Origin of the sequence: Mesorhizobium sp. AA22, from assembly GCF_001672375.2 — a bacterium.
In the GTDB taxonomy this organism is placed as follows: Bacteria; Pseudomonadota; Alphaproteobacteria; order Rhizobiales; family Rhizobiaceae; genus Mesorhizobium; species Mesorhizobium wenxiniae.
Genome location: NZ_CP048406.1, coordinates 3,477,817 through 3,590,746 on the forward strand (window position 1 = coordinate 3,477,817; position 112,930 = coordinate 3,590,746).

105 protein-coding genes, 1 tRNA gene, 1 pseudogene and 1 riboswitch (2 of these 108 running past the window's edge) are annotated in these 112,930 nt (G+C 61.7%); of the genes and pseudogenes, 54 read left to right on the forward strand and 53 right to left on the reverse strand.

Annotated features, from left to right (window positions below; genetic code table 11):
• Together A9K68_RS16835 and A9K68_RS16840 are read left to right on the forward strand one after the other, a co-directional pair.
• Positions 1-446: the 3' end of a heme o synthase gene (locus A9K68_RS16835; protein ID WP_065007782.1), read on the forward strand. Its footprint begins 502 nt before the window's first position; the window shows 446 of its 948 coding nt (coding positions 503-948); its start codon lies off the left edge, out of view; its stop codon occupies positions 444-446.
• A gap of 403 nt (positions 447-849) precedes the next feature.
• A complete protein-coding gene (locus A9K68_RS16840) occupies positions 850-1,668 on the forward strand; it encodes a DUF2189 domain-containing protein (RefSeq protein ID WP_065007813.1) in 819 nt (272 codons plus the stop codon).
• 55 nt (positions 1,669-1,723) lie between these two features.
• Here the strand turns inward: A9K68_RS16840 and A9K68_RS16845 are convergent, their stop codons facing one another.
• From A9K68_RS16845 to coxB, 6 genes are all read right to left on the reverse strand, one after another.
• Positions 1,724-2,197 carry an aminoacyl-tRNA deacylase gene (locus A9K68_RS16845; protein ID WP_065007814.1) on the reverse strand — a complete coding sequence of 158 codons (474 nt, stop codon included), beginning with the start codon at positions 2,195-2,197 and terminating at the stop codon, positions 1,724-1,726.
• A gap of 186 nt (positions 2,198-2,383) precedes the next feature.
• A complete protein-coding gene (locus A9K68_RS16850) occupies positions 2,384-2,788 on the reverse strand; it encodes a cytochrome C oxidase subunit IV family protein (protein WP_065007783.1) in 405 nt (134 codons plus the stop codon).
• 25 nt (positions 2,789-2,813) lie between these two features.
• A complete protein-coding gene (locus A9K68_RS16855) occupies positions 2,814-3,536 on the reverse strand; it encodes a heme-copper oxidase subunit III family protein (protein ID WP_065007784.1) in 723 nt (240 codons plus the stop codon).
• Between the two features lie 13 nt (positions 3,537-3,549).
• Positions 3,550-4,254 carry a cytochrome c oxidase subunit 3 gene (locus tag A9K68_RS16860; RefSeq protein WP_065007785.1) on the reverse strand — a complete coding sequence of 235 codons (705 nt, stop codon included), beginning with the start codon at positions 4,252-4,254 and terminating at the stop codon, positions 3,550-3,552.
• A complete protein-coding gene (gene ctaD / locus A9K68_RS16865; protein ID WP_065007786.1) occupies positions 4,251-6,020 on the reverse strand; it encodes a cytochrome c oxidase subunit I in 1,770 nt (589 codons plus the stop codon). Before ctaD ends, A9K68_RS16860 begins: the two co-directional genes overlap by 4 nt.
• Positions 6,021-6,105: 85 nt before the next feature.
• A complete protein-coding gene (gene coxB, locus A9K68_RS16870) occupies positions 6,106-6,921 on the reverse strand; it encodes a cytochrome c oxidase subunit II (RefSeq protein WP_065007787.1) in 816 nt (271 codons plus the stop codon).
• A 457-nt stretch (positions 6,922-7,378) separates the two neighbouring features.
• Here coxB and A9K68_RS16875 point away from each other — a divergent pair, with 457 nt between their 5' ends.
• Complete coding sequence (locus tag A9K68_RS16875; protein WP_065007815.1) at positions 7,379-7,903, forward strand: hypothetical protein; 525 nt, start codon at positions 7,379-7,381, stop codon at positions 7,901-7,903.
• Positions 7,904-7,932: 29 nt separating this feature from the next.
• On the opposite strand, the gene A9K68_RS16880 is transcribed toward A9K68_RS16875, so the two are convergent.
• Positions 7,933-8,841, reverse strand: coding sequence for a LysR family transcriptional regulator (locus tag A9K68_RS16880; RefSeq protein ID WP_065007788.1), 909 nt, complete (start codon positions 8,839-8,841; stop codon positions 7,933-7,935).
• 184 nt (positions 8,842-9,025) lie between these two features.
• On the opposite strand from A9K68_RS16880, the gene A9K68_RS16885 reads away from it, so the two are divergent.
• Positions 9,026-10,438: an MFS transporter gene (locus A9K68_RS16885; RefSeq protein WP_065007789.1), complete on the forward strand. Its 1,413-nt coding sequence runs from the start codon at positions 9,026-9,028 to the stop codon at positions 10,436-10,438.
• Between the two features lie 51 nt (positions 10,439-10,489).
• Here the strand turns inward: A9K68_RS16885 and radC are convergent, their stop codons facing one another.
• Both radC and map read right to left on the reverse strand, forming a co-directional pair.
• Positions 10,490-11,245 (reverse strand): DNA repair protein RadC, encoded by a 756-nt coding sequence (gene radC / locus A9K68_RS16890; protein WP_065007790.1) that lies wholly within the window; start codon positions 11,243-11,245, stop codon positions 10,490-10,492.
• 68 nt (positions 11,246-11,313) lie between these two features.
• Positions 11,314-12,141 carry a type I methionyl aminopeptidase gene (map, locus tag A9K68_RS16895; RefSeq protein ID WP_065007791.1) on the reverse strand — a complete coding sequence of 276 codons (828 nt, stop codon included), beginning with the start codon at positions 12,139-12,141 and terminating at the stop codon, positions 11,314-11,316.
• Positions 12,142-12,376: 235 nt separating this feature from the next.
• Between map and A9K68_RS16900 the strand changes: the two genes are divergently transcribed.
• From A9K68_RS16900 to A9K68_RS16915, 4 genes are all read left to right on the forward strand, one after another.
• The gene (locus A9K68_RS16900) at positions 12,377-12,673 is read left to right on the forward strand and encodes a DUF982 domain-containing protein (RefSeq protein WP_065007792.1); all 297 of its coding nucleotides are present in this window, start codon (positions 12,377-12,379) and stop codon (positions 12,671-12,673) included.
• Between the two features lie 139 nt (positions 12,674-12,812).
• Positions 12,813-13,472 carry a DUF2161 family putative PD-(D/E)XK-type phosphodiesterase gene (locus A9K68_RS16905; protein ID WP_065007793.1) on the forward strand — a complete coding sequence of 220 codons (660 nt, stop codon included), beginning with the start codon at positions 12,813-12,815 and terminating at the stop codon, positions 13,470-13,472.
• A gap of 695 nt (positions 13,473-14,167) precedes the next feature.
• Positions 14,168-16,066 carry a calcium-binding protein gene (locus A9K68_RS31760; RefSeq protein WP_246811171.1) on the forward strand — a complete coding sequence of 633 codons (1,899 nt, stop codon included), beginning with the start codon at positions 14,168-14,170 and terminating at the stop codon, positions 16,064-16,066.
• 517 nt (positions 16,067-16,583) lie between these two features.
• Entirely contained in the window at positions 16,584-17,018 is a 435-nt protein-coding gene (locus A9K68_RS16915) for an RNA ligase family protein (RefSeq protein WP_246811172.1), read from the forward strand.
• Between the two features lie 247 nt (positions 17,019-17,265).
• On the opposite strand, the gene A9K68_RS16920 is transcribed toward A9K68_RS16915, so the two are convergent.
• Entirely contained in the window at positions 17,266-18,717 is a 1,452-nt protein-coding gene (locus A9K68_RS16920) for an inorganic triphosphatase (protein WP_065009420.1), read from the reverse strand.
• 129 nt (positions 18,718-18,846) lie between these two features.
• Here A9K68_RS16920 and A9K68_RS16925 point away from each other — a divergent pair, with 129 nt between their 5' ends.
• Together A9K68_RS16925 and A9K68_RS16930 are read left to right on the forward strand one after the other, a co-directional pair.
• Positions 18,847-19,089, forward strand: a complete 243-nt coding sequence (locus A9K68_RS16925; RefSeq protein ID WP_065009421.1) for a hypothetical protein — start codon at positions 18,847-18,849, stop codon at positions 19,087-19,089.
• A gap of 746 nt (positions 19,090-19,835) precedes the next feature.
• A complete protein-coding gene (locus A9K68_RS16930) occupies positions 19,836-20,069 on the forward strand; it encodes a hypothetical protein (protein ID WP_065009621.1) in 234 nt (77 codons plus the stop codon).
• Positions 20,070-20,434: 365 nt separating this feature from the next.
• Here A9K68_RS16930 and A9K68_RS16935 read toward each other — a convergent pair whose 3' ends face one another.
• The 5 genes from A9K68_RS16935 to A9K68_RS16955 all read right to left on the reverse strand — a co-directional run bounded on the left by A9K68_RS16935 (position 20,435) and on the right by A9K68_RS16955 (position 22,497).
• Complete coding sequence (locus A9K68_RS16935; RefSeq protein WP_065009424.1) at positions 20,435-20,818, reverse strand: hypothetical protein; 384 nt, start codon at positions 20,816-20,818, stop codon at positions 20,435-20,437.
• 11 nt (positions 20,819-20,829) lie between these two features.
• Positions 20,830-21,339 (reverse strand): gamma-glutamylcyclotransferase family protein, encoded by a 510-nt coding sequence (locus A9K68_RS16940; RefSeq protein ID WP_065009425.1) that lies wholly within the window; start codon positions 21,337-21,339, stop codon positions 20,830-20,832.
• Between the two features lie 204 nt (positions 21,340-21,543).
• Positions 21,544-21,768, reverse strand: a complete 225-nt coding sequence (locus A9K68_RS16945; RefSeq protein ID WP_156768398.1) for a hypothetical protein — start codon at positions 21,766-21,768, stop codon at positions 21,544-21,546.
• 159 nt (positions 21,769-21,927) lie between these two features.
• The gene (locus tag A9K68_RS16950; RefSeq protein ID WP_082982499.1) at positions 21,928-22,116 is read right to left on the reverse strand and encodes a hypothetical protein; all 189 of its coding nucleotides are present in this window, start codon (positions 22,114-22,116) and stop codon (positions 21,928-21,930) included.
• 99 nt (positions 22,117-22,215) lie between these two features.
• A complete protein-coding gene (locus A9K68_RS16955) occupies positions 22,216-22,497 on the reverse strand; it encodes a hypothetical protein (protein ID WP_065009427.1) in 282 nt (93 codons plus the stop codon).
• Between the two features lie 178 nt (positions 22,498-22,675).
• On the opposite strand from A9K68_RS16955, the gene A9K68_RS16960 reads away from it, so the two are divergent.
• Positions 22,676-22,888, forward strand: a complete 213-nt coding sequence (locus A9K68_RS16960; protein WP_246811173.1) for a hypothetical protein — start codon at positions 22,676-22,678, stop codon at positions 22,886-22,888.
• A gap of 190 nt (positions 22,889-23,078) precedes the next feature.
• Here the strand turns inward: A9K68_RS16960 and A9K68_RS32310 are convergent, their stop codons facing one another.
• Positions 23,079-23,207, reverse strand: a complete 129-nt coding sequence (locus A9K68_RS32310; RefSeq protein WP_281409479.1) for a hypothetical protein — start codon at positions 23,205-23,207, stop codon at positions 23,079-23,081.
• A gap of 174 nt (positions 23,208-23,381) precedes the next feature.
• Between A9K68_RS32310 and A9K68_RS16965 the strand changes: the two genes are divergently transcribed.
• Entirely contained in the window at positions 23,382-23,675 is a 294-nt protein-coding gene (locus A9K68_RS16965; protein WP_065009622.1) for a hypothetical protein, read from the forward strand.
• Between the two features lie 15 nt (positions 23,676-23,690).
• Here A9K68_RS16965 and A9K68_RS16970 read toward each other — a convergent pair whose 3' ends face one another.
• A complete protein-coding gene (locus tag A9K68_RS16970; RefSeq protein ID WP_082982500.1) occupies positions 23,691-23,855 on the reverse strand; it encodes a hypothetical protein in 165 nt (54 codons plus the stop codon).
• A 209-nt stretch (positions 23,856-24,064) separates the two neighbouring features.
• Here A9K68_RS16970 and A9K68_RS16975 point away from each other — a divergent pair, with 209 nt between their 5' ends.
• Positions 24,065-24,535, forward strand: coding sequence for a hypothetical protein (locus A9K68_RS16975; protein ID WP_065009430.1), 471 nt, complete (start codon positions 24,065-24,067; stop codon positions 24,533-24,535).
• A gap of 640 nt (positions 24,536-25,175) precedes the next feature.
• Here the strand turns inward: A9K68_RS16975 and A9K68_RS16980 are convergent.
• The gene (locus A9K68_RS16980) at positions 25,176-25,496 is read right to left on the reverse strand and encodes a nuclear transport factor 2 family protein (protein WP_246811174.1); all 321 of its coding nucleotides are present in this window, start codon (positions 25,494-25,496) and stop codon (positions 25,176-25,178) included.
• Positions 25,497-26,164: 668 nt separating this feature from the next.
• On the opposite strand from A9K68_RS16980, the gene A9K68_RS16985 reads away from it, so the two are divergent.
• From A9K68_RS16985 to A9K68_RS17005, 5 genes are all read left to right on the forward strand, one after another.
• Positions 26,165-27,463: a site-specific integrase gene (locus A9K68_RS16985; RefSeq protein ID WP_246811417.1), complete on the forward strand. Its 1,299-nt coding sequence runs from the start codon at positions 26,165-26,167 to the stop codon at positions 27,461-27,463.
• Between the two features lie 53 nt (positions 27,464-27,516).
• Positions 27,517-28,017, forward strand: a complete 501-nt coding sequence (locus A9K68_RS16990) for a hypothetical protein (RefSeq protein WP_156768399.1) — start codon at positions 27,517-27,519, stop codon at positions 28,015-28,017.
• 90 nt (positions 28,018-28,107) lie between these two features.
• The gene (locus A9K68_RS16995; protein WP_065009433.1) at positions 28,108-28,383 is read left to right on the forward strand and encodes a helix-turn-helix domain-containing protein; all 276 of its coding nucleotides are present in this window, start codon (positions 28,108-28,110) and stop codon (positions 28,381-28,383) included.
• A gap of 7 nt (positions 28,384-28,390) precedes the next feature.
• Positions 28,391-28,864, forward strand: a complete 474-nt coding sequence (locus A9K68_RS17000; protein WP_156768400.1) for a hypothetical protein — start codon at positions 28,391-28,393, stop codon at positions 28,862-28,864.
• On the forward strand, positions 28,861-30,438 hold the full coding sequence (locus tag A9K68_RS17005; protein ID WP_065009435.1) for a hypothetical protein: 1,578 nt from the start codon (positions 28,861-28,863) through the stop codon (positions 30,436-30,438). Before A9K68_RS17000 ends, A9K68_RS17005 begins: the two co-directional genes overlap by 4 nt.
• 1,750 nt (positions 30,439-32,188) lie before the next feature.
• Here A9K68_RS17005 and A9K68_RS17010 read toward each other — a convergent pair.
• On the reverse strand, positions 32,189-33,328 hold the full coding sequence (locus A9K68_RS17010; RefSeq protein WP_065009437.1) for a hypothetical protein: 1,140 nt from the start codon (positions 33,326-33,328) through the stop codon (positions 32,189-32,191).
• 397 nt (positions 33,329-33,725) lie between these two features.
• Between A9K68_RS17010 and A9K68_RS17015 the strand changes: the two genes are divergently transcribed.
• From A9K68_RS17015 to A9K68_RS17040, 6 genes are all read left to right on the forward strand, one after another.
• Positions 33,726-33,923 (forward strand): hypothetical protein, encoded by a 198-nt coding sequence (locus A9K68_RS17015; RefSeq protein WP_065009438.1) that lies wholly within the window; start codon positions 33,726-33,728, stop codon positions 33,921-33,923.
• Positions 33,920-34,339 carry a hypothetical protein gene (locus A9K68_RS17020; RefSeq protein WP_065009439.1) on the forward strand — a complete coding sequence of 140 codons (420 nt, stop codon included), beginning with the start codon at positions 33,920-33,922 and terminating at the stop codon, positions 34,337-34,339. Before A9K68_RS17015 ends, A9K68_RS17020 begins: the two co-directional genes overlap by 4 nt.
• A complete protein-coding gene (locus A9K68_RS17025; RefSeq protein ID WP_065009440.1) occupies positions 34,336-35,838 on the forward strand; it encodes a terminase family protein in 1,503 nt (500 codons plus the stop codon). Before A9K68_RS17020 ends, A9K68_RS17025 begins: the two co-directional genes overlap by 4 nt.
• Positions 35,839-35,921: 83 nt before the next feature.
• Positions 35,922-36,617 (forward strand): hypothetical protein, encoded by a 696-nt coding sequence (locus tag A9K68_RS17030; protein ID WP_065009441.1) that lies wholly within the window; start codon positions 35,922-35,924, stop codon positions 36,615-36,617.
• A gap of 369 nt (positions 36,618-36,986) precedes the next feature.
• Positions 36,987-40,130, forward strand: a complete 3,144-nt coding sequence (locus tag A9K68_RS17035; protein WP_065009442.1) for a type ISP restriction/modification enzyme — start codon at positions 36,987-36,989, stop codon at positions 40,128-40,130.
• Between the two features lie 18 nt (positions 40,131-40,148).
• Positions 40,149-41,009, forward strand: a complete 861-nt coding sequence (locus A9K68_RS17040) for a restriction endonuclease (RefSeq protein ID WP_065009443.1) — start codon at positions 40,149-40,151, stop codon at positions 41,007-41,009.
• Positions 41,010-41,118: 109 nt separating this feature from the next.
• Here the strand turns inward: A9K68_RS17040 and A9K68_RS17045 are convergent.
• The 3 genes from A9K68_RS17045 to phaC form a co-directional block, all read right to left on the reverse strand.
• Positions 41,119-41,193, reverse strand: a tRNA-Glu gene (locus A9K68_RS17045).
• 191 nt (positions 41,194-41,384) lie between these two features.
• A complete protein-coding gene (locus A9K68_RS17050) occupies positions 41,385-42,527 on the reverse strand; it encodes a YcbK family protein (protein ID WP_246811418.1) in 1,143 nt (380 codons plus the stop codon).
• Positions 42,528-42,863: 336 nt separating this feature from the next.
• Complete coding sequence (gene phaC, locus A9K68_RS17055) at positions 42,864-44,699, reverse strand: class I poly(R)-hydroxyalkanoic acid synthase (RefSeq protein ID WP_065009445.1); 1,836 nt, start codon at positions 44,697-44,699, stop codon at positions 42,864-42,866.
• Between the two features lie 67 nt (positions 44,700-44,766).
• On the opposite strand from phaC, the gene A9K68_RS17060 reads away from it, so the two are divergent.
• From A9K68_RS17060 to recJ, 5 genes are all read left to right on the forward strand, one after another.
• Positions 44,767-45,189 (forward strand): hypothetical protein, encoded by a 423-nt coding sequence (locus tag A9K68_RS17060; protein ID WP_246811175.1) that lies wholly within the window; start codon positions 44,767-44,769, stop codon positions 45,187-45,189.
• Positions 45,190-45,268: 79 nt separating this feature from the next.
• The gene (locus tag A9K68_RS17065; RefSeq protein WP_065009447.1) at positions 45,269-46,486 is read left to right on the forward strand and encodes an LL-diaminopimelate aminotransferase; all 1,218 of its coding nucleotides are present in this window, start codon (positions 45,269-45,271) and stop codon (positions 46,484-46,486) included.
• Positions 46,487-46,532: 46 nt separating this feature from the next.
• The gene (locus A9K68_RS17070) at positions 46,533-47,846 is read left to right on the forward strand and encodes a homoserine dehydrogenase (protein ID WP_065009448.1); all 1,314 of its coding nucleotides are present in this window, start codon (positions 46,533-46,535) and stop codon (positions 47,844-47,846) included.
• A 239-nt stretch (positions 47,847-48,085) separates the two neighbouring features.
• Positions 48,086-49,069, forward strand: a complete 984-nt coding sequence (gene glpX / locus A9K68_RS17075) for a class II fructose-bisphosphatase (RefSeq protein ID WP_065009449.1) — start codon at positions 48,086-48,088, stop codon at positions 49,067-49,069.
• A 61-nt stretch (positions 49,070-49,130) separates the two neighbouring features.
• Positions 49,131-50,915 carry a single-stranded-DNA-specific exonuclease RecJ gene (recJ, locus tag A9K68_RS17080; protein WP_065009450.1) on the forward strand — a complete coding sequence of 595 codons (1,785 nt, stop codon included), beginning with the start codon at positions 49,131-49,133 and terminating at the stop codon, positions 50,913-50,915.
• A 379-nt stretch (positions 50,916-51,294) separates the two neighbouring features.
• Here recJ and A9K68_RS17085 read toward each other — a convergent pair whose 3' ends face one another.
• The 3 genes from A9K68_RS17085 to folE all read right to left on the reverse strand — a co-directional run bounded on the left by A9K68_RS17085 (position 51,295) and on the right by folE (position 53,484).
• Positions 51,295-52,257, reverse strand: a complete 963-nt coding sequence (locus A9K68_RS17085) for a patatin family protein (protein WP_065009451.1) — start codon at positions 52,255-52,257, stop codon at positions 51,295-51,297.
• An 84-nt stretch (positions 52,258-52,341) separates the two neighbouring features.
• Positions 52,342-52,812: a phosphoribosyl-AMP cyclohydrolase gene (gene hisI, locus A9K68_RS17090; RefSeq protein ID WP_065009452.1), complete on the reverse strand. Its 471-nt coding sequence runs from the start codon at positions 52,810-52,812 to the stop codon at positions 52,342-52,344.
• 36 nt (positions 52,813-52,848) lie between these two features.
• A complete protein-coding gene (gene folE, locus A9K68_RS17095) occupies positions 52,849-53,484 on the reverse strand; it encodes a GTP cyclohydrolase I FolE (RefSeq protein WP_029353093.1) in 636 nt (211 codons plus the stop codon).
• 242 nt (positions 53,485-53,726) lie between these two features.
• On the opposite strand from folE, the gene A9K68_RS17100 reads away from it, so the two are divergent.
• The 5 genes from A9K68_RS17100 (at position 53,727) to A9K68_RS17120 (ending at position 58,710) form a co-directional block, all read left to right on the forward strand.
• A complete protein-coding gene (locus A9K68_RS17100; protein ID WP_065009453.1) occupies positions 53,727-54,173 on the forward strand; it encodes an iron-sulfur cluster assembly scaffold protein in 447 nt (148 codons plus the stop codon).
• Between the two features lie 7 nt (positions 54,174-54,180).
• Positions 54,181-54,549, forward strand: a complete 369-nt coding sequence (gene yidD / locus A9K68_RS17105; RefSeq protein ID WP_065009454.1) for a membrane protein insertion efficiency factor YidD — start codon at positions 54,181-54,183, stop codon at positions 54,547-54,549.
• Positions 54,550-54,685: 136 nt separating this feature from the next.
• Positions 54,686-55,507: a class D beta-lactamase gene (gene blaOXA / locus A9K68_RS17110; protein ID WP_065009455.1), complete on the forward strand. Its 822-nt coding sequence runs from the start codon at positions 54,686-54,688 to the stop codon at positions 55,505-55,507.
• Between the two features lie 170 nt (positions 55,508-55,677).
• Complete coding sequence (gene thrS / locus A9K68_RS17115) at positions 55,678-57,654, forward strand: threonine--tRNA ligase (protein WP_065009456.1); 1,977 nt, start codon at positions 55,678-55,680, stop codon at positions 57,652-57,654.
• 117 nt (positions 57,655-57,771) lie between these two features.
• Positions 57,772-58,710: a GNAT family N-acetyltransferase gene (locus tag A9K68_RS17120; RefSeq protein ID WP_065009457.1), complete on the forward strand. Its 939-nt coding sequence runs from the start codon at positions 57,772-57,774 to the stop codon at positions 58,708-58,710.
• A 52-nt stretch (positions 58,711-58,762) separates the two neighbouring features.
• On the opposite strand, the gene A9K68_RS17125 is transcribed toward A9K68_RS17120, so the two are convergent.
• Positions 58,763-59,728, reverse strand: coding sequence for a hypothetical protein (locus tag A9K68_RS17125; RefSeq protein WP_065009458.1), 966 nt, complete (start codon positions 59,726-59,728; stop codon positions 58,763-58,765).
• Between the two features lie 157 nt (positions 59,729-59,885).
• On the opposite strand from A9K68_RS17125, the gene A9K68_RS17130 reads away from it, so the two are divergent.
• On the forward strand, positions 59,886-60,470 hold the full coding sequence (locus A9K68_RS17130; RefSeq protein WP_065009459.1) for a nitroreductase: 585 nt from the start codon (positions 59,886-59,888) through the stop codon (positions 60,468-60,470).
• Complete coding sequence (locus tag A9K68_RS17135) at positions 60,471-61,079, forward strand: flavin reductase family protein (RefSeq protein WP_065009460.1); 609 nt, start codon at positions 60,471-60,473, stop codon at positions 61,077-61,079.
• Positions 61,080-61,124: 45 nt separating this feature from the next.
• Here the strand turns inward: A9K68_RS17135 and A9K68_RS17140 are convergent, their stop codons facing one another.
• Complete coding sequence (locus A9K68_RS17140) at positions 61,125-61,739, reverse strand: TetR/AcrR family transcriptional regulator (protein WP_065009461.1); 615 nt, start codon at positions 61,737-61,739, stop codon at positions 61,125-61,127.
• 132 nt (positions 61,740-61,871) lie between these two features.
• On the opposite strand from A9K68_RS17140, the gene A9K68_RS17145 reads away from it, so the two are divergent.
• Positions 61,872-63,332 (forward strand): MFS transporter, encoded by a 1,461-nt coding sequence (locus A9K68_RS17145; protein WP_065009462.1) that lies wholly within the window; start codon positions 61,872-61,874, stop codon positions 63,330-63,332.
• 61 nt (positions 63,333-63,393) lie between these two features.
• On the opposite strand, the gene A9K68_RS17150 is transcribed toward A9K68_RS17145, so the two are convergent.
• Both A9K68_RS17150 and A9K68_RS17155 read right to left on the reverse strand, forming a co-directional pair.
• Positions 63,394-64,275 carry a CoA ester lyase gene (locus tag A9K68_RS17150; RefSeq protein ID WP_065009463.1) on the reverse strand — a complete coding sequence of 294 codons (882 nt, stop codon included), beginning with the start codon at positions 64,273-64,275 and terminating at the stop codon, positions 63,394-63,396.
• A gap of 3 nt (positions 64,276-64,278) precedes the next feature.
• The gene (locus A9K68_RS17155) at positions 64,279-64,731 is read right to left on the reverse strand and encodes a MaoC family dehydratase (RefSeq protein ID WP_065009464.1); all 453 of its coding nucleotides are present in this window, start codon (positions 64,729-64,731) and stop codon (positions 64,279-64,281) included.
• A gap of 237 nt (positions 64,732-64,968) precedes the next feature.
• On the opposite strand from A9K68_RS17155, the gene A9K68_RS17160 reads away from it, so the two are divergent.
• On the forward strand, positions 64,969-66,090 hold the full coding sequence (locus A9K68_RS17160) for a DUF2336 domain-containing protein (RefSeq protein WP_065009465.1): 1,122 nt from the start codon (positions 64,969-64,971) through the stop codon (positions 66,088-66,090).
• 154 nt (positions 66,091-66,244) lie between these two features.
• On the opposite strand, the gene parE is transcribed toward A9K68_RS17160, so the two are convergent.
• The 4 genes from parE to gcvT form a co-directional block, all read right to left on the reverse strand.
• Positions 66,245-68,296, reverse strand: coding sequence for a DNA topoisomerase IV subunit B (gene parE / locus A9K68_RS17165; protein ID WP_065009466.1), 2,052 nt, complete (start codon positions 68,294-68,296; stop codon positions 66,245-66,247).
• Positions 68,297-68,530: 234 nt separating this feature from the next.
• The gene (gcvP, locus tag A9K68_RS17170) at positions 68,531-71,341 is read right to left on the reverse strand and encodes an aminomethyl-transferring glycine dehydrogenase (RefSeq protein WP_065009467.1); all 2,811 of its coding nucleotides are present in this window, start codon (positions 71,339-71,341) and stop codon (positions 68,531-68,533) included.
• Positions 71,342-71,357: 16 nt separating this feature from the next.
• Positions 71,358-71,726 (reverse strand): glycine cleavage system protein GcvH, encoded by a 369-nt coding sequence (gcvH, locus tag A9K68_RS17175; RefSeq protein ID WP_065009623.1) that lies wholly within the window; start codon positions 71,724-71,726, stop codon positions 71,358-71,360.
• 5 nt (positions 71,727-71,731) lie between these two features.
• Positions 71,732-72,850: a glycine cleavage system aminomethyltransferase GcvT gene (gene gcvT / locus A9K68_RS17180; RefSeq protein WP_065009468.1), complete on the reverse strand. Its 1,119-nt coding sequence runs from the start codon at positions 72,848-72,850 to the stop codon at positions 71,732-71,734.
• Between the two features lie 148 nt (positions 72,851-72,998).
• Positions 72,999-73,085, reverse strand: a riboswitch (glycine riboswitch).
• Positions 73,086-73,249: 164 nt separating this feature from the next.
• Here gcvT and A9K68_RS17185 point away from each other — a divergent pair.
• On the forward strand, positions 73,250-74,251 hold the full coding sequence (locus A9K68_RS17185) for a hypothetical protein (RefSeq protein WP_065009469.1): 1,002 nt from the start codon (positions 73,250-73,252) through the stop codon (positions 74,249-74,251).
• A gap of 45 nt (positions 74,252-74,296) precedes the next feature.
• Here the strand turns inward: A9K68_RS17185 and A9K68_RS17190 are convergent, their stop codons facing one another.
• The 6 genes from A9K68_RS17190 to A9K68_RS17215 form a co-directional block, all read right to left on the reverse strand.
• Positions 74,297-75,103 (reverse strand): molybdopterin-binding protein, encoded by an 807-nt coding sequence (locus tag A9K68_RS17190; protein WP_065009470.1) that lies wholly within the window; start codon positions 75,101-75,103, stop codon positions 74,297-74,299.
• A 1-nt stretch (position 75,104) separates the two neighbouring features.
• Positions 75,105-75,989 carry a cytochrome b/b6 domain-containing protein gene (locus A9K68_RS17195; protein ID WP_065009624.1) on the reverse strand — a complete coding sequence of 295 codons (885 nt, stop codon included), beginning with the start codon at positions 75,987-75,989 and terminating at the stop codon, positions 75,105-75,107.
• A gap of 113 nt (positions 75,990-76,102) precedes the next feature.
• Complete coding sequence (locus A9K68_RS17200) at positions 76,103-76,780, reverse strand: DUF1345 domain-containing protein (RefSeq protein ID WP_065009625.1); 678 nt, start codon at positions 76,778-76,780, stop codon at positions 76,103-76,105.
• 133 nt (positions 76,781-76,913) lie between these two features.
• Complete coding sequence (locus A9K68_RS17205; protein WP_065009471.1) at positions 76,914-77,393, reverse strand: YaiI/YqxD family protein; 480 nt, start codon at positions 77,391-77,393, stop codon at positions 76,914-76,916.
• Positions 77,390-77,662, reverse strand: a complete 273-nt coding sequence (locus A9K68_RS17210; protein WP_065009472.1) for a hypothetical protein — start codon at positions 77,660-77,662, stop codon at positions 77,390-77,392. The genes A9K68_RS17205 and A9K68_RS17210 overlap by 4 nt, the downstream gene beginning before the upstream one ends.
• Complete coding sequence (locus tag A9K68_RS17215) at positions 77,663-78,790, reverse strand: S-(hydroxymethyl)glutathione dehydrogenase/class III alcohol dehydrogenase (RefSeq protein WP_065009473.1); 1,128 nt, start codon at positions 78,788-78,790, stop codon at positions 77,663-77,665. It abuts the gene before it with no gap.
• Positions 78,791-78,992: 202 nt separating this feature from the next.
• On the opposite strand from A9K68_RS17215, the gene A9K68_RS17220 reads away from it, so the two are divergent.
• The 4 genes from A9K68_RS17220 to A9K68_RS17235 all read left to right on the forward strand — a co-directional run bounded on the left by A9K68_RS17220 (position 78,993) and on the right by A9K68_RS17235 (position 86,825).
• On the forward strand, positions 78,993-81,005 hold the full coding sequence (locus A9K68_RS17220; RefSeq protein ID WP_065009474.1) for an acetyl/propionyl/methylcrotonyl-CoA carboxylase subunit alpha: 2,013 nt from the start codon (positions 78,993-78,995) through the stop codon (positions 81,003-81,005).
• A 244-nt stretch (positions 81,006-81,249) separates the two neighbouring features.
• On the forward strand, positions 81,250-84,729 hold the full coding sequence (gene dnaE, locus A9K68_RS17225) for a DNA polymerase III subunit alpha (protein WP_203546847.1): 3,480 nt from the start codon (positions 81,250-81,252) through the stop codon (positions 84,727-84,729).
• Between the two features lie 180 nt (positions 84,730-84,909).
• Entirely contained in the window at positions 84,910-85,920 is a 1,011-nt protein-coding gene (locus tag A9K68_RS17230; protein ID WP_065009626.1) for a methyltransferase, read from the forward strand.
• Positions 85,921-86,024: 104 nt separating this feature from the next.
• Positions 86,025-86,825: a potassium channel family protein gene (locus A9K68_RS17235; protein ID WP_065009476.1), complete on the forward strand. Its 801-nt coding sequence runs from the start codon at positions 86,025-86,027 to the stop codon at positions 86,823-86,825.
• A gap of 104 nt (positions 86,826-86,929) precedes the next feature.
• Here the strand turns inward: A9K68_RS17235 and A9K68_RS17240 are convergent, their stop codons facing one another.
• Positions 86,930-87,811, reverse strand: a complete 882-nt coding sequence (locus A9K68_RS17240) for a DMT family transporter (RefSeq protein WP_065009477.1) — start codon at positions 87,809-87,811, stop codon at positions 86,930-86,932.
• A 182-nt stretch (positions 87,812-87,993) separates the two neighbouring features.
• On the opposite strand from A9K68_RS17240, the gene A9K68_RS17245 reads away from it, so the two are divergent.
• Positions 87,994-88,500, forward strand: a complete 507-nt coding sequence (locus A9K68_RS17245) for a hypothetical protein (RefSeq protein WP_029353042.1) — start codon at positions 87,994-87,996, stop codon at positions 88,498-88,500.
• Positions 88,501-88,591: 91 nt separating this feature from the next.
• Here A9K68_RS17245 and A9K68_RS17250 read toward each other — a convergent pair whose 3' ends face one another.
• Complete coding sequence (locus A9K68_RS17250) at positions 88,592-89,920, reverse strand: DNA polymerase IV (RefSeq protein ID WP_065009478.1); 1,329 nt, start codon at positions 89,918-89,920, stop codon at positions 88,592-88,594.
• Positions 89,921-89,987: 67 nt separating this feature from the next.
• Here A9K68_RS17250 and A9K68_RS17255 point away from each other — a divergent pair, with 67 nt between their 5' ends.
• The 3 genes from A9K68_RS17255 (at position 89,988) to A9K68_RS17265 (ending at position 91,965) form a co-directional block, all read left to right on the forward strand.
• A complete protein-coding gene (locus A9K68_RS17255) occupies positions 89,988-90,563 on the forward strand; it encodes a GNAT family N-acetyltransferase (protein ID WP_065009627.1) in 576 nt (191 codons plus the stop codon).
• A gap of 148 nt (positions 90,564-90,711) precedes the next feature.
• The gene (locus tag A9K68_RS17260; protein WP_065009479.1) at positions 90,712-91,443 is read left to right on the forward strand and encodes a DUF6065 family protein; all 732 of its coding nucleotides are present in this window, start codon (positions 90,712-90,714) and stop codon (positions 91,441-91,443) included.
• 111 nt (positions 91,444-91,554) lie between these two features.
• Positions 91,555-91,965, forward strand: a complete 411-nt coding sequence (locus A9K68_RS17265) for a hypothetical protein (RefSeq protein ID WP_156768401.1) — start codon at positions 91,555-91,557, stop codon at positions 91,963-91,965.
• A 21-nt stretch (positions 91,966-91,986) separates the two neighbouring features.
• On the opposite strand, the gene A9K68_RS17270 is transcribed toward A9K68_RS17265, so the two are convergent.
• The 3 genes from A9K68_RS17270 to A9K68_RS32315 all read right to left on the reverse strand — a co-directional run bounded on the left by A9K68_RS17270 (position 91,987) and on the right by A9K68_RS32315 (position 93,624).
• Entirely contained in the window at positions 91,987-92,772 is a 786-nt protein-coding gene (locus A9K68_RS17270) for an anti-sigma factor (protein ID WP_065009481.1), read from the reverse strand.
• A complete protein-coding gene (locus tag A9K68_RS17275; RefSeq protein ID WP_029353034.1) occupies positions 92,769-93,311 on the reverse strand; it encodes an RNA polymerase sigma factor in 543 nt (180 codons plus the stop codon). Before A9K68_RS17275 ends, A9K68_RS17270 begins: the two co-directional genes overlap by 4 nt.
• A gap of 187 nt (positions 93,312-93,498) precedes the next feature.
• Positions 93,499-93,624 carry a hypothetical protein gene (locus A9K68_RS32315; RefSeq protein WP_280950354.1) on the reverse strand — a complete coding sequence of 42 codons (126 nt, stop codon included), beginning with the start codon at positions 93,622-93,624 and terminating at the stop codon, positions 93,499-93,501.
• Between the two features lie 138 nt (positions 93,625-93,762).
• On the opposite strand from A9K68_RS32315, the gene A9K68_RS17280 reads away from it, so the two are divergent.
• The gene (locus A9K68_RS17280) at positions 93,763-94,869 is read left to right on the forward strand and encodes a S8 family serine peptidase (protein ID WP_246811176.1); all 1,107 of its coding nucleotides are present in this window, start codon (positions 93,763-93,765) and stop codon (positions 94,867-94,869) included.
• Positions 94,870-95,093: 224 nt separating this feature from the next.
• Positions 95,094-96,587, forward strand: a complete 1,494-nt coding sequence (locus A9K68_RS17285; protein WP_065009483.1) for a hypothetical protein — start codon at positions 95,094-95,096, stop codon at positions 96,585-96,587.
• Positions 96,588-96,611: 24 nt separating this feature from the next.
• Here A9K68_RS17285 and A9K68_RS17290 read toward each other — a convergent pair whose 3' ends face one another.
• On the reverse strand, positions 96,612-96,911 hold the full coding sequence (locus tag A9K68_RS17290) for a DUF3572 domain-containing protein (protein WP_065009484.1): 300 nt from the start codon (positions 96,909-96,911) through the stop codon (positions 96,612-96,614).
• 249 nt (positions 96,912-97,160) lie between these two features.
• Here A9K68_RS17290 and A9K68_RS17295 point away from each other — a divergent pair, with 249 nt between their 5' ends.
• Both A9K68_RS17295 and A9K68_RS17300 read left to right on the forward strand, forming a co-directional pair.
• Positions 97,161-97,517 (forward strand): response regulator, encoded by a 357-nt coding sequence (locus A9K68_RS17295; protein WP_287247952.1) that lies wholly within the window; start codon positions 97,161-97,163, stop codon positions 97,515-97,517.
• A gap of 33 nt (positions 97,518-97,550) precedes the next feature.
• Complete coding sequence (locus A9K68_RS17300) at positions 97,551-98,924, forward strand: PleD family two-component system response regulator (RefSeq protein WP_065009485.1); 1,374 nt, start codon at positions 97,551-97,553, stop codon at positions 98,922-98,924.
• A gap of 381 nt (positions 98,925-99,305) precedes the next feature.
• Here the strand turns inward: A9K68_RS17300 and rpmG are convergent, their stop codons facing one another.
• From rpmG to A9K68_RS17340, 8 genes and pseudogenes are all read right to left on the reverse strand, one after another.
• Positions 99,306-99,473 (reverse strand): 50S ribosomal protein L33, encoded by a 168-nt coding sequence (gene rpmG, locus A9K68_RS17305; RefSeq protein WP_006201775.1) that lies wholly within the window; start codon positions 99,471-99,473, stop codon positions 99,306-99,308.
• A 185-nt stretch (positions 99,474-99,658) separates the two neighbouring features.
• Positions 99,659-100,117 carry a hypothetical protein gene (locus A9K68_RS17310; protein ID WP_065009486.1) on the reverse strand — a complete coding sequence of 153 codons (459 nt, stop codon included), beginning with the start codon at positions 100,115-100,117 and terminating at the stop codon, positions 99,659-99,661.
• A gap of 105 nt (positions 100,118-100,222) precedes the next feature.
• Positions 100,223-101,398 carry an MFS transporter gene (locus A9K68_RS17315; protein ID WP_065009487.1) on the reverse strand — a complete coding sequence of 392 codons (1,176 nt, stop codon included), beginning with the start codon at positions 101,396-101,398 and terminating at the stop codon, positions 100,223-100,225.
• Between the two features lie 21 nt (positions 101,399-101,419).
• Positions 101,420-102,154 (reverse strand): NUDIX domain-containing protein, encoded by a 735-nt coding sequence (locus tag A9K68_RS17320; protein ID WP_065009488.1) that lies wholly within the window; start codon positions 102,152-102,154, stop codon positions 101,420-101,422.
• A 73-nt stretch (positions 102,155-102,227) separates the two neighbouring features.
• Complete coding sequence (locus A9K68_RS17325) at positions 102,228-102,680, reverse strand: DUF983 domain-containing protein (RefSeq protein ID WP_065009489.1); 453 nt, start codon at positions 102,678-102,680, stop codon at positions 102,228-102,230.
• Entirely contained in the window at positions 102,680-104,947 is a 2,268-nt protein-coding gene (gene rnr / locus A9K68_RS17330; protein WP_246811419.1) for a ribonuclease R, read from the reverse strand. Before rnr ends, A9K68_RS17325 begins: the two co-directional genes overlap by 1 nt.
• Before the next feature lie 42 nt (positions 104,948-104,989).
• Positions 104,990-107,632, reverse strand: coding sequence for a type I DNA topoisomerase (topA, locus tag A9K68_RS17335; RefSeq protein ID WP_065009491.1), 2,643 nt, complete (start codon positions 107,630-107,632; stop codon positions 104,990-104,992).
• Positions 107,633-108,086: 454 nt separating this feature from the next.
• A pseudogene (locus A9K68_RS17340) lies at positions 108,087-108,454 on the reverse strand (hypothetical protein).
• 175 nt (positions 108,455-108,629) lie between these two features.
• Between A9K68_RS17340 and A9K68_RS17345 the strand changes: the two are divergent.
• The 3 genes from A9K68_RS17345 to glmS form a co-directional block, all read left to right on the forward strand.
• Positions 108,630-109,376: a cytochrome c biogenesis CcdA family protein gene (locus A9K68_RS17345; RefSeq protein ID WP_029353008.1), complete on the forward strand. Its 747-nt coding sequence runs from the start codon at positions 108,630-108,632 to the stop codon at positions 109,374-109,376.
• Between the two features lie 161 nt (positions 109,377-109,537).
• On the forward strand, positions 109,538-110,899 hold the full coding sequence (gene glmU, locus A9K68_RS17350) for a bifunctional UDP-N-acetylglucosamine diphosphorylase/glucosamine-1-phosphate N-acetyltransferase GlmU (protein ID WP_065009492.1): 1,362 nt from the start codon (positions 109,538-109,540) through the stop codon (positions 110,897-110,899).
• A 233-nt stretch (positions 110,900-111,132) separates the two neighbouring features.
• Positions 111,133-112,930, forward strand: partial view of a glutamine--fructose-6-phosphate transaminase (isomerizing) gene (gene glmS / locus A9K68_RS17355; protein WP_065009493.1) — the 5' portion only. The gene runs 26 nt beyond the window's last position; 1,798 of the gene's 1,824 nt are visible here — the first part of the coding sequence; it begins with the start codon at positions 111,133-111,135; the stop codon falls past the right edge of the window.

A 112,930-nucleotide genomic window follows, 5' to 3' on the forward strand; every position in this document is an offset into this window, starting at 1 on the left:
CGGCGGCCACCGGCGCCGTCGGGGCTGAAAGTCTCATCCTGTTTCTGATCATTTTCCTCTGGACGCCGCCGCATTTCTGGGCGCTAGCGCTGTTCAAGATCGGCGACTATGCTGCCGCCGGCATTCCCATGATGCCGAACGTGGCCGGCCAGGCTTCGACCAGAAAACAAATCTTCGCCTATTCACTGATCCTGGCACCAATCGGCGTGCTCCCTTGGGCTTTTGGATTCGCGAGCGGATTGTACGGACTCGCTTCGGCCGCATTGGGCGCGGGTTTCATCTGGCATGCCTGGAAGCTTCTGATCGACAAAAGGTGGCTTGAAGGGTGGGAGATGAAACGCGCAAAGGCGCTGTTTGCCTATTCGATTTTCTATCTTTTCGCGATCTTTGCCGTGCTGCTTGCCGATACCATTGCAATGCGTATCGTCATGTCAGCCGGAAATTGACCTGCCTCGTGGTTGCATCGAATCCGGATTCTTGGATTGCTTGCCGGGTTGAGACGGCCAATCGGCGATTGCTGAACGAGGTCCGCCCCCGAACCTGCTCAAACCTCACGTTGGCACTGCGCAGAACCCCAGCAACAGCAGAATAACTACGCCAAGGCCGAGCATGAGAACGGTCTTTCCATCCATGACCTTCACCCTTCAACCCGGCTTGGAGAATATCGAAGAAAGGCCATTAGAGCTAGCCGGATCACCGGAGCCGTCCCCTTAGACAAAGAACGGCGACAAATCCCATGCAAGAGCGTATGTTGACCATGGTGCAGGTCGCGGTTTTGCGTGGCCAGTTACGCTGAACGGCAGCACCGTGGAATCGCGACCTTACCGGACCTGGTCTGGAGGAATGGTCATGGCAAGTTTTCACGTGATTGCAGGCGCCAGCGAGACGCTGGAGCACACCAGAATTCGAAAGATCGGCGTTTCCGACCTTTTCGACGCGCTCAAGCGAGGGGTCGACGATTTTATGGTCAAACCGTCGCATATCGTTTTCCTCTGCCTGATCTATCCGCTTGTCGGCGTCGTGCTCGCTGTCTGGACGTCGGGCAACAATGCGTTGCCGCTGTTGTTTCCCCTGGTGTCAGGTTTTGCGCTGATCGGTCCATTCGCGGCGATCGGGCTGTATGAGATCAGCCGCAGGCGGGAAGCCGGACTCGACGCCTCCTGGGGCCACGCTTTCGAGGTCAGGAATTCTCCGGCGCTGCCGGCCATCGCGGCGGTCGGGATCATGCTGCTTGCGATCTTCATCGCCTGGCTTTTGACCGCGCAGATATTTTACCAGCAGGTGTTCGGCCCGGCCCCGCCGGAATCGCTCTCCAGCTTCATCAGTGAAATATTCGCCACCGGACGCGGCTGGACGCTGATTATCCTGGGCCACGCCATCGGCTTCGTCTTCGCCGCGGTCGTATTGTGCACCACGGTCGTCGCGTTTCCGTTGTTGCTCGACCGCGACGTCGGCGCCTATGAAGCCATCCACACCTCGGTGCGCGTGGTCCTGGCGAACCCGATCGTGATGGCAGTGTGGGGCCTGATCGTCGCCGTCGCCCTGATCATAGGCTCGCTGCCGGTGTTTGCCGGGTTGGCGGTCGTGCTGCCGATCCTCGGTCACGCCACCTGGCACGTCTATCGCAAAGTTGTGGAATCGCCGGCTTCCACCAAACCGGCGAGCTGAAAAAATCCTGCCTTGCCGCACCGGCGAGGGCGCCGGTACGGCAAGGGCTGAGCCTTCAGTAAGCCGGGTAGCTAAAGCGGGCTTGTTGTGCATCGCTGGTCAGGTTGCGGAAATCCTTGCCGCTGACATGCACGAGCGTCCTGTGGTCACCGCCCTCGAAATAGATGTCAGCGGCATTGCCTAGGCTTTCATCGAGGATCACCGGCACATCGTAGGCCGCGCCGATCGGCGGGATGGCGCCGGTGTCGCAATCCTCGAAGAGCGAAACCACCTCATCTTCGGAGGCGAGTCCGATGCGCTGGTCCATGACGTCCTGCAACGTGCCGAGCTCGATCCTGTGCGTGCTGGGCACCACGGCCAGCGCATAGCCACCGTCGTGGTGAACGACCACCGATTTGGCCATTATGCTGCCGGGCACATGCGCCGCTATTGCGGACTGCCTGCTTGTCGAGGTGCGGTGGTGCTCGACGGTGTCGTAGGAAATTCCTTTCTCGTCGATAAAGTCCTTCAGTCTGTTTGCGATCGTCATCTTGAGCCTCCCTCGCTGGAGTTCGCGACGCATGTGGAGACGAGGGCAATCATTTTGCTTCCGTCGTTTCCCTACCAACAAAAATGGGCCAGCTATCGATTGTTTCAAGGCAACGCAGAGCGGGCCGCAAATGGCATCTCCGGCTCTTGGTGGACATGCTGCCGAAGCCCTGTACCCGGATGCGCGTCAGGGCTCGGCCCCAAAAAACACCGTCCGGGTGAGAAGCGTGTAATCCGATTCGAAGACCATCATTGCCACGAACACCAGCACCAATATCGGCGGCAATATGATCGCATATGTCAGCGCCAGCCGTTCCCAGGCCATGTGCATGAAGACCGCGACGATCAGCCCGGCCTTGAGCATCATGAAGATCAGGATCAGCGACCATCTGAGATAGCCCTGGAGGCCGACATAATCGACCAGATAGGAGCAGGCGCTGAGGATGAACAGCCATGCCCAGACCACCAGATAGAGCTTGATCGGGTGCTCCTGATGAACTTCCGCGGGGGCGGTGCCGATTGCCGCCGGATCATGCGCTTGAGCTCCGTGAAGCGTGTGTTGCGCCAGGCCGTTTGCGGTTACCTCAGCCATATCTGCCTCTCAAAGATGCTGCTTCTCACCAAAGATAGAAGAATGCGAAAATGAATACCCAGACCAGGTCGACGAAATGCCAGTAGAGCCCCATGATCTCGACGTGCTCGTAGCGACCCTTGCGGCTGGTGAAGAAACCAGGCCGTCCCGTGTCGTAATCGCCGCGCCAGACCTTTCGCGCCACGATGATCAGGAAGATCACCCCGAACGTCACATGGGTGCCGTGAAAGCCGGTGATCATGAAGAAGGATGATCCGAACTGCGCCGCACCCCACGGATTGCCCCAGGGCCGTACCCCTTCGGTGATCAGCTTGGTCCATTCGAAGGCCTGCATGCCGACGAAGGTCGCGCCCAGCGCTGCGGTCAAAAGCATGAGGATCGCAGTCTTGCGGCGGTCGTGGCGATAGCCGAAATTCACCGCCATGGCCATCGTTCCGCTGCTCGAGATCAGCACGAAGGTCATGATGGCGATAAGGATCAGTGGAATATTCGAGCCGCCAATGTGAAGGGCAAAGACCTCGCTCGGATTGGGCCACGGCACTCGGGTAGACATGCGCGCGGTCATGTAGGAGAGCAGAAAGCAGCCGAAGATGAAGGTGTCGCTGAGCAGGAAGATCCACATCATGGCCTTGCCCCAGGACACGTTTTTGAACGCGCGCTGATCCGAAGACCAGTCGGCGGCGATGCCTTGCAAGCCCGCCGGCCGCGGCTGTGCTTGGCCAGTATGCGTCAGTGTCGTGTTTGCCATCCGTCCGGCCCTCCTAGGTCAGCAACTGTCGGCAAATCTCGATGAAAGTCGCGGCCCAGCCGGCCAGAAGCGCGAAAATGGCGAGCCAGACGAAAAGCAGGAAATGCCAGTACATGGCGCACAATTCGACGCTGAGGCGAAGCCGCTCCGGCCGTGCTCCGTTCCAGGCGCCGGCAGTTGTTCGGCTCAGACCCACCAGCCCTCCCAGGATGTGCAGGCCATGCATCCCGGTTATCAGGTAGAAAAAACTATTGGCCGGATTGGCGGTCAGCAAGTAGCCGTCGGCGGTCAGTTCCCGCCATGCCACAAGCTGTCCGATCAGGAAGGCAAGCGCGGTGAGCCCGGCCGTGATGAGGCCGAGCCTGACCGTGTCGATTTGGCCCCGGCGCGCAGCGACCGAGGCGCACTGCAGCGCGATGCTGCTCAGGACCAGCACGCCGGTGTTGAACCAGAGCACGCGCGGCAACGGCAGCGCCTGCCAGTCCGACAGCGCCATGCGCATGAAATAAGCGCTGGTGAAGAGTGCAAACAGGCAGCCGACGACGGCGAGGAAGACGCCGAGGCCGATCTTGGCGGTCGGCAACGCCGATCCTTCCTGGCCGATAATATCACCGATGACACCTTGCTCGAGCCATGGCTTGGCCATCAGCCGCTGGTGGGAAAGCCACCATCCGGCAAAGCCGGCGATCACGAGGAGGAAGACCAGAATGACGCTCATGCCGGCTCCCTGGAGGATTCGAAGGAGCCCGGCATGTTTTGCGGGATAAAATCCTCCTTGGCGCCCGGCACGCTGTAGTCATAGGCCCAGCGATAGACGATCGGCAGTTCCTTGCCGAAATTGCCATGGGCGGGCGGTGTTTCCGGCGTTTGCCATTCGAGTGTCGTGGCGCGCCATGGATTGCCGCCGGCCTCGCGGCCGTGGCGAATGCTCCAGATCAGATTGAACAGGAACACGATTTGGGCAAAGCCGACGAGGAACGCCATGATGCTGATGAACGCGTTCAGATCGTGGGCCGATTCGGTCATCACCGTCGTGGCGGTCAGTTCGTGGTAGCGGCGCGGCACGCCCATCAGGCCGATGTAGTGCATGGGAAAGAAAATCAGATAGGCACCGAGGAAGGTGACCCAGAAATGGAACTGGCCCATCGCCTCGTTCAGCATCCGGCCGGTGACCTTCGGGTACCAGTGATAGATCGCCCCGAAGATCACCAGAATCGGAGCGACGCCCATGACCATGTGGAAATGGGCAACGACGAACATCGTGTCCGACAGCGGAACGTCGACGACGACGTTGCCGAGAAACAGTCCGGTCAGCCCGCCATTGACGAAGGTGACGATGAAGGCCAAGGCAAAAAGCATCGGGACGGTGAGGTGGATGTCGCCGCGCCACAGCGTCAGCACCCAGTTGTAGACCTTGATCGCGGTCGGGACGGCAATGATCAAAGTCGTGGTGGCAAAGAAGAAGCCGAAATAGGGATGCATGCCGCTGACATACATGTGGTGCGCCCAGACCACGAAGCTCAGCGCACCGATGCCGACGATGGCCCAGACCATCATCCGGTAGCCGAAAATGTTCTTGCGCGCATGGGTGCTGATCAGATCGGACACGATGCCGAAGGCCGGCAGCGCCACGATGTAGACCTCGGGATGGCCGAAGAACCAGAACAGATGCTGGAAAAGGATCGGGCTGCCGCCGCCGTGCTGCAATTGCTCGCCCATCTCGACGATGGCCGGCATGAAGAAGCTGGTGCCGAGCGCACGGTCGAACAGCATCATCACGCAGGCGACAAACAGCGCCGGGAAGGCGAGCAGCGCCATGACAGTGGCGGTGAAGATACCCCAGACGGTCAGCGGCAGGCGCATCAGCGTCATGCCGCGTGTGCGGGCCTGCAGCACCGTCACGACGTAGTTCAAGCCGCCCATGGTGAAGCCGATGATGAACAGGATCAGCGAGACGAGCATCAGGATGATGCCCCAGTCCTGGCCGCCTGGCGTGCCGGTCATGATCGCCTGCGGCGGGTAGAGCGTCCAGCCGGCGCCGGTCGGTCCGCCGGGCGCAAAGAAGCTCGACGCCAAAACCAGCACGGCGAGCAGGTAGATCCAGTAGCTAAGCATGTTGACATAGGGAAAGACCATGTCGCGCGCGCCGACCATCAGCGGGATCAGGTAGTTGCCGAAGCCGCCCAGGAACAGTGCCGTGAGCAGATAGATCACCATGATCATGCCGTGCATGGTGATGAACTGGTAGTAGGCTTCGGGGCTGATGAAGTCGAACGTGCCGGGGAAGCCGAGCTGCAGCCGCATCAACCAGGACAGCACCAGCGCCACCAGGCCGATTGCCGTGGCCGTCGCCGAATACTGGATGGCGATGACCTTGGCATCCTGCGAAAAGACGTATTTCGTCCACCAGCTGTGCGGATGGTAAAGTTCCATCTCCGCGACTTCGGCCGGCGGTACCGCATCTGCAGGTGTGATATCGACCATAAGAACACTCCGTGCCCTTTTCGACCAGGCTCGACAGTTTCGAGCCCTACCGCAATTTCAACCCACGTCGCCGTCTTCCCGGCGTCTACTCTGCCGAGCCCACCTGCTGGGGGGCCGACAATTGCGCGAAAGTCTGCTGTTCGCCGAGCCACGCCAGATAATCTTCCTGCGTGTCGACCATGACCACGCCATTCATCAACGGGTGCCCCTGGCCGCAAAGTTCGGCGCACAGGACCTGGAAGGTTCCGGTCTTGGTCGGGGTGAACCAGAAATAGGTGACCGAGCCCGGGATCATGTCCATCTTGGCGCGGAATTCAGGGACATAGAAATCATGCAGCACGTCAATCGAGCGGAGCAGCATCTTGACCGGCTTGCCGACCGGCAGATGCAGATCGGCGGCTTCGACGACGACATCGTCCTGGCCGTTGGCATCACTGGCGTTCACGCCCAGGGGATTTTCAGGGCTGACGTTGCGGGTGTCGGATGTGCCGAGCTTGCCGTCCTTGCCGGGCAGGCGGAAACTCCATTGCCATTGCTGGCCGACGACTTCGACCACTGTTGCGTCGCTTGGGACGCTGACGAACTGGTTCCAGACGAACAGGCCGGGAACCAGCATGGCCGTGACCCCGATTGCGGTGACGATCGTCAGCCACCATTCGAGCCGCTTGTTCTCGGGTTCGTATGCCGCCTGGTTCCCTTCCCGATGACGGAAGCGGAAGACGCAATAGGCCATGAATAGGACGACGGCGGCGAAGACGACGCCGGTGATCCAGAAGGTGATGATGATGGTGTTGTCGATATAGTCCCAGTTAGAGGCAATCGGCGTCCACCACCATGGGCTCAGGAAGTGAAACAACACTGAGCCCACAACTACCAAAACGAGTACAAGCGCGACGGCCATATCCCGTTTCCTCCCGGCATTCCAAGGGCGCGAAGCCGCCCCGGGAAATGCCAAATGCATCATAGCTCGATTTCCCGTCGAAATTCTAGTGCGGTCTTCCGGTCAGCCGAAAACGCAATGGCGATGATGCGGAAGAACCCAAGAAGAAGAAGAAGGCTGCAGCGAAGAAAAAGCTGCCAAGGCGCCGAACAACACGGCATTGCGCCGAATTATGAAAGACCGCCCCCAATGCATCCTTTTTCATAGTCGCCTTAAAGCGACGTGCGTCCACTTGGACGCAGAAACTCTGAACGAATTTTCACTGTCTACGAATCGTGCGTCCGAGCATCGATCCCGATTCTCGGACCGATGCGATAAGCGACAGATTCGCGCCCAAGCAGCGGTTGGCGGCTGGCGATACGATGTTTTGATCATTATCTGCGCCGAGTTGCAAAGTGCAGGTTCGTTGGAGGGATCGTTGAAATTATTCGTCGGCATCGGAGGCGCGGTCGCCACGGCGGTCCTCTTCGCCTCGGTCTGCGGTATCGCCCAGGCCGACAGCGTCCTTGACAATTGGCGGTTCGACACCGGCAGCGATGGCCTGGTCACTGCCTCGCTCCATGCTACCAACAAGCTCATCACGGGCGGCGGCACCTTAAGCTACAGCCCGATCCTGACCATTGCCTGTCGGGCGAATGGCGAACCGCGCTGGAGCGAATGGCTGCAGTTGAACGATGCCGTCTCCGCCAGCCGGACCATCACCGTGTCGGTGACCGTCGACAAGGCCAGCAAGGTCAACGAAAGCTGGTCGGTCGGCGCGCGGGGGAGGAGGCTGGTTCGGGATGGTGCCGACGGGATCAGGCGATTGGTTTCCGCAGACCGGCTCCAACTGTCCTGGCGGTTCGGGCTGCTGTCGGGGCGAGGCGAGGCCGATTTCGACCTAGCCGGGTTCAGCGAGGCGGTCGGCCAGATCGCCGGCACCTGCAACACCGAGTTGCCGTGATCGGGATCAGCAGCGCTCGCCTCAACCCACTAAGAAACCCAGTGAGTTATTCCGGCGCAAACGTCTCGAACGCACCCGCGCAGCCAGCGGTGCGCCGGATCGGCATCGAGCCGCGGGTGCCACAAAAGTGAAACCGTGATTTCCGGCAGGGGAACCGGGAGAGGGAAACAGTACATTCCGTCGCGCAGGTTCCCCGTATATCGTTCGGGAACGCTGGCGATCAGGTCCGAGGCGCGCGCCAGAGCCAGAGCTTCCGAAAAACCGCCGACGACCGTCACGATCTCTCGTTTCAATCCTAGCGGCTCAAGCGCGTGGTCGATCGGTCCCCTGTCGAGCCCGCGACGGGAGAGGAGGATGTGCCGGCCGGCCGCATAACGGGCAGGGGTGATCGTCAACTCGCGTAAGGGATGCCCCATCCGCACGACGCCGACGAAACGATCACGGAACAGCGCTTGCGCGCGCACCTCTGGCCCCGTCACCTTTCCGACGACGCCGGTTTCCAGGTCTGCGCTGCCGTCGCGCAGGGGCGTGCTGTCCTTGTCCGGCTTCAGTACGAAACGCAGCCGCACGCCCGGTGCTTGTTCGCCGACGCGCGCAATGAGATCAGGTCCGAAATTCTCAACAAAGCCGTCCTGGTTTCTGAGTGTGAAGGTTCGCACAAGCCGTTTCAGGTCGAGCATCTCAACAGGACGCAGAACGGCTTCGGCGTCCTCCACAAGCTGACCGACGCGCTCGCGGAGCTCGAGGGCCCGGGGTGTGGGAACAAGGCTGCGTCCGGCCCTGACCAACAGCGGATCGCCGATCGTCTCACGCAATCGCGCCAGCGCCCGGCTCATCGCCGACGGGCTAAGCCGCAGCCTCTTGGCGGCGCGTGCCACACTGCCTTCCGTCAGCAGCACATCGAGGGTGACGAGCAGATTGAGATCGGGATGCGGCATAGATGGATCGTAGCATGGTTGGCACGATCTGACATAGCGTCAAACGCAATGATCAAGTGCAAACGATGCGTCTTCAGCCATGTCAAGCAAAGGACTACGTGTCTGCCAGCTCCGTTTCCGGAGCCGCCAGAAAACGGAGTTCATATTGAAGCCAATCGATGCAGGACGGGCAGTCGCCGGAAATATGGAACGAGCACCTTCGGTTCGGTGGGCGCTTGCCGGCCTTTCGCTGTCAATGTTGCTGTCCTCACTCGGCATCAGCATCGCCAATGTTGCCTTGCCGACCTTGGCGCAGGCGTTCGACGCCTCGTTCCAGGAAGTCCAGTGGATCGTGCTGGCTTATCTCCTCGCCGTGACCACCCTGATCGTCAGCGTTGGACGGCTCGGTGACCTCATCGGTCGCCGGCGGCTGTTGCTGGCCGGACTGTTCCTGTTCACGACGGCGTCGGTCCTATGTGGTGTCGCGCCGACGCTCTGGCTGCTGATCGCCGCGCGGGCGGCGCAGGGCTTGGGGGCGGCCATCATGATGGCCCTCACCATGGCTTTCGTCGGTGATACGGTTCCGAAGGCAAGGACCGGCAGCGCTATGGGGCTGCTCGGAACGATGTCGGCGATCGGCACCGCTCTCGGTCCGTCGCTCGGGGGCCTTCTGATTGCCGGATCCGGCTGGCGGGCGATCTTCCTTGTCAACGTGCCATTGGGTTTGCTGGCCCTTGTTCTCGCCTATCGCTACCTGCCGGCTGATCGCCGGGGATCGAAGACGGATCGGGCCGGCTTCGACGTTGTGGGCACGCTGCTGCTTGCCTTGGCGCTTGGCGCCTATGCGCTCGCGATGACGTTCGGGCGTGGCAGTTTTGGTCCGCTCAACATGGCTCTGTTGGTCGCAGCCGTTTTCGGAGCCGGCTTCTTTGTGCTTGTGGAGGCGAGGGTGGCATCACCTTTGATCCGATTGGCCGCATTCCGCAATGCGACGCTGAGTACGAGCCTCGCCACGAGCGCACTCGTCGCGACGGTGATGATGGCGACACTGGTGGTCGGGCCGTTCTATCTGTCTCGTGCGCTCGGGCTCGACGCGGCTCTTGTTGGCGTCGTCATGTCGGTCGGTCCGCTTGTCGCCGCGCTGACCGGCGTGCCAGCTGGTCGCATAGCGGACCGTTTTGGCGCTGGGCGCATGACCATCATTGGGCTCATCGCGATAGCGGCCGGTTGCCTCACTCTATCCATGATGCCGACAATATCAGGCATCCCTGGCTACATCGCTCCGATCGCAATCGTCACATCAGGCTATGCGCTGTTCCAAACGGCCAACAACACCGCCGTCATGTCGGATATCCGCCCGGACCAGCGGGGCGTCATTTCCGGCTTGCTCAATTTGTCGCGCAATCTCGGGCTCATCACCGGTGCATCCGCCATGGGCGCCGTGTTCGCATTCGCCTCAGTGACGATCGACATCGCAACGGCGCGCCCCGAGGCCGTTGCCGCCGGCATGCGGATCACGTTCGCAGTCGCGGCGGTTCTGATTGTCGTCGCGCTCGCGATGGCGGTTGGTAGCCGTGCTCTCGCTGCGCGCCCCTCTCTGCCTGGAGGTATTTCTTGACACGAGACCGTACGCTTTCGACAAGAAGCCGATGCATGCTCGGATCGGGCGTCAGATCAGCAGCAGGCCCTTCATGCTGGCATGACCCTTCTTGCCGATGATGATGTGATCGTGGACGGCAATGCCGAGCGGTTTGGCCGTCTCGATGACCATCTTGGTCATCTCGATGTCGGCGCGCGACGGCGTCGGATCCCCTGACGGATGATTGTGCGCCAAGATGATCGCCGTGGCGGAGAGTTCGAGCGCGCGTTTGACCACTTCGCGCGGATAGACCGGCGTGTGGTCGACGGTGCCGACCTGCTGCACCTCGTCGGCGATCAGCGCGTTTTTCTTGTCGAGAAACAGGATACGGAACTGCTCGCGCTCCTCGAAGGCCATTACCGACCGGCAGTATCCGAGAACCTGCGTCCAGGAGGACAAGACCTCGCGGCCTTTGATCTCGCTACGTGCCGCGCGTTGGGCGGCCGCGGCAACGATCTTCAGATCGAGCGCCACTGCCGGGCCGATACCCCTGACCTCTTCAAGTCGCGCGACAGGCGCGCCAAGCACCTCGGCAAGCGTGCCGAAACGCGCCAGCAGCGCCTTGGCGACGGGCTTGGTGTCGGAGCGGGGGATCAGGCGGAAGAGCAAGAGCTCCAGCAATTCGTAGTCGGGGAGGGCGTCGGAACCCGCGGCCGCGAACCGTTGGCGCAAGCGGTCGCGATGACCGAGATAATGCGGCTTTTCGACCGACTTGGCTTTCGCGAGCGATTTTATCGGTCTTTCGGGAAAGAAGATGCGTTCGTCTTCGTCGCTGGTTTTTCCCATAGGCCGCCCATATCCAGCATTTGCCGGGCAGATGCCCGCGACTTGTCGAACACTATACCGGCAGGACACTATGCCGGCAGGCCCGGGCGGTCGAGGTTTTTTGGCGACAGCGTGAAAATCTCGCACCCGGCCTCGGTGACGCCGATCGTGTGCTCGTACTGCGCCGACAGCGAGCGGTCGCGTGTCACCGCCGTCCAGCCATCCGACAGCACCTTTACGTGCGGCCGGCCGAGATTGATCATCGGTTCGACGGTGAAGATCATGCCCGGCCGCATCTCGACGCCCTCGCTGGCGCTGCCATAGTGCAGGATGTTCGGCGCGTCGTGAAAGAGCTGGCCGACGCCGTGGCCGCAGAAATCGCGCACCACCGAGCAGCGCTCGCCTTCGGCATAGGTCTGGATGGCGGCGCCGATGGCGCCGGTGCGGGCGCCGGGCCTGATCGCCGCGATGCCGCGCATCAGGCATTCATGCGTGACCTCGAGCAGGCGCTCGGCGGCGCGCTTGATCGTGCCCACCGGATACATGCGCGAGGAGTCGCCGTGCCAGCCATCGAGGATGTAGGTGACGTCGATGTTGACGATGTCGCCGTCCTTCAACGGCTTGTTGTCGGGAATGCCATGGCAGACGACGTGGTTGATCGAAGTGCAGGATGACTTCGTGTAGCCGCGATAGTTGAGCGTCGCCGGCAATGCGCCGTGATCCATGCCGAATTCGAAGACGAAGCGATCGATGGTTTCAGTGGTAACGCCCGGCGCGACGATCGACACAAGTTCGTCGAGGCAGCGTGCGGTGAGGTCGCAGGCCTTGCGCATGCCGGCAAAGCCCCCTTCGCCGTAGAGGCGAATCTGGCCGGTGTTTCTGAGTGGTGCCGTGGCGGCGTCGAGATAGGTGACCATTGTGTCCGTCTTGCCGGAAGAAAGGGCTTCTGATGAGCCCGCGCGAAAAGTCTCTCAGATTTGGCACCGGACGGCGCCAGGTTCAAGGACGAACTGCCGGCGATGGGCTCAAGCCGGCGATATTCATGTCTTGCGGCTTCATCCTGTGCCTGTCCAGCCCGTGCCAGGGTTGTTCGTCCGCACTGACGACATATTTCTGAGCGACAAGTGGGGAACGCGTTCTGGAGAGACACGAATGGACAGATTGCAATTCGAGGTGCCGGTTCGCATCACGACAGCGCCTGGCCTGCCGGTCGAGGAAATCTACAGCGTCGAACAGGCGCTGGATTTCCTGCAAGGCTGGCCGGTTCGCCGGCAGGGCCCGGTCTATCAGGCCGCGTTCAATGCCTGCTTTGGCGCCACGGTCGACCTGGTCGAGACCGAGGATGCTTGCCGGGCGTTCATGGCGTTCTGCCGAGTAAGCCGCCTCCTGGCCAGGGACATGCTGGTTCCGCGCAAGCGCGGAGGCGAGGCAAGGGGGCTGAGGGTTTAGCGGCCGAGCCGGGCAGTCCCAGCGAACTGCTTAATGCATCCCACACTTCCATGCGTTCGACGAGCGGCAAATCTGCCCCAGAGCGGCATGCCTTCGGTGATGCTGTGCCAGCCAGTCACGAATCGGCTATGGCTCCGGCATGCAGGAAACGTCTCTTTACATCCCGGTGAAGCGGTTTCTTGAGAGCCTGGAATTCACCGTTAAAGGCGAAGTTGGTGGTTGCGACGTCGTGGGACTGCGTGACGGCGAGCCGCCCGTGGTCGTCATCTGCGAATTGAAATTGCAGTTCAACCTCGAACTCATACTTCAAGGTGTCGATCGTGCTGCGTCATGCGATGAGGTCTGGCTCGCGGCGCAGATGTCGGCCCGCGGCAAAGGCCGCGAGCATGACCGTCGGTTCCGCGCACTCTGCCGGCGGCTCGGGTTCGGGCTTCTGGGGGTTAGTTCCGCCGGCAACATCGAATTGCTGCTCAGCCCGGCCGCTTTGCCGCCCCGGCGAGACCCGAGACGAAGATCGCGCCTGGTGGACGAGCATCGTCGCCGGCGCGGCGACCCTGTAGTCGGCGGCGGCTCGCGTACGCCGATAATGACCGCTTACCGGCAGGATGCGCTGGCCTGCGCCGCTGCGATGGTCGACGGCCCGAAGCGCCCGCGCGACTTGAAAGCCATTTCACCACGCGCCGCCAAGATCCTGCTTCACAATGTCTATGGCTGGTTCGCCAGGGCCGAGCGCGGCGTCTATGCGCTGACGGACGTTGGCCGCGCTGCGTTACACCGCTGGCCCCAACCGGCTCCATAACGAGGCGGCGCCGAGTTTGTTTGAGCGGCTTGCCGCGGGCAGGGGAGACAACGTACCTCTCCCGACTTGGCAACGATCAGAGTCGACGCGGCTGTATCGGTTGTCGCTCGCCGTGGAAAGCATTATTGCACCAGGCGAAACGTGACAGCCTCTTCCGAGTTGCTCATCTGCCTTGTGCACACCCGTTGATGCCGCGAAATAGAGTTGCGTCGAACTCAAACGCGGCAATGGGCACTGTCGCCGGCGAGATATCGCAAACTGCGATCGCCCGCGGCAAGATTGTTCAAACAAATAGTCCAAACTGGCTATGAGGCGGCCAGCGCGTCGCCTCCATTGTTACTGCCACGCCAGAGCGCAAAAATCGAGCGATGCGGCGGCAGGAGACAATGAAGGCAGCAGCCAGAAACAACAAATGTTGATATTTGCGTTACCAAGCGCGTCGAGCGGATCGGCACGTGTAGGAACAAAAAAGGAATATTCTGGTAGTTCAGCAAGACTGTCTACGGATTGTTTTTCACGAATTCGACCTTGGCAGGAGCGCGCACTTTGTGAGGTGAAGTCCGGCCTGCGGCACTCGATGCAATACCAAAAATCTCAAAAATTCTATCAGAGGGGTGTGGGTATTTGATTTGGCGCTAATATACGCCGTCAAGTAGGCAGGCCACCGCGGGGCGCTAAGAAAAAAAGGATTATCAATGGCACTTCATTTCGCAGCAGGTGGGTCCGCCACAGAAGTCGCTAGCGCCGGTTTCAATCTGGTCGACGTTCAATACATTGACCAGGTCAACGAGCTGCCGGATGGCATGAAGGCTATGGTCTGGCTCAACGAGGGCGAGGGCGTGACCCAGTCCTTTATCGACAAGGTCACCCCCTTCCTTGGCAATCCGAAGGTGTATGGGTTTTTTCTCGTCGACGAGCCGGATCCCACCGGCAAATACCACACCCAGGTAGACGCTGAGGATCTGAAAGCCGAATCCGACTGGATCCACGCTCGCATGCCAGACGCCAAGACCTTCATCACCGCGATGGACATGGGGTCTGCCGCAGACCCGGATTTTTCCAACACCTACAACTATGACAACACGCATATCGATCTGTTTGGAATAAGCGCTTATCCGGTGCGCACCGGAACAGACACGGTCGACTACGACATGATCGACAGAACCGTGGCTGCTGCGGTGGAGTCGGGCATCCCGGTCAGCCAGATCGTCCCGGTCCATCAGACCTTTGGCGGCGGCAATTGGACGACCAACACGGGCGGCAAATATGTCATGCCGACGGCGGATCAGCTGCAGACGATGATGGACCACTGGGACGAACTGGTTCCGTCGCCCGAATTCGACTTTGCCTATGCCTGGGGTTCGCAGGAAGGCGACGTCGCACTTGAGAGCTCGCCGGAACTGCAGGCTGTTTTCCGGGAGCACAATCTCAGCACAACTGGGACCGTCGCTTCCGACGTCATCGATGACAGCTCTACCGCAACTGTCCCTGCCGACGCCACCATCAGCGACGACAGCGCCGCTGCGGCCGCCGCTTCCGACACCACCACGAGCGACGACAGCTCTACTGCGACCACCGCTTCCGACACCCCAGCGAGCGACGACAGCTCTACTGCGGCCGCCGCTTCCGACACCACCACGAGCGACGACAGCTCTACTGCGGCCGCCGCTTCCGGCACCACCACGAGCGACGACAGTGCTACTGCGGCCGCCGCTTCCGGCACCACCACGAGCGACGACAGCGCTACTGCAGCCGCCGCTTCCGGCACCACCACGAGCGACGACAGCGCTACTGCAGCCGCCGCTTCCGGCACCACCACGAGCGACGACAGCGCTACTGCGGCCGCCGCTTCCGACACCACCACGAGCGACGACAGCGCTACTGCGGCCGCCGCTTCCGACACCACCACGAGCGACGACAGCTCTACTGCGGCCGCCGCTTTCGACACCACCATCAGCGACGACGGCGCTACTGCGACCGCCGCTTCTGACACCGCCGCCAGCGATGGCAGTTCCACTGAGACCGCCGCTTCCCGCCCCACGACCAGCAATGGCGGTGTTCATGCTGTCCGTGGTGCCGATGCGACCCATGCAGCCGCCGGCACCGACAGGGCGGCAAACCATGACGGCAACGACTCCTCCCATGTCGACAATGGCGGCGAAAAGGCAGGCAGCAGTGTCGACCGGGTGTTGGCCGCCCTTTCTGGCGGCTCGGAGTCGCTCGCCGGTTCACACGACAAGACGGCCGGCAACGGGTTCGCCCACACCGTCGAGGATAATGAAAATGTCGGCGCCAATGCTAGCAAGGGCGGCGCCGCCGAGATCATGTCCGGCCGCGGAGGCCACGACGCCTTCGACTTCAGCTGGCTCCAGGAAAAGCTGCAGGACAAGCCTCACTTCGACCAGGCCTTCTTAGACGGGCTCAAGTCGGGAGGGGAGTCATCCGACGCTCTGTCTACGGCTGCGCATGATCGTTCCGACCAGGTCAGCTACGACAGTTCGACCGGGTCGCTCTCTTTGGACAGCGACGGGACGGGAGATGCACCTCAAACGCAGCTCGCCAGCCATTTTCCATGGCAGCAGCATTCGCTGTGACCTGAAGCAGCTACGGGCGGGAAACTAGATCAGGCCCGGCCTTTGTTCACCTCGAAGAACATGGGCCGGGCACGTTCCCGTGCCGGCCATCAATCGTCTTTCCACAAATTCCGCGGCGAGATACAGGTCATATTGGCGTCGCGGGATTGCCTCCGCAGTTCGGCAAAGTCCGAACGGGCCTTCTCTTCGAGGACGATGGCTTCGCCGTTGATGAGGCCTCGCCCGGGCCCGCGCTCTCCGCCAGAGGCGCGGGCTTTCTTTCATGTGCGGTGGGCTTTTTGCGTGTGGAACAAAAGGCTTGAGACAAAAGTTTGGGCATCTGCAGCATGTTTTCGCAGGCACATGCTGCGAGATCGGTGTCCTCCGATCAGCCCGCGTCCTCTCCCCCGGGACGCGGGCTTTCTTTCATTCGCAAGGAACCGAAACGTTCAAAGTCTATTGAATCGAGTTGGTTGTGTGGGGTTTGTATGAGTGGGGCGCGCCGCTGGCGTTTATTCCTCCGATGGAGCCCAAGCTGGTGGCCAAGCCGCCCGAGGGCGAAGACTCGATTCACGAGATCAAGCTCGACGGCTACCGCGCCCAGGTGGTCATCGACGAGCCCAGCGTTCGCATCTTCACGCGGCGCGGGCTGGACTGGACGTCAAAGTATCGCGACCTGGCAGAGGCAGCCAAGACGCTCGATGTCGAGAGCGCGATCATCGACGGCGAGATCATCGTGCTGAACGACGCCGGCCTGTCCGATTTCGGCGCGCTGCGCAAGGCGACTACCAGGCGGCAGCATGACCTCTATTTCGTCGCCTTCGATCTGCTGCACATAAACGGCACGATCTGCGCGACATGGCACTGGAAGACCGCCGCGAGATCCTGGCTGGCATCATTCCGCCCGAAATCAGGATCCAGTTCAGCCAGGCGCTGCCGGGCGAGGCCAAGGGAAAGCCGGCATTCGCCCTGATGGCCGTAGCCGGGGACCCGCAAATATATCGGCAGCGCTTTCGTCAAGCGTGAATCCCGATGCGCGAGCGGCTTTGGAAAGGGTCGAGGAGCTTGCCGGGTCACCGCCCAAGGAAACGCCAAAGCGGCCGGCAACGCAGTCAAGCCCAAAAACAACCGTCACAACTTGTCCGCACGATCCGCCTCCTCGTCGCCTGCTGCCAAGCGGTGCTAGAGCTTCGTCGGTCCCTATGGTTCTGCATGCTGCCTCAACGCCAGAAGCGCCTCGTGTTGACAAAGGCGTCGTGCGCTTCCGCGGCGTCCTCAAGAAGTTTGGACTTGTCTTCAGCGCTGAAGAGATCCTGCGCGCCAGCCACGTCCGAAAGCTCAAGCGCTGCCAGCATATCGGAGGCGGTGGCGAGATCGTTGAGGCTGCCGAGCTGATCCTGTAGGTCCTCCATCACCTTGATGAACCCTCGATGGCGTTTGGCTTCCGCCTTGCTCTTGTAAAGCGGCTCGAAGAATTCCGCCGCATAGCGCAGTTTCTTTGCGGCGATGCGCACTTCGTGGCGGGTCTCGTCATCGGCATCGATGAGATTTTTGCCGCCCTTCGCCACCTTTTTCCAAGATTTGTCAAATACGCCGGAGGCGAAATCCCTTGACGACTGCTCGTACAACGTTTCGTCCGATTGGTCGGTTCGCCAGTCCCCGATGGAAATCCACTCGGCGGCATCGATCATCAAGGAGCGGGCGCGCACCGAGGAAAGCGATGCTTCGACCGCCGCATAGGCTTCGTCGCGCGCGGCTTGAAGACGGCTTGAAAGAGCCTCGCTCGAAGCGCGGTCGATCATCGCGTCGATATTGCGCGCATCGCCAAGTTCCGAGGCGAGCCATTTCAATTCTTCTCGCAGATGGTCAAAACGGCTGTCGGCGAACAACGACTTGCAGATCGAGCAAAGGGAGCGCAGCCGTCGCAGCGACACGCGAGTCTGGTGCAGGGCCTCGGCATCGCGGGACCAGCCAAGCGCCGTTTCATTGAGACGAAACTGTCTGAGACAGGCCGCGGCGATGCGCGCGAAAGCCGTTGCCGTGCTCATCTCGGATGTGAGCGGGGTCGAAGCTGCTTTCACAGCACCGGGCGCCGCGCCAAGCAGACGATAGCCCCGCTCCGCTTTGCTCAGCACCCCGAGATGCGCCGGCGTGATCACGTTGACTTTCCGGGCGAGCGCAAACAGCGCTGTCGGTGAGCCTGCCTTCTTCTCCAACTCGATCTCGCACAGCGGCGCCTCGCGATCGGCTGCAACGACCTTGCCAAGATCCAAAGCGACTTCGATCGTGGCGTCGCCATCCATCACATTCCAAGAATGCCGTTTGACATGAACCTCGAACAAGGGCGCGAGCTTTTGGCCAGCCCCTGCTAGCAGGTTCCGGATCTGCGGATCGTCAAGTATCGGTGTATCGCCGGCGACCGGTCGCTCCCATTCCTCGCGCGTGAACGATCCGGCCGCGGCGCCATCGCCGGCTTTGACGGTTTGTATCCGTTCATTTCCCGATTGCCGAATACGAAGCGACAGGCCGCGCTTGGACAGATCCCATCCGGGGGTGTCGAAATAGATGGATCTCAGCTGAAGATTGATGGGCGGGGATCCGAACGGATTTTTCTTCAGGAGTGACCCCGCACCGGACTGCGAAAGCTCGAGCTTCAGTTCCGTTTCCTGCATGATGTCCTCGCGCGGCGTCGCTTCACGGCAATCGGAGAGACCTCACGTATGGTGCGTCATCAGACTGTCACAAACAACCGCCCGCCTCGACCAACTGCGGCCCTGGGCCCCCCAAGCCGGCAAACGACAATGCGCGAGCCGGAACCACACTTCTCGGTCGTCGTTCATCCGGTGATGCAGGAGAAGGACACAGAGATGGCTACGAAAGGAAAGAAGGGGGCGAGCCGCGTGGTGAAGGGGCAAGAGCTGGAGGTAGAGCACCTGACGGAAATTGCCGACGTCTCGCCGAAACAGGCGCGTGCTTTGTTGCGTAAGCATGGTGCCGACTGGCCCAAGCTCAAAGACGAAGCCGAGGATTTGAAGGAAGACTGAAACTCTTGGTGCGGCTTCTTCTCTGTCTCTCCGCCCCATTGCGGAGCGGCACTGCCCGGCCTGGCTGGTTAACGCCCTTCTGGCGAAAGGGCCGCTTTCGCCCCTATGAGACAGCCGGCCAGCCGGTCCGCGCGTTGGCGATCGCGCGGACCGGCAGATAGGCGTTGGTTTCCAGCCATTTGTGCAGCACGGTTCGGATGAGGTCGGATCTGCCATTTTCATCTCGGCAGCAATGGAATCGAGCGCGTCCTCCGTGCGGGCTCCAGTGGCACGCCGGAGACGTTTCGAAGCATCAGTGCAGCCCTACGAGGACAATCAGAAGATCGGCGCGGGAGATGTCCGCGATCCCAGCCGCTGCAATTCGTTCTCATGGCGAACGATTCGATTGACACGCTGGGCAAGGCGACTCGGCACAACATGCTCGTCAAGGCGGAATGCAGTTGCGGCAACGTCCGCTACCGCTCGGCCGATCTGATGATGGTGTACGGCGGCGGCGCCGATCCCCTGAAGCTCAAATTCGACTGCAGTCGGTGGAAGCCGCATCAAGATCACGTTGCTCGAAGTCCACCCCGAGCACCTGCCGAAGCGCCTCGTGGTCTAAGCCGATGAAGATCGACGGCAGATCGTTTGGCACACCGAGCGGTTTCGAGGATGAGTGGCGTGCATCTCTCCAGTTTTTATTAGAACCAAACCGAGCCTCGGGAATTGATTCTTTCGGTAGGAACTCCTTGGCTAGGATGGAACGGATGAACAGTCGGGAAATGCAAGATATCTGCTCCACGTTGACTAAATTGGTCACGCCTGAAATGTCACCCAAGCAATTGATGAACGCTGCCCGCAAGGCGCACCCGAAGGCCTCGAAGAAGGCTATTGCCAGAGCGGCATTCTATTCTCTTATTGCCAACGCGGACCACCAAGACTCTGACAAGTCGAAAAAGCTCCAAGCGTTCGCAATTTCAGAGCGGACACAGTCCGATTAGGGCTGCGAGTTAAAGCCGCCCGTGGCAGGGATCGTGCTCTCATGATCGGCTGTCGTCGTCAACAGCACGAGCCAGTCGTCGAAGTTGTCGTTTGGTAAGCTGCTGCGGCACATTAGCCGGTGCAGCCCGGGACTTGCCCTTGATCCTATTCTTGATTTCTCCGATGCCGGCGCGGCCGGCTTGGGCGAGGCCAGAGCCCAGCATATCAAGCGCAGCCCGGGGATGTCTCCGGATGAGTACCCCCAGCGCCCGCACAGCGGCGACGCCTTCCAAGCGATGCAAGATCGTGTCGGAATAGGGCTGAAGAAGCCGCCGCTCCACGAACTTGGGCAAGCCCGAGCGGGCATCCGGAATGCGCCTTACCTCTAGTGTGTGGCTCGGCGCGCGCGACTGTCCCGGTGCTTCTCGCCCTTCGATTTATGTTCCGGTAGAACTTTGTGTGCGGCGTCCGAGACGACTCCCATCACAGCGGAGGCGGCGCTCTGCACCATTTCCGTAGCGAGTCCTGCAACTCGTGCCGATTTCTTAGCGCCAGTCTTTGCTGCCGACTTAGTGGCGTCGGCGATTTCCGCTCGCTCACGTACCAAGACGGCTGCTGCTGCGCCGGCGCCTGCGGTGATCGCATTGGCCAGCAAATCTCGTCCGACCGAGCTCGCTAGCAAGCTGCGCAAAAGGGTCGACTTACGCACTGGTTTGGGAACTTTGAAGCCGCCAATCTTCTTGGGAAGCTTACGCTTATTTTTAGCCATGACGCGATCTCCTATCGGTCTATGGAACGCAAGGATGAGGATAGGGTTCCAACCTGTGAAACATAGGCTAGTGAAGCCTGCTCTCTTCTCCCAGTCTTGTCGCAGTACCCCTTGGTTTTGGCGGGAAGGATAAAGCGCCGATCATCGTATACATCAAGGTAGCCGGAGTGGACGGGCTCGGCGAGATCCCATGTCTTCATGCAAGCAAGCGCAGAAAGCGCTCTTCCACCTTCGATCGGCTTCACATCGATCGACACGCGCAGGTTTTCGGGTTTGCCGATCGATTCGATGCAATCCAGATTCTCCATCGCGCGCTCCTCCACGATGTATAGTTCTCCGACAACATGGAACCCTATACCGGGTTCATTGAACATCATGGGGGCAAAACGCGGACCAGCGATGAGCAACGGAAAGCGCGCTTGGGTACGATAAGGTCCGAGCATAGTCGCACTCGCCAGTCCCTGCTGATGAAGGGGGAAGCCCTTCTTGAGGGTTCCAAAGACAAACACGTTCTGAGCCATGAGAGAGAACGTCCTGCTATGGGCGTTGGTTCATCATGGGGAATCTGATTCCATAAGGGGGGTCGGCCGGCGCCGCTTGGGGGTGGGGTAGATGGGAATAGGGCGCCGGCCTAGCGGATTGGGGTCCGCCGCCGTTGTTACTACCGAGCTTGGCGATTCAAGTAATTCCGTGATCACGGAATGTCAGGAGGCGGTCGACGACGCTCAGTCCCACGCATCGTCACCGTCTTGCACAGAGCCATCGTTTTCATCTGCCGGGCTTTCTAACCCGGCCAGTTGCCGGTCGGCCATTTCTTTGGCGAGGCCCACCAGAGCATCGATCTCTTGCATCTGGTCCACGTGACCGCCATCGGCGACGCGTTTCCGAATCCTCTTCAGTTGGTCAGAGGTTTGTCGCAACGTTTTGTCCATAGACGGCTTCTTGGCCACGCCTGCATCTCCTGCATCTTAACCCTTGAAGACGAGCAACCGTTCCGGCCCGATTTTACGGCAAAGACGACATTCAAACCGCCTTCAAAGGTCATGAAGTCCGCGCCACCGTTGCGCATGGGAGAGCCGGCCCATTCTCCAGGCCGGGAGATGACGCGTCTACATTTCTTCCGCCGCGCTTTCCGATGGATTTGCAATCAACCTTGCAGATCGCCAATCCCTTACCACCAGCAACTTCTTCTTTCTTGCCAGCAGTTCATCCCGATTTCCATCAGCCGCTCGGCTATGCTTTGCGGCAATCGCGTAGTCGGCTCTGTTCGTTCGATAGTCTTCGTTTTGCACAGACATGTTTCTATCTCCCGATACAGAATATTAACGCGCCGCCACAGCAAGCAGTTCCAAAACAGAATTCAGAACGCATATGAAGAAGGGTGAGGTACGATAACTTTAATCCACCATGTCACGCAGCGGCTTTTTGCGCTTCGGCGGCCTGTACTTCTCGACCAGCCTGACCTTATCGATGTCGACCGTCACCAGCGGTCCCAGATCGACGGTCACCCGGCCGCCTGCCTCATCTATGCGCGTGACCTCGCCGGTAAGCTCGATCTGCTGCCCCTTCTTCACCTTGGTATAATCGATGATGGAATGGGGGAAGCCATAGCTCGGGATGGAGACGCTGACGCGGGCGTCAGTGACCCGCCTGCGGACGGTGGCCGTGATCTCCACCATATCTCCAATCCCAATCCCCGCGCCATTCCATGACTCTGGGGCGGCCGGCACCTTAGTCACGTGCTAGCTAATATAGGTGACCGCTTCATCCAATCGATGGACGAAGCCCGTCAAAGGCCGATGCTATTCTGATTGCATGTCGCGACCTAACTTACCCCCGAGCCAGCTTGCTATCGCTATGCTCGCGATCAGCGTCAGCTATGCCGAAGCCGCGGACCGCAAGGTCGAAACCGCGGCGCCCGGTACGTACGCCAATTCGAAGAACCTGCCGGTTTGCACCGCGTCAAGCTCACTCTTCGAAGTCCTCGGTGACAAGTGTTTTCTCGTCAAAGGTTCGATGATCTATGGCGATATCGCCGAGCTCTCCCAGATAGCCACTTTGACCTGGTAGCCATGAGGCTCGCGACCCTCCACCTTGAAACTGCGAGATACGGCGACGTTTATCGCGTCGCAAGGCTCGCGCTGCTGAGGCAGCAAATGATCCGGCACATCAAGCGCACTGACGCCTCGGCTCAAAAAGTCGAGCAAGCGCTGGCTAGTTTGGCCGAAGCAAACGCACCCATGGACCGGCTCGCGCGGCATCAGTAGGCCGCGGTCATGCACGCCTCCGCATCGGCACGATGTGCCGCGGGTTGTTCGGTTGCTGCATAGTGGCGTTCCACATCCGTTTTCGCGATGCCTTGGCGGTCGTGCTTGAGGGTGTAGGCCACTGCTGCGACGCTTCCTACATCTCGTTGTTTTCGATGATGCCGGCTTCGCCGTCGGGCAGGTGAGGGGCGGGCGATTTGCTACAGTCCGGAATTCCGATTTGGAGGCCGCCATTGCACAGCTGCACTGGGACATGCCAGTTTGTCAACCAAATGGCTCATCATGGGAGTCTCGTCATGTCCATTCGCCGGATTGCGTTGACCTCGGCAGCGGTCACGCTTGCCTTCACAACCCTCGCCCAGGCCAGGCCGGACACCCGCGCCATGACCTGCCAACAGACGCAGGCGCTAATCCAGAGCCATGGCTCGGCGGTGCTGACCACCGGCCGTAACACCTATGCCCTCTACGTCCGCCAGTACAGCAATGCGTGCGACTGGTCGGAAATCCCAGCGGTAGCGTTTGTGCCGACGCGCGATGGCCAGTGCTTGGTTCATCGATGCAGAGAGCCGCTCTACACTCCTCCCGGCTGACGGTGACGAGCATAGCTATTCTGCTGCGCCTTTCGGCAGGTAGCCCTTTTCCCGCAGATACGTGGTCAGGATCTTCTCGACCATCGATGACACAGACCGCATGTCATCCTTCGCCGCTTCCTCCAGAGCATTTTTCAACCCCTGTTCGATGCGGAACGAAATCGGTGCCGTTCTTACCATGGTGTGCGATCCTCATACAATGTAGTTGACGGTTGACGACATTGTATGAGATTGTGAGGGTAAGCAAACTACTAAACCACGGGAGAAACCCAATGCCGAACATTACCGTTCGGGCAGCCGCCGAAGGTATGCCGGATGTCGAACCGCCGCCGTCTGCTTAACCTGACTGTCTTGCTGTCCATGATGCGGGCAGGGAAAAGCGATGAAGCATGAGCGCTTCCGTCAAGACGAAGGCGCTGGCTGCATTTGTGCAGCAGTGCCTTGATCCGCTGCCGGATGCCGTCCTCATCGACTCACACCACAACAAGCTCATGCGTCAGGCGCAGCGCCTTCCTTGGTGCAAGGCTGATGCTGTCACCAGCCTGACAAGAGCGGAAACGGATTACTGGCAAGCAAAAAGCATTCACGCGATGTACGTCCTAGAGGACGAGGATCGATCTAGCGCCTATTTTGACGAACGGATGCTCAGCGTCGACAGGAACCGGCAGGCTGTGGCCGATCAAATCCGAGTTCCAGCCCTCGCTCTCCTGGCCGTTCAATGGAAGCGAGAAGCCGCAAAGGACCGATATCTGCCGATCGTTGCGGATGAAGTCGCCAAGCTCGTCGCGGCGGACGAGGCGTTTCTTGCAGCGCATCCGATCACCAAGCAACCTCGTAGAAAATCGTTCGCGCCGCTCTAACCGGCCTAGCGAGCGACGCTGATGAATTGCGGGCAGCCGTCAACGGAATAACTTGGCGTCGTGTATATCCCTGGTCCCGTAAAATAGTGGCAGGTGGACGCACCCGTTGGGCTCTTCTCTTCGTGATAGAGAACGCCCGTCGATGTGGCCAGCATCCCGCCAATCACCAGGGCGACCAGTATACCGAGGCCGGCAACAGCTTTTAGCATTTCGATAGCGCGGGCTAAGCGGCCCTACGCGGTTTGAGCCTGTTCGACAGGGCGGTGGCCTGCGGACATTGAACTCAATCTTCCAATGGCGAATGCGGCCATCACGATGAAGGCCGCAGTGATGCTCAAAAAGATCCACGATGCGGTCGCGGGATCGGTGGCTACGCAGCTTGCGAGTTCCATGACGCCTTTACCCCTTTAAGCCCGGCGGCCCCACACCGCCAAAACCCAAGCATGATCCCGTTCCGGAATAAACACAAGTGGTCGCTAATATTTCAAATGGCTGGCGGGCTTCCGTCGTCCGATTATCATCGACGGCGCGACCATCGTAACCAATGAAGCCGGATTGCCAGACTTTGCCGCGTTGCGGCGAGCGATCACGAGGAGCAAGTGCCAAGCTTAAGGGTTAGTTTCCTCAGCTAGCAATCCCTCTACTGCCCAACTACGGACTCTGCCGGCCGAGCTGAGGTTATCGGATCGGCGTGACGAAGGACGATTCTCCACGCGCCATCCTCCTGCCGGAAGATGGTGGTGACCCGAAGCGCAATCGGCACCAGTTTGTCCCCGCCGCCGACCTTGGATTGAAGCCTCTCGATTTCCATGACGTAGCCCAGGTCCGCTGTCGCGTACTCGGCGATTCGTTCGATGCCGATGACCTCGCCGTCTCGGTAGTTGGTAGCAGCCCGATCCATGGTCTCGGCAGCCTTTATCCATCCCTTGGCCGGCGGACCGAACGGGTTAGCGATTGTCACGTCATCCCGCCGCGAGTAGAGGTTTTTCAGAGGCTCAGGGTCCCCTTCACAAAAGCACCCAAAGCCAGATGATCTTGCTCGATAAACTTCGTTAGATCGGAAGGTAACATCTTACCGTCCCTCGCCTGATTGGAAAAAGAACTCTACACCCAAACCTCCACTATCGCATCCCGTCTTCTGTCTCACGAGGCTGCACAGAGGCAACGTGCAGGGCGAGCCCCATTGGGATCGCAGGATTGCCCAGCGTTCCATCGTCGATGATCCAACCGCAAATATGCATTTGATGGCCCGGCGGTTTCGGCTTCCGAGTCTCTTTGTTGGATAGCGATTCGAGCGATATTGGCCAAGGATTGGACAAGAAACGGAGATTTTCGGCTAAGTGCCTGAAAAATCTGGTACGCCCAAGGGGAATCGAACCCCTGTTACCGCCGTGAAAGGGCGCACTTCCGGGAGCCTGTGTTAGCCGGAGCTAGCCAGAAAAAGCCCATCAACGATTTGAAAACATAGAATTTTTTGCCCCAGGCGGACTGCAAGGGCTAGCGCTGGCGCGCCCCGGATATTACCTTCATTTTTACCCCAGATGAACCGGGGCGAACCGGAGGTAAGACGTGGCAAGGACGGTAAGAGACTCGAAGCTGGAGACGAGGGCTGCACGGTCGCGCTTGAAGGTGAGCAAAGACCCGCACTGGCGGACGCTGGTGCCGGGGGAACTGCACATCGGCTATCGCAAGAGGCGAGCGGATGCGCCGGGTAAATGGGTGATGCGGCGGTACGTTGGCAGGGACGAGGGCGCGGATGGGGGAAGCCCATACCGCAAAGAGACGCTCGGGCTGGCGGACGATTATCGGGACGCGGACGGAGCGAGCGTACTGTCCTACTCCGACGCGCAGCGCCTAGCGCACGAGCGTGCCGGAGCCGCTGCACCGAACGACGCCGGCTCCCCCGGCTTGCTGACGGTGCGCGAGGTCGTCGAGGACTACATAGCCTTTCTCAAGGCGGAGCGGCGGAGCGGGCGCGACGCCGAGCGGCGGGCACGTGAGTTCATCTTGCCCGAGCTCGGCGGTCTGTGGGTCGCCGAGCTGACGACCGACCGCCTCCTCCAGTGGCGCGACGCGATGGCGGCGAAGCCAGCTCGGCTGCGGACCGGCGCGATCAGGGACAGGGAGTCCGGCGAGCGCGTGCGGAAGCCGCAGCGCTATCGCCCGGCTCCAGCCACGCCGGGGGAGATCCGCGCCAGGCGCGCCACGGTCAACCGCACGGTGACGGTCCTGAAGGGGGCACTGAACCGGGCGTTTAAACTCGGGCGAGTGAACGACGATCTGTCGTGGCGTCGGCTGGACCCGTTCGTGAAGGTCGACGTGGCCCGCCCCGGCCACCTGTCAGTCGCGGAGGCGCAGCGGCTGATCAACGCGACCAACGCAACCAGCGGATTCCGTGACCTTGCGCACGGCGCACTGCTTACCGGATGCCGATACGGCGAGCTCTGTCGACTGCTGGTCGGGGACTTCCAGCGTGGGCGGATCGTGATCCGCGAATCTAAGAGCGGCAAGCCGCGCGACGTGCGGCTGACCGAGGAGGGGGTTGCGTTCTTCCGCGCAGTGACGGCGGGCCGTCCCACCGGGGAGCTGATGTTCCTGCATCCGGTGCAGCGCGACGGCGAGACGGCGATGGAAGGGTGGGCGAAGTCGCAGCAGGCGCGGCTCATGCTCGACGCCTGCCGAGTGGCCGGGATCGTGCCAGCCGTCGGTTTCCACCAGCTGCGCCACACGTGGGCCTCGCTGGCCGTGATGAATGGCCTGCCCCTGATGATCGTCGCCGAGAATCTAGGCCACTCAGACACGCGCATGGTCGAGAAGCACTATGGTCACCTGACCGAGGACTATCGCGACGAGGCGATCCGCACCAGCGGTCCGCGTTTCGGCGTCGCCGCGCCGACGAACGTCGTGCCAATGGAGGTGCGGCGATGACGGCCGACAGGCCCGAGTGGCCAGGGTTGAGGGACGCTGCGGACCTCGGGCCCATGTGCGAATGGGTGGCGGAGCGTATGGACCTTGATCCAGCAGAGGTGGCCGCCGCCGAGGACGAGGCTGCCGAGCCGCACTGGCCGCTGAGAGCCAGCGAGCGGGATGCGCTACTGGCCGCCTTCAACGCGAACGGGAGGGGTCGCTGGGAGCCGGTGCTGAGGGTGCTGCGCGCTGGCGCGGCATCGCCCGGCCTGATGTCCGTGATCGCCGACCTCATCGAGCATGGCGGCTTCGCGGCGAAGGCCGACCTGACGTCGCATGACGCGAACTACCTGTACTACGAGTACCGGGTGATCGAGCGCGTGCTCCGGGAAGGCTTCCGGGAGAAGAGCGAGAACGCGCGCTATCGGCTCGCCACGAGGGTCGCGGCGAGGCTGCTTGGACGCACCGAGAGCGATATCGTTGGCGCGACGAGAAGGCGAAAGGGCGGCGAGGAGCGCCGCGCGCTCGGCGACATCCGGTGGCGGGTTGCAACCGACGGGGCGACGCCGGACTGAGGTTTTTGTGCGGGACGCTGGGCGTTACGCATAGCCCCGCAAGCCCGCGCAGGCTAGGCTTAGCGTTAGTTGACTAGCGGAGATAAGCCAATGAATACAATGAACAAAGTACCGTCGGCGGACCCAGAAGAAACGATCTCCATCCCGGAGTTCTGCCGCCGGTTCCGCATCTCGACTCCCACCTACTATAAGATGCGCGCGGAGGGTTGCGGCCCGCGCGAGCTTCGCATGGCCGGTCAGGTCGTCCGCATCCGACCGGAGGCAATCCGGGACTGGATCGCGGACCGGGAGAGCCCCACGTCGACGGCCGCCCAGCGCGCCAAGCTGAAGGCGCGGTCGGAATACGCCCTCTCGGGTGGTCGATGAGGTCGTCATGAGCAAAGCAAGCAAGGAGCGCACCCGCCAGGCGCTGAGAGTAGAGGGAACCGACTTCGAGCGCGTGGCGGCGAACGAGCGAGTGCCGGGCGGAGTTCGGCTGTCGGTCGCCTATCGCGGGCGGCGGGATGGGCATGGCCCAACCTTCTACGTCTATCGACTTGACTCACTAGGCCTGATCGTGCCGCCGGAGAGTATGAGCCTTTGGCGGCGACCTCTGGATTCACCTGATTGGGCTCGACTACGCCGAGTGCGACTGGAAGCGGCGGTGAAGCGCACGCAGGAGCGCGCGATTGTAAATGCGAACCCCGCTTGCCCCACAGATCACATCGATCGTCGAACCCTCAGCCTGCTGTGGGCAATCGCGGCCGAAGACACTGCCGTCATACAGGACGCTGGCCTAGATCCCGCGTCCGTACTGGACATGGACGAACTGCCGATCTTCGACGAGGGACCGCGGGGTGCAGAATGAGCGTCCTTCAGAAGACGCCCGCCGAGCCGGAGCTGGATCGCGCGGAACGACTCCTCATCCTCTTCGACGGTGAACGAACGCGCCACGGCACCTACGACCCGACCCGGCTCCGCCTCGTCGGTGACAAGGTGGAGATGAAAGACGAGCGAGGGCAGGGACCACGCGACGTGTCGGGTCCGCCGACGATTGACCTATGGCGACGGCATGTGTCGGGCGAGCTTCCGCTTGGCGTCAGGCCAGTCGGCGACGACGGAAGGTGCCGATGGGGCGTCGTCGATGTCGACAGCTACGGAGTGGATCACGCCGACCTCGTCGCCAGGGTCGAGGCGGAGCGGCTTCCGCTCGTCGCGTTTCGGTCAAAGTCGGGCGGTGCGCACCTATTTCTGTTTCTGAGTGAATGGTCATCTCAGGCAGCCGTGAATACTGCCTTGAGGGCGATGACAGTGCGGCTGGATTTGCCAGCTGACACGGAGGTCTACCCCCCGGCCAGCGGCGAGGGGAACTGGCTGAACATGCCGTACTTCGGTGGCGATGAGACGGACCGCTACGCCGTGAAGAAGGGCGGCCTCGTCATGTCGCTGTCGGAGTTCCTGCACTCGGCTGAGCGATCCCGGATGTCTGCCGGAGATCTCGGTCGTCTGTCGAAGCCCACCCGCCGCGCCGATCGCGCTAGTACCGGGGAGGGGAAAGCAGGGAGGGCAGCTCGCGATCTCGGAAGGTACTCGGCCGAGCTTGCCAGCAAGCGACAGGGTGGTCGAGCGACGCTGCTCTACGGGCGAGCCAAGGACATGGGGAAGATGATCGGCGCGGGCTGGATCCACGAGGACACGGTTTGGAGCAGACTTCTGCGGGCAGCCACCGCCGAAAGCGTCGATCCGCTGCCGTATGGTGAGGCCAGCGGCCACATCAAGAGGGGCATCGAAGACGGGAAGAAGGAGCCTCCCCCCGAGGACGACAACCGATATCCGGTCGTTGAAAGCATCGTCATCTGGCGAGGCGGCGAGGAAACGTTGTGGGAGATCACGCTTGCCGGGCACGGCACCGTCACGCTGCCGGTCAAGGAAGCAATGCACTACTGGACCTTCAATGTGCGATGCGCCGACAAGTTGCGGACGTCCTTTCGCCAGATGAAGGCCGACGCGTGGAATGATCAGATCGCAGTTGCCCTCGCGGTTGCGAAGGAGCGGGAGATTCCACCCGACGAAACCGTCGAGGGCATGTTCCGCGATGGATTGCGCGAGTTCTGTATGCACAGGCATCGCGGCGATAGCATCGAGGACCTCATGCTGGGCAAACCCGCCCACGTGGACGATGACAGGCGCATCTACTTTCGCTTTGAGGACTTTCACCGGTTCCTCGACAGAAAGCAGTCCGGCCCGTTCAGGAGTACGAAGCGCCAGGTCCTCGGCAGGCTTCTGGCCGGGATTGGCGGGGAAGGCGTCGACCACGGCAAGACGACCAAGAAGCTGAAAGGGGTGACCACCGAGGTGCGGTGGATTAGGAGCGATCTGTTCGAGAGCATCGAGCCGTTTCGGCGCCAGGATCTTCCGCCCATCCCGGGGGAGGGGTTCTGATGGTCGCGCGGAAAGCCACGCAAAGTATCCCGAAGACGGGTTCTGCTTTTTCGCGAACCCTCGCCGGCGCTCCGGTGTAAGCGTGCGTAAAGGACCTAAAGCCGTCAAAGCCGTTACCCGCGCGCGCGATCATACGCGCGGGCGTACGCGCATAGCTGTGGCTTTTCGCGGCTATGTGCAGGAACCCCCGGCACAAGGCAGGCCGCCGTGCGCGGCGCGGGTAGGTAGCGCCCGCCGCGAGCCCGCAGGGGCGCCCCAGCGGATCGCACACGACGGCGGCGGTAGCGGCGGAGGTAGTACCCTCGGACGCGCGCAGCGAGCGCCTGCGGGCTCGCCGGGCGGCGGAGCGCTAACTTGCCGATCGGCTCCTGCCCGTGCCGACTACGAGGCCCCTCTCGCTCGAGCACGCGGCGCGTACCGCGCGCTGTGCGGCGGACCGCTTGAGAAGACCGAACTGGAAAACAAATGTGCGCCTGCAAGCAGTTGGCCCTGATTGGCGATCACGGCCTACATCCCATAAGCTGTAGACTCCACAAGTAACGGATCCAATCCTCGGGGCAATTGGCAGGCCGACAAGAATACATCTCTCGGATTATTGATCTGTACTTGTTACTACCCCAGAAAGGTCTACTATAACCCGGCGTGTAATATTTTCTGATTTCCCACTTTCCGCTTTTGCTATCTATTTCTCCGTGATAAGCACGAAGGCTCGGCCAGCCTTCATGCGGAATGTTGCCTCCAGTAAAAAACTTATCTATTGGAATCACATATTCACCGACTCGGGTCGCAAAATATTTCTTGAAGGAGCGATTATTCTCGAGATCACACTCGGTTCGCGGAGACGCAACCTCGCATTGCTCCGAAGCTTCATCAAGAGCGCGTGTAAGCGCCTTAAAGGCAGGGAGGCCGGCGTCTTTCTCCATTCGCTCAAGCTGCTTGCTTCGAGCTATCGCGTCATCCCAATCTGATTGCCAAAGGCGGAGTACCTCCGAATGACGTCGACAAAACGCAGCAGACGTTATACCGGGACCTTCGCCCGGTCTTTCGACCCCGAGCTGCTTAAGTAGTGTGTCGACTTCATCTAATTCTTGCTTCCACGCCGTGGTTACGGTGCTCCAATGCTCCTGGAGCGATCTGAGTAGGGGAATCTTTGCGTTTAAAGACTCATCAACGGGCGCCATCAGATTGTCAACGCACGATCGTGCCTCTTGCGAGCATTGAGCAGGCGAAAGAGGTTGAGCCTCGCAGTAAGCCGTATGCACATCTCGAATCGATGACAGGCACTCATCGTCCAAGAACTCAATCGATTTATCGATGTCCTTACTGTCGACAAGATCATTTATCGAATTACGACAATGTTGAGTTAGCCTGCTAACTCGCCGGGAAACGGCGCTAGCCCGATCGCGATCCGGTTGCGATAGGTCCGGGCGTGCAAGCACTTGTACAAGCGACGATGTTGTTATGTTAATGTCCGACCATACGGTATTCGTTTCAACCCGAAAGACGCTTTCGGAGATGGTTTTTTTCTGGTACCGATCAAGTTTCCCAGCAATCGTGATGAAAAACCGCTCAACGTCTCTAGCAATCTCGCAGGCCTCTTCGGACGCTGGCCCTAGTTGAGGTGCTCCTCCATATGATTCCCGTGACTGCGCAACTTGAGATATACATGTCACAATTGCTGAACTGAGTATTCCTAAGCCTGCGGACCATATTTTTTTCGCAATCATGCTCGCCGAGCTCCTTCGCCAAATCAATTGCAGGCGGCCTGCGATTGACTTAGAGTAGTCTTGCACTTAGCCGCATTCGGAAATCGCTTGCAGAAAATTCGGTCCGCTCTGTTAACTTCTAGACGCGCCAAACAGTTTTGAGAGGCGGAGAGCTTGACCGCGGCCGATAGGATTAGTTCTCTAAGTTGTCGTTCGGCCTCTTTTTGATTCTTCAGATAAAGCTCAGCTAGGCGCTCTGCGTTAAGGCGGGCTATCCGCTCGGCCTCTGTTCGGGCAGCCTCGGAAGCTGAGACGGTCTGCAGCGCGTCGGTCGCGAACGCCGCAAATATCTTGTCACTGTCGATTTGGTTTTGGCTCATACGCCCCATTTCGCGGATGGCGGTTTCCGAGGTCCGCTGATTTATGTCGAGCAACTTGTCGATCATCTTTCCCTGGTTTTCAGCCATCTCTTTCAGCAGCGACAGCTGCTCGCGACTCAGCTTGTTAGCCTGCTCTAGATTCAAAGAGGCCTTTAAAATGACCTGGATAGCCTCAGAATTCTCGCCCCCGGTAGCGTGACCCGCAAATTCAGCTGTTGTGCTACTAACATTGCGGCCGAAAGCTTTGTCGGCATTTTGGACGGCGCTTGAATTTATCGTCGTGCAAAACTTTCCGACCGCGCCACTTACCTCTTTTTGTGATGCGCCAATTAGGCCCAGCACCGACTTGAATTCTGAGGCATTGCAGAACGCTTTCAAATCTCCGCGGACACCGTCGACATCAGGACAGATCATGTCGCCACCGTCCTCATTGCACTTCTGCATGAATTGTGAGCACGGCCCGTTACTAGCCAAGTCCGATGCGGCGGCTGTGAGCCCTTCAGGGGTGCCGGCTATGAGGGAAGTGGCAGTGGGAGCGCACGCGGCGGCGGTCTTAGCATAGTCTACTAGAATAGAGGGGTTTTCTAACACGCCGCGAAATGTTTCTTTAACGGTGTCAGCTTTTCCAAGAATTTCAGGGATGATGTCGCCCGGACGACCTTCGATAATTGGATCAAGGAGTATTTCGGGGAGGCCTGCAATTTCCCCAACAACATCCAGAAAGTCTGGCCGGGCGTCCCGCATAGACCCTAGTTCAAGCGCAAGCCCCAGCACTGCCGAAAGCGCGAACCTGTAGCCGGTCATGCCCCTCTCTCCGAGACTGAAATACCAGGCACCAAATTGAACTGTTTCGGTCTGGAAGGCAATGCGAGTGGACCGGCCCTCGAGCCTAAGCTCACCCCCTTAAATCTAAATCCCCAGAGACAAGACCTAAGCCCGCAAGGTCATTCTCCGGTCCCGGTATAGTATCCGACTTATTGCCATCCCTCCGCCCCTACGCGGCGGAAACGAGTGCCCGCGTTAGCCAGTAAAAGCTAAGATAATCAAATACTTAGAGCCGAGCCTTAGGTTATACTAGCCTCCGTCAGTAAATATGGAGGTTAATATGGCGCCTATTTACCCCTCCGTTCGCCCCCGAGTGGCACGGGTCAAAGGTCTCAGGTCGTCGGCCGTTCGCTCTCCCCCGGCCGAAGGGCCAACGATGAAGACATCGGGCGTCGGCGCCGACGACCTCATCCGCGTCTTGCGTCCTCGCGCCGTCCGCCTCTATCGCGACTGCATGACCGTCGGCGCGTTTGCGGCCGAGGTAGGGGACCTTCGGGCCGCGCTGCGGCAACTCGTCAGCAGTCACAAGGCTGGCCTGATAGCGTTCCAGTCCGGAAGGCGAGTGCCGAAGTGACCAAGGCCGCAGCATCGGGCGTGAGGCCAGTGTATCCGGCCACACATCGCACCCGCATCACGAACGGCAAGGACCTGCTCCCCGGCGTCGACGGCCGCACGTTCTGGGTCCGCCGAATGCGCGACGTGATGGCACTCCATGTCTCCGACCTTGGCGGGGTGGAAGCCTGCAGCGAGGCCGAGAAGAGCATCATCAGGCGCGCCGCTGCCATCACCGTGGAGATGGAGCGGCTGGAACGTGTGTTCGCGCTGGCCGGGGACGCAGGACCCGACCTCGACACGCTCAGCTTGTACTCGCGCCTAGCCAATACACTGCGCCGTCTTCTCGACATGACGGACCTTCAGCGAAGGTCGCGCGACATCACCCCGACGATCGACGAGTACATGCACGCCGTCGCCCAGGAGGCGGCCGCATGAACATCCTGCAGGCGTGCGGCGATCCCAATCTCTTCGGCCCGTGGTTTCGCCGCCCAGCGACTTGGCGTGTCTGGTTCAGCTACCTGGCAGCACTATTCGGCCTGCCATTGGACGACGACCAGTTGGTTGTGTTTCGGCACCACACCGGGCGCTTGAACCCACCGACCGAGCCGTCGGCCGAGGCTTGGCTCGTGGTCGGTCGGCGCGGCGGCAAGAGCTTCGTAATGGCGCTGATCGCGGTCTACCTTGCCTGCTTCCGGCAGTATCGTCAGCATCTCCAGCCCGGGGAGCGCGCCACCATCCTCGTCATAGCTGCCGACCGGAAGCAGGCCCGGACGATCATGCGCTACGTGCGGGGCCTTCTGACGAACATCCCAATCCTGTTCATGATGGTGAAGAACGAGACGGCCGAGGCCTTCGACCTCAACAACTCCGTGACGATCGAAGTTGGCACGGCCTCTCATCGCTCCACGCGCGGCTACACATTCGCCGCCGTCCTGTGTGACGAGCTTGCCTTCTGGCGAACCGACGACAGCGCTGAGCCCGACTATGCCATCCTCGATGCCATCCGCCCCGGCATGGCGACGATTCCCGGTGCGATGCTCCTGTGCGCGTCCAGTCCCTATGCCCGGCGCGGCGCGCTGTGGGACGCATTCCGTCTGCACTGGGGGCAGGAGGGCGGTCCATTGGTCTGGCGAGGCACGACGCGAGAGATGAATCCCTCGGTGCCGCATTCGGTCATTGATCAGGCGATGGCGCGCGACGCGCCATCTGCTCGCGCGGAATACATGGCCGAGTTCCGCACCGACATGGAAATGCTTGTCACTCGCGAGTCCGTCGCGGCGTGCGTCTCCCCCGGCGTGCGGGAGCGTCCGCCGGTGCCGGGCGGACGGTACGTCGCTTTCGTCGATCCGTCGGGGGGTAGCGCCGACAGCATGACGCTGGCTATTGCGCATACCGAGGGCGACGACGCCGTTCTGGATGCGGTCCGGGAGGCGATACCACCTTTCTCACCCGAGGCTGTCGTCTCAACTTTCGCGGCCCTGACTCGCTCCTACGGTATCCGTTTCGTCACGGGTGACCGCTACGGAGGCGAGTTTCCGCGCGAATTGTTTCGTCGCTACGGCGTCGACTACCGTCTGTCCGACCGGAACCGCTCCGATCTCTACCTTGCACTCGTCCCCGCGATCAATTCGCGCCGAGTGGACCTCCTCGACGTCACTCGGTTGGAGAGCCAACTGGTCGGACTGGAGCGGCGGACCAGCCGAAGCGGGCGTGACATCGTGGATCACCCCCCAGGCGGCCACGACGACCTGGCGAATGCCGTTGCGGGAGCCCTGACGATGGCGAGTTCAGCGGCCAAGGCGATTGTACTCGTCGGATCAATCGGTGGTTACGGTGGCAGCGGGCCCATCTCTTGGCGCGAAGTAGGGGACGAGGGGCGACCGCGAGCATGGGTGCGCCGCTACCTGACCGAAGATGAAGCCGAGGGGGGCTGATGCAGTGACCTGGGACCGAGTTTCGTCAAGCCCGCGCTGCCCGCACACAAAATGCTGTTTGCTGAACCGAGAGGACCCTATCCATGCCGAAACAGATAACTGAAATCGAGATCGAAGCTCGTATTGCGCCGGCGTCGACCCGGTGGCCAGGCACGGCGATCCATTGGGAGAAACTCAAGGAGGCCGTGGCCGCCGCGCGTGCGTTAGTCATCGCCGTTGACGCGAACTGTCGCGCGGTGGAGCAAGACAGTGACCTCAGTCCGGAGGGCATCTATCGGAAGCGCGCAGAAATCGGTCGCCGTGCTGTCGGAGACCTTTTTGAATTCGCGCCGCTTCGCTCGGCCGAGAGCGCGGTTGGCAGCGCTGTTTCGCTATTCGAGTCGGGGATGGTCGACCTCCCGAAGGCCCCCACCGGCATAGCCGAAGTTGCGCTCGCGCAGGAAGTTCGGGCCCACATACGAGCACACGAAAACCCCACTGGTTTCGTGTTGAATCATCTAGACGACGGGCGGGTAGTTGGGGCCGTGCTGCACGCCCCCGGCTTTCTCTCAGGGCTTAAGGACGAAGGTCTCAACGTGATCAGAGATCGCGCGAGATCGGCTCTGCACCCTGAACAGGTCCAGCATCGCAAGGAAGCTGAGGAGGCTCTGGAAGTGCTGCGCAAGGGCATCGCGGCAGCCCAACGTATGATCCTGGCCAGAACGGAAACTCGCATCGACCGGGACGAAAAGGTCCGCGGCATTCGAGAGCCAATGCAGCATGGTGTTGCGGCGACCTGATCAGTCGAGGGACGTTGCTCGTACCACGTCCTATTGCCCGAGTTCTTAGTTGAAAATTCTTTTGCGACACTTCCTTAGCCGTAAGCAACATCGTTAGCGATTTGAGATATTTTCTTGTTCTATACGCAATCTCTATCTGGCAACCTGGTGCGAATTTTTGCTATCGAAGTTTTCCCGCTCGATGAGGTAAGAATACGAATGGGCGCTGCCTTCGTGCGGACGACTTTGGGACGAGTGGGCAAATCATGCTGTGGAATGTGACCAGTCCGAAGCCGAAGCACCCAGAAATGCCGAGGGCACATTGCGGTGCGATAATCAGCTTCCCGATAGCCCCACAGTCAGGTCTAATGCCAAGGGTCCGGGGGGAACATGAGCCAGCTTCTTATCCAGCAATATCTCAACGAAATTGACAGGCTGCGGAAATTCTCGGGATCAATCACCGAAGGCGTGATTTCGGAAGCTTTCAAGGATCTACTAAAGGCGTGGTCGCGGCAACTGAACTGGCAATTTGCGGCGCAATACGAATTTCCATCGACGCAGAAAAGTCGCATCCGCCCTGACGGAACGATCTTCCATTCGCTCGGCCTGCCCTTCGGCTACTGGGAAGCCAAGGACACGGCCGACGATCTCGATGTCGAAATCGGCAAGAAGCTGTCCAAAGGCTATCCGCAGGACAACATCATTTTCGAGAATTCCCACACTGCCGTGCTGATCCAGAACCGGGAGGAGGTGTTGCGCTGTCCGATGACGAACACGGAAGCGCTGCTGAAGCTTCTCAACCTGTTCTTCAAATACGAGCGCGAAGAAATCCGGGAGTTCCGCAAGGCGGTCGAGCAGTTCAAGACCTATCTGCCCTTCGTACTGAAGGCGCTCCGCGAACGCATCGACACCGCCTATGAGGCGAACGCCGCTTTTCGGGTGGCGGCGGACAAGTTTCTCCAGCATGCCAGGGACACGATCAACCCTTCGGTTGGCGAGGCCGATGTGCGCGAAATGCTGATTCAGCACATCCTCACCGAGGAAATCTTCGCCAACGTTTTCAACGACAGCGACTTTCACCGCGAGAACAATATCGCGAAGGAGCTCTATGCGCTGGAAGGGAAATTCTTCACGGGCGCAGTGAAGAAGGACACGCTGAAAGGGCTGGAGCTCTACTACGCGGCTATCCGCGCCAACGCGGCAGAGATTTCAAGCCACGTCGAAAAGCAGAAATTTCTGAAGCTGATCTACGAGAATTTCTACAAGGTCTACAATCCGAAGGCAGCCGATCGACTGGGCGTGGTCTATACGCCGAACGAGATCGTGAAATTCATGATCGAGGGTGCCGACTGGCTGACCCAGAAGCATTTTAGCAGGCAGCTTATCGATGAGCATGTCGAGATACTCGACCCTGCGACTGGCACTGGAACCTTCATCTGCGAGTTGCTGGAGCATTTTCGCGGACAGCCGCAAAAGCTGGCGCATAAATACAAAAACGAGTTGCACGCCAACGAAGTGGCAATCCTGCCCTATTACGTCGCCAATCTGAACATCGAGGCGACCTACGCGGCGATCTCGGGCCAGTTCGCCGAGTTTCCCAATCTGTGCTTTGTCGATACGCTGGACAATGTGGCAGGGCTCGGCATCAAGGCCGGCTATCAGCACGATATGTTCGCCGGGCTTTCGGACGAGAACGTCGCGCGCGTCAGGCGGCAGAACAACCGCAAGATTTCGGTGATTATCGGCAATCCGCCGTACAATGCCAACCAGGCTAATGAGAACGACAACAATAAGAACCGTGACTATCCGCGGATCGATCAGCTCATAAAATCGAGTTACATCCGCCTTTCGACGGCGCAGAAGACCAAGGTCTATGACATGTATGCCCGCTTCTTCCGCTGGGCGTCAGACCGCATGGCCGACGACGGGGTGCTGGCATTCATCACCAATCGTAGCTTCATCGAAAGCCGGACTTTCGACGGATTCCGCAAGGCGGTGGCGCAAGAATTCAACGAGATTTATGTCGTCGATCTCGGTGGCGACGTGCGGGCCAATCCGAAGCTTTCGGGCACAAAGCACAATGTCTTCGGTATCCAGACCGGCGTGGCGATTTCTTTCATGGTGAAGCGCCACAAGCAAAAGGGTTGCAAGATTTTCTACGCGCGGCGACCGGAGTTCGACACGGCATTGGATAAGCTTGCATATCTTGGAAACACTGAGGCATCGGCGATTTCTTATCAGCGGATCGAGCCGGACAAGAACGGGAACTGGGTCAATCTGACGGAGAACGACTGGGACGAAATGATTCCCGTGGCGGACAAGAAGACCAAGGCAGCGAAGGCCAAATCGCAGGAAAAGGCCATATTTAGGTTGTTCTCTTTTGGCCTCGTCACCAATCGGGACGACTGGATGTACGATCGGTCGGACGAAAAGCTCGGCATAAAGGCCTCATATCTTGTTGATCGGTACGAATCTGATCGTAAGACCTTGCCTCGGTATCGGCAGGGTAAACCTCAGGTGGACAAACTCGACAGCAGCATAAAGTGGACGCGTTCGGTCAAGCGGAGCCTCCAAAACGATCGACCTTTTCGCCTTTCAGACACGAGGACAGTTGCTGCAATGTATCGACCATTCGATCGGCAGAAACTCCTTTTCTATCCGCCACTGATTGAGATGCTAAACCAAACTCGCGCGATCTACGGAGAGCACGGCGAGGCACTTAACCCAACTGCAGTATTTGCCGACCCCACATCGCAAAAGCCTTTTATGGTGACGGCAAGTGAGTGTTTGATCGATATGCATCTAGTGGGTGCAGCTGCAGGGGCCACAGCGCTTCCCCGCTACCGTTACTCCAAGGTCGGCGAGCGCGTCGACAACATCACCGATTGGGCGCTCAAGGAATTCCAGAAGATATATGGCAAGGACGGGCGGGCCGCTCCAATCTCTACCGCCAGGGAGGAGATTGGCCAGTCGCGGAAAGCGGCACCGGCCCTGACCAAGGACGACATTTTTCACTATGTCTACGGTGTGCTGCACGATCCGGTGTATCGTGAGAAATACGCTCTCAATCTAAAGCGCGAGATTCCGCGCGTTCCGTTCTATCCCGATTTTTGGGCATGGGCGGGCTGGGGCGAGCGGCTACTGGAACTGCATATCGGCTACGAGACGGTCGAGCCATGGCCGCTTGACCGGCTGGATGCGCCGGACGAGAAGGCGCGGGCTGCGGGTGTTAGCCCCAAAGCAATGCTGAAGGCCGACCGCGACAGCGGGACGATCAGGCTGGACACAGAAACGCAGCTTTGCGGCATTCCACCGGAGGCGTGGGAATACCGGCTCGGCAACCGGTCGGGGCTTGACTGGATTCTCGACCAATACAAGGAAAAGACGCCGAAGGATCCGACGATCCGCGAGAAATTCAACACCTACCGCTTCGCCGATTACAAGGAAAAGGTACTCGACTTGCTGGCCCGCGTGGCGCGAGTGAGCGTGGAAACGGTGGCGATCACCGAGGCGATGAAGCTTGCGAAACGATAAACAAGTAGCAGGGATGACATGACGGCCACAGTGCCCCCCTTCGCCGAGTTCTTTGTCCCCGTGCTGCGGGCGCTGGACGCGCTTGGGGGCTCGGCCTCGAACGAAGAGATCGATGACAAGGTGGCGGGGCTGATGGGGGCATCAGATGCTGTGCGTGCCATACTTGTTGGCAACGGGCCACGTCCGAAGTTCGACTACCGCTCTGCCTGGGCGCGAAGCTGGCTCAAGAATGCTGGCATGGTGGAGAATAGCGAACGAGGAGTCTGGACACTCACGTCGGAGGGGCGCGCGGTGCTGGCGCTTGACCCTCAAGAAATCGTTCGGCGCGTCCGGAGGGCCGATGCGGAACTACGCAAAGCGAAAATAGTCGCCACCCCGGACCACGTCGAAGTTGAAGCGGGGGCCGCTGAAACGCCGCTTAAGGATTGGCGCGAGCGCTTGCTTAATGCCTTGCTGGCACTTGAGCCCGCTGCGTTCGAGAGGCTCTGCCAGCGCGTCTTACGTGAGTCAGGGTTCATCAAGGTAGAGGTGACCGGCCGGACTGGAGATGGCGGTATCGACGGAACGGGGGTGCTGCGATTAAATCTATTGTCATTTCACGTTCTTTTTCAAAGCAAGCGTTGGGCGGGTTCTGTCGGCTCTGGCGTGGTCCGCGACTTTCGGGGCGCGATGGTTGGACGCGCCGACAAGGGCCTGATTATTACAACAGGCACATTCACCGCCGACGCCAGGCGCGAAGCGGTTCGCGATGGTGCGCCTGCCATTGATCTAATCGACGGTGAATCGCTCTGCGATTTGCTGAGGGACCTGCAGATCGGCGTAAAGGTCAGAATGGTGCCAGAAGTAACTCTCGACGAAGCCGCGTTCAGGCAATTCTGAGTCGAGCTGAATATAAATGTCTGGCTAGCTATTTTACCCTGGATTTAACCCACAAACGGCCGAGTGCCTTTCGACGAAATAGTATGTTGCTGTTTTTGCTAGGAAATACTGGTACGCCCAAGGGGAATCGAACCCCTGTTACCGCCGTGAAAGGGCGGTGTCCTGACCGCTAGACGATGGGCGCGCTCAGATGTGAGCGCTTATAGTTGCGTTGCACCAAACCGGCAACCCGTCTGCCGCCGCCTGCGACAACTTTTTTCATTGGCCGCAAAACCGCGCATTTTCGGCGATTTAGCCCGGTTCGATGCTGCATCTCATGCCGTCGTCAGACGGCGCACCGCGGACGTTTTGCGTGAACGAGAGAAGAACCAGCGGTTACCGCCGCCGGCGGCAGCGCCAGTTCCAGTCGCGCTCGGGACCGACGTCGATGTGAACGGATTCGGTATGGCAGTAGGTGCCGACGCCGCCGCGCCCGGGCATGCTGCGGATGTAGCTTGCCAGTTGCGCTTTCGCGACGCCTGGAACCTGGATGTCGGCAGCGGCGCAATACATGTGCAGCGAATTCTTGGCGCCGTTGGCGCGGCGGTTGCGGGCCGGGTCACGATAGCCGGAGGTGACGATCATCTTCCTGCCGTAGTGGCCCTCAATCGTCTTCAGCACGCGGACCAACGAAGGTTTGAGGCAGGCAACGTCGACATTCTCGGTCTGCTTCAAAAGACCGTTGGGCGCCAGCCGGGCAAGCCCGGCAGCGGATGCCACCTGATAGGCGCCGCCTTCATCCTCGTTCAGATCGACGTCGCTGTCGTCGTCGAGGCCGGATTTGCGCTTGATCTCGAAGAGTGCGGTCTTGCGTACGCCAGGCAGCGCGTCATCGGTGAAATGGCTGGTGTCGCCGATCGAAGCCAGTTGCACCGGCTTTTCAGCCGATTTGGCCGAGGCCAACGTGATGGTCGGCTTTGCCGCCGGCTTGGGCTGCGCCGCCGTCGATTGCTCGCCCGACCTGTTGCTGGTCTGCGGGGCGGGCGCCGCCGAGGCCGGCGTGGCGCTGAACAAAGAGGCGAGGAACCCCTTCTTCTTCGGCGCATAGGCTTGCGGCTGCGGCTCCCCGGCGGTCACATAAACCGGGTTGTCCATCGCCGGCGCGGCCGCCTCGGCCTTGGACTTCGGCGCGGTCGTGCCTGCATCGGCGGTTTCAACCTTCTGCGTTGCAGCATCGGCTTGTTCAACCGTCTGCGCGGACTGTTGCTGGGGCTGCGGCGTCTGGCCCGCAGCAGCGTCTGCGCGCGCAGGAGCCGTGACGGGGAAGCCGGCATCGGACTTGGCCCCTCCCTGAGGGGCTCCCCCCTGGGTTCCCGGCTTGGCCATTGGCACATAGCCGACCTGCTCGGGAAGGCTTGCGTCGCCCTCGGCGGTCATCGTCATCTGAGAAGTCGTGATCTGTGACGACGAATCAACGGTGATCTGTTGGGTACCAGAGGCCGTGCTGATATCCGTAGCAGAGGCGTTATAACCGGGCATGCCGACGGACAGGGACGGGTCGCCGGCCGAGGTGCAGGACGCCAGGAGCACGGAGAAAAGCGCGGCCGCAATGGCGCGGCTTTCTCCCTTCGCGAGGCGCGATCCTGCTGATTTCAAAACAAAATTCCCCCTCGATGTCCGGCCGGTACGTCATTGGCGGCGTCGAAACGTCCCGCCGAAATAAATCCTTGTCCCCGAACGGAAACGAGACCTGTGTCAAATCCGCAAGCCCCAGAGTAATTCGACGGCTAAAGAGGAATCGAGACTGCTTGAGGGTTGACGACACCATTTCGCCCTCTTTTACCGGCGCGTCAACTCACCACACATTACAGAAGGTTACACACGCACCTTGACATAGGTGCCTGGCGCGTCGCCCAGAGTTTTCATGTGCTTGCCGGGTTTGCGGGCCGGCACGCGGGTGTTGTCCTTCGCCTCGACCCAGCGTTGCCAGTGCGGCCACCAGGAGCCGGGATGGTTTATGGCCTCGGCGATCCACTGGTCGAAGTCGCCCGCCGGCTTGCCGCCGGTCCAGTAGTGATATTTCTGCGCTGCCGGCGGATTGACGACACCGGCGATGTGGCCGGAGCCGGCCATGACGTAGTCGACTTCGCCGCCGAAATACTTCGAACCTAGGAACACCGAAAGCGCCGGCGCGATGTGATCTTCCTTCGAGGCGAGGTTGTAGACCGGGATGGTGACGTCCTTCAGCGAAACCACGCGGCCCGCCAGCTCCATCATGCCTTGCGAAAGTCTGTTTTCGAGATAGCAGTTGCGCAGATAGAAGGAATGGTTGGCCGCGCCCATGCGGGTCGAATCGGCGTTCCAGTAGAGCAGATCGAAGGGCAGGGGATCCTTGCCGCGCATGTAGTTGTTGACGACATAGGGCCAGATCAGGTCGCCCGAGCGCAGCATGTTGAAGGCGGTCGCCATCTTGGTGCCGTCGAGATAGCCTTTCTCGTTCATCGCCTTTTCGACGGCCGCAACCTGCTCCTCGTCGACGAACACTTTCAGGTCGCCGGCATAGGTGAAATCGACCTGCGTAGTGAAGAAGGTGGCCGATTTGATGCGGTGGTCGCCTTCCTGCGCCATCAGCGCCAGGGCCGCCGCCAGAAGCGTGCCGCCGACGCAATAGCCGACGGCATTGACGTCCTTCTCACCGGTGGCCTTTTCGATCGTGTCCAGGCCGTATTGCAGTCCCTCTCGGATATAGGCTTCCCAGCTCTTGGTGCCGTGCCGCTCGTCCGGGTTGATCCAGGAGATGACGAAGACGGTGTGGCCCTGCTCTACCGCCCAACGGATGAAGGACTTTTGCGGGTTGAGATCGAGAATGTAGAATTTGTTGATCCATGGCGGGCAGATCAGTAGCGGCCGCTTGAGTACGGTCTCGGTCGCCGGATCGTATTGCAAGATCTCGGCGACATCGCTGCGGCCCACCACCTTGCCGGGCGTCGTGGCGAGGTTCTTGCCGATCTCGAAGGGCGAATAATCGGCCTGCCGGAGTTTCAGGTCGCCCTTGCCGGCGGCGATGTCCTCGGCCAGCATCTTCATTCCGCGCACCAGGTTTTCGCCATTCGAAGCGACGGTCTCGCGAAACAGCTCCGGGTTGGTCAGGATGAAATTCGACGGCGAGATGGCGTTGGACACCTGCTTGACGTAGAAGCTGGCCTTGTGGCGGGTGTGCTCGTCCAGGCCATCGGCGTGCTCGACCAGCTCGGCCGCCCAGCGCGAGGTGACGAGATAGGCTTGCTTGAGGAAATCGAAGAAGGCGTTGCGGCCCCATTCCGGGTCCTGGAAACGCTTGTCGCCGGGCTCGGGCTTGACCGCGTCTTCGGCATCTTCGCCGCCGGCGCCGAGACGCTGGATGGAGTTGGCCCAGACGGTCATATAGCCGGAGAACAGCCGCGTCTGCGCCTCCAGGGCACGCTGCGGGTCGGAAAGCCAGTATTCGCTGAGCTTGGAGAAGGTTTTCACCATGTCGACGACCGGCTCGGCGACATGATCGCGCACGTCGCCTTTTTCGCGCGGCTCGGCCCATGCGGAAGCCGCCTTGCCGGCCTGCTCGATCATGCGCGCCATGTTCAAGGCGAAGCGCTCCGGGTCCTTCACCAGATATTGCTCGACGGTCGAAGCCTGGTCATCTTCCGCTTTGCCCGAATCGGGTGTTTTGGACATGGTTCGCGGGGTTCCTCCCGAAGCGTTTTCTTGACATATTATCATGGGACATCGGACAGGGTCCAACTTGCTCTACCTCGGCTGCCAAGGAAACAATATGACGATTAATATTGGCGAAACTGTTTTTTCTGGCACTGGTCGTTTTTGCCGCATGGGCGCGGCGGTCGTTTTGCTGGCGATCGCCGGCTGTTCGAGCACCAACGTCGAGGGCGCCAGGCCTGTCGCGGCTGCCGACGGGCCAAAGAACACCGGCACCTATCCCAACCTGAATATCCCGCCGCAGGCAGCGGCAGAGCAGTTCACCGAGGCGGAAAAGAACGCCAAGCTCGCCCAGTTGAAAGCCGACCAGCAGGCGCAGGGCTCAAAAGGCGGCGCGGTCAAGGCCACGAACCAGGCGGCGCTGAACACACTGGCAAAAAAGCACGGCGCCGACGCACTGAAGCAGATCGAAGCCAAATGCGATCCCGCCCTCGACCCTACCTGCAAATAGGGTTATATCGCGCGACCGACAACCACCTTTGCCAAAAACCACTTTGACCGTCTGGAATTGACCCACCACTGGAACTGATATGGAAGAATTTCACAAGGTCCGCCGGCTTCCGCCCTATGTCTTCGAGCAGGTCAACCGGCTGAAGGCCAGTGCCCGCTCGCGCGGCGCCGACATCATCGACCTTGGCATGGGCAATCCGGACCTGCCGACGCCCAAGGCCATCGTCGACAAATTGTGCGAGGTCGTGCGCGATCCGCGCACGCATCGCTATTCGTCGTCGCGCGGCATTCCGGGCCTTCGCCGCGCCCAGGCCAATTACTATGGCCGCCGTTTTGGGGTGAAACTCGACCCGGACACGCAAGTGGTGGCGACGCTGGGGTCGAAGGAAGGTTTTGCCAATATGGCGCAGGCGATCACCGCCCCCGGCGACGTGATCCTGTGCCCTAACCCGACCTATCCGATCCACGCTTTCGGCTTCATCATGTCGGGCGGCGTGATCCGCTCGTTGCAGGTGGAACCGGACGACGGCTTCATCCCCGCGCTGGAGCGCGGCATCCGCCATTCGATCCCGAAGCCGCTGGCGTTGATCCTCAATTACCCGTCGAACCCGACGGCGCAGGTCGCCTCGCTCGATTTCTACAAGGAGGTGGTGGCCTTCGCCAAGAAGAACGACATCATCATCCTGTCGGACCTTGCCTATTCGGAAATCTATTTCGACGGCAATCCGCCGCCCTCGGTGCTGCAGGTGCCGGGCGCGATCGACGTGGCGGTCGAGTTCACCTCGATGTCGAAGACCTTTTCCATGCCCGGCTGGCGCATGGGTTTTGCCGTCGGCAACCAGCGGCTGATCTCGGCGCTGACCAGGGTCAAGTCCTATCTCGACTACGGCGCCTTCACGCCGATCCAGGTGGCGGCTGCGCACGCGCTCAACGGCGACGGCGCCGATATCGCCGAAGTTCGCGACATCTATCATAAGCGCCGCGACGTCATGGTCGACGCCTTCAGCCGCGCCGGCTGGATTGTCCCGGCGCCGGCGGCGTCGATGTTCGCCTGGGCGCCGATCCCGGAGCCGTTCAAGCATCTCGGTTCGCTCGAATTCTCCAAGCTTCTGATCGAGCACGCCGACGTGGCGGTGGCGCCGGGTGTCGGCTTCGGCGAGCATGGCGACGACCATGTGCGCATCGCGCTGGTCGAGAACGAGCACCGGATCCGGCAGGCGGCTCGCAACATCAAGCGCTTCCTGGCGTCCAGCGCCAAACAGCCCAACAATGTGGTGCCGCTGGCCGCACATCGTTGAGCGCCTGACACTACATCGACCAAATTCTTGGGGGGCGTCGCCGGACATGGCTGAAGCGTTGCGTGTTGGAATTGCCGGTCTCGGCACCGTCGGCGCGTCGGTGGCGCGCGTGCTGCACGACAAGGCGGCGGAACTGACGCGGCAATGCGGCCGCGAGGTCGTCGTGTCAGCCGTCTCGGCCCGTGATCGCAAACGCGACCGCGGCGTCGATCTCGGCGCGGCCAAGTGGTTCGACGATCCGGTAGGAATGGCGCAGACCGCCGAGATCGACGTGTTCGTCGAGCTGATCGGCGGCGACGAGGGACCGTCGCGATCATCCGTGAAAGCAGCGCTTGAAACCGGCCGTCACGTCGTCACCGCCAACAAGGCGCTGCTCGCCAAGCATGGCGTGGCGCTGGCCGAGATCGCCGAGAAGAAGGGCGTGCTGCTCAATTACGAGGCGGCGGTGGCGGGCGGCATTCCGGTCATCAAGACGATGCGCGAGGCGATGGCCGGCAATTCGGTGACCCGTGTCTTCGGCATCCTCAACGGCACCTGCAACTATATCCTGACCCGCATGGAGGCCGAGGGCCTGTCGTTCGACGCCTGTCTGAAGGATGCGCAGCGGCTGGGCTATGCCGAGTCCGACCCGACCTTCGACATCGAGGGCCACGACACCGCGCATAAGCTGTCGATCCTGACCAGCCTTGCCTTCGGCACGCGGATTGCCGCCAACGACATCTACATGGAAGGGATTTCCAACATCAGCCAGGCCGACATCCGCGCGGCCGGCGATCTCGGCTACCGGATAAAGTTGCTCGGCGTCGCCCAACGCACGGAAAGCGGGATCGAACAGCGCGTGCACCCGACCATGGTGCCGACGGCCTCGGTCATCGCGCAGGTGCACGGCGTCACAAATGCGGTGGCCATCGAAACCGATATTCTTGGCGAGCTTTTGCTCTCCGGTCCCGGTGCCGGCGGTAACGCCACCGCATCGGCAGTGGTCGGCGACATTGCCGACATCGCCAAGAGCCGGCCCGGTTTCCAGCACGGTCCGGTCTTCGGCCTGCCGGCGAAGGAATTGCGACCTTACAAGAAGGCGCAGATGCGCAGCCATGCCGGCGGCTATTTCATCCGGCTGACCGTGCATGACCGCATTGGCGTCTTTGCCGCCATCGCCAAGCGCATGGCCGACAACGACATTTCGCTGGAATCGATCGTGCAGCACGCCGCCGGGCCGGATACCGCCCTGCAGAAGACGGTGATCCTCGTCACCCACGAGACGACAGAAGCGGCGGTCCGCAAGGCCGTCGACGGCATCACCAAGGACGACCATCTGACCGACAAGCCGCAGGTCATCCGCATCGAGCGGGCGGAATAGGGAATTCTCTTTCTCAAATCGATTGATATCGCTGCGCTTTCAAGAAAGACCCGCCCAGGTCTTGCTGTTGTCATGGAGCTTTGACACAACCGGCGCGCCTCTAACGCATCGGCCCGGAAATCGGAATCGATTTTCGGGAAAGCACGATGCGTAGCTTCAAAGAGTTAGAGCGTCCTTTGCGCGTCCAATGGACGCGGCGCTCTAACGGGAGGCAATGTGCCAACGAGGATTGTCCACCGATGAACATTGCCCAGAACATCGTCGCCGGCCTTGACCGGATACTCACCATGGAACTGGTGCGTGTCACCGAACGCGCCGCGGTTGCGGCGGCCAGGTTGCGCGGACGCGGCGACGAAAAGGCCGCCGACCAGGTCGCAGTCGACGCCATGCGCGAGGAGCTCAACCGCCTCGCCATCAACGGTACGGTGGTGATCGGCGAGGGCGAACGCGACGAGGCGCCGATGCTCTATATCGGCGAAGAGGTCGGTTCCGGCAAAGGCCCGGCGGTCGATATCGCGCTCGATCCGCTCGAAGGCACGACGATCTGCGCCAAGAACCTGCCCAATGCGCTGGCCGTCATCGCCATTGCGGAAAAGGGCAGCCTGCTGTTCGCGCCCGACGTCTATATGGACAAGATCGCCGTCGGCCCGGGCTATGCGGACGGCGTCATCGACATCGATGCCTCGCCGGCCGAAAACATCGCCAGCCTGGCCAGGGCCAAAGGCGTGCCGGTGCCGGAGATCACCGCCTGTATCCTCGACCGGCCGCGCCATGGCAGCCTGATCGAGGCCGTGCGCGCCACGGGCGCTGCGATCCGGCTGATCGGCGATGGTGACGTCGCCGGCGTCATCCACACCACCGATCCAGAGGAAACCGGCATCGACATCTATCTCGGCACCGGCGGCGCCCCGGAGGGTGTGCTGGCGGCGGCAGCGTTGCGCTGCACCGGCGGCCAGATCCACGGAAGGCTGGTCCTCGACACGCCGCAAAAGGTGGCGCGCGCGGCGAAGATGGGCATCGCGGACCCGAAGCGGGTTTACCGCACCCAAGACATGGCGCGCGGCGACGTGCTGTTCGCCGCAACCGGCGTGACCGACGGCAACATGCTGGCCGGCGTCAAGTTCGGGCGCAATTCCATCACCACGCATACGATCGTGCTGCGCTCGTCGTCGCGCACCGTTCGCGAGATCAAGGCAAGGCACCAGGATCTGGAAAAGTTTTGATTCCCGACTCGGCTAGCCGTCGCATATTGTGAGAAATGACAATCCGCAGACGGCGCGTCGCATGACGGGCGAAAACCGTATCTTCCTCGATGTCAGGCAGTCGGCATCAGGTGTTTCCTGGGAACACCGGCTGACCGAGCGGCAGGACATGACTGCGCTTGCGATAGCGCAAGGCTTTGGCGTGCCGGACATCGTCGCGCGCGTCCTTGCCGGGCGCGGCGTGACCGCCGCGCAGACCGAGCGGTTCCTTGATCCGACCATCCGCGATCTTTTGCCGGACCCGGCTTCGCTGACCGACATGGACAAGGCCGCCGCCCGCATCGCTGATGCGATCGTGACCGGGGAAAGAGTGGCGATCTTCGGCGACTACGACGTCGACGGCGCGGCCTCATCGGCGCTGCTCAAGCGGTTTCTCACGCATTTCTCCGTGCCAGCGGAGATCTATATACCGGACCGCATCTTCGAGGGGTACGGACCCAATCCGGAAGCCATGTGCGAACTTGTCTCGCGTGGCGCGACGCTGATAGTCACCGTCGACTGCGGCACCAACAGCGCTGTCTCGATCGACGCGGCGAAGGCTGCCGGCGCCGACGTGTTGGTGCTCGATCATCACCAGCTCGGCGGTCCGTTGCCGGCGGCGGAAGCGGTCGTCAATCCCAATCGCGAGGACGACCTTTCGGGGCAGGGCCATCTTTGTGCCGCCGGCGTCGTCTTCCTGGCTCTGGTGCAGACGACGAGGATCCTGCGCGGCCGGTTGCCGGATGCCGCACCACCGGACCTGCTTGGTCTGCTGGACCTGGTGGCCCTGGCGACCGTTTGCGACGTGGTGCCGCTGACCGGCGTCAACCGCGCCTTCGTGGTCAAGGGGTTGCAGATGGCGCGCCAACAGAGGAACGAGGGGTTGGCGGCGTTGGCACGGGTCTCGCGCATCGGCGAGCCGGTTAGCACCTTCCATCTGGCCTATCTGATCGGCCCGCGCATCAATGCCGGGGGGCGCATCGGCGACGCAGCACTCGGCAGCCGCCTGCTCGCCACCGACGATCCCGTCGAAGCCCGCACCATCGCCGAGACGCTGGACCGGCTCAATCAGGAGCGGCAGCAGATGGAATTGGAAATGCTGGCCGCGGCACGAGTGGAGGCCGATGCCGAGCTTGCCGGCGGCAATGGGCCGGCCATCGTCGTCACTGCCAGCTCCAATTGGCATCCGGGCATCGTCGGCCTGCTGGCCTCGCGGCTCAAGGACCATGCGCGCCGGCCCGCCTTTGCCATCGCCTTCAACGCCAATGGCGTCGGCACGGGTTCAGGCCGTTCGGTGTCGGGCTTCGATCTCGGCCGGCTGGTGCGCGAGGCCGCCATTGCCGGGCTGATCGTCAAAGGCGGCGGCCATGGCATGGCGGCCGGCATTACGGTGGAGCGGGCGAAACTTGGCGCGCTCCGCGCCTTCTTCGAGGAACGGGCGGCGGCCGACGTGTTCCGGCTGCAGGGCGACGAAAGCCTGGCGATCGACGGTGCGCTGGCCGCCGAGGGTGCGACGCTCGGCCTGCTCGATGCGCTGGAGAAAGCCGGCCCGTTCGGCGCCGGGCATGTCGCGCCGGTCTTCGCGCTGCCGCGACATCGTCTTGCCGATGCGAGGCCGGTCGGCACCAATCACATCCGCGCCGAGTTGCAGTCGGAAAGCGGCGGCCGGATCCAGGCGATCGCCTTTCGCGCCGTCGATACGGCGCTCGGCGAATTCCTGTTCACGAACAGGGGCAAACCGGTCCACGTCGCCGGTTCGCTGTCGGGCAATCACTGGAACGGCAACCGCACAGTGCAGTTCCGCATCGTCGATGCCGCGTTGGCTTGAGCGTTATGAGGCGGCTTAGGTCATTAGCACAGAGGTTTTGATAGAATCGCATGCTTTGGAGATTAGCCGAACCTCCATCGCTTCGTCATCCTGGGGCGGAGCAAGGAGCGAAGCGACGCGGCGCAGACCCCAGGATCCATGCCGTGACATCGGAACGCCGCCACGGCGCAGAATTCTGCTCCGCTGGACTCTTTTTCTAGCGCTACGGAATGGATCCCAGGGTCTCCGCGACGGAGCTTCGCTCCTGCTTCGCCCGGGGATGACGAAGTTGGGGAGGATTCGGCCAATCTTTAATGTCGGTGATAGTCGACCCAAACGCACGGCGAAAATCCTGCCTGCCAACAGCCCGCCAGCTGTCAAAATCACCTATATCGAGGAACTAAGCCAGAACCGTCTGCAGCCGGGTCAGTTCGCCGATCTGGGCCATCGTCGCCTCATAGCCGAGGCGGATCGCTTCGTCGGCGCGGTGGAATTCGGTCAGACCGATATGGCTGAGCTTCGGCTGCAGCGACATATCCGGCGGGTCGCCGGCAAGCCTGGCACGCGAAATGCGGTCCTGGATGATGTTGAAGGCTTCGACCATAACGCCGGTGATGCCGAGCCGTGTCTCACGGGACGGGTGGCCGGTGTCTGCCTGACCGGGCCTTGGCGCATCCTTTTCGACGACCAGTTCACCGGCGCTGTGCTTGATGACGGCGGCGCGGCCGAACAGATCATAGTGAAGGTTCACCGCGACCACCAGCGGCTGCTCGTAGGCACGGCAGACCGAGACCGGCACTGGATTGACCAGAGCGCCGTCGACCAGTACGCGTCCGTTGCAAGTGACCGGTTCGAACACGCCGGGCAGTGCGTAGGAGGCGCGCATGGCGGTGGGCAGCGAGCCGCTCGACAGCCAGATTTCATGGCCAGTGCGGATTTCCGCTGCAACGCAAACGAACGGTTTCGAGAGATCCTCGAAGCGAATGCCGGCTAGGTGCTCGCGCAGCCGCGCATCAAGTTTCATGCCCCCGAACAAGCCGCTGCCGCGCAGATTGAGGTCGAGAAGGCCAAAAATGCGCCGTTTTGTCAGGCTTCTGGCGAATTCTTCCAACTCGTCCAGCTTGCCGGCGAGATAACAGCCGCCGACCAGCGCACCGATCGAGGTGCCGGCGATCATCGACACTTCGATGCCTGCTTCGTCGAGTGCGCGCAGCACGCCGATATGGCCCCAGCCGCGAGCGCAGCCGCCCCCCAATGCCAGTGAAATGGCTGTTTTTTTTGGAGCTTCTGTGCCTGCGGGTGAAGAGAGGCCATTGGCCTCCCGAACGTCCGGTCTGTTGCGCAATGACGCCCACTCGAGCATCACAATCTCCCTTGTCCCGCGGCTAATGTATAGGCAGGCCGTATCGAAATCATGAATATACGTGGTTGCAGTTCGGCGAATGGTTCAAATGGATGGTTCATGGGGCTTTCGATACGTTTCTTCCGCATCGAACAGCGGCCTGCTCCCATCGCTGGCAAGCGTCCCCTTGCCGTCGATCAGTCCCACCGTCCGATAAAAGCAGGAACGCCGGCCGGTGTGGCAGGTTGCGTCGTGGCCCATCACTTTGACGCGCAACCATATCGCGTCCTGGTCACAATCCGTGAGCATCTCGACAACGTTCTGGACATTCCCGGACGTTTCGCCCTTCTTCCACAGAGCGTTGCGCGAGCGCGACCAGTAGTGTGCGATGCCGGTTTCCAGCGTCAGCGCCAGCGCTTCGGCGTTCATATGCGCGACCATCAGCAGCATGCCGTCTTCGGCGTCGGTGACGACGACGGTGACAAGGCCGCTGGCATCGAAGCGCGGCGCAAAGACCGTGCCTTCTTCCAGTGCCTTCTTGTCTGATGGAGCTTTCGGGAATTCCACTGCCGACATCGCCGATCCTTGTTTTGTGCGACCGGCGAGGGCCGTTCAGCCCCTGCCGCCGCGCACCATGGTGACGAAACGGACCTGTTCCTCGGGCGTGTCCTTGAAGACGCCGGTGAAGGTCGAGGTCAGCGTCGTGGACCCCTCCTTGCGGATGCCACGCATGGCCATGCACATATGCTCGGCTTCGACCATGACGGCAACGCCGCGCGGATTGAGCACGTCCTGGATGACGCCGGCGATCTGTGCGGTCATGGCTTCCTGGGTCTGCAGTCGCTGAGCGAAAATATCGACGACGCGCGCGATCTTGGACAGGCCGACAACCTTGCCGTCCGGCAAATAGCCGACATGCGCCTTGCCGATGATCGGCACCATGTGGTGCTCGCAATGCGAATGGAACGTTATATCCTTGACGAGGACAAGGTCGTCATAGCCGGCGACTTCCTCGAACGTGCGGCCTAATTCCTCGGCCGGGCACTTGTCGTAGCCGCCGAACATTTCGCGATAGGCCTTCACCACACGCTTTGGCGTATCGACCAGGCCCTCGCGGTCCGGATTGTCGCCGGTCCAGCGCAACAGCGTGCGAACCGCGGCCTCGGCTTCGGCTTCGGTCGGCCGATCGGTGACCGGCTTTTCCATATAGGCGGAGGGGGGCATGAATTTCTTGATGACGGCATCCATAAAGGCGTCTCCCGTAGTTCCCCTCTCAGGAGGAACGAGTTGAACGGACCACGACCTTTCGGGTGTTAGAAACGTGCCCGGTTTCCAGCCCGTAAGCGGCGTGAACTGATTTGGGCAAAAACGAAGGCCCTTGGTTTGCCTTGTCCATACCCGAGTACCAGCATTATATATGATCGTGCCGAGCGAAAGGAAGACCGTCAGCGGCAATCGCTGTTCGCTTGGCGGCGACGGATTGGAAAAATATGATCGACGACGTCTACAATGCGAAAATTCTGGGATTTGCCGGGAATATCGCGCGGATCGGCCGGCTCGACCATCCCGATGCAACCGCGCGCGCACATTCCAAGCTGTGCGGCTCGACCGTGACCGTCGATCTGAAGATGGATGACGGCGTCGTCACCGATTTCGCCCATGACGTCAAAGCCTGCGCGCTTGGCCAGGCGTCGTCCTCGATCATGGCGCAACATGTCATCGGCGCCAGCGCGGATGAATTGCGCAGTGTTCGCGAGACGATGCTGAAGATGCTGAAGGAAAACGGCGCGCCGCCTGAAGGCCGCTTCGCCGACCTCAGATATCTCGAACCGGTGCGCGACTATAAGGCACGCCATGCCTCGACCATGCTGACCTTCGATGCGGTGGTCGACGCGATCGGCCAGATCGAGAAGAAGCGCGCCGAACAGGCGGCGTAGCCGTCAAATGGCGACGGATCACACGCACCAGCATCAGAGGCCGCGATACACGCGCAACTGGCCCGGCCCGTGGCGCAAAACGCCCGGCCGAATTCTTGGCACCTCTCTCGTGCGCTTTTACCAGCTGACGCTGTCCGGCTTTGTCGGCAATTCCTGCCGGCATTTGCCGACCTGCTCCGAATATGCGCATGAAGCGATCGCCCGCCATGGATTATGGGCCGGCGGCTGGATGGGATTATTCCGCGTGCTGCGCTGCGGGCCGGGCGGAACGCATGGCATCGATCGTGTGCCGGATGTGCTGGCCGATCGCTACGTCTGGTTCGCGCCCTGGCGGTACTGGCGGATCGGAAAAAAACGCAGTGACTCGGAAAGCTGATCCCGGTAGAGGGGCTCGGTAATCGGGCAGATCTTTACGACTTGCTAACCTTAACCTCATGTTGCGTATTTAAGACAAAATCGAGACAAGACGCCTCGCTAAGCCGCTCCTGACATGCCTCAGGAGAGATTGCCCAATGCGCCAGCTAGACCGCCGTCCATTCGTTTTCGCATTGGTTATCTACCTACTGGCCTGGCTGTTGGGTTTTCCGATCCGCGCTCAATCGGCGCCACTGGAGGACCTCGAATGCACGCTGATCCTGGATGCTGCAAGCGGCGAAACTCTGCATCGGCAAGGGATTTGTGACCAGCGCGTCAGTCCCGCCTCGACGTTCAAGGTCCCGTTGGCCCTGATCGGCTATGACGTGGGAATACTGAGCGACGAGCACACGCCGGCCTGGGGCTACAAGCCCGAGTTCAAGGCGGTGAAGCGGGACCAGAAAACCGTCGACCCGACGATCTGGGAAAAGGACTCGGTGCTGTGGTTTTCGCGGGAAATCACCCGCCACCTCGGCAGCGAGCGGTTTGCCGGCTACGTCTCGAAATTCGACTACGGCAACACCGATGTTTCCGGCACTCCTGGCAAGAATGATGGCCTCACCCGGTCCTGGGTGAATTCTTCCCTTGAGATATCGCCGGTCGAACAGGCAAACTTCCTGCGCCGCCTGCTTGCCGGCGAACTGCCGGTTTCGGACAGGGCCCACGCGATGACCAAGGCGATCTTGCCGACCTTCCGGTCAGGTGGCTGGACGGTCCAGGGCAAGACCGGGACCACCAGGCTTGGCGACAGCGCCGACAAGCGCTCGCTCGGCTGGTTTGTCGGCTGGGCGAACAGGGATGCTCGCAAGATCGTCTTTGCCCGCTTGGTAATCGATACGAAACGTTCCGACACGCCCAAAGGCCCTCAGACGCGGACGATATTCCTGAAAGAGCTGCCGAATCTCATCAACAAAGAGTAAGTGATCGGCCATTCGCCTTTACGGCACGGGAATCTGCCCATAAAAGACTGCCGCCGGACGCATCCGGCTTTTACTTTTGCATGTCGTCGACCCAAAACCGCTGCACACTTTTTGGGGCGACATGCATTTCACCACCCGCGCTCGTTTGCGGGACTGGATAGGAGAATTTTATGCTGAATTCCGTTTCCCTGACATTTCCCGATGGCTCCCTCCGCGACTACGATGCGGCGATGACCGGCGCCGGCCTGGCAGAATCGATCTCGAAGTCGCTGGCCAAGAAGGCGGTCGCCTACTCGATCGATGGCGTGGTGTGCGATCTTTCCGACCCGCTCGGCAAGTCCGGCAAGATCGAGATCATCACACGCGAAGACCCGCGCGCGCTGGAGCTTATCCGCCACGACGCAGCACATGTGCTGGCCGAAGCCGTGCAGGAATTGTGGCCGGGTACGCAGGTGACCATCGGCCCGGTGATCGAGAACGGGTTCTACTATGATTTTGCCCGCAACGAGCCGTTCACGCCCGATGATTTCCCGGTGATCGAGAAGAAGATGCGCGAGATCATCGCGCGCAACAAGCCTTTCACCAAAGAGGTCTGGTCGCGCGAGAAGGCGAAAAAAATCTTTGCCGACAAGGGCGAGCGCTACAAGCTGGAACTAATCGACACCATTCCCGAAGATCAGGACCTCAAGATCTACGCGCAGGGCGATTGGTTCGACCTCTGCCGCGGCCCGCACATGGTCTCGACCGGGCAGATCGGCAGCGCCTTCAAGCTGATGAAGGTGGCCGGCGCCTATTGGCGCGGCGACAGCAACAACCCGATGCTGACCCGCATCTACGGCACGGCCTGGGCCGATCAGGCGCAGCTCGATGCCTACCAGATGATGCTGGAGGAAGCCGAAAAGCGCGATCACAGGAAGCTCGGCCGCGAGATGGACCTGTTCCATTTCCAGGAGGAGGGGCCGGGCGTCGTCTTTTGGCATGCCAAGGGCTGGAGAATGTTCCAGAACCTGGTCAACTACATGCGCCGCCGACTCGACGAGCAGGGTTATCAGGAAGTCAACGCGCCGCAAGTGCTCGACAAGAGCCTGTGGGAGACGTCAGGCCACTGGGGCTGGTACCGGGACAATATGTTCAAGGTGACGGTTGCTGGCGACGACACCGACGATGACCGGATGTTTGCGCTGAAGCCGATGAACTGCCCCGGCCACGTCCAGATATTCAAGCACGGGCTGAAGTCCTACCGCGATCTGCCGGTAAAACTTGCGGAATTCGGCAATGTGCATCGCTATGAGCCGTCCGGTGCGCTGCATGGGTTGATGCGAGTGCGCGGCTTTACCCAGGACGATGCCCACATCTTCTGCACCGAGGAACAGCTCGCCGACGAGTGCATCAAGATCAACGATTTGATCCTGTCGACTTATGCCGATTTCGGCTTCGACGAAATCACCGTCAAGCTGGCGACCCGCCCCGAAAAACGCGTCGGCACCGACGCGATGTGGGATCATGCCGAGGGCGTGCTGCAGGACGTGCTCGGCATGATCGCGGCGCGCTCGGGCAACCGGATCAAGACGGGCGTCAATCCGGGCGAGGGCACGTTCTACGGGCCGAAGTTCGAATATGTGCTGAAGGACGCCATCGGCCGTGACTGGCAATGCGGCACCACGCAGGTTGATTTCAACCTGCCGGAACGGTTCGGCGCCTTCTACATCGGCTCCGATTCGGAAAAGAAGCAGCCGGTGATGGTGCATCGCGCCATCTGCGGCTCGATGGAGCGCTTCCTCGGCATCCTGATCGAGAATTATTCCGGCCATTTCCCGCTGTGGTTCGCACCGCTGCAGGTGGTGGTGGCGACGATCACCTCCGATGCCGACGATTACGCGCAAAAGGTCGTCGCGCGGTTGAAGGCGGCCGGACTCTTGGCGGAGGCCGACCTTCGCAACGAGAAGATCAACTACAAGGTCCGCGAGCACTCGCTGGCCAAGGTTCCGGTCATCCTCGTCTGCGGCAAGCGCGAGGCGGAGAAAGAAACGGTCAACATCCGCCGGCTCGGCTCGCGCGACCAGGAATCGCTCGGCCTTGGCCAGGCGGTGGCAATGCTTGCCGAAGAGGCGGTGATGCCCGACCGCAAGCGCAAAAGAGCGGGCTGAGTTCAGCCGGATTGTCGACGAAATGGCGGTGGAGCGATCCACCGCCATTTTCACATGCCCGCTATTTCACATGCCTGCCATCATACGTTTGTCACGCCAGCCTTGTAACGAGCCCTCATGCTCAAGCTGAAGATGCGCGAAAGACCGTTTCCCGAGCTTTCCTATGCCAGCCCGCATCAGCCGGCATTGACGCGCTGGTTCATCCACTCCATCGAAGGCCTGTCCGGTCGCGACCGCTTCGCGGCCCTCTATGACTTTTGGCGCCGCCATGTGGTGCCGACCGGCGAGCGCGTTTTCAGCCGCATGCTGGAGCTGATCGATGTCGAGGTGCGGACCACCGGCCAATGGCCGCCGGAAAAATTGCCTGACACGCCGCTGGTGATCGTCGCCAACCATCCGTTTGGCATCGGCGACGGCATTGCGGTGCTCTCGCTGGCCGAGCAGCTTCAGCGCCCGTTCCGCGTCATGATCCACAAGGATCTGCTCAAGATCCGCGAGATGGAGCCCTATTCGCTGCCGATCGATTTTTCCGAGACCAAGGACGCGCTCAGGAATAACATGGCGGTGCGCCATGAGGCGGTGCGGCTGCTGAAAGAGGGCGTCATCATCGTCATCTTCCCCGCGGGCGGCGTCGCCACCGCGCCAAAAGGTTTTGGCCGGGCGCGTGATCTGCCGTGGAAGATGTTTCCGGCCCGTCTCGTCCAGGATGCCAAGGCATCGGTTGTCCCAATGCACTTTTCCGGCCAGAACGGCCGGCTGTTCCACCTTGTCAGCGGACCGATGAACATGGCCGAACGTGACGGGCGCGTGGCGAAGTTGGTCGGGAGGGCTTCGCTGACGCTGCGCATTTCCCTACTCATCCACGAATTCGCGCGGCTGTCGGGCAAATCGATCGACGTGCGCATCGGTGACGTGTTGGGACGGGATGAACTGGAGCCGCTGCGCGACCGCAAGGCTTTGCTCGACCGCCTCCATCGTGGCGTTTTTGATCTGGCACCGACCGAACCGCGCGGCCGCGGCCAGTTTCTGCCGCGACGCCTGCGCAAGGCGGCCTGATCGGCAAATCATAGGATGCTGGACCCGAATCTACACGGCAGTGTCCGGACGGTTAGTCCGCGCCTTCCTCGGGATCCATCGCCGAGGCCTCCGTGGCCAGAACCTCGATTTCCTTGTTCTGCCCGGCCACGACGGTAAAATCCTTCTGGTAGATGCGGTCGCGGTTCTTGGCGATGATGGTGTAGTCGCCTTCGGCAAGCACCATCGAAGCAAAGGCGCCAACGGTTTCCTTGATGGGATCGCCGGATTCGTTGAGCAACGACCAGGAGGTGTCGGCGATCGCCTCTCCACCCGGCTCGCGTACCAGCTTCATGGTCATCTCCGCCGCACGGTGCTCGACGGCCGCTTCGGTCAGCTTGCCGGCTTCGACGCGGATGTCGGAGCGGATGACCGCATTCACCGAGCCATAGGTCGAGACGACGTGGTAGACGCCCGCGTTCAGCCGCACGACGCTGTTCGGCTCGACATCGGGTATGATCAGGGCGCGATCGTGATTGGCCTCGGCTTGGCCTTCATAGATCGAAAACCGCAGTTTCTTCGGCGGTATGCGCACTCCGCCCGACAGTACCGCATCGAGCTTGAGCCCGCCGGCATCGAGCACCAGGCTTTCGCGCTTGGCGTCGTTGCCGACGGTGATGCGCTTGGTGGCGCCGGCCCGGCCGTAGGAGGCATGGACCAGATAGCTGCCGGGCTCGAGCTGGAACACCGCGCTGCCGCCATGGGCGGAAGCGACCATCGGCAGCTTGCCGTCGCCGGTGGGTTCAGGCTTGAAGACGCGCCAGACGATGCCGCGCGTGATGTCGGCACCGTTGTCGGTTAATTGCGCCGACAGCGTGATTGCCCCACTGCTCCCCGATGCCAGCGGTATCTCGCTTTTCGGAGGCGCATAGCTCGAAATTCCAGGAAGTTTCAGATCACCGAGGCCGTCCGCATCCTGCGCGACCGCAAGCGAAACCGGCACCATGAACAGTGCGGCAGCGAGCCAGATCAGGAAACGACGCAATGTCCCCTCAAACATGCCTTGCGTTGAAGCCCACGGCGGTGGCAATTTCAAGGCTTAAGAGTCCGATCGGCTTCTGCTAGATGGCTCTTTATCCGGCGCGCCGCGCCAATGCCCGAACCGCCCGATGTCCCGATGGTGCGCTTCAGCTCAAATTCCAAGGAGACTTGCGCCCATGGCGTCGCCGATCATCGACTTTCTGCTGACCCGAAATTCCGCGCCGATCCCGGAGTTGAAGGAACCGGCGCCCAGCGACGCTGACATCGCGACGATGATTGCCGCCGCGTCGCGGGTGCCGGACCACGGCCGGCTCGAGCCCTGGCGTTTCATCCTCTACCGGGGTGAGGCACGCGTCGAGATCGGCAAGAAGCTGGCGGCCCTTGCCGCACAGCGCGAAGGGCCGCTGCCAGAAGGCCGCCATAACCAGGAACTGGCGCGCTTTTCACGCGCGCCCCTGGTGATCGGCGTGGTGTCGAGCCCGAAGGAAAATCCAAAAATCCCACAATGGGAGATGTTCCTGTCGGGCGGCATGGCGGCGATGAACCTCATGATATCAGCCAATGCGCTGGGCTATGGCACCAACATGATCAGCAACTGGTATTCCGATGTGCCGGAGGGCAGGGCGATCCTGGGGCTGGCGCCGCATGAGCGCGTCGTCGGCTTTGTCCATATCGGTTCCTATCAGGGGCCGGCGCCGGAGCGGCCCCGGCCTGATCCGGCAAAGCTCTATGCCGACTATGCAGGGCCGTGGGTGGGCTGAATGTTCTACGAGCCGGCAAAGGGGCATGGGCTGCCGCATGACCCGTCCAAGGCGATCGTGGCGCCACGGCCGATCGGCTGGATCTCGACGGTGAACAAGGCCGGCGAGATCAACCTCGCCCCCTATTCCTTCTTCAATGCTTTTTCGACGCGGCCCTTCATCGTCTGGTTTTCGTCCGAAGGCGAGAAGGACAGCGCTACCTTCGCCGAAGAGACGGGCGAGTTCGTCGCCAACCTCGTCAGCCGCGATCTTGCTGAAAAAATGGTCCGCACGGCGGTCGATGCGCCGCGCGGCGTGGCCGAATTCGACTATGCCGATCTCACAATGGCGCCGTCGCGTCTGGTTGCGCCGCCCCGCGTCGCGGCAGCGCCCGCGGCGCTTGAATGCCGGGTGACGGAGATCTTGCGGCCAAAGGCGCTGGACGGGACGCTGACCAGCGCCATCGTCGTTGCCGGCGAAGTCGTCGGTGTGCATATCGACGATGCATTCCTGAAAGACGGCATCTTCGATATCGCCAAGGCGGGCAATGTCGGCCGTCTCGGCTATATGGACTATGCCAGCGTCAGCGAAATATTTTCGATGCGCCGGCCTCGCTGGGAAAAGGATTAGAACCTGATCCCCGATGAATCGGGTGGAACTCTAGCCTTGCATGCGTCAGCGATTGCTTCTCTTGGCCATTGCAACAATCGTCTCGTAAAGTTCGTCCTGCGCCTGTTGAGCGGTGATTTCTCCTGTCGCGGCAGCATTGGACAAGGTGTCGGCTGCGCCTAACATCGCCCAAAAACCGGCCTGCACGATCCCCCTTGGCCCTGTAAACGGGGCCAACGCCTTTCGGCACCTCTCGATGAAATCCAGTTGGTAGTCCCGCTTGACGGTCTCCAGTTCGGGCGAGCCTGCCAGCGCGGCCAGCACGCCGGGGATCTCACGGCCCTGGGCCAGCACGCATTCGACGTAGGACGATGCGATGACAGAAGCTTTCTCCTCCAAACCCGGAGCGCTTGCTTCAAGAGCGGCGTCGATCAGCGCCGTCTGGCGCGCGTCGAAATCCTGATAGAGGGCGGTCAGCAAACCGTTGCGCGTCCGGAAATGGTCATAGACCACCGGCTTGGCGACACCGGCCTGTTCGGCTAGGCGCGGCAGCGTCAACGCGTCGGTGCCTTCTTCGCGAACCAGCCACCTCGCCACCTCAAGGAGCTGGCTTAGTCGCTGCTCGCGACTGAGACGAACGCGTCTCTGCGTGGCTTCCCTATTTTTCGCTGTGCTTGACATGGCTATGTACCAAAAGTAACTTACCTGAAGTATATAGAGTTCGCTCTTCGATCGCAACCATCCGCCGGCCTTCCGCCCGGCGGCCGAAGCGGCACGCCTGCGCTTGCCGTACGCAGAGGATTTGTGTGCCTTATGACCGATACTTCACTTGCACGCCCGACCGACCGCAGGGCGTGGTTGGGCCTCATGGCCGTCTTGCCCCTGGTCCTGCTCGTAGCTATGGACGGCTCGATACTCTATCTCGCTATGCCGCGTGTGACCTCGGCCATCACGCCGACCGCCGACCAAGCACTTTGGATTCTCGACATCTACGGTTTCGTGGTTGGGTCGCTGCTGATCGCCTTCGGCAATATCGGCGACCGTTACGGGCGGCTGAAGCTGATCATGATCGGCGCGGTGGTCTTCGGTGCTGGATCGCTTGGCGCAGCCTATTCGCAAACCCCTGAAAGCCTGATCGCCTCGCGCGCCCTTATGGGACTGGGCGGCGCGACACTGTTGCCGTCCGGGCTGGCGATCGTGAGCTCGCTATTCCCCGATCCGCGAACGCGCGCTCGGGCGATCGGTATTTTCGCGGCGACTTTTGCGGCTGGTTTCGCCATCGGGCCCGTCATCGGCGGGCTGCTATTGCGGCAATTCGAATGGGGCGCCGTGTTTCTGATAAATGTTCCCGTCGTGATCGGCTTCCTGATCTCTGCACCGGTACTGCTGCAAGAGGTGCGTTCGACTAGCTACGGGCGATTCGATCTCGTGAGCCTCATGTTGTCCTTCGCAGGTATCCTGTTGTTCACATATTCGCTCAAGAGCGCGGCGGCCCATGGCTTCACGCCGACACTGTTGACCATCGGGATCGTCGGCATCCTTGCCCTTGGGCTGTTCGTGCGCAGACAGAGCAGGGTTGACTACCCGCTGCTCGACCTGGAACTATTCCGAGACCCCATTTTCTCCATCGCCATCTTAACCGGCCTTCTCACGCTGGTTGTCTGGTCGGCTACCGGATATCTGTCGGGCATCTATCTGCAATCGGTGCTGGGTTTTGATGTTTTCAATGCTGCGCTGCTGACGCTGCCGGGCGCGACCGTGCTGACGGCGACTTGCGTGGGCACCGCTCGCATCGTGGAGCGGATAGGCCGCAAAACTGCCCTTGTTGCCACACATCTGCTCATCAGCGTCGGCGTCCTCCTGCTGCTGTTCACGACCACCGAGGTCGGAATCGCGGCCTTCATCGCCTCGACCATGATCGCTGGCGTCGGATATGGGTTATCCTTTAGCCTGGTGGCCGAGATAGCAGTGTCGGCCGTTCCTGCCGAACGAGCCGGTGCGGCGAGTTCGATCGCCGAGACCAGCAACGAACAGGGCAACGCGCTGGGAATTTCCCTGCTCGGATCGTTGGCCGCGCTGAGCTTCCGGCTGTTGGGTCCCGGCGTGGCCGGCACGCTCAACGAAACACTCGATCAGTCGGACCCTGAAATTATCGTGCGGGCCAACGAAGCCTTTCTCACTGGTTTACATGTCGCGGTCGGCGCCGGCGGTCTGCTGACGCTTGCAACTGGCATCATCGCGTGGCTCTGGCTGCCGAGAAAGTTACCCGAATGACCTCTGCTGCCGGCGAGTTATAGGACACCCCAAATTTGGCATATCCCGCAGAAAGCCCGCTCTAGGCCGGAATCCCTGCCGCTCTGGCTCGCGCCAGAAGCCGCTCTGCCAGCTTGAGATGCGGCCGGTCGTACATCTTGCCATCGATGCCGACGACGCCGGGATTTCCAGCCGCCTCGAAAGCCTGAACGATCGCCAGGGAGTGTTTCACCGCCTCGGCCGACGGCGTGAAGGCGGCGTTGATGACCGGCACTTGCGCCGGATGGATCGCCATCTTGCCGGTGAAGCCGTCGCGCTCTGCTTCGGCGCATTCCGCCTCGAAGCCGGCCATGTCGCGAAAGTGCGGAAAAACCGTGTCGATCGCCGCGACTTCCGCAGCACCCGCGGCGAGGATGGTCATGGTACGGGCGAAGCGGAACACATCGGTGTAGCGGGCAATCTCGTCGCGCGCCGTGCGCGCACCGATTGCTGCCGACAGATCTTCCGCACCCCAGGTCACGCCGACAAGCCGCACACTTGCGTTGGCGTAGGTCGCAGCCGCCAGCACGCCGGCAGCTGTTTCGGTGATGATCGGCAGGATTTTTATCGCGCCATCCGGCAGGCCGTTTTCGGCCTCGTGCACCCTCAGCTTGGCCGAGAGATGCTGGACATCCTGGCCGCTGTTCGACTTCGGCAGCATGATGCCGTGGGGTTTCACTGGCACGAGTGCCGCCAGATCGTCATCGGTCAGGTCGGTCGAGAGATCGTTGATGCGGACATAGATTGCGGATCTGGTTTGATGCCTGTGTCCGGTGATGGAGCGTGCGGCGACGTCGCGAGCCAAAACCTTGTTTTGTGGCGCGACCGAATCCTCGAGATCGACGATGACCACGTCGGCGCCGGCGCCAAACGCCTTTTCCAGCTTCTTTTCGGAATCGCCTGGAACGAACAGCAGCGAGCGCATCGGTCAGGCCGCCTTCTTCATCATCATTGCCTGCCTCGTGCATTTGGCGACGAGCACGTCGTTCTGGTTGTAGGCGCGGTGCTCGAACTCGACGATGCCGCGATCCGGTTTCGACCTGGAGTCGCGCACCGACATCACCGTCGTCTCGACGCGGATCGTGTCGCCGTGGAAGACTGGATGCGGAAACACCGTCTCCTTCATGCCGAGATTGGCGATGGTGGTGCCGACGGTGATGTCGTTCACCGAAATGCCGATCATCAGGCCCAGCGTGAACAGCGAATTGACCAGCGGCTTGCCCCATTCACTTTTGGCGGCGAAGTCGAAATCGATGTGCAGCGGTTGCGGGTTCAGCGTCATTACCGAAAACAGCATGTTGTCGCTTTCGGTGACGGTTTTCCGCAGCGTGTGCCGGAAGACATGGCCGACGACGAACTCTTCCAGATAAAGCCCGGCCATGCTCGATCTCCTCGGCTGCCGCATCGGCCTGAAGATCGGAATCGATGTTCGGAAAGCACGATGCGAAGATTCAAAGTGTTAGAGCGTACTTCTGTACGCCCCTCTAAGGGGTTGATAGGCGCTGCATACCGCGCTCGCAAGCCAGTTAACAAACATGGTGAACCGTTCGTAAACCATTTCTGCCTACGGTCTTCACTGGGGCGGGAACGGACTCGGGTTAGGGGCGTAGCGGACGGCATGGTTGTTTCGCATTTCCTGAAATGGATCTACACGGCCAAGGTTTCGGAGCGCGCCGCTGCGGCAGGCGCTCTGGCTCGCGCCTACATCAATGCCGATCTGCCTTTCGAGGACCGCTGCGCGGCGGAGGCCGCGCTGACGCTGCTGCTCGACGATGCCTCGTCGAAAGTGCGGCTGGCGATTGCAGAATCGCTGTCGATGAGCCATCACGCGCCGCTGCATATCATCAGCGCGCTGGCGTCAGATCAACCGGAAGTTGCAAGCCTGGTGCTGGCACGTTCGCCGCTGCTCACCGATGCCGATCTGATCGACCGCGTTGCGGGTGGCCAAAAGGCGACGCAGAAACTGATCGCCGATCGTGCGCGCGTCTCCATGGCGGTTGCCGCGGCGATCGCCGAAATCGGCGAGCCGGAAGCCTGCGCCACGCTTCTCGCCAACAGCGGCGCCGACATCGCTTCGCTCAGCTTCCGCCGTATCGCCGAACGCCATGGCCATCTGCCTTCGGTGCGCGAAGCGCTGATTTCCGATGCGCGCCTGCCTGCCGACTGCCGGCATATGCTGCTGATAAAACTTGGTGAAACGCTCAAAGGTTCGCCGCTGGTGGTGGCGCTGATGGGCCGTGCCAGAACCGAGCGCGTCATGCGCGACGCCTGCGTCAAAGCTTCCATGACGCTGATCGAAGGCACGCGCCAGGAAGAACATGCGGCGCTCATCGAGCATCTGCGCCTGCGCGGCGACCTGACAGCAAGCTTCATCATTCGTACCATCGCGCATGGCAAGGTCGACTTCTTCGGCTCGGCGCTGGTCGCGCTCAGCCAGCAATCCGAACAACGGGTGAGGGCGCTGCTGGTCGGCGGGCATGACGTGGCGCTGCAGGCGCTGTTCCGCAGCGCCGGCCTTGCCACGGCTACGCATGGGATCATCCTGCGCGCGCTGAAGATCTGGCGCGAGGTCGCCAATGGCAAGCGCCTGGCCGGCGTCCAGGAAGTCAGCTGGCTGATGCTGCAGGAACTGGGCGGGCAGTCCGCCGAAGGCGATCTCGCCGGATTGGTCAAATCGATCCATCTCGATGCGCTGCGCGAAAACGCGCGCGGCCATGCGCTGGCGATCGCTGCGGCTTAGACCTTCGCGAAAAATCCGGGAAATCCTCGATCGCGGCGATAATCCGCAGAGAGGCTGCGATTTGCGAGGTGTCGGCCGCCTCGCTTCGCTCGGTGATGCCAGCAGCATTCTGCCTTGCAACAGCGACGGTCGCCGTTCGCCGAGCAGAAGACGCTCAGATATCCAGCACTTCGGTCTCGGCGAATTCCGCGCGTTCCTGGATGAAGCGGAAGCGGGCTTCCGGCTTGGTGCCCATCAGCGCGTCGACCGCATCCTTGGTCGCCGCCTCGGCCTCGATAACATCGACCCTGAGCAGCGTGCGCTTTCTCGGGTCCATGGTGGTTTCCTTGAGCTGGGCGGCCATCATTTCGCCCAACCCCTTGAAGCGGCCGATTTCGACCTTGCCGCGCCCGGTGAACTCGGTGCGCAGTAGTTCGTCCTTGTGCGCATCGTCGCGGGCATAGGCGACCTTGCCGCCTTGCCGGATCGAGTAGAGCGGTGGCACCGCCAGATAGAGATGGCCGCCGCGGACCAGGCTCGGCATCTCCTGATAGAAGAAGGTGATCAGCAACGAAGCGATATGGGCGCCGTCGACGTCGGCATCTGTCATGATGATGACCCGGTCGTAGCGCAGATCCTGGTCGCGGTACTTCGAGCGTGTGCCACAGCCAAGCGCCTGGATCAGGTCGGAAATCTGCTGGTTGCCGGCAAGTTTGTCGTTGCCGGCGCTGGCGACGTTGAGGATTTTGCCGCGCAGCGGCAGCACCGCCTGGCTGGCGCGGTCGCGCGCCTGTTTCGCCGAGCCGCCGGCCGAATCGCCCTCGACGATGAAGAGTTCTGCGCCGGCCGCGGCATTCTGCGTGCAGTCGGCGAGCTTGCCGGGCAGCCGCAGCTTGCGCACCGCGCTCTTGCGCGAGACTTCCTTTTCCTGGCGCCGGCGCACCCGCTCGTCGGCACGCGCGATCACCCATTCGAGCAGCTTCGAAGCTTCCTGCGGATTATCGGCCAGCCAGTGATCGAAGGGGTCGCGGATGGCGGTCTCGACGATCCTGATTGCTTCGATCGTGGCCAGCCTGTCCTTGGTCTGACCGACGAATTCCGGCTCGCGGATGAACACCGACAGCATGCCTGCCGCTGAGATCATGACGTCCTCCGACGTGACGATCGAAGCACGCTTGTTGCCGACCAGATCGGCATAGGCACGCAAGCCGCGCGTCAAGACGTTGCGGAAGCCGGCCTCGTGCGTGCCGCCTTCGCCGGTCGGAATGGTGTTGCAGTAGGAATTGAGGAACCCGTCGCCGCCGAACCAGGTCACCGCCCATTCGAGCGAACCGTGGCCGCCTTGCCTGTCGCTTTTGCCGGCAAAAATTTCGCGGGTGACCTGGAATTCGTCGCCGAGCGAGGCTTTCAGATAGTCCTTGAGGCCACCGGGAAAATGGAACTCGGCCTTAGCCGGCGTCGTGTCCTTCTCCTTGATCAGCGACGGATCGCAGGTCCAGCGGATCTCGACGCCGCCGAACAGATAGGCCTTCGAGCGCGTCATGCGGTAGAGCCGCGCCGGCTCGAATGCCGCACCCTTGCCGAAGATCTGCTCGTCGGGATGGAAGCGTATCCTGGTGCCGCGCCGGTTATGCACCTCGCCGAGTTGCTCCAGGCCGGTCACCGGAACGCCGCGCGAAAATCGCTGGCGATAGAGCTGGCGCCCGCGCGCGACCTCGACCTCGAGATGGTCCGACAGTGCGTTGACGACGGAGACGCCGACGCCGTGCAGGCCGCCCGAGGTTTCGTAGACCTTGCTGTCGAACTTCCCGCCCGAATGCAGCGTCGTCATGATGACTTCGAGCGCCGGCTTCTTGAATTTCGGATGCGGATCGACCGGGATACCACGGCCATTGTCGGTCACCGCCAGATATCCATCGGCCGAAAGCTCGACATCGATGAAGGTCGCGTGGCCGGCGACCGCCTCGTCCATCGAATTGTCGATGACCTCGGCGAACAAATGGTGCATAGCCTTGTCGTCGGTGCCGCCGATATACATTCCGGGCCGCCGCCGCACCGGCTCCAGCCCTTCCAGAACCTCGATGTCGGCGGCGCTGTAGCTCTCGCTGCCGTCGCGGGATGCCGGGCGCTTCGCCGCCTGCACCAGCGGGTCGGCCGGGCGAGCGGTGGCGCGAACCGGTTGCGACTGCTTGTCCATAGTGCCGAAAAGATCGTTGTTGTCGTCCATGCTGGTCCTGGATTGCGATGCTGCGAATCACCATCCGATACTGCCACGCTTTTTGCGGGCAGGCGACGGAGGTTCCTGTTACGTTCGAGGATAGGGCTCTTACTGCAAAACCATCCGGCAACCAAGCGGCGGAAATGGGTCGAAACTCCGGCCTTCAGAGGTTTGCCGCATCAGCCACCCTCATTGCGTATGCGCGGGAAATGAGGAGGCAGTCTGCGTCGCAATCGGCTGGTTCTATTCCGCCGCCCCCAGATATTCTGACAGCGGCGGGCAGGAGCAGACTAGGTTGCGGTCGCCGGCGACATTGTCGATGCGCGACACCGGCGGCCAGTATTTGGCTGATGTGTCGGCATCACCGGCGGGATAGGCCGCCTCCAGGCGCGAATAGGGATGGGTCCACTGGCCGGCCAGCGCCTCGGCCGCGGTATGCGGCGCATTGACCAGCGGATTGTCGGCCAAGGGCCATTCGCCTTTTGCCACCTTGGCTGCCTCGCCTGATATCGCGATCATCGCCTCGCAGAAGCGATCGAGTTCGCTCTTGGGCTCGGACTCGGTCGGCTCGACCATTAGCGTGCCGGCCACCGGAAACGACATGGTCGGCGCATGGAAACCATAATCGATCAGCCGCTTGGCGATATCGTCGACGCTGATGCCGGAGCTCTCCTTCAGCACGCGGGTGTCGAGGATGCACTCATGGGCGATGCGATCGTGCCTGCCCTTGTAGAGGAGCGGGAAGTGCGGCGCGAGCCGCGTCGCCACGTAGTTGGCGGAAACGATCGCCGTCTCGGTCGCCTGCTTGAGGCCGGAAGCGCCCATCATGCGGATATACATCCAGGTGATCGGCAGGATCGAAGCGCTGCCGAACGGTGCGGCCGACACGGCATGGCCCGAGCCTTCGGTGACGTGGCCGGGCAGATAAGGTCTCAGATGCGCCTTGACGCCGATCGGGCCGACGCCGGGACCGCCGCCGCCATGCGGGATGCAGAAGGTCTTGTGCAGGTTCATGTGGCAGACATCGGCGCCGATGTCGCCGGGGCGAGCGAGGCCGACCAAGGCGTTGAGGTTGGCGCCGTCGAAATAGACCTGGGCGCCATGCTCGTGAATGAGGGCGCAGAGGTGGCGCGCGCCTTCCTCGTATACGCCATGCGTCGAGGGATAGGTGAACATAAGCGCGGCGAGATTCTTGGAATGCTCATTGGCTTTGGCACTCATATCGTCCATATCGATATTGCCATCCTCGGTGCAGCGCACGACGACGACGCTCATGCCGGCCATCGCCGCACTCGCCGGATTGGTGCCATGCGCGGATGACGGGATCAGGCAGACGGTGCGGTGGCCTTCGCCGCGCGAGCGGTGATAGCCGCGAATGGCGAGCAGCCCGGCATACTCTCCCTGGCTGCCGGCATTGGGCTGCAGGCTGACCGCATCGAAGCCAGTGATCTCCGACAGCCAGCCTTCCAGTTCGCCCACCATCGCGCGATAGCCTGCCGAATGCCCGGCCGGCGCGAATGGATGCAGATTGGCGACGCTTGGCCAGCTCACCGGCATCATCTCGGCGGCGGCGTTGAGCTTCATCGTGCAGGAGCCGAGCGGGATCATGGCGCGGTCGAGCGCCAGGTCCTTGTCGGCCAGCCGGCGCAAGAAGCGCATCATCTCCGTTTCCGAGTGGTTTTCGTGGAAGACCGGCTGGCTGAGAAACGCCTTACCGCGTGGCTTGCCCGGAGTGGTGCTGGTGCCAGCAGCGCCTGCCTTGGCGCCGAACAGTGCTGCAATGGCGTCCAGATCGGCATCGGTCGAGGTCTCGTCGAAGCTGATGCTGATGTGGTCGGCGTCGATGACGCGCAGCAATCGGCCGGTCTTTTCAGCAGCGGCGGCGATCGCGCCGGCTCTGCCTTTCACTTCCACCGTCACCGTGTCGAAGCGGCTTGCGCCAAGCACCGAAATTGCTGACGCGGTGAGACCGGTCGCCAGCCGGTTGGCCAAGGAATGGATTCGGCCGGCAATCGCCTGCAGCCCGGCAGGGCCATGCCAGATCGCATAGGCCGTCGCCATGTTGGCGAGCAGCGCCTGCGCGGTGCAGATGTTGGAGGTCGCCTTGTCGCGGCGGATGTGCTGTTCGCGCGTCTGCAAGGCGAGACGGTAGCCCGGGCGGCCCTTGCTGTCAGTGGACTGGCCGACAAGGCGGCCGGGCATCAACCGCGTCAGCCTGTCGGAAACAGCGCAATAGGCGGCGTGCGGCCCGCCAAAGCCCATCGGCACGCCAAAGCGCTGCATCGGGCCGACGGCGATGTCGGCGCCAAGCGTAGCCGGCGCGTCGGTCAGCGTCAGGCCGAGCGGATCGGCAATGAAAACGACCAGCGCGCCGGTGGCGCGGGCCTTCTCGATCACCGCCTTGTGGTCGCCATAGACGCCAAACGTATCAGGCCAGGAGACCAGCAGAGCGGCGGTGTTGTCGTCGATCGTGTCGCCGTCGACCTCGATGCCGAGGGGCTCAGCGCGGGTGCGCACGACGTCGAGCGTCTGCGGGTGCGGCGTGCCGGCAAGCGCCACCTTGGTCCGCTTGTCGCGATGATGGCGCAACGCAATGCCGACCGCCTCGGCCACCGCCGTCGCCTCGTCGAGCAGCGAGGCCGACGCCACCGGCAGGCCGGTCAGCTCAGTGACCAAGGTCTGGAAATTGAACAGCATTTCGAGCCGGCCCTGGCTGATCTCAGCCTGGTAGGGAGTGTAAGCCGTATACCAGGCCGGGTTCTCGAACAGATTGCGCTGGATGACCGGCGGCACGTGGACGCCGTGGTAACCGGCACCGATAAAGCTCTTCGACACGGTATTTTTGGCCATCGTCGCCGAAAGCTCGGCCAGCGCCTCCGCTTCGCTCGCCGGGGCCGGCAAAGCCAGCGGCCGGTCGAGCCGGATCGATCTCGGCACAGCCTGGCTGATCAGCGTCTCGACTGAGGGAACGCCGATCGTCGCCAGCATGGCTCTGACGTCATTGAGGCCGGGGCCAATATGGCGGGCCGAGAAGGCGTAGGGTGCTGCGGTCATCTTCCTGGTCCTGCTATCAACCAATATGGGCTTTGTAGGCGGTCTCATCCAGGAGACCTTCGAGTTGGCTTTCATCGGCCAGCCTCATCTTCCACAACCAGCCGTCGCTGGTCGCCGCCGAATTGACCAAAGACGGGTCCGACGACAGCGAGGTGTTGGCCTCGGTGATCTCGCCGTCGACCGGTGCATAGACGTCCGATGCCGCCTTGACGGATTCGACCACGACGGCCGTATCGCCCTTGGCCAGCTTTTTCCCAAGCTCCGGCAATTCGACGAAGACGAGATCGCCGAGTTGCTCCTGCGCGTAGTCGGTGATGCCGACGGTGGCGATACCGCCTTCGACGCGGAGCCATTCGTGATCTTCGGTGAAATAGGTTTTTGCCATGAAGTTCATCCTTTGCGGTAGCGATGGGGCGTGAAGGGCAGGGGACTGATATCGACCGGGATTTTGGTCCCGCGAACGTCGGCGAAGAGTTTTGCGCCAGGTTTGGCCAGCGACGTCTGCACGTAACCCATGGCAACCGGATGGGCGGCCGAGGGGCCGAAGCCGCCGGAGGTGACGTGGCCGGCGGGATTGCCGTCGGTGTTGAAAAGGGCAGCGCCGGTGCGCACCGGCTGGCGGCCTTCCGGCTTCAGTCCGACGCGTTTCTGCGCCGGGCCGCGCTCCAGGATTGAACGCAATGCGTCGGCGCCGATGAAAGCGCCAGAGGCGCGAACCTCCTTTGGGATCGCCCACATCAGCACGGCGCTGGCCGGGTCGATCTCAGCCGTGATGTCCAGCCCGTGCAGGCACAGCCCTGCTTCGAGCCGCAGGCTGTCCCGGGCGGCCAACCCAACCCACATCACGCGCTCGTCCTCGAGCAGCTTGGCGACGAGATTTCGCGCATCCGCTTCGGGCAGGCCGATCTCGAAACCGTCTTCACCGGTATAGCCCGACCGGCTCATGAACCAGTTTTCGCGGGGCTCAAAGCCGTGCATGAACAGCAGCGAGCCGGTCTCGATGCCGGCGCGGGACAGGGCGGCCCAGGCTTCAGGCCCCTGGACCGCCAGGAAGACGCGGTCGAGTGCATCGATCTTGGCATCAAAATCCCCCTTTGCCTCAACATCCAGGGCAAGCCCACGAAGGTGCTTTTCGTCGGCTTCGGCATTGCCGGCGTTGGCGACGACCATGAAGCGTTGCTGGCCGAGCCTGGTGACGATCAGATCGTCGAGGATGCCGGCGGCTTCATTGAGAAAGAACGTGTATTTGGACTGGGAAACTTCAAGCGCGCCGGCGTCGAACGGGCAGGCACGATTGAGCAGTGGTTCAGCGCCCGAGCCACTGATCTCGAACAGCTTCATGTGCGAGATGTCGAACAGGCCGGCATGCTCGCGGGTATGAAGGTGCTCCTTCATCACGCCGGCCGGATAGGTCAGCGGCATCGACCAGCCGGCGAACGCGCCAAAGCGCGCACGGGCGGCCGCGTGCAGGTCTTGGAGGGGAAGGTGTTTGGTGTCGTCGCCCGTCATGTCGTCTCCAGAGTCGCACGCAATCGGCCGCGAGTGGCGACCAGTCCGTGCCCCTCTGTCTGAAGCCTGAGAGACTCGCGCCCCGTAACTCTGTCGGCAGCGCTTACACCTTCGGCGCGGGGGCAAGCCCCGACTTTCCAGAGTGTCTTTCCCGTCTACGGTTCTTTTGCCTGAGAGATTTCGGGCGATTTCCCCTTCGGCGGCAGCTCTCGCTGCTCTCTCCCGCAAACAGGTAGGACTCAATTTGAGCCCTCGACTCGCCATCCATAGCCTGCGGGCGACACCTTGTCACCTCCCAGCGACACCTTACCGACAAGTCTTCGCTAACCACGCGGTTTGCCGGTTTCTCAACGAACTCCCGATATATTGGGTCCAGACGACGTTCGGACGGGGAACGAAATGGGCCAATTAACGATGAGCGCGCCGGTGGCCGGGCTGACCTCGAAAAATTGGATCACAGCGGAAGACGTGGTCATGCTGCGCCGCGAGGTGTTTGGCGACGGCGTGGTGACGCGAGGCGAGGCCGAGGCGCTGTTTGCGCTCGACGCAATGGCCAAGGACAAATGCGCGCAATGGCCTGTTTTTTTCGTCGAAGCTGTGACCGACTTCATCGTTCATCAGGAAAAGCCGGCGGGCTATATCTCGCAGGACAATGCCGACTGGCTGGTCCGAGCGATTTCGCGCGACGGCATGGTCGATAGCCGGACCGAACTCGAATTGCTGGTGCATGTGCTGGAAAAGGCGAAATCGTCGCCGAACGGGCTTTGCGTCTATGTGCTGGCGCAGGTCGCCAATGCCGTTCTGGACGGCAAGGGGCCGCTGATGCACGACGGCAAGCTGGTCCCCGGCCTGATCGCCAAGGCGGAAGTCGAGCTTCTGCGCCGCATACTCTATGCCCATGGCGGCGACGGCAACATCGCGATCACCCGCGCGGAGGCCGAGATGCTGTTCAAGATCAATGAGCGGACAGCGGCAGCCAACAATGATCCGTCATGGAATGATCTGTTCGTCAAAGCGATCGCCAATTTCGTCATGTGCTCGGCCGGCTACGAAGCGCCGATGCGCGACGTGGCGCTGCGCAGGGATTCTTTCTTCGAGCAGGCGGAACCGGAGATCGGCAGTTTCTTTGGCCGCATGGTATCGGGCGGCCTCGCCGGCATCATGGAAGCCTATCGCGCGCCGGGCGATATCGAATCCGAATGGGAATCGAAGAACAAGGCAGCCGAGGCACTGGCCCGCCGCGCCGAAACCATCGACGCCAGCGAGGCGAAGTGGCTGGCTGAGCGCATCGGCCGCGACCGGCCGCTGCGCGAGAACGAGCGCGCGCTGCTGACCCTGATCAAGCATGCCTCGCCGGAAATCCATCCGGTGCTCAAACCGCTAATCGACAAGGTCGCTTGAGCAAAAGTACTAAAACACTGATCGGAAATGGGCGGAGCTATGGCCTCAAATGCCGCCGTACCAGTCGTAGCCATTGTCCTCCCAGTAGCCGCCCCTGCCGCCGCCAATAGTGGCGAAACCGTCGACCAGTTCGATCTTGCGGAGATATTTCGGCATCTTATAGCCGATCTGGCGCTCGACGCGGACACGCAACGGCGCGCCGTTCTCGACCGGCAGCGGCTTGCCGTTCAAGCCATAGGCAAGGATCGTCTGCGGATGACGGGCATCGAACAGGTCGATCGAACCGTAATATTTGATGTCGCCGGACAGGCTGCGGTCGATCGTGTCGAGGCAGTGGAACATGACGTAACGCGCCTGCGGCTTGACCACCGCCTGATCAAGCACCAGCGACAGCGGCGTGCCGGTCCATTTGGCGATGCAGCTCCAGCCTTCGACGCAGTCGTGGCGGGTGATCTGGGTGCGGCTTGGCATGTTCACCAGCTGCTCGCGGGTCAGCGACAGCGGCTTTTCGACGAGGCCGGAAACCTCGAGCCGCCAGTCGGCGAAATTGTTGGCGAGCAGGCCCTTGTAGACATCGTCGTCCGGCGCGGTGACGCCGTTCGGCCGCTGCGGCTGGCGAATGTCGGCTTCGGTGAATTCCGGCGCCAGCGAATCGCCGGCAAGCAGGCGTTGCGCGCGCCAGGTAAGGCCGTTGGCGCCTTCGAGGAAGCTGCGCAGGCCGTCGCCCACGCCAAGCTGGCTGTCGAAAGCATCGCAACCCGACAGCATGATGCCGGAGACGCCGAGGCTGGCCGAGGTCAGGAATTTTCTTCGGCTTATCTGTAGTTTGGGGCTGATCTCAAACTTCGCCATCTCACGCACTCCTCTGGGGCGTCTTGCTGCCATGGGCCGCCGGCGGATCGGTTCGGTACCAGCCGGTGATCATGGAACGCAACTCGTTGATCGGGCCGGCGGCGAAGATCATCAGTATATGGACGATGAAGAAGCCGACGAGCAGCAGCATTACGATGAAATGAATCGTCCGCGCCGTCTGCCGGCCGCCGAGCAGATCGTTGAGGAACGGCAGCACCGCGTTCATGCTCGGCGACATGGCAAGGCCGGTGATGATCATCAGCGGCAGTAGCACGAACATGACGCCGCCATAGGCGATCTTCTGCAGCGTGTTGTACTCGCGCCTGTGGTGGAACTTGAGCCTGGCATGATCGGTGATGTCTCGCGGCAAGCGCCTGAGATCGCCGATGCGCGGGGCAAGATCGCGGCGCAGATGGCCGTTGATCAGGCTGGCGACCAGCCAGACGACCAGTGTCGTGGTCAGTATCCAGGCGAAGAAGAAATGGACGACGCGGGCGGTGCCGAGGTCGTAGTAGGAGGGGATCGTCGCCCAGGATGGGAAGGCGCGGGACGTCTCCCGACCCGCCGGCCCCGACCAGCCGAGCACACCGGTCGTATCGAAGCGCTTGCCGAAGATTTCGGTGTAGCCGCGCGGACCGTTTGCGGTGTTCTCGGCGCCGATAGCGAAGATGGTGTTGTTGTATGCGAATCCCGACTCCTTGCCGATATAGAGCTGAGGGCGGGCGTTGAAGATCTGCAGGCCGGAAAGTAGCATGAAGAACAGCGAGATGGCCCAGAGCCAGTGCGTCAGCCGAGTCCAGCGCGACTGCCGGTAGATCAGCGTTGCGTCCTTCGGCGCGGCAGTATCTGGCCCGACGGTGGATTGGCTCCTGACAACCGATTCCATTTTTTCGCGTCCTTCCGGCCGCTCAGTCGGCCTTTCGATCGTTCTCCTCCCAATACGTTGCCAGCCAAAGCGATGTTTCATCCGATCACGAAATTATTACGGCCTGCCTGGTACTACCGGCTCCCGAGACTAACGGCGAGGTTGACCGCGGCGGCGACGATCACTGTATTGAAAAAGAACGACACGATCGAATGCAAGAGCACGATGCGACGCATTTGCGTGGTCGAAACCGCGGTATCGGAGGTTTGTGAAGTCATGCCGACGGTGGTCGAGAAATAGAGGAAATCCCAGCCGTCCGGCCGCTCCTTACCCGCAAACACGAGGCCGCCGACGGGCTTTCTCTGCTTCGCTTTGCTGCCGGGGTCGGTCTCTTCATCGTTCAGCCAGTAAACATGGGCGTAATGCAGCGCCGTCATGGCGTGGATGGTGAACCAGCCGAGCGGGATCGACAGCAGCGCGAAGGTGAGTTCGACAGGATGCGCGTTGCGCTCGCGATTGATCATTTGGAACAAAGAGATGATGGCGACGGCGACGACAATCAGCGTCACGCCAAAGATGACCAGCACCGGCTGGTCGGTGGCGCGGGCATTCTTGCTCAGATAGCGGTCGGTGAGCAGCGGCATCTGGGCGATGACGGTGTAGGCGGCGAAAAACGCATTGGCGCCGATCGAAAAGGCGAGCGGAGTGCGCAAGAGCAGCGCGATCGCCAGCGCCACTACACCGATGCAGGCCGACACCGCGAACTGCATGTGGCGGTGAAGTGGTTTCTTCAGGGGCATCTCGGTCGTCATGGCCCGGCCTCTGATGGCGGTCCGTCTTACGCCGCTCGCCTTGTAGGACTCGGACATTATAACAACTTTTGACTGTGCCCATGATGCCGAAGATCGATTCCCGATTTTGCTGCGCGATCTCCGGTTCAAAGCGCTAGCCCGGTGCGGCGGATTTCAGCGCACGCCGCAAGATGCGGTCGAGCTCGCCGAGAAACCGTGAGCGGTCCTGCGGCGCGAAACCGGCATTGTAGCCCTTGCTCTCGCCGGTCTCGCGCAGATGCTGCTTGAGGTCGCGCATGGCCACTGCCATGCCGATCGTTTCCGGCGTGAACGGGCGCCCGGTCGGCCCAAGCACGTGGGCGCCGAGTGCCACCGTGCGGGCGGCAAGCGGGATGTCGGCTGTCACCACGATGTCGTTGGGCTTGGCATTGTCGACGATCCAGTCGTCCGCCGCGTCGGCGCCCTTGGAAACGACGACGTTGCGGATCATCGGATCGCGCGACGGGCGCAGGCCGCCATTGGAGACGAAGGTGACGACGATGCCATGGCGCTCGGCGACTTTCTCGACCTCAGCCTTCACCGGACAGGCATCGGCATCGACGAGAATCTGTATTGTGTTGATGCTAGTCGTCATGCCGACTCGGTATTGATGACCGCTTCATTTTCCATGAGGTGCGCTTTTAGCAACCGATGCACGTCGGTCAGACTCCTCTGCAAAAACGTATCACGTACGAGGAAGTTGATTTCATCTGTCGCGTGATCGATCTCTCCCAAATCGATCTGAACGCGATTGTTTGCCCTATAGCTACGCCATAGGTCCTCACCAAAATTCTGTATTCGATGGATCGTCGACTTTTCGTAGTCGATGAAGCGAATACGAACGCGAATTTGAACCTCCTTCACCTAATAAACCACCACGCTCCTGATGCTCTTGCCCTGATGCATCAGGTCAAAACCCTTGTTGATGTCCTCCAGCTTCAGCGTGTGGGTGATCATCGGGTCGATCTCGATTTTGCCGTCCATGTACCAGTCGACGATCTTCGGCACGTCGGTGCGGCCGCGTGCGCCGCCAAAGGCGGTGCCCATCCAGGTGCGTCCGGTGACCAGCTGGAACGGCCGCGTCGAGATCTCCTGGCCGGCGCCGGCAACGCCGATGACGACCGACTTGCCCCAGCCGCGGTGCGATGCTTCAAGGGCCTGCCGCATCACCTTGGTGCTGCCCGTGCAATCGAATGTATAGTCGGCGCCGCCGATCTGGTCGGCACCGTGCTTGGTCATGTTGACGAGATAGGGCACGATATCGCCATCGATCTCCTTCGGATTGACGAAATGCGTCATGCCGAATTTCTCGCCCCATTCCTTCTTGTCGTTATTCAGGTCGACGCCGATGATCATGTCGGCGCCGGCAAGGCGCAGCCCCTGGATGACGTTGAGGCCGATGCCGCCGAGGCCGAAGACGGCGGCCGTGGCGCCGATCTCGACCTTGGCCGTGTTGATCACCGCGCCGATGCCGGTGGTAACGCCGCAGCCGATGTAGCAGATCTTGTCGAAGGGGGCGCCCGGATTGACCTTGGCCACCGCGATCTCGGGCAGCACGGTGAAGTTGGAGAAGGTCGAGCAGCCCATGTAGTGGAAGATCTTGTCATTGCCGATCGAGAAGCGCGACGAGCCGTCCGGCATCAGGCCTTGCCCCTGCGTGGCGCGGATCGCGGTGCACAGATTGGTTTTCCTGGACAGGCAGGACGGGCATTGCCGGCATTCCGGCGTGTAGAGCGGGATGACGTGGTCGCCCTTCTTGACCGAGGTGACGCCTTTTCCGACATCGACGACGATGCCTGCACCCTCATGGCCGAGGATCGCCGGAAAGATGCCTTCAGGATCGGCGCCCGACAGCGTGAACTCGTCCGTGTGGCAGATGCCGGTCGCCTTGATCTCGACCAGCACCTCGCCGTTGCGCGGGCCGTCGAGGTCGACCTCCAGGATCTCCAGCGGCTTTCCGGCAGCGACTGCCACAGCGGCACGGGTTTTCATCGGGAATCTCCTCTCAGGGCAAAATCTGCAATCGAAGCCGAGCATTAGCGTATCTGCAGGTTCTGGACTATGGGACGAATTGACAGTTCGTGGCCGGGTTTTGGTCGGCGCCAGCCGACTTGCGCCCGTGATATGCGCCAACTTGCCTTGACCGGCCGGGCGAAGCCCATAAAAGAAAGGCAGCCGAGGGAATAAAACCCGCATGTTCGCAAAAATGCTGGTCGCCAATCGCGGCGAGATCGCCTGCCGCGTCATCAAGACGGCGCGCAAGATGGGCATCGCCACCGTCGCGGTCTATTCGGATGCCGATCGCGACGCCGTGCATGTCGAGATGGCCGACGAGGCTGTGCATATCGGGCCTTCGCCGGCCGCGCAGAGCTATCTGGTGCCGGAGAATATCATCGCCGCCTGCAAGGCGACCGGTGCTGAAGCCGTGCATCCCGGCTACGGGTTTTTGTCCGAACGCGCATCATTCTGTGAAGCGTTGGAGAAAAAAGGCATCATCTTCATCGGCCCGAAACCCAAAGCGATCAGGGCGATGGGCGATAAGATCGAATCGAAGAAATTCGCCAATGCTGCAAACGTGTCGACGGTACCCGGCTGGCTTGGCGTCATCGAGAATGCCGGTCATGCCGAGAAAATAGCCGGCGAGATCGGCTATCCCGTGATGATCAAAGCCTCGGCCGGTGGCGGCGGCAAGGGCATGCGCATCGCCTGGAGCAAGGCCGAGGTGCGCGACGGGTTCGACCGGGCGCGGTCGGAGGCCAAAAGCTCGTTCGGCGACGACCGCGTCTTCATCGAGAAGTTCGTGGTCAATCCGCGCCACATCGAGATCCAGGTGCTGGCCGACGCGCATGGCAACGCGCTTTATCTCGGCGAGCGCGAATGCTCGATCCAGCGCCGCAACCAGAAGATCGTCGAAGAGGCGCCTTCGCCCTTCCTTGACGCCAAGACCCGGAAAGCCATGGGCGAGCAGTCGGTGGCGCTGGCCAGGGCGGTCGACTATCAGAGCGCCGGCACGGTTGAGTTCATCGTCGACAGCGAAAAGAACTTCTATTTCCTTGAAATGAATACACGATTGCAGGTCGAGCACCCGGTAACCGAGCTCGTCACCGGCATCGATCTGGTCGAGCAGATGATCCGCATAGCTGCCGGCGAAAAGCTCGCTATCAAGCAAAGCGATGTCAAGCTGAACGGCTGGGCGGTGGAAAGCCGGCTCTACGCCGAGGACCCGTATCGCAATTTCCTGCCGTCGATTGGCCGGCTGACGAGATACCGGCCACCGGAAGAGGGACGGTTCGGAGACGTCGTCGTCCGAAACGATACCGGCGTCACCGAGGGTTCGGAAATCTCGATGTTCTATGATCCGATGGTCGCCAAGCTGTGCACCTGGGCACCGACGCGGCTCGCCGCCATCGACGCAATGTCGGAGGCGCTCGACAGCTTCGTCGTCGACGGCATCGAGCACAACATGCCGTTCCTGGCGGCGCTGATGCAGCATCCGCGCTGGCGGGAAGGGCTGATATCGACCGCCTTCATATCAGAGGAATATCCTGATGGCTTCGCGCCGATCGCGCCTGATAGGCAGGAAAAGGCCATTTTCGCAGCCATCGCCACCGCGGTCGAACTGCTCCGCCGCGACCGGCTCGACCGGCTGGGCGGGCGGCTGGCGCCGCATTCGGGTGCCCTGAAACGCGACTGGGTGATCAAGATCCGCGAGGATTACCTTTCGGCCTCTGTCCTTGGAGGCATGATTTCCATTCCGCTGGAGCTCCACATGTCGATCGACGGTGGCAAGGCGCTGACGGTGGCGTCCGACTGGCGGCCGGGCGATCTCATCTGGCGCGGCACGGTCGGCGGTAGCAGGGTTGCCGCGCAGATCAGGCCGGTGCCGAACGGATTTCGCATCGCCTGGAAAGGCATGTCGGCGACGGCACGCGCCATGCTGCCGCGCACCGCGGAGCTCGAAAGGCTGATGCCGGAAAAAGTGGCGCCCGACACGTCGAAGATGCTGCTTTGCCCGATGCCCGGCCTCGTCGTGTCGATTGCCGTTGCCGAGGGGCAGGAGGTCAAGGCCGGCGAGACGCTGGCGGTCGTCGAGGCGATGAAGATGGAAAACGTGCTGCGCGCCGAGCGCGATCTTACCGTGTCGAAACTCAAGGCTAAGCCGGGCGACAGCCTTGCAGTCGATGCGGTGATCATGGAATTCGCGTGAGGCTGAAAATAAAACCCGCCTCGGCGGGTCGTGGGCGCAAATCAACGCCATGGATATATTCCTAGCATGAATGCCTTCACTAAGCCAACGATCGCGAACTTGCACGGCTCGAGTGGCAATTGCTGGACTCGCATCATCCGGTGCCGGACAATACATCTTCATCGGCTGAGTCCTTTCAAGCGGCGCTAAAAAAACGATGGCAAATGAGACACTTCCACGCGACCCATTGCGGCGTGAGGCCTTCATGAAGGCATCGCGGCCGGAAGCGCCTGCGCGGCCGTTCATTCATCTGCGCGTGCATTCGGCCTATTCGCTGCTCGAAGGCGCACTGCAGCTGGGCACCGTTGTCGGCCATGCGGTGAAGGATGACGCCCCGGCCATCGCCGTCACCGACACCAACAATCTATTCGGCGCGCTCGAATTTGCGCAAAAGGCGGTAAAGGAGGGCATTCAGCCGATCATCGGCTGCCAGACCGCTCTCGCCTTTTCCGGTGAAGCCAGCGACAGCCAGCGCGACCGCAGACGGCAAGGCCCGGAAATGCGGCCCGTGGTCCTGATCGCGGGGACCGAGGCCGGCTACAGCAATCTGGTCAGGCTGGTCAGCCGGGTCTATCTCGAAACGCCGCCCGGCGAGGCCGTGCATCTGACGACCGAGATGCTGCACGGCAATTGCGACGGCCTGATCTGTCTCAGCGGCGGGCCGCGCGGCCCGATCGGCAATGCTCTGAAAGAGGACCGCCGCGACCTCGCCGAGACGCGGCTTTTGGCGCTCAAGGCGCTGTTCGGCGACCGGCTCTATGTCGAGCTGGAACGGGTTTCCGGTTATGACCGCGCCATCGAAAAATCGTCAGTCGACCTCGCCTACATCAATGACTTGCCGCTTGTTGCCACCAACGAGGCGTTTTTCTCCTCGCGCGACGACTATGAGGCGCATGATGCGCTGATCGCCATCGCCGAAGGTTCGGTGGTCGCCGTGGACAATCGCCGGCGCCTGTCGCCCGACAATTTTCTGAGAAGCCAGGCTGACATGGCGAGGCTGTTCGCCGATCTGCCGGAAGCGATCGACAACACCGTCGAAATCGCGCTACGCTGCTCCTACTATCCCAAGACCCGCAACCCGATCCTGCCCCGCTTTGCCGGCGGCGACGTCGCCGACGCCGATGCGGCGGTGAAGGCGGAGGCGCAGGAGCTTGCCAGACAGGCGCATGAAGGGCTGGAGGCGCGGCTCGCAGCGCACGGCCCGACCCCTGGCTACACAGCCGAACAATATCGGGAAAGGCTGGATTTCGAGCTCGGGGTCATCGAGAGGATGAAATATCCCGGCTATTTCCTGATCGTCGCCGACTTCATCAAATGGGCGAAGGCGCAAGGCATTCCGGTCGGGCCGGGCCGCGGATCGGGCGCCGGCTCGCTGGTTGCATATTCGACGACCATCACCGACATCGATCCGCTGCGCTTCTCGCTGCTGTTCGAGCGCTTCCTCAATCCAGACCGCGTGTCGATGCCCGACTTCGACATCGATTTCTGCCAGGACCGGCGCGAGGAGGTCATCCGCTACGTCCAGCAGAAATACGGACGCGACCAGGTCGGCCAGATCATCACCTTCGGCACGCTGCAGGCCCGCGCAGTGCTTCGCGATGTCGGCCGGGTGCTGCAGATGCCCTATGGCCAGGTCGACAAGCTCTCTAAGATGGTGCCGTCGAACCCAGCCAATCCGGTCAAGCTCGCCGACGCCATCGCCAACGAGCCGCGCTTTGCCGAAGAGGCCGAGCGGGAGCCGATCGTGCAGACACTGCTCGACATGGCCCAGAAGCTGGAAGGGCTCTACCGCCACGCCTCGACGCATGCCGCCGGCATCGTCATCGGCGACCGGCCACTGTGGGAGCTGGTGCCAATGTACCGCGACCCGCGCTCCGACATGCCGGTCACCCAGTTCAACATGAAGTATGTCGAGCAGGCCGGGCTGGTGAAGTTCGACTTCCTCGGCCTGAAGACGCTGACGGTGCTGGAGACCGCGGTCAAGCTGATCCGCCGCCGCAGCATCGAAATCGATCTCGCCCACATTCCGCTCGATGACCCCGATACCTATGCCATGCTGTCGCGCGGCGAAGTGGTCGGCGTGTTCCAGGTGGAAAGTGCAGGCATGCGCAAGGCGCTGATCGGCATGCGCCCCGACTGCATCGAGGACATTATCGCGCTGGTCGCGCTTTACCGGCCGGGGCCGATGGAGAACATCCCGACCTACAACGCCAGAAAGCATGGCGAGGAGGAGATGGCGTCGATCCATCCAAAGATCGACCATCTGGTGAAGGAGACGCAAGGCGTAATCGTCTACCAGGAACAGGTGATGCAGATCGCGCAGGAGCTTGCCGGCTATTCGCTGGGCGAAGCCGATTTGCTGCGCCGCGCCATGGGCAAGAAGATCCGCGCCGAGATGGACAAGCAGCGCGAGCGCTTTGTTTCGGGCGCGGTCGAGCGCGGCGTCGGCAAGCCGCAAGCCGACTTCATTTTCGACCTGCTGGCAAAGTTCGCCGACTACGGTTTCAACAAGTCGCATGCGGCCGCCTATGCCGTCGTCTCCTACCAGACGGCCTATCTGAAGGCGCACTACCCGGTCGAGTTCCTGGCCGCGTCGATGACGCTCGACATGGGCAACTCCGACAAGCTCGCCGATTTCCGCCAGGATGCGCTGCGCCTCGGCATCGACGTCGTGGCGCCGTCGGTGATGTCAAGCTTCCGGGCCTTTGAAGTCGGCGAGAACCGGATCTTCTATTCGCTGGCCGCGCTCAAGGGCGTCGGCGACGCGGCGGTCGAACATATCGTCGCCATGCGCGGCGGGAAACCGTTCAAGAACCTCGCCGATTTCTGCGAAAGGGTCGATCCGAAGATCGTCGGCAAGCGCGTCTTCGAAAGCCTGATCATGGCCGGCGCGCTCGACTGCTTCGGCCACGACCGCGCCGCGATGATGGCGGGCGTCGAGCGGATGATGGGGCTGGCGTCGCTGGCGCAGCAGAATGCAATGTCGGGCCAGCACGACATTTTCGGTGCTTCGCTCGGCGCACAGTCGCAGGCGCTCAACCTGCCGGCGACCGACCCGTGGCTTGCCGCCGACCGCCTGCACCGTGAATTCCAGGTGGTCGGCTTCTATCTCTCCGCGCATCCGCTGGACGAATACAAGGCGGCGCTGCAGAAGATGCGGGTGCAGAACTGGGCCGAGTTCTCGGCCGCGGTCAAACGCGGTGCTGCCGCCGGGCGGCTTGCCGGCACCGTCACCACCAAGCAGGAGCGCAAGACGCGCACCGGCAACAAAATGGGCGTCGTGCAGTTCTCCGACACGTCGGGCCAGTATGAAGCGGTGCTTTTTTCCGAAGGTCTGGCGCAGTATCGCGACCTGCTCGAGCCCGGCCGATCGGTGGTGATCACCGTTTCGGCCGAGGACAGGCCCGAAGGCGTCAATCTGCGCATCCAGACGGTGCAGTCGCTGGAGGACGAGGCGAGCCGCATCCAGAAGGCCTTGCGCATCTTTGTCAGGGATGACCGACCGGCGTCGGCGATTCAATCGCAGCTTACCCAGCGCGGCGATAGCCAGGTGAGCATTATCGTCATCAAGGATGAGGCGCAGGGCGAGGTCGAGATCGAACTGCCCAACCGTTACCGCGTCTCGCCGCAGATCGCGTCGGCCATGCGCGCGGTGCCGGGCGTGGTCGAAGTAGAGCTGGTGTGAGCTAACGGGATTGGCACAACCTCGTGTGTTTGGACCGTGTTCCGCCAAGCCAGCGCCAGCATGCTCAGCGCCGGATTGGCTGGTGACATTGCCACTGGTATCGTGAGGTCGGCCCGCCATGCCATCAACTCGTCTTTTCGGTTGCTGGCCTGGCTCTTTCGGCCGCCGGGGGAGAGCCTCATGGACGAGCGGACAGCTGCTGCCGAACTCCAGAAAATGGTCAATGGGTTCCAGGTATCTCAGGCGGTATGCGTCGCCGCCACACTGGGCATCGCAGACCATCTCAAGGACGGAAAACGCACCAGCGGCGAACTTGCTGCGTTGACCAATACTCATCCGCAAGCGCTCTACCGGCTGCTGCGCGCCCTGGCATCGGTCGGCGTGTTCCATGAAGCGGAAGACCGGTTTTTCTCGCTGACCCCGGTTGGCGTCGCGTTGCGATCCGATGTTCAGCATTCGGTCGCACCGTGGGCGATTCTGGCCGGACGGCCGTGTTTCCGTCAGGCATGGAGCGATCTGCTGCACAGTGTCAGCACCGGCGAAAATGCCTTTCGCCACGCTCATGGCAAGGGCGTTTGGGAATACCGGGCGGAGCATCCGGGAGAGTCCGTCATCTTCGACCGGGCGATGACGGCCATGTCGCGTGGCGTCGCCGCCGCGGTGATCGCGGCCTATGACTTCCGGCCGTTCTCTGTTGTCATGGATGTCGCGGGCGGGCAGGGCGCGCTGCTTGCGGAAATTCTCTGCCGCAATCCCGGCCAGCGCGGCATTCTTTTCGATCAGCCGCAGGTCGTGGCGAAGGCCGGCCCGGTCTTTGACGCCGCGGGCGTGGCCGATCGATGCGACATCGTCGCCGGCGATTTCTTCCTCTCGGTGCCCGAGGGCGCCGATGCGGTTGTGCTTAAATGGATCCTGCATGACTGGGACGACGACACAAACATCCGGATCTTGAAAACCTGCCGCCGGGCGATGCGCCCAGACGGCAAACTGCTGGTGCTTGAGAGCATTTTGGCGCCGCCCAACGAAGGCGCCGGCGCAAAATTCGGCGATCTGAACATGCTGGTCATGCCGGGCGGGCAGGAGCGCACGGCAGAAGAATTCGAGTTGCTGCTTGCGGCGTCGGATTTCCAGGTCGCCAATATCGTTGAAGCTGGACCTCGCATCAGCATCATCGAGGCGGAACCGGTCTGATCGCTTTCCGGGTCTGAAACGCTCCGGATGTTCTCAAGCCACAGCGGCTTCACCCTGCTCTGCCCCACTGGACGGCTGTCGCAGCGAGCGTTATCGCAGTTGTCATGAAGGCGCCAGACAAGGACGGAGCTCGGGATTCAGCCTTGACGCGGCTGCGCGGCACGCTGCGTAAGCTCTATCACGGGCGCACGCCCGCGGCTTTCCGGTTTCAACTGGTCGCGATCATCATCGACCTTGCCATCATCGCCTTCTTCATCGCCACACCGGTGATCCAGGAGTCGCCTTCGTTCCTCTGGCTCGATTATTCCGTGGCAGCGCTTGTCGCCGCCGACATGATTGCGCGGCTGCTTGCCTCCAACGACATGCTGCGCCTGATGAAACAGCCCGCGTCGTGGGTCGATGCATTTATCCTGCTGACGCTGCTGATGCCTTCAGCGCTAGCCAATCTGGGCTTCCTGCGCATATTGCGGCTGTGGTCGCTGTCGCGCAGCGGCGCGCTGTGGCGGTATCTTGAGATGCGCGGCCTCAAAAAATGGCGCGAGGCGAGCCACGCAGTCATCAATCTCCTGACATTCCTCCTTGTCATCACCGGTTTTGTCTACACCTTCTTCTTCCGCACTGGGGCCGGTCTCGAAGGCTATGTCGACGCGCTTTATTTCACCGTCGCCACGGTGACCACGACCGGCTTCGGTGACATCGTCCTGCCGGGTATCGCCGGCAAGCTCACCGCCATCGTCACCATGATCATCGGCATATCGCTGTTCGTCAGGCTGGCGCAGGCGCTCTTCCGTCCCAACAAGGTGTTTTTTCCTTGCCCGCAATGCGGCCTTCAGCGGCATGAAGCCGACGCCGTCCACTGCAAGGCCTGCGGGCATATCCTCAACATCCCCGACGAAGGCGACTAAGATGCGAGGTGGAGCGCGGTTTTGGTGGAACTAAAACCGCGCTCTAATTCTTTGCTTTCACGCATTTTGTCGGACGCCAAACGAAGATGCTTGGCTGCAAAATGCTAAGACGCTGCCACTTCCGCTGGTTTGCTCGCTTTTTTCTGCAGATTGAGCAGATTGCCCAACAGGATCAGCAAGGCGCCGCCGGCGGTGAAAGCATCGATCTGCTCGTGGTAGAGCAGCCAGCCGATCAGCGCTGACAGCGGCACGCGTAGAAAGTCCATCGGCGAGATGACGGTCGCGTCGGCATAGGCGAGCGCGCGGGCCATGCAGAAGTGCGACGACATGCCGGTGAAGGCGATCAGGAGGATCCACGGCCACAGTTCGAGCGGCGGGTTGCGCCATTCGTAGAGCGCCGGGATAAGGCCGAGCACCGACTGTATGACCAGCATCCAGAAGATGATGGACACGATGCTGTCCGTCCGCGTCAGCGATTTGACCAGGACCACAGATATGCCGAAGCAGACCGCGGCACCCAGCACGACGATATGTCCCGGATCGACGGAGCCGACGCCCGGACGGACGATGATCACCACACCGATCAGTCCGAGCACGATGGCCGCAAGTCTTGGCCGGCTTAGTCTTTCACCAAGAAAGCCGACCGCCAGAATGGCCGTCCAGATCGGCGTCGTGAATTCGATGGAGATCAGCACGGCCAGCGGGATCAGCGTCAAGGCGTATAGCCATGCCGCCTGGCCGACAAAATGGACGACATTGCGGGCGATATGAGCCAAGGGGCGTTTGGTGCGCATTGCCGCAAAACCGCCTGATATCATCACCAGCGGCAGGAGGATGAAAAGGCCGATCACCGAGCGCAGCTCCAGCACCTGGAATACGTTGAGCTCGGCCGTAGTGGCGCGGCCGGCGACCGACATCGTCAGAAACGATGCGATCGACAGCGCCATCCAGAACGCGGCCTTGGGGATCGAGGGTGAGGGTGCCATGCGCGCTATGTCGCAAGCCGGGACTTTCACCGCAACCGCTAGTCGACGCATTCGGCTGGGCCAGAAGCGTCGTGTTGCAAAACGGTCATGTTGAAGGCGGAACCTGCCGTCACGGCGGGCGTTGGTCCAACAGCCAGTTCATTGGAAATATCGTCGTTCCGATATCAACGAGGAGAGATCCCATGAAATCATTTGCACGATTTGTACTTGCCGGCTGCCTGACGGCTGCGGCTGGCGCGGCTCATGCCGACGAGGCCGATTTTCTCCGCTCGTTCGAGGGAAACTTCGCCGGCAAGGGGACCGTCAAGGTAACCACCGAGGCGCCGACGGTGAGCGTCTCCTGCCGCTTCAATTCCGACGCGACATCGAGCTCATTGTCGCTGGACGGCACCTGCCGCGGTCTCGTCGTGGTGACGCGCGCCATCAGTGCCGATCTGAAGTCCCGCGGGACGAAGTACACCGGGACCTATGTCGGGTCCCGCACCGGGCCGGCGCAGCTCAGCGGCAGGCGCTCAGGCAATGCGATCAATCTCGGCATCCGTTGGGCGAAGGAGGTCAACGGCGATCGCACGGCGCAAATGACGGTCGAGAAGAACGGCGAGGACGGCATGCGGCTGACCGTTATCGACGTCGATCCGAAAACCGGCGAGCGCGTTTTGACCAGCCGGATCGACTTGAGGCGCATCTGACAGCCGCTCTATCTTTTTGTTTGAGCATGATCTTTTCCGAACTGGATTCCACTTTTCGCTTAAGCGGACCTCTCTCGGTTCAGAATCATGCTCAGTCCTCGATCGGCTCGGGCGGGTGGGCGTTGCGGCCCTTGCCGAAGGTGTAGCCGGTCTCCACCGCCCTGCGGCCGAATTTGTCGCGTAGCGTGTCGATGGCGCCTTCGGCCATGGCGCGCTTGCGCGACTGAATATCGACGAGGTCGGGCGGATCGGCCTTGTCGTCATTCGAGAGGTCGCTCACACCGATGCCGAGCAGCCGGTATCTCGTGCCATCCGCCTCCTTGCGCAGCAGTTCGAGCCCGGTCGAAAAAATGCGGTCGGCCAGCCGTGTCGGATCGCCGAGTTGGCGGTTGCGCGTGCGGGTCTTGAAATCCTGGGTCTTCAGCTTCAGCACGACGGTGCGCCCGGCAATGCCGGATTTCTTCAGCCGCCCCGAGACCTTTTCCGACAGCGCCCTCAGCACCGAAACCAATTCATCCAGGGACGCAATGTCGGTGTCGAAGGTGGTCTCCGCCGAGACGCTTTTCGCATCCTGGTCGGGATGGACGCGGCGCTCGTCCTCGCCGCGTGAAAGATGGTAGAGCCGGTCGCCCATCACGCCGTAGCGGCGCATCAAGTCGTTGCGCTCCAAGCGCTGCAATTGGCCGATGGTGCGGATGCCGTCCCGTTCAAGCGTGGCGGCGAAGGCTTTTCCCACGCCCCAGATCAGCGTCACCGGCTGCCCGGCCAGGAATCCGGTCGCCTCGGCCTCGCCGATTACCGAAAAGCCGCGCGGCTTGCGAAAGTCCGACGCCACCTTGGCCAGGAACTTGCAGTAGGAAAGGCCTGATGAAACGGTGATGCCGATCTCTTTCTCCACGCCCAGCGCGAAGCGCGCCAGCACCACCGCCGGCGGCAAGCCATGCAGGCGCTCGGTGCCGGCAAGGTCCAGAAACGCTTCGTCGATGGAGATCGGCTCGACCAGCGGCGTCAGCGCCTGCATCATGGCGCGCACCTCGCGGCCGACGCGTGCGTATTTTTCCATGTCCGGCGGGATGACGACCGCTTCCGGACAGGCTTCGAGCGCCTTGAACATCGGCATCGCCGAGCGCACCCCGTGGATGCGGGCGATATAGCAAGCGGTGGAGACGACGCCGCGCTTGCCGCCGCCGATGATCAACGGCCGGTCCTTCAGCGCCGGGTTGTCGCGCTTTTCGACCGCCGCATAAAACGCGTCGCAATCGATATGGGCAAGATGCAGCCGGTAGAGCTCCGGATGAAGGGCAAGCCGTGGACTGCCACAGCGTTCGCAGCGCCGTGCCTCGCTGCGCTGGAAGGTCAGGCAGTCGCGGCAAAAACCGTGATCGGGATTGTTGACAGAGGCCGCCATCGCTGCGAACATAAAGAGAACATAGGCAATGGTACGTCAGGACGGACGCCACGACAAGCGGTGGGCCGGGAGAGAGCTCGTGAATACGACCATAGCGCCGCTGGTGCCCGAGCTTTGGGCTGATTTCGAAGATCTTTTCGGTAAGCAAGGCGCCTGCTACGGCTGCTGGTGCACACATTTCCGGCTGTCGCCGGCAGCGCGCCGCGCCAGCAACCGGGAGCGCAACAAGGACCACATCAAGGCGCGGATCGAGGCCGGGCCGCCACCTGGCCTGCTGGCGTTCGAGGATGGCAAGGCGGTCGGATGGATGCAGATCGGCCCGCGCGCCGACGTGCCCGAATGGAACAATAAGGGCAGGGGGTCGGCGCCGGTCGATCCCGCCGACGCCACGGATCCGGGCGTCTGGGCGATCTCATGCTTCTTTATCCGCGTCAAGGCGCGCGGCAGGGGCGTGACGCACCGGCTGGTCGAACGCGGCATCGAGTTTGCTCGCCAGAATGGCGCGCGGCTGGTCGAGGCGTGTCCGATCGACCTGTCGAAAGATTCGCGTTCGATAGGGCTGTTCGTCGGCTCGTCGCGGGTCTTCGAGAAAGCCGGCTTCGAGAGGCTGGTCGAGCGCAAGGCGGGCCGACCGCTGATGCGATTGGTGCTTTAATCAGTGTGCTGTGCGCGCCGCTGCCGCGACGGTCGCTCGGCGGCGGCCAAATCTCGTAGCCGGCCTGCATAATCAGACGGTTGACATCCAGCAGGAATAAATCCGCCTGCGGCCCGTTCCTCCTCGGATTTTTCCTTGGAGGCTATCGATGTTCCATTTTTCCCAGACTTCTCGCTTTTCCCAGAAGACCACTCGCTCGATCCGGTTTGTCTGTCGGCCGGAAGATTATGGCGTCATCGCGCCGCCAGTAGCAGCCAAGACGGTTCTGCCGGACTGGTTCCGCAAATTGCCGGCAGTCGATTCGCAGCAAGCGTCGGCCACCAACAATGGTCTGACCGTCAAGCGCTGCATGCCATTTCTCGATGCGATGACAACCGGCTGGATCCTGCCGCTCGCGGCGACCGTCCGCCTTGAGGTCAAGGACGGCGGCCGCGTCGTCGATGCCGGCTGGGAGTTCGACAGGGTGATGGTGAGCAATCATGGCGCCCATCAGGTCGCCGGCAACCCGAAGGAACCGGCACCCCCATGTAAATTTCACAACTACTGGTCGATACGGACCCCGCCGGGCTGGAGTTGTTTGTTCCTGCCGCCGCTCAACAGGCCGGCTCAGCCTTTCGAATGCGTCGCCGGCATCGTCGATACCGATAGGTACGCAGCCGACATCCATTTTCCGTTTTTCGCGACCGCGCCTGATGGCCTGTACGTCATCGAAAAGGGCACGCCGCTCGTCCAGGTCATACCGGTTCGACGCGAAGGCGCGGCACTCAAGGCCGAGATCCGGGCGGAGACGGGAGCCGAGGCGACGGAGCGCGAAACTGTCTATCGCAACACGATTGCGGGCGAAGGCTGGTATCGCAAATGGGCCCGCGCGGCCCGCTAGACTTTTTTGCGGAGAAGAATGCGAAACGGGGCCGCTAGGCCCCGTTTCTTTGTGAATTGCTAGCGGAACCGCCAGTTGCGCGGACCGCGATCCGAACTGTTCGAGTTCGAATTGGAGGAGCTGTTCGACGATGAGTTCGAATTCGAGTTGCTCGACGAATTGGAGCTGGAGTTCGAACTCGAATTGCTCGACGAGTTGGAGCTGGAATTCGATGAACCGTTGGACGACGAATTGGAGCTCGAATTTGACGAACTGTTGCCCGCGACGATGAAGGCAACTTCGCTTTGGCTGGTCATTGCGGCCGGCGGACCCTCGGTTTCCGGTGACGCCGCGGGATATTCCTTCGCCTGCGCCGCGGTGCTCGCGAGCGCTGCCATTCCTGCGACCAGTGTCGACTTGAGTTTCCAGTGTCTTGTCATGGTAGTTACTCCTTGTTTCAGACTGGACCGGCAGTTGCGGTCCGGCGGAGTAACGGGCGATTGCCGGCTTTATTCCATTCAGAGAAAGCCGGATTCCATTTAGAGAACGGGGGCCGTTGCAGCTTCACTTCCGGTCCTTCCGACGGACCTCGGTCAACGCTTGGACTTCCTCCTCGGCTGACATCGGAGCGCCCGCTTCGATCGCCGAAAGATAGGCGTCAAGGGCTTCGGTCGACGAGGCCGGGGCATAGCCTCCGGCGTCGCCGGGGGCTACGACCGCGAAGCTGACGCGCCATTCGTCGCCGGAACGGCAGGCGACCGACACCACCGTGGAGCGGTCCTGCGAGTCAACCTCGAATTCTCGGCACAAATCCTGCGAATTGTTGCGAAAGGTAGCGATTGCCCGGAATCGGTCACTGATCCCGGAGAGCCTGATTTCCTTGCCGGACTCGACCGTTTCAAGGGCTTGGGCCAGGGCCGGCCTAATGACGCCGGCAACCCATAGCCCGCCCTGCCTGCGTTCGTTGGTACCTGCTGCCCAATACCCGGTGAGCGCGCCGACGACGGCCGCCGCGAGAGAGGCGGCAATCGGCAGCCTCCAGTGAGACCTCGATGGAGGCGCCGCGATGCGCCCGCCGCCGAAGGGCAATACCGATGCCGCCTTCTCGACGGCGCGCCTGGCCTCGATCATTTGCTCAACGGCGGCCACAAGTTTTTCGGGAACCGGCTCGTCGAGCAGCGGCTTCAGCGCGGCCTGCGCCTGCGCTCTGGTGTCGATGAACATGGCAACCCTGGTAACCAGACGGTCATCGATCTCCATCGCCTGCTCGATCCTGGCGACCGTCTCCGGATCAAGCTCACCATCGGCGAACCGCATCAGGATCTCGTCCGAAAACGTCTCTTCGGTCATTTGCTAGCCCCTTTTGTGACCGCAGAACGGGTGGGAGCCATGGATATTCCCGTCGCCTCCGCCAGATTCTTTCTCGCCCGGGCCAGTCTGCTCATCACCGTCCCGATCGGCACGGCAAGGACTTCCGCGGCTTCCTTGTAGGAAAGCTCTTCGACACAGACGAGAAGCAGCACGTCGCGCTGATCGCCGGCAAGTTCGCCAATGGCTTGCGCCACGCTGTTCAGCGCCAGCCGCGCCTCCATCTCGCGCTCACCGGAAATGCCGGCGATGTCATGGCGCTCGTCGACATCGTCCTGCGGGCCGGCGACCTTGCGCCTGCGGATGTCATCGATCCACAGATTTCGGAGAATTTTGAACATCCACGCGTCGAAGCGCGTTCCTTGCTCGAAACGCTGCTCGTTGGCGAGCGCCCGTTCGCAGGCTCGCTGAACGAGATCGTCCGCAATATCGCGGGACCGGCAGAGCGCAATCGCGAACCGGCGGAGATTCGGGAGAAAAGCGACGAGCTGGTCTTGGACGCGGTCGGTTTTTTCCGGCATGTTGCTCCAAGTTATTTTGGAATAAAGCGGCCCCGCACCCGTTTCCTCGCAAAGCTAGCTTATTGTCGGATAGGTTCGCTAGCCTCGCGATGTTGAAAATCGGCAACGGCGGAAATGTGAGGGAGATATGGGCGCCACCGCCTGGCTGAGACCAAGAGCCCTGCTGCCATTCTGGGTAGCCGTCGCGTTAATGGTCGATCTTCATCCGACGGGCGGCCTGCTGGTGCTCGGAGAGTTCGGACCAAAATCGGCGTTCGCCGATGATGACGGTGGTGGTGACGATGGTGGTGGTGATGACGGTGGCGGCGGTCAATCCGGCTCGTCGTCTGGTGGATCGGGAGCGATTCCCCGCCGGTCGACCGGAACGAATCTGTTTCGCACGCTGACCGATCGGTTTCTTCCGCGTCCGCCAAGACGCGGCGGCAGGCGCGCGCAACGGCCCGCCCTCCCTTTGCCGTCTCGGGCGCCGGACCAGATCGTAGCGACCGGGCTGAGTTCGGCTGAAATCGGTCGGCTTCAGGCAACGGGCTTCACCGTCCTTGACCGCACCGACATCCAGCTTCTGGGGTCGGAGCTGGTCCGGCTGCGCATACCGCCCAACATGCCGCCGGAGGCTGCGCGCGATCTTGTCATCGACGCCGCTCCGCAGTCGACAGCGGATTTCGTGCATTACTACCGGCCCGGACAAGAAGCCGAATGTGCCGGATCCCACTGCGCCGCCGCAGGCCTGATCGGCTGGCCGACTAATACCGGTCTTCCCGCCGGTTGCGGTGGCAATGTCACGATCGGCCTCATCGACACGGCGATCAATCCTGCGCATGCCGCTTTCGCGAATGGCCGGGTCGAAGTTCTTCGCCTTTCGGACCACGGCTTTCCCGAGTCCGGCCGCCAGCACGGCACCGCCGTCGCGGCGCTGCTCGTCGGCGGCGCCGACAGCCGTACCCCGGGCCTCCTGCCGCACGCTAGGCTCATCGCGGTCGATGCGTTTCACCGGGGCGATCGCCAGGATGACCGCTCGGACGTCTATGATCTTCTTCGCGCACTCGATCTTCTTTCCGTGCGCGGCGTGCAGGTGACGAATATGAGCCTGTCGGGTCCTGCGAATGCTCTTCTCGAGCAGTTTGTCCGAAAACTTTCCGAAGGCGGCATGGTGATCGTCGCCGCTGCCGGCAATGGAGGTCCCAAGGCAGGACCTGCCTATCCGGCGGCCTACGCGGAAGTGATCGCGGTGACGGCGGTGGACCGCATGAAACGCCCCTACAGGCGTGCCGGCCGCGGCGAGCATATCGACCTGGCCGCCCCCGGCGTCGAAGTATGGACGGCCGCGTCGGTCAGCGGCGCACGGCCGAAGACCGGTACCTCCTTCGCGACGCCGTTTGTTGCCGCCGCAGCGGCGTTGATGAAGTCGGCAAACAGCAGCGCCACCGCAGCCGACATTCATGATGCGCTCGGCAAGTCGGCGGAAGATCTCGGCGCGCCCGGCAAGGACGCCGTCTTCGGTTGGGGCCTGCTCAATGCCCGCGCCGCTTGCGTCGACACGCCGAAGAAGGCGATGTGAAGCTCCGATTACGCGAGCTCGTGCTGGGGCGACAGGCTGATGCTCGTCGATGCTGGCGAACACCGCGATCGGGCAGGGCGCATTGCATCAACCACGTCGCGCCGCGCCGCTGCTTCATGAACGGTGGCCGGGACCTAGCGCTCAGGAGGGATTGCACCTTACCCGTTTCGGCTTACGGTTACGATTGGAGTTTTCTACCAGAAGAATAGCAACGGAGATTCTGCGTGAACCGTGTTCTGCCGGCCGTCTTTGTTCTCGCGCTCAGCGCGCCTGCCTTCGGCCAGACCGTCGATGGCGAGGGTGCGAAGCAGCTCTCCGAAAATCTGTCTCGCTACATCGGCAGCAAGGCGATCGACAGCGGTTTCCTGAAAGTTTCCGTGGAAGGCGACGCTTACAAACTCGCCGTCGACTTCAAACCTGTCGTGAACCTGTTGGCGACGCAGCATTCCTTCAAGTTCGACTTCAGCCCCTACGCATTCCTCGTCAAGCCAAGCAGCGGCGGGACGTGGAACGTCTCTGCGGATTTGTCGCCAAGCGGGTCCTTCGAGTTCATGGGGCCGGAAGGCCCGCAGAGCATGCAATTCTCGATCAAAGACAGCAAGTTCACCGGCGTCTATGACACCGAACTGGCGGCTTTCACCAGCGCCACACACTCGACGGCCGGGATGACGATGAAAAGCCGGGACACCATGCAGCGCGCGGAGGTGAGCACCGGCGCCGGTACTGCCACTATGAACGCAACCCAAGCTGCGAATGGCGGCGTGGATTTCACCGCGACGCAGACGATCGCCGATTTTGCCGAAACGCTTGATTTTGACGATCCCAAAAGCGGGCTGAAATTCCCGCTTACAATCAAATCGCCAGAACTGTCGGTGAATGCGACCGGCAAAGGGATGCGGACAAAGCCATTTCTCGATCTGCTGGCATTTGCCGTCGCCAATGAAGACGAGGCCAAACTGAAGGCCAACCAGGCGCAGCTCAAATCGCTTTTGCTCGCCGCGCTGCCGCTGTGGGAGCGGATCGACGGAAGCTACGGGCTCAAGGATGTCAGTGTCGAAAGCCCGGTCGGGCATTTCGGTGCGGCGGAGCTGGGCACCAGCTTCGGGTCCGACGGCATCGCCCAGAACGGAGCAATCAACTATACGATCAAGGCCGCAGGATTGACGATCCCTCCGAATCTTGTGCCCGCCTGGGGTACGGCGCTGCTGCCCACCGACATCAATCTGAATTTCGGCGGCGCCAATATCGATCTCGACAGCATGGCGAAAAAGGCGATCGAAGCCTTTGATCTAAACAACAATCCGCCGCTGCCGGCGGACTTTGGCGATCAGATCAAAGCTGATTTCATGACCAAGACGCCGAAATTTATCATCGGCCACAGCACGGTGAAGAACGGCGACATGGAAATCGCGATGGAAGGCGAGATGACGTTCTCCGGCATGAAGCCGGAGGCAAATGTTACGATTGATATCGCAGGCTACGACAGAATTGTGGAAAGCCTGCAGGCGGCGGCGAAGTCGGAGCCGGAAGCCGCGCAATATGTGCCGGTGGCGCTTGCGATCAAGGGATTCGGCAAGACGCTGCCGGACGGCCGCATCGAATGGGTCGTCAATGGCAAGCCGGACGGTTCGGTCACCGTCAATGGAGTCATGGTGAAGCCGGCCGATCCGGTTGAGAATGATGACGGTGACGACAGCGAAGAAGAAACGACGCCGTAGGCGCTTTGGCGATCCGGTCGTCGCTTATATCGAATGTTCATGGTCATCGTCGCCAAGCGGCAGTGCCCGCAGCGCCTTGCCGACGGCAGCCGGCGGCGTGCCGGTTTCCTCCGCGAACCGCATGAGCGTCGGCTCGTGGGCGAGGATGAACTGCAGCACGCCGGCCAGGAACCCCGGCTCGCCGGCGGCCTGGCGGATGGAATGCGCCTCGATGCCGGTGATCGACAGGAAACGGGGCAGAAGTTCCGGATCGGCGGCGACGAAGCCCAATGCCTCCACGGCAATGGTTTCCGCTTCCTCGCGCATTGACGCTGCGTTTGCCATCGCTACCTTCTTGTGCGGTGAATGAGTCTGTTTTTGGCTGTAATCGCAAGCGTCGCCTGCGGCAAGCCATCTAGCTCTGCAATGCGGAGTTCGCGGTGAAATCCGAAGCTTTTCCGGTAGCCGGTTTCCGTTTCGTCAATTATCTGGCGGTAGAGTGGAGCAGGGTTTGGTGCGTACCGGCGAGGGCGCATGACGGCAACCTTCGAGCGGAAGGCAGGCCGGGACGGGAATTTGATGCCTAAGAAGGTCATGATCGTCGAGGACAATGAGCTCAACATGAAGCTCTTTCGGGACCTCATCGAAGCGAGCGGTTACGAGACGGTACGCACGCGCAACGGCCTGGAAGCGCTGGATCTGGCGCGACTGCACAAGCCGGACCTTATTTTGATGGACATCCAGTTGCCCGAAGTGTCGGGGCTGGAGGTGACCAAATGGCTGAAGGAAGACGACGACCTCCATGTCATACCGGTCATTGCCGTCACTGCATTCGCGATGAAGGGCGATGAGGAGCGTATCCGCCAGGGTGGCTGCGAAGCGTATATTTCCAAGCCGATCTCGGTGCCGCGTTTCATCGAAACCATCAAATCCTACCTGGGCGACGCCTGATGCGCCCTTCCAGCCGAGCCGGAGCTTTATGAGATGACTGCACGGATCCTCGTCGTCGACGACATCCCTGCCAATGTGAGGCTGCTCGAGGTCCGGCTGCTTGCCGAATATTTCGAGGTGCTGACCGCCACGAACGGGCTGGACGCGATCGAGACCTGCGAAAACGGCAAGGTCGATGTCGTGCTGCTCGACGTGATGATGCCCGACATGGACGGGTTCGAGGTCTGCCGGCGGCTGAAGAGCGACCCGGCGACGTCCCACATCCCCGTCGTCATGATCACCGCGCTCGACCAGGTTTCGGACCGGGTGCGCGGCCTCGAGGCCGGTGCCGACGATTTTCTGACCAAGCCGGCCAACGATCTGCAGCTGATGACGCGCGTCAAAAGCCTGGTCAGGCTGAAGACGTTGACCGACGAGCTGCGCTTGCGCGCCTCGACCACGCGCAATATCGGCATCGAGGAGCTGTTGAGCCGCAACTTCGCGTCCGCAGACACCACGCCGAAGGTTCTGCTCATCGACGAGCGCAAATCCTCCTTCGAGCGCGTCCAGAAAATGCTGCGCGGCACCGCCGAACTCGACATCGCCACCGATCCGCATGCCGGCTTCTTCCAGGCCGCCGAGACGCCCTATGAATGCGTGATGATCTCGACGGCCTTTGCCGATTTCGATCCGCTCAGGCTCTGCTCGCAACTGCGTTCGCTCGATCGCACCCGTTTCGTGCCGATCATCCTTCTGGCGCAGGAGGGTGAGGAGGGGCGCATCATCCGCGGCCTCGAACTCGGCATCAACGACTATCTGATGCGGCCGATCGACCAGCAGGAGCTGACCGCTCGGCTACGCACGCAGGTGCGCCGTAAGCGCTACAACGACCAGCTGCGTGCCAGCGTCACCCAGACGATCGAGATGGCGGTGACCGACGCGCTGACTGGGCTGCACAATCGCCGATACCTCGACAGCCACCTGCAGACGTTGTTCGACCGTGCCGTAGCGCGGCGACGGCCGCTGTCGATGATGATTACCGATCTCGACCGCTTCAAGACGATCAACGATGCACATGGCCATGACGGCGGCGACGAGGTGCTGCGCGAATTTGCGCGGCGGCTGCGCAAGAATGTGCGCGGCATCGATCTCGCCTGCCGTTTCGGTGGCGAGGAGTTCGTCGTGGTGATGCCGGACACGGACGGCGCCGTCGCCGAAAAGGTCGCGGAGCGCATTCGCGCCGAAATCGCTCTTATGCCGTTTGCAGTCGGTCACGACGGCAAGACGATCGAGGTTACCGTCAGCGTCGGCGTGTCGTCGGTGCTGAAGGGCGTGGACACGGTTGCCGGGCTGATGAAGCGTGCCGATCTCGCGCTCTACGAAGCCAAGAGCGCCGGCCGCAACCGCGTCGTCGCCAAGGCGGCGTAAGGCCAATTCTCCATTCAGTGCGACAGGGTTACGAATTTACCTTAACGCAAGCGATTCGCCGGGCTTGGTTAAGAAATTGTTGATTTTCACAGGCTGTTGCGCAAATGTGCAGGTCAATGACGGAACCGGCGCGAGGTAGATAGCCGGATCGATCCGAAGAATACCCCATGATTCAGGTCCGCCGCATCTCCTGGGTCCGTGGGGTCGGCCGGCCGGCGCTGGCACATAGTGGCCTCCTCGTACCGCTGCCAAACGCCGACCGGCCCCCAAAACGCATCAAGACTCTGCGACAAGCATTGGACATTTTGGACTTTTTCGAGCCTTGAAAACCAAAACGCCGCCCATAGGGGCGGCGTTTTGGCTTTAAAGCAGGAAACCAGATTACTTGATCTTGGTTTCCTTGAACTCGACGTGCTTCTTGGCAACCGGATCGTATTTGCGGAACGACAGCTTGTCCGTCTTGGTGCGGCTGTTCTTGCTAGTCACGTAGAAGAAACCGGTGTCGGCAGTCGACAGAAGCTTGATCTTGATGTTTGCGGCTTTGGCCATTGTGTTCGTCCGTTATGTTCGTGGAGTTTTGGCCGCTGGAGCACGGGGAAACACCCGGACGCGGGAAACTTGGCGCGACACATAAAGAACGCGCCCGGAAAGTCAACCCCGTGAGGCTTCGGTGCAGTCGCTTGTGCAAGCCGTGGTCAATATCAGAGCCAGCCGGCAGCCGAGCATGTTCCGAACTATGCGTCTTCCCTAACCGGCGGAGCGGCCTTCTTCAAGTCTCCCGTGGTGTTCCACCAGCGGTTCGGGTTGGAGCGGTCGTCCAAGCCCTTGGAGCGGCTGGCGAGGATCGGCTGAATGCGGATCACCGGCTCCTGATAGCTGTGGGCCTGGAATATCGCTTCGACAATGCGGGCGGCCAACGCCTGATCGTCGGGCAGTTCGAACGACACCTCCACCGTGCCATGCCGTCTGCGCAATTCCGTCTCGGCGCCTGCAGCTACGCCTTCGAGTGGCCGGTAGCGCTCGATGCCGTGCGCCGACTGGTAGGCATTGCTGTTGTACTTGCCCATGGTCAGCGGAGCGATCGCGACCACAGCTTCCATGATGCGGTCGACATCGGAAGCCGGCGCTTGAAAGGTCACAAGCAGCAGCAATTCCATCCGCACCGATTTCGTTTCAAACCCGGAGTCGATCATGGCGGCATCCTCAAATTCGTGGCGTGTTGCTGACAATCTACCCAGGTGCTGCTGACACGGTCATGTCAGCAGCCTTGCGCCACATGAGGCATCGATCGGGTCTTTCTACAGGATTTTTCGGGCGAGCCTGGCGCCGACCAGCGCGATATAGAAGGCGAAGAACACGCCGAGCGCCCAGCCGAAGCCGGAGGGTCCGAAAAGGTCCATGCCGATGCCGATCGCCTGCGGGCCGAGCACCATGCCGACACCATAGCAGAGCACGAAGGCAGCGTTGGCCGAGGCCAGGTCGTGACCGGAAAGCTGCGAGCCGAGATGGGCCAGGCCGATCGTGTACATGGCTGCGACCACGCCGCCCCAGACGAACAGAAGCGCCGCCATCAGATGCCAGTCCTGCGCGAAGTGCGGCATGAAGACAGTGCCGGCAAGCCCGATGGTTGCACACACCAGAAGCAGATAACGGCGGTCGCTGACACGGTCGCTGATCATGCCGAGCGGGATTTGCAACAGCACGTTGCCGAGGCCGATCATTGTGAGCAGGAGGGCGGCATCGGCCTCGGAATAGCCGATGCGGTTGCCATAAACGGGGAACAGCGCAAAGCCGCCGGTCTCGACCGCGCCGAACACCAGCACCGCGGCGGTCGCCGTCGGTACCAACCAGATGTAGCGCAGGAAGTTGCTGGTTTCGCCGTTGGAGACGATCGTCGGGCTCTCGTTGCGTGCCGCCAGAACTGGGATGGCGGCCAGCGTCACCAGCGCCATTATCACGCCGAAGGGCAGGAAGCCGGTGCTGCCGAGCTGGGCGAACAGCCACGGCCCGGCGGCAAAGCCGAGGGACAGCACGGTGGCGTAGATGCCGAGGACGAGACCGCGCCGGTGTGGCGGCGCCGATGTGCTGATCCAGAATTCCGACAGGATGAACAGCACCGTCAGCGCGATGTGCAGCAGGACGCGCAGCGGAAACCACATCCAGAAGTCCGGCGCGAAATGGAAGCCGACAAAGGCCAGCACTCCCGTTGCGATCATGGCGAGCATCGTCCAGGCGACGCCGAACCGCATGGCGAGCGGGGTGGCGAGCGGTGCGCCGACGATCGAGGCGAGGCCGGCGACAGCGGTGTTGAAGCCGATCATCGACGCCGAATGGCCGCGCGTTTCGAGAATGACGCTGAGCAGCGGCATGCCGAGGCCGATGGCGATGCCGACGACACTGATCGACGAGATCGCCGCGATCATCGGCAGCCAATGTACGCGTTCCTCGACCTCTTGCTGGGTATCGACCGTCATGGGATGTGAATGCTCTATGCTCTACAGAATTTCGCGAACGAAGCGATTGCGGACAAGCCGGTAGAACGGCACGGAACCACCGGGACGCAGCAGCGGATCATCGACGAGCCGCTTTTCCAGCTCCTCGAGGATGGCCCTGGTGATGTCGGGAATATCAGCTTCTCTGGCCTTGGCGAGCGGCAGCCAGACCAGTTCCTCCAGCTCGTTGGTCGGACCGCCGTCCGGCAACTCGACGGCGACATCATCGCGCCAGGCGCTGAAGAAGCGCGTATCGAAGCGCCGCACCCGGTTTGGCGGCGTGATGGCGCGCGCGATGAAGCGCAGCGCTTCCAGCGAGGGTCTTACGCCGTGCTCGGCAAAACCCTGCCAATCGCGCCTGGTCGTGGCGAAGGCGCCCTTTTGGCCGATCAGCAGGCCGGCTTCTTCATAGGTCTCGCGAATCGCCGACAGGGCGATGGCACGGGCGCGGGCCGGGCTGGTGCGGCCGACGCCGGCGGTCAGCCTCGCCTGTTCCTCATGGTGCAACGCTGTGGCAACGGGAATTCGGCTGTCGGCCGGATCGGTACGACCACCGGGAAAGACGAATTTCCCCGGCATGAAGGCGTGACGGGCGTGGCGCCGGCCCATCAGCACCAGGAACTCGTCGCCCTTGCGGTCGAGCAGGATCAGCGTCGCGGCGTCGCGCGGGCGTATAGGCTTGGCCTCGAGCGCGATCCGCTGAACCTTGTCGACTTCCGCCTTGGTCATAACGTCCATGCGCACGACCTAGCGGAATCTTCTCCGATGCGAAAGTGGCGTCCAGCCATGCCGATTTGCGCCAGCCTCGGTTTCAAGCCTCGGGATGCGACTCGATCAGATCTTCTTCCCCACCGAAGCCGTGCATATAGAACGCCCATTGCAGGCCGATGACGGCGCCCTTGACCGGCTGCAGCAAGGCGATCGCCATGAGGATGGTCAGCGGCACCCAGATGGCGATGTGCTGCCAGGTGGACAAAGTGGAGGTCGCTTCGACACCCATGAACGCGCCGAGCACGATGTGGCCGACGATAACAACCACCAGATAGGCCGGCAGGTCGTCGGCGCGGTGGTGATGGAGCTCCTCGCCGCAATGATTGCATTTATCGACGGTCTTGACGAAAGCGCGAAACAGCTTTCCCTCGCCGCAATGCGGGCAGCGGCCAAGCGCGCCACGCTTCATCGCCGTCCACAGCGGGCGGGCGATGCGGCCCGAATGATGTTCGCCGCCGAAAACCTGTTGGTTCATGTTCAAATCGCTTGGCATTATCGTCTCCTGCCGCGCGAGCCTGGACGCGATTGCGACGCGCGGGCGCGGCCTTTGGCCTTGTGAAACGACCGTTTGGAGCCGGGCAGCGGCTTTGGGTCGGTCAGCATCTCGAAACGCATCGCGCCGGCCATAGGCGCCACCTCGATCAGGCGAACCTCGACGCGGTCGGCAAGCTGATAGCCCTTGCCGGTGCGCTCTCCGAAAAGCGATCGGGCAGTTTCGTCGTATATATAGTAATCGCCGTCCAGGCTTGACACTGGGATGAAACCATCTGCGCCATACTGCGGCAATTGGACAAATAGTCCCGATTTGGTGACGCCCGAAATGCGTGCATCGAAACGATCGTCGACACGTTCGGCCAGATAGGCGGCGATCAGCCGGTCGACCGTGTCGCGCTCGGCGGCCATGGCGCGGCGCTCAGTGGCCGAGATCAGTGCTGAAACCTCTTCCAACCGCTCCGCCTCATCTTGCGTCAGTCCGCCCGCACCAAAGCCGAGGGCGGCAATCAGCCCGCGATGCACGATCAGGTCGGCATATCTACGGATCGGCGAGGTGAAATGCGCATAGCGTTTCAGGTTGAGGCCGAAATGGCCGATGTTGCTGGGCGAATATTCGGCCTGCATCTGGGTGCGGAGCACCACCTCGTTGACCAGACCCTCATGGTCGGCGCCGCGGACGCGATCCAGAATCCCGTTGAACTGGTTGGGCCGCATCTGCGCCCCGCGTGCCAGCGACAGGCCAAGCGTCTGCAGGAATTCGCGCAGCGATTCCTGCTTGGCGAGCGAAGGCGCGTCATGGATGCGGTAGACCAGCGCCTGCCGTTTCGCCTCCAGCGTCTCGGCCGCCGCGACATTGGCCTGGATCATGAATTCTTCGATCAGCTTGTGTGCGTCGAGCCGCTCCGGCACGACGACCCGGTCGACGGTGCCGTCCTCCTTGAGCAGGATTTTCCGCTCAGGCAGTTCAAGCTCGAGCGGCTGGCGCGTCTCACGGCCGCGCTTGACGACGGCGTAGGCATCCCACAGCGGCTTCAGCACCGTGTCGAGGATCGGGCCGGTCTTGTCGTCCGGCGCGCCGTCGATCGCGGCTTGCGCTTGCGGATAGGCGAGTTTCGCCGCCGATTTCATCATGATGCGGTGAAATGAATGCCTGAGCTTGCGGCCATCGGCCGAGAAGGTCATGCGGACCGCCAGCGCCGGGCGGTCCTGGCCGTCGCGCAGCGAACAAAGGTCGTTGGAGATGCGCTCCGGCAGCATCGGCACGACGCGATCCGGGAAATAGACCGAATTGCCGCGCTTCAGCGCCTCGCGATCGAGCGCGGTGCCATAGCGCACATAAGCGGCGACATCGGCAATCGCTACGGTAACCACCACGCCGCCGGGGTTCTTTTCGTCCGGATCCGATATGGCGAACACCGCATCGTCATGGTCCTTGGCGTCGGCCGGATCGATGGTGACCAGCGGCAGCTTGCGCCAGTCCTCGCGGCCGGCCAGCGTCGCCGGTTTGACCGCCTCTGCCTCGGCAATGACGTCTGCCGGGAAAATATGTGGAATGTCATGCGCGTGGATGGCGATCATCGAGACCGCCTTTTCGTTGGTCAGCGAACCGAGCACCGTCAGCACCTTGGCTCTGGGCAGTCCATAGCGGGAGGCCCGCGCCGGCTCGACCTCGACCAGATCGCCGTTCTTGGCGCCGTTCTGGAATTCCTTGTCGACGACCAGCTCCGGCTGACGTCTTTCGACAGGCTCGATGCGGAAGGTGCCGTCCTGCAGAACGCGAAAAACGCCGAGAACGGCATCGGTGCGCTTCTCGAAGATCTTCATCACCCGCCCGGTGTAGGCGGGGCCCGTCGCGTCATCGGTTGGAAAGGTCTTGGCCAGCACGCGGTCGCCGATGCCCGGTGTCGGGCCGCCGCCGCGCGACACGCGGATCGCTATGACAGGAGGCTCGCCGTTGCCCACGGCTTCGGTTGGGTGCGCCAGCAGCACGCCGTCGGCGTCTCGGCCAAAGATGTCGAGCACGGCGACATGGGCGACGGCGCCGACGCGGGCCAGCCGCTTGCGTTCCTTGGTCAGCAGGCCCTCATCCTGCAGGTCGCGCAAAATGTCTTTCAGCCAGATACGGTCCTCGCCGCGCAGCGCAAACGCCTTGGCGATATCGCGTTTTCCTGAGCGATCCGGATTTTCGGCGATGTAGCGCAGGATCTCGTCGCGGGACGGCCGGTAGTTATCCCTAACCTTGGCTCTCGTGTCGGCGGTGCGCAGATCGCCATGACTTCTTCCGGATACCCTGCGCGCCACGATGCCCTATCCCTTTTTGTTGGCCACTTTCTTGGCCGCTGGTTTTTGGGCCGCCGGTTTTTTGGCCGCCGCAGGCTTTTTGGCAGGTGCGGCCGCTTTGCGGAAGGGCTTTCTGCCGCCATTGCCGCCCTTGGCTTCCTTCTCGGCAATCAGCGCCAACGCGTCCTCGATCGTCACCGACTGCGGGTCCTTGCCCTTCGGCAGCGTCGCGTTGACCTTGCCGAAATTAACATAAGGCCCGTATTTGCCGTCACGCACGACGATCTTACCGCCGCCAGCCGGATGATCGCCGAGCTCCTTCAAGGCGGCGGGCGTGCCGCCATTGCGGCCGCCCGGGCCCTTCAACTGCTTCTCGGCAATCACAGACACGGCGCGGTTGAGACCGATCGAGAACACGTCCTCGATATTGTCGAGATTGGCGTAGGTGCCGTCATGCAGCACGAACGGGCCGTAGCGCCCCAGCCCGGCCGAGATCATCTTGCCGGATTCCGGATGCTTGCCGACGTCGCGCGGCAGCGACAGCAAGGCGAGTGCCTTTTCGTGGTCGATCGAATCGACCGTCCAGCCCTTGGGTAGGCTGGAGCGCTTGGCTTCCTTTCCGTCGCCGCGCTGGATATAGGGGCCGAAACGACCGGTGCGCAGGGTGATTTCCTCCGCCGTGTAGGGGTCCTTGCCAAGCACCTTGGTGCCGTCCTCGCCATTGCCGTTTTCGCCATTGGGATTGGCGGCGTCGCCGAGCTGGCGGGTGAAGGAGCATTCGGGATAGTTCGAACAGCCGACAAAGGCGCCGAATTTGCCGAGCTTCAGCGACAGGTTGCCGGTGCCGCATTTCGGGCAGATCCGGGGGTTCGAACCGTTTTCCCGCGCGGGAAACACCAGCGGCGCCAGTTCTTCGTTCAATGCATCGAGCACGTCGGTGACGCGCAATTCCTTGATGTCGGCGACGGCGCCCGAAAAATCCTTCCAGAAATCGCGCAGCACATCCTTCCAGGCGAGCTTGCCGTCCGAGATTTCGTCCAGTTTTTCCTCGAGCGAGGCGGTGAAATCATATTCGACATAGCGCTCGAAGAAGCTTTCGAGGAAGGCCGACAACAGCCGCCCCTTGGCCTGCGGTACAAGCTTGCGCTTGTCGATGGCGACATAGTCGCGGTCCTCGAGCGTCTTCAGGATCGCCGTATAGGTCGATGGCCGGCCGATGCCGAGCTCTTCCAGCTTCTTGATCAGCGAAGCCTCCGAATAGCGCGGCGGCGGCTCAGTCGTGTGCTGGGTGGCGTTGATCGCCTCGCGGTCGAGTTGTTCGCCGGCACGGATCTCGGGCAGACGGCGGTTTTCCTCGTCTTCCGAATCCTCGTCCTTCTGCTCGGTATAGGCGGCAATGAAACCGTCGAAGCGAACGACCGAGCCGACGGCGCGAAGCTCGGCCGTGCGGGCGCCATTGACCGCCTCGATCTCGACCGTGGTGCGCTCGATCTCGGCCGGCTGCATCTGGCTGGCGATGGCGCGTTTCCACACCATCTCGTAGAGCCGGGCCTGGTCGGCATCGAGATATTGCCTGACCGAAGCCGGCGTGCGCATGAAATCGGTCGGGCGGATGGCTTCGTGCGCTTCCTGGGCGTTCTTGGCCTTGGTGGTGTAGTAGCGTGACTTTTCCGGCAGGTATTTTGGGCCGAATTCCTTGGCAATGGCATCGCGGGCGGCCGAGATCGCTTCAGGCGCCATCTGCACGCCGTCGGTGCGCATATAGGTGATCAGGCCGGCAGTCTCGCCGCCGATATCCATGCCTTCGTAGAGCCGCTGCGCCACTTGCATGGTGCGGCTGGCCGAGAAGCCGAGACGCGAGGAGGCGGCCTGCTGCAGCGTCGAGGTGGTGAAGGGCGGACCTGGATTGCGCTTGGTCGGCTTGGCTTCGACCGACAGCGCCTTGAAGGTCGCGCCTTCGAGCATCGCCTTGATATCGTCGGCCTGCGCCTTGTTCGAAATGTCGAGCTTTTGCAGCTTCTTCCGGTCGAAGGCGGTCAGCCGCGCCTCAAAATTTTCCTTGCGCGGCGTGCCGAGGAGAGCTGATATCTGCCAGTATTCCTCGCGAATGAAGCGCTCGATCTCCAATTCGCGGTCGCAGACGAGCCGCAATGCCACCGACTGCACGCGGCCGGCGGAACGGGCGCCGGGCAGCTTGCGCCACAGCACGGGCGACAGGGTGAAGCCGACGAGATAGTCGAGCGCGCGGCGAGCGAGATAGGCGTCGACCAGCGGCGCATCGATCTGACGCGGAGTGGCCATAGCTTCCAGCACCGACGATTTGGTGATGGCATTGAAGACGACGCGGCTGACCGGCTTGTCCTTCAGCGCGCGCTTCTGCTTCAGCACTTCCAGAACGTGCCAGGAAATGGCTTCGCCCTCGCGATCCGGATCGGTGGCGAGGATGAGGCCGTCGGCGTCCTTGACCGCCTTGGCGATGTCGGCAAGACGTTTGCTCGAGGCGGTGTCGACAGCCCAGGACATGGCAAAATCCTCGTCCGGACGCACCGAGCCATCCTTGGCCGGCAGATCGCGGACGTGGCCGAACGAGGCCAGGACCTTATAGTTCTTTCCGAGGTACTTGTTGATTGTCTTCGCTTTGGCCGGCGATTCGACGACGACGACGTCCATGAGGTCTCATATCAGCTGTGGTGCGGCAGAAGAATTCCGCTGCGCGCGACGAAATCTCGTACAATTGTCGCTCACATGGCCGCGCTTTTGGATCCGGTCAAGGGGAAGCGCCCAAAATGCAGTCCTGCATTCAGTCCGCAACCCAAGGGTGCGTCATGTGATATCCGCAATCCCGGATAGGGGGAGCGGCTGCCCTACCGTTGGACAAGCCCGCAATGGATCCGGGAGAAACGGGACAAAATCTTCCGCGGATATAAGAGAAACATCGATCGTGCGCCAGCCCCCGCTGAAGAGACGTTCGGTGGGATGCTCTGTTGGCGGGCGAGCCAGGCGTGGCGAGTGGGGCTCATATGCCCAGCGGACAGTACCAAAAGCTGGCCGCCGGGAGGAGGCCTGCAGGGATACGCGGCAGTCAGCGATTTCGCGCCGGTCAAGGCGGGATGCAGGTTCGGGACTAGTCGGCTTTGGCTATGTGCCAGACGCCGCCGACGCCGTCGCCGGTCACATCGCCAGTCTTCTTATCCTCGATGAACGTGTAGAGCGGCTTGCCTTCATAGGCCCACATCTTGGTGCCCTCGGTGCGGTCCATTCGCCCTCGGCCTTGGCGTCGGCCTCCGTCTTTAGTGGCGGCCAATTGGTGGCGCATTTGTCGTAGCAGTTCGACTTGCCCGTCTCGTCCTTGTCGTAGGTGTAAAGGGTCATGCCGTTCGCATCGGTATAGATCTTGGTGCCGCCTACATCGGCTTCCTTCCATGCTTCGGCGGCATAGGAGGCGGCGGTGCCGAGTAAAAGCACCGCCAGCCCAACTGTGATCGATTTCATGGGGTTCCCCCTGATATGATCGAGAAGCGCGCGGAAAGCCGCCGCCTCGTTGCATCTACGCGCCTGGTGTGTCGTTTCTTCCTCGATGCAGGGCGGCAACTTGCCACGCAATGGTGATTGGCGGACAAGCCCGTGCGCCGTTATATCGGCGCCGATACAGTTGGGGTTTCGGGAAATGGCATTGGATATCGGCTATGTCAGCGCGGTCGGGGCGGGGGCGATCTCGTTCCTGTCGCCTTGCGTGCTGCCGCTGGTGCCGCCCTATCTCTGCTACATGGCCGGCGTGTCGGTCGATGATTTCCGCGGCAATGCCGGCGTCACGGCCAAGGCCGACGCACGTGCCGCGCTGCTTTATGCTTCGATTGCCTTCGTTCTCGGATTCTCGACCGTGTTCGTGGCGTTGGGCGCCGGCGCTTCGACTATCGGACGGCTGCTGCGCGTCTGGCAGGAGCCGCTGGCCATGGCGGCCGGCGTGCTCATCATCCTGATGGGGTTGAACTTCCTCGGCATATTGCGCATCCCGCTGCTGTCGCGTGAGGCGCGCTTCCAGTCGCAGGGCAAGCCGGCCAGTATCGTTGCCGCCTACGTCATGGGACTGGCCTTCGCCTTCGGCTGGACGCCTTGCATCGGACCGGTGCTGGGACCGATCCTGACGCTTGCCGGCGGCCGCGAGACGGTGGGCGAGGGCGCGGCTCTGCTCGCCGCCTATTCGCTCGGGCTCGGCATACCGTTCCTGATCGCGGCGCTGTTTTCCGGCGCCTTCATGAGCTTTCTCTCGAAATTCCGCGTCCATCTCGGCCGGGTCGAGAAGGCGATGGGCGCGCTGCTGGTCGTCGCCGGCGTCTTTTTCCTGACCGGCGGGGTGCAGGCAGCGTCCTATTGGCTGCTGGAGAATTTCCCGATGCTGGGGCAGCTGGGATAGGCTCCATATAAGCTGGAATTGCGCGCACAGGATTGAATTGCGGACCCGCTAACCTGGAGTCAGCTGCTCCACCACCTCACCGGAATTTAACCGCATTGGTGCAGCATCGCGCCAGTGCTAGACATACCTTGATTCCAACCCTTTTATATGGTTGCCCTTCTATGAGCCAGAGAACCTGCCTGTCCGTCATCCTCGCCGCCGGCGAAGGCACGCGCATGAAAAGCGCGGTGCCAAAAGTGCTGCACACGATCGCCGGCCTGCCGATGGTCGCCCATGTCGTGAGGGCTGCCGAAGCGGCAGGCAGCGGTGATCTGGCTCTGGTGATCGGCCATGGCGCGGACGAGATGCGCAAGGCCACGCAAAAGTTGGCGCCGAAGGCGGAGACTTTCGTCCAGGACAAGCGGCTCGGTACGGCGCATGCTGTTCTGGCTGCTCGCGACGCGATATCAAAGGGTTACGACGACATCCTCGTGATGTTCGGCGATACGCCGCTGATCGATCCGGAGGTGCTGACCGTTGCGCGCCGGAAGCTGGCGGAAGGCGCTGCCATCGTTGTGGTCGGCTTCCGCACGTCAAATCCTTCCGGCTATGGCCGGCTGATCGAAAAGGGCGGCAAGCTCATCGCCATCCGCGAGGAAAAGGACTGCACCGACGAGGAGAAGAAAATCACCTTCTGCAATGGTGGGCTGATGGCGGTTGCCGGCAAGCACGCGCTGCAGCTGCTCGACCAGGTCGGCAACGACAACGCCAAGGGCGAATATTACCTGACCGACATCGTTGAGATCGCCGGCGGGCAGGGTTTTGATGTCGTTGCCGCAGAAGCCGGCTTCGAGAATGTGCTCGGCATCAACAACCGCGCCGAACTCGCCGCGGCGGAAGGCATCTGGCAGACGCGCCGGCGGCACGAGGCCATGCTCTCCGGCGTCACATTGATTGCGCCGGAAACCGTGTTCTTTTCGCACGACACTGAAATCGGCGCGGATACGATCGTCGAACCGCATGTCTGGTTCGGGCCGGGCGTGAAAATCGCCACGGGAGCCAAGATCCATGCCTTCAGCCACATTGAAGGCGCCACCATCGCTTCGAACTGCGATATCGGCCCGTACGCGCGGCTGCGGCCGGGCGCCGATCTCAAGCAAAAGGCCAAGGTTGGCAATTTCTGCGAGGTCAAGCAGGCGACTATCGAGGAGGGGGCCAAGGTCAATCACCTGACCTATATCGGCGATGCCCGCGTCGGCGCCGGCGCCAACATCGGCGCCGGCACCATCACCTGCAACTACGACGGCTACTCGAAGTTCTTCACCGACATCGGCGAGGGCGCCTTTATCGGCTCGAACTCCTCGCTGGTGGCGCCTGTTACAATCGGCAAGGGCGGCTACATCGCTTCGGGCAGCGTGATCACCGAAAGTGTCCCGGACGATGCGCTGGCCTTTGGCCGCGCCCGCCAGAGGACGCTTGCCGGCAAGGGCAAGGAGTTGCGCGAGCGTTTTGCTTCGGCCGCGGCGGTCCGGAAAAAAGCCTAGCCGCGACGACTGCATCATGTCTTTGACGGATTTCAGGAACCGCTGAGCGCGATAGGATGCCCGTACGGAGAAACTGAGCGATTGCGGTAACCGGATTGCAAGAGCGCCCTGTCATGGTGCATCTGTGCAAGACCGTTGCGGCTGCTACGCAACGAAATGCAATGTGATTTTCGCGGCAGACCGGCCATCCCTAAATAGCGCCGGGTTTCTGCGGGGAAACGGGGAAAACGGCAATGTGCGGTATCGTAGGAATTGTTGGTCATTCGCCGGTCGCGCCGCTCATTGTCGACGCGTTGAAACGGTTGGAGTATCGCGGCTACGATTCGGCCGGCGTTGCCACTGTCGAGGACGGCCAGCTCGGACGCCGTCGCGCCGAAGGCAAGCTGGTCAATCTCGAGCGCCGGCTGAAGGACGAACCGCTCAATGGTATGATCGGCATCGGTCATACGCGCTGGGCAACGCATGGCGTGCCCAACGAGACCAATGCGCATCCGCATTTTTCCGATGGCGTCGCCATCGTCCATAATGGCATCATCGAGAATTTCGCCGAATTGCGCGACGAGCTGATGCGCGACGGCTACACATTTTCATCACAGACCGACACCGAGGTCGTCGCACATCTGGTGGGGCGCGAATTGGCCAAGGGCCTGAAGCCGGTCGAGGCCGCGCACCAGGCGCTGAAGCGGCTGGAAGGCGCCTTTGCGTTGGCCATCATGTTCAAGGGCGACGAGGACCTCATCGTCGGGGCGCGCAACGGCCCGCCGCTGGCCGTCGGCCATGGCGACGGCGAGATGTTCCTGGGCTCGGACGCCATCGCGCTTGCCCCCTTCACCAATTCGATCACCTATCTGGAGGACGGCGACTGGGCGGTGGTGCGCCGCAACGAGGTCGCCATCTTCGACATGGACGGCAGCAAAGTAGACCGCAAGCGCCAGCAGTCGCTCAGCACCAGCTTCATGGTCGACAAGGGCAACCGGCGCCATTTCATGGAGAAGGAAATCCATGAACAGCCCGAAGTGATCTCGCACACGCTGGCGCATTATGTGGATTTTGTCGGCGGCGTATCGAAGCCGCTCGACCTGCCGTTCGATTTCGCCAAAATCGACCGGCTGGCGATCTCGGCCTGCGGCACTGCCTATCTCGCCGGCCTGATCAGCAAATACTGGTTCGAGCGCTATGCGCGGCTGCCGGTCGACATCGATGTCGCTTCGGAATTCCGCTACCGCGAGATGCCGCTGTCGAAGACAGACGCCGCCTTCTTCATCTCGCAATCGGGCGAGACCGCCGACACGTTGGCCTCGCTGCGCTATTGCCGCAAGGCGGGCATGAAGATCGGCGCGGTCGTAAATGTCCGCGAATCGACGATGGCGCGCGAGTCCGACGTCATCCTGCCGACGCTGGCCGGGCCGGAGATCGGTGTCGCCTCGACCAAGGCCTTCACCTGTCAATTGTCGGTGCTGGCCTCGCTTGCCGTGCGGGCCGGCGTGGCGCGCGGAACGATCTCGCGGGAGCAGGAAACGACGCTGGTACGTCAACTGTCGGAAGCGCCGCGCTATGCCAACCAGGTCTTGAAGCTCGACGGGCAGATCGAAAAGGTCGCACGCGACCTCGCTCACTATAAGAATGTGCTCTATCTCGGCCGCGACACCAATTTCCCGCTGGCCATGGAAGGCGCGCTGAAGCTCAAGGAAATCTCCTATATCCATGCCGAGGGCTACGCCGCCGGTGAGCTGAAGCACGGGCCGATCGCGCTGATCGACGAGAACATGCCTGTCATCGTCATTGCCCCGCATGACCGCATCTTCGAAAAGACCGTATCGAACATGCAGGAAGTGGCGGCACGCGGCGGCAAGATCATCCTGATCACCGACAGCAAGGGTGCCACACACGCCACGGTGAAGACGATGGAGACGATCGTGCTGCCGGACGTGCCGGAAATCATCTCGCCGATCATCTACGCGCTGCCGATCCAGATGCTGGCCTATTTCACCGCCGTGTTCATGGGCACCGACGTCGACCAGCCGCGCAACC

Excerpts from the sequence above, each read along its gene's own strand:
- A9K68_RS16840 (WP_065007813.1), top strand. The coding sequence starts at position 850 with ATGGCAAGTTTTCACGTGATTGCAGGCGCCAGCGAGACGCTGGAGCAC.
- A9K68_RS16845 (WP_065007814.1), bottom strand. The coding sequence starts at position 2,197 with ATGACGATCGCAAACAGACTGAAGGACTTTATCGACGAGAAAGGAATT.
- A9K68_RS16850 (WP_065007783.1), bottom strand. The coding sequence starts at position 2,788 with ATGGCTGAGGTAACCGCAAACGGCCTGGCGCAACACACGCTTCACGGA.
- A9K68_RS16855 (WP_065007784.1), bottom strand. The coding sequence starts at position 3,536 with ATGGCAAACACGACACTGACGCATACTGGCCAAGCACAGCCGCGGCCG.
- A9K68_RS16860 (WP_065007785.1), bottom strand. The coding sequence starts at position 4,254 with ATGAGCGTCATTCTGGTCTTCCTCCTCGTGATCGCCGGCTTTGCCGGA.
- ctaD (WP_065007786.1), bottom strand. The coding sequence starts at position 6,020 with ATGGTCGATATCACACCTGCAGATGCGGTACCGCCGGCCGAAGTCGCG.
- coxB (WP_065007787.1), bottom strand. The coding sequence starts at position 6,921 with ATGGCCGTCGCGCTTGTACTCGTTTTGGTAGTTGTGGGCTCAGTGTTG.
- A9K68_RS16880 (WP_065007788.1), bottom strand. The coding sequence starts at position 8,841 with ATGCCGCATCCCGATCTCAATCTGCTCGTCACCCTCGATGTGCTGCTG.
- A9K68_RS16885 (WP_065007789.1), top strand. The coding sequence starts at position 9,026 with ATGGAACGAGCACCTTCGGTTCGGTGGGCGCTTGCCGGCCTTTCGCTG.
- radC (WP_065007790.1), bottom strand. The coding sequence starts at position 11,245 with ATGGGAAAAACCAGCGACGAAGACGAACGCATCTTCTTTCCCGAAAGA.
- map (WP_065007791.1), bottom strand. The coding sequence starts at position 12,141 with ATGGTCACCTATCTCGACGCCGCCACGGCACCACTCAGAAACACCGGC.
- A9K68_RS16900 (WP_065007792.1), top strand. The coding sequence starts at position 12,377 with ATGGACAGATTGCAATTCGAGGTGCCGGTTCGCATCACGACAGCGCCT.
- A9K68_RS16905 (WP_065007793.1), top strand. The coding sequence starts at position 12,813 with ATGCAGGAAACGTCTCTTTACATCCCGGTGAAGCGGTTTCTTGAGAGC.
- A9K68_RS31760 (WP_246811171.1), top strand. The coding sequence starts at position 14,168 with ATGGCACTTCATTTCGCAGCAGGTGGGTCCGCCACAGAAGTCGCTAGC.
- A9K68_RS16920 (WP_065009420.1), bottom strand. The coding sequence starts at position 18,717 with ATGCAGGAAACGGAACTGAAGCTCGAGCTTTCGCAGTCCGGTGCGGGG.
- A9K68_RS16925 (WP_065009421.1), top strand. The coding sequence starts at position 18,847 with ATGCGCGAGCCGGAACCACACTTCTCGGTCGTCGTTCATCCGGTGATG.
- A9K68_RS16930 (WP_065009621.1), top strand. The coding sequence starts at position 19,836 with ATGAACAGTCGGGAAATGCAAGATATCTGCTCCACGTTGACTAAATTG.
- A9K68_RS16935 (WP_065009424.1), bottom strand. The coding sequence starts at position 20,818 with ATGGCTAAAAATAAGCGTAAGCTTCCCAAGAAGATTGGCGGCTTCAAA.
- A9K68_RS16940 (WP_065009425.1), bottom strand. The coding sequence starts at position 21,339 with ATGGCTCAGAACGTGTTTGTCTTTGGAACCCTCAAGAAGGGCTTCCCC.
- A9K68_RS16950 (WP_082982499.1), bottom strand. The coding sequence starts at position 22,116 with ATGTCTGTGCAAAACGAAGACTATCGAACGAACAGAGCCGACTACGCG.
- A9K68_RS16955 (WP_065009427.1), bottom strand. The coding sequence starts at position 22,497 with ATGGTGGAGATCACGGCCACCGTCCGCAGGCGGGTCACTGACGCCCGC.
- A9K68_RS16960 (WP_246811173.1), top strand. The coding sequence starts at position 22,676 with ATGCTCGCGATCAGCGTCAGCTATGCCGAAGCCGCGGACCGCAAGGTC.
- A9K68_RS16965 (WP_065009622.1), top strand. The coding sequence starts at position 23,382 with ATGTCCATTCGCCGGATTGCGTTGACCTCGGCAGCGGTCACGCTTGCC.
- A9K68_RS16970 (WP_082982500.1), bottom strand. The coding sequence starts at position 23,855 with ATGGTAAGAACGGCACCGATTTCGTTCCGCATCGAACAGGGGTTGAAA.
- A9K68_RS16975 (WP_065009430.1), top strand. The coding sequence starts at position 24,065 with ATGAGCGCTTCCGTCAAGACGAAGGCGCTGGCTGCATTTGTGCAGCAG.
- A9K68_RS16990 (WP_156768399.1), top strand. The coding sequence starts at position 27,517 with ATGTGCGAATGGGTGGCGGAGCGTATGGACCTTGATCCAGCAGAGGTG.
- A9K68_RS16995 (WP_065009433.1), top strand. The coding sequence starts at position 28,108 with ATGAATACAATGAACAAAGTACCGTCGGCGGACCCAGAAGAAACGATC.
- A9K68_RS17000 (WP_156768400.1), top strand. The coding sequence starts at position 28,391 with ATGAGCAAAGCAAGCAAGGAGCGCACCCGCCAGGCGCTGAGAGTAGAG.
- A9K68_RS17005 (WP_065009435.1), top strand. The coding sequence starts at position 28,861 with ATGAGCGTCCTTCAGAAGACGCCCGCCGAGCCGGAGCTGGATCGCGCG.
- A9K68_RS17010 (WP_065009437.1), bottom strand. The coding sequence starts at position 33,328 with ATGACCGGCTACAGGTTCGCGCTTTCGGCAGTGCTGGGGCTTGCGCTT.
- A9K68_RS17015 (WP_065009438.1), top strand. The coding sequence starts at position 33,726 with ATGAAGACATCGGGCGTCGGCGCCGACGACCTCATCCGCGTCTTGCGT.
- A9K68_RS17025 (WP_065009440.1), top strand. The coding sequence starts at position 34,336 with ATGAACATCCTGCAGGCGTGCGGCGATCCCAATCTCTTCGGCCCGTGG.
- A9K68_RS17030 (WP_065009441.1), top strand. The coding sequence starts at position 35,922 with ATGCCGAAACAGATAACTGAAATCGAGATCGAAGCTCGTATTGCGCCG.
- A9K68_RS17035 (WP_065009442.1), top strand. The coding sequence starts at position 36,987 with ATGAGCCAGCTTCTTATCCAGCAATATCTCAACGAAATTGACAGGCTG.
- A9K68_RS17040 (WP_065009443.1), top strand. The coding sequence starts at position 40,149 with ATGACGGCCACAGTGCCCCCCTTCGCCGAGTTCTTTGTCCCCGTGCTG.
- A9K68_RS17050 (WP_246811418.1), bottom strand. The coding sequence starts at position 42,527 with ATGCCCGGTTATAACGCCTCTGCTACGGATATCAGCACGGCCTCTGGT.
- phaC (WP_065009445.1), bottom strand. The coding sequence starts at position 44,699 with ATGTCCAAAACACCCGATTCGGGCAAAGCGGAAGATGACCAGGCTTCG.
- A9K68_RS17065 (WP_065009447.1), top strand. The coding sequence starts at position 45,269 with ATGGAAGAATTTCACAAGGTCCGCCGGCTTCCGCCCTATGTCTTCGAG.
- A9K68_RS17070 (WP_065009448.1), top strand. The coding sequence starts at position 46,533 with ATGGCTGAAGCGTTGCGTGTTGGAATTGCCGGTCTCGGCACCGTCGGC.
- glpX (WP_065009449.1), top strand. The coding sequence starts at position 48,086 with ATGAACATTGCCCAGAACATCGTCGCCGGCCTTGACCGGATACTCACC.
- recJ (WP_065009450.1), top strand. The coding sequence starts at position 49,131 with ATGACGGGCGAAAACCGTATCTTCCTCGATGTCAGGCAGTCGGCATCA.
- A9K68_RS17085 (WP_065009451.1), bottom strand. The coding sequence starts at position 52,257 with ATGCTCGAGTGGGCGTCATTGCGCAACAGACCGGACGTTCGGGAGGCC.
- hisI (WP_065009452.1), bottom strand. The coding sequence starts at position 52,812 with ATGTCGGCAGTGGAATTCCCGAAAGCTCCATCAGACAAGAAGGCACTG.
- folE (WP_029353093.1), bottom strand. The coding sequence starts at position 53,484 with ATGGATGCCGTCATCAAGAAATTCATGCCCCCCTCCGCCTATATGGAA.
- A9K68_RS17100 (WP_065009453.1), top strand. The coding sequence starts at position 53,727 with ATGATCGACGACGTCTACAATGCGAAAATTCTGGGATTTGCCGGGAAT.
- yidD (WP_065009454.1), top strand. The coding sequence starts at position 54,181 with ATGGCGACGGATCACACGCACCAGCATCAGAGGCCGCGATACACGCGC.
- blaOXA (WP_065009455.1), top strand. The coding sequence starts at position 54,686 with ATGCGCCAGCTAGACCGCCGTCCATTCGTTTTCGCATTGGTTATCTAC.
- thrS (WP_065009456.1), top strand. The coding sequence starts at position 55,678 with ATGCTGAATTCCGTTTCCCTGACATTTCCCGATGGCTCCCTCCGCGAC.
- A9K68_RS17120 (WP_065009457.1), top strand. The coding sequence starts at position 57,772 with ATGCTCAAGCTGAAGATGCGCGAAAGACCGTTTCCCGAGCTTTCCTAT.
- A9K68_RS17125 (WP_065009458.1), bottom strand. The coding sequence starts at position 59,728 with ATGTTTGAGGGGACATTGCGTCGTTTCCTGATCTGGCTCGCTGCCGCA.
- A9K68_RS17130 (WP_065009459.1), top strand. The coding sequence starts at position 59,886 with ATGGCGTCGCCGATCATCGACTTTCTGCTGACCCGAAATTCCGCGCCG.
- A9K68_RS17135 (WP_065009460.1), top strand. The coding sequence starts at position 60,471 with ATGTTCTACGAGCCGGCAAAGGGGCATGGGCTGCCGCATGACCCGTCC.
- A9K68_RS17140 (WP_065009461.1), bottom strand. The coding sequence starts at position 61,739 with ATGTCAAGCACAGCGAAAAATAGGGAAGCCACGCAGAGACGCGTTCGT.
- A9K68_RS17145 (WP_065009462.1), top strand. The coding sequence starts at position 61,872 with ATGACCGATACTTCACTTGCACGCCCGACCGACCGCAGGGCGTGGTTG.
- A9K68_RS17150 (WP_065009463.1), bottom strand. The coding sequence starts at position 64,275 with ATGCGCTCGCTGCTGTTCGTTCCAGGCGATTCCGAAAAGAAGCTGGAA.
- A9K68_RS17155 (WP_065009464.1), bottom strand. The coding sequence starts at position 64,731 with ATGGCCGGGCTTTATCTGGAAGAGTTCGTCGTCGGCCATGTCTTCCGG.
- A9K68_RS17160 (WP_065009465.1), top strand. The coding sequence starts at position 64,969 with ATGGTTGTTTCGCATTTCCTGAAATGGATCTACACGGCCAAGGTTTCG.
- parE (WP_065009466.1), bottom strand. The coding sequence starts at position 68,296 with ATGGACGACAACAACGATCTTTTCGGCACTATGGACAAGCAGTCGCAA.
- gcvP (WP_065009467.1), bottom strand. The coding sequence starts at position 71,341 with ATGACCGCAGCACCCTACGCCTTCTCGGCCCGCCATATTGGCCCCGGC.
- gcvH (WP_065009623.1), bottom strand. The coding sequence starts at position 71,726 with ATGGCAAAAACCTATTTCACCGAAGATCACGAATGGCTCCGCGTCGAA.
- gcvT (WP_065009468.1), bottom strand. The coding sequence starts at position 72,850 with ATGACGGGCGACGACACCAAACACCTTCCCCTCCAAGACCTGCACGCG.
- A9K68_RS17185 (WP_065009469.1), top strand. The coding sequence starts at position 73,250 with ATGGGCCAATTAACGATGAGCGCGCCGGTGGCCGGGCTGACCTCGAAA.
- A9K68_RS17190 (WP_065009470.1), bottom strand. The coding sequence starts at position 75,103 with ATGGCGAAGTTTGAGATCAGCCCCAAACTACAGATAAGCCGAAGAAAA.
- A9K68_RS17195 (WP_065009624.1), bottom strand. The coding sequence starts at position 75,989 with ATGGAATCGGTTGTCAGGAGCCAATCCACCGTCGGGCCAGATACTGCC.
- A9K68_RS17200 (WP_065009625.1), bottom strand. The coding sequence starts at position 76,780 with ATGACGACCGAGATGCCCCTGAAGAAACCACTTCACCGCCACATGCAG.
- A9K68_RS17205 (WP_065009471.1), bottom strand. The coding sequence starts at position 77,393 with ATGACGACTAGCATCAACACAATACAGATTCTCGTCGATGCCGATGCC.
- A9K68_RS17215 (WP_065009473.1), bottom strand. The coding sequence starts at position 78,790 with ATGAAAACCCGTGCCGCTGTGGCAGTCGCTGCCGGAAAGCCGCTGGAG.
- A9K68_RS17220 (WP_065009474.1), top strand. The coding sequence starts at position 78,993 with ATGTTCGCAAAAATGCTGGTCGCCAATCGCGGCGAGATCGCCTGCCGC.
- dnaE (WP_203546847.1), top strand. The coding sequence starts at position 81,250 with ATGAAGGCATCGCGGCCGGAAGCGCCTGCGCGGCCGTTCATTCATCTG.
- A9K68_RS17230 (WP_065009626.1), top strand. The coding sequence starts at position 84,910 with ATGGACGAGCGGACAGCTGCTGCCGAACTCCAGAAAATGGTCAATGGG.
- A9K68_RS17235 (WP_065009476.1), top strand. The coding sequence starts at position 86,025 with ATGAAGGCGCCAGACAAGGACGGAGCTCGGGATTCAGCCTTGACGCGG.
- A9K68_RS17240 (WP_065009477.1), bottom strand. The coding sequence starts at position 87,811 with ATGGCACCCTCACCCTCGATCCCCAAGGCCGCGTTCTGGATGGCGCTG.
- A9K68_RS17245 (WP_029353042.1), top strand. The coding sequence starts at position 87,994 with ATGAAATCATTTGCACGATTTGTACTTGCCGGCTGCCTGACGGCTGCG.
- A9K68_RS17250 (WP_065009478.1), bottom strand. The coding sequence starts at position 89,920 with ATGTTCGCAGCGATGGCGGCCTCTGTCAACAATCCCGATCACGGTTTT.
- A9K68_RS17260 (WP_065009479.1), top strand. The coding sequence starts at position 90,712 with ATGTTCCATTTTTCCCAGACTTCTCGCTTTTCCCAGAAGACCACTCGC.
- A9K68_RS17270 (WP_065009481.1), bottom strand. The coding sequence starts at position 92,772 with ATGACCGAAGAGACGTTTTCGGACGAGATCCTGATGCGGTTCGCCGAT.
- A9K68_RS17275 (WP_029353034.1), bottom strand. The coding sequence starts at position 93,311 with ATGCCGGAAAAAACCGACCGCGTCCAAGACCAGCTCGTCGCTTTTCTC.
- A9K68_RS17290 (WP_065009484.1), bottom strand. The coding sequence starts at position 96,911 with ATGGCAAACGCAGCGTCAATGCGCGAGGAAGCGGAAACCATTGCCGTG.
- A9K68_RS17295 (WP_287247952.1), top strand. The coding sequence starts at position 97,161 with ATGATCGTCGAGGACAATGAGCTCAACATGAAGCTCTTTCGGGACCTC.
- A9K68_RS17300 (WP_065009485.1), top strand. The coding sequence starts at position 97,551 with ATGACTGCACGGATCCTCGTCGTCGACGACATCCCTGCCAATGTGAGG.
- rpmG (WP_006201775.1), bottom strand. The coding sequence starts at position 99,473 with ATGGCCAAAGCCGCAAACATCAAGATCAAGCTTCTGTCGACTGCCGAC.
- A9K68_RS17310 (WP_065009486.1), bottom strand. The coding sequence starts at position 100,117 with ATGATCGACTCCGGGTTTGAAACGAAATCGGTGCGGATGGAATTGCTG.
- A9K68_RS17315 (WP_065009487.1), bottom strand. The coding sequence starts at position 101,398 with ATGACGGTCGATACCCAGCAAGAGGTCGAGGAACGCGTACATTGGCTG.
- A9K68_RS17320 (WP_065009488.1), bottom strand. The coding sequence starts at position 102,154 with ATGGACGTTATGACCAAGGCGGAAGTCGACAAGGTTCAGCGGATCGCG.
- A9K68_RS17325 (WP_065009489.1), bottom strand. The coding sequence starts at position 102,680 with ATGCCAAGCGATTTGAACATGAACCAACAGGTTTTCGGCGGCGAACAT.
- topA (WP_065009491.1), bottom strand. The coding sequence starts at position 107,632 with ATGGACGTCGTCGTCGTCGAATCGCCGGCCAAAGCGAAGACAATCAAC.
- A9K68_RS17345 (WP_029353008.1), top strand. The coding sequence starts at position 108,630 with ATGGCATTGGATATCGGCTATGTCAGCGCGGTCGGGGCGGGGGCGATC.
- glmU (WP_065009492.1), top strand. The coding sequence starts at position 109,538 with ATGAGCCAGAGAACCTGCCTGTCCGTCATCCTCGCCGCCGGCGAAGGC.